The 112,680-nt window shown below is 70.0% G+C and carries 97 protein-coding genes and 1 pseudogene (2 of these 98 running past the window's edge); 66 read left to right on the forward strand and 32 right to left on the reverse strand.

Going from position 1 to position 112,680, the window contains the following annotated elements; genetic code table 11:
- The 3 genes in view from ASG30_RS07260 to ASG30_RS07270 are tightly spaced (at most 5 nt apart) and all read right to left on the reverse strand, a layout consistent with a single transcriptional unit that may run on beyond the window.
- Positions 1-6, reverse strand: the 5' portion of a protein-coding gene (locus tag ASG30_RS07260) for an MFS transporter (protein WP_055894437.1). 1,170 nt of this gene lie to the left of the window's left edge; only the first 6 of its 1,176 coding nucleotides appear in the window; it begins with the start codon at positions 4-6; the stop codon falls past the left edge of the window.
- A complete protein-coding gene (locus ASG30_RS07265; protein ID WP_055894439.1) occupies positions 3-731 on the reverse strand; it encodes a 16S rRNA (uracil(1498)-N(3))-methyltransferase in 729 nt (242 codons plus the stop codon). The genes ASG30_RS07260 and ASG30_RS07265 overlap by 4 nt, the downstream gene beginning before the upstream one ends.
- Positions 732-736: 5 nt before the next feature.
- Complete coding sequence (locus ASG30_RS07270) at positions 737-1,834, reverse strand: aminoglycoside phosphotransferase family protein (RefSeq protein WP_055894440.1); 1,098 nt, start codon at positions 1,832-1,834, stop codon at positions 737-739.
- 71 nt (positions 1,835-1,905) lie between these two features.
- Here ASG30_RS07270 and ASG30_RS07275 point away from each other — a divergent pair, with 71 nt between their 5' ends.
- The 3 genes from ASG30_RS07275 to rsmA are packed head-to-tail and all read left to right on the forward strand — an operon-like array spanning position 1,906 to position 6,399.
- Positions 1,906-4,272: an LPS-assembly protein LptD gene (locus ASG30_RS07275; RefSeq protein ID WP_200947267.1), complete on the forward strand. Its 2,367-nt coding sequence runs from the start codon at positions 1,906-1,908 to the stop codon at positions 4,270-4,272.
- Between the two features lie 12 nt (positions 4,273-4,284).
- Entirely contained in the window at positions 4,285-5,637 is a 1,353-nt protein-coding gene (locus ASG30_RS07280) for a peptidylprolyl isomerase (RefSeq protein WP_055894441.1), read from the forward strand.
- The gene (gene rsmA / locus ASG30_RS07285; RefSeq protein WP_055894444.1) at positions 5,638-6,399 is read left to right on the forward strand and encodes a 16S rRNA (adenine(1518)-N(6)/adenine(1519)-N(6))-dimethyltransferase RsmA; all 762 of its coding nucleotides are present in this window, start codon (positions 5,638-5,640) and stop codon (positions 6,397-6,399) included. It abuts the gene before it with no gap.
- A gap of 272 nt (positions 6,400-6,671) precedes the next feature.
- Here rsmA and ASG30_RS07290 read toward each other — a convergent pair whose 3' ends face one another.
- From ASG30_RS07290 to ASG30_RS07300, 3 genes are all read right to left on the reverse strand, one after another.
- On the reverse strand, positions 6,672-7,100 hold the full coding sequence (locus ASG30_RS07290) for a barstar family protein (RefSeq protein WP_055894446.1): 429 nt from the start codon (positions 7,098-7,100) through the stop codon (positions 6,672-6,674).
- 52 nt (positions 7,101-7,152) lie between these two features.
- On the reverse strand, positions 7,153-7,557 hold the full coding sequence (locus tag ASG30_RS07295) for a ribonuclease domain-containing protein (protein ID WP_055894821.1): 405 nt from the start codon (positions 7,555-7,557) through the stop codon (positions 7,153-7,155).
- A gap of 185 nt (positions 7,558-7,742) precedes the next feature.
- Entirely contained in the window at positions 7,743-10,076 is a 2,334-nt protein-coding gene (locus ASG30_RS07300) for an NADP-dependent malic enzyme (RefSeq protein ID WP_156385455.1), read from the reverse strand.
- A 188-nt stretch (positions 10,077-10,264) separates the two neighbouring features.
- Here ASG30_RS07300 and ASG30_RS07305 point away from each other — a divergent pair, with 188 nt between their 5' ends.
- Positions 10,265-10,630 (forward strand): TA system antitoxin ParD family protein, encoded by a 366-nt coding sequence (locus tag ASG30_RS07305; protein WP_055894453.1) that lies wholly within the window; start codon positions 10,265-10,267, stop codon positions 10,628-10,630.
- A 10-nt stretch (positions 10,631-10,640) separates the two neighbouring features.
- Positions 10,641-11,234, forward strand: a complete 594-nt coding sequence (locus ASG30_RS07310; protein ID WP_055894456.1) for a zeta toxin family protein — start codon at positions 10,641-10,643, stop codon at positions 11,232-11,234.
- A gap of 19 nt (positions 11,235-11,253) precedes the next feature.
- Here ASG30_RS07310 and ASG30_RS07315 read toward each other — a convergent pair whose 3' ends face one another.
- Genes ASG30_RS07315 through ASG30_RS07325 form a run of 3 tightly spaced genes read right to left on the reverse strand, consistent with a single transcriptional unit; the run spans position 11,254 to position 13,693 of the window.
- A complete protein-coding gene (locus ASG30_RS07315) occupies positions 11,254-12,639 on the reverse strand; it encodes an aminopeptidase P N-terminal domain-containing protein (protein ID WP_055894457.1) in 1,386 nt (461 codons plus the stop codon).
- Positions 12,636-13,316 carry an N-acetylmuramate alpha-1-phosphate uridylyltransferase MurU gene (murU, locus tag ASG30_RS07320; protein ID WP_055894823.1) on the reverse strand — a complete coding sequence of 227 codons (681 nt, stop codon included), beginning with the start codon at positions 13,314-13,316 and terminating at the stop codon, positions 12,636-12,638. The genes ASG30_RS07315 and murU overlap by 4 nt, the downstream gene beginning before the upstream one ends.
- Before the next feature lie 14 nt (positions 13,317-13,330).
- Positions 13,331-13,693: an S-adenosylmethionine decarboxylase family protein gene (locus tag ASG30_RS07325; protein WP_055894459.1), complete on the reverse strand. Its 363-nt coding sequence runs from the start codon at positions 13,691-13,693 to the stop codon at positions 13,331-13,333.
- A 135-nt stretch (positions 13,694-13,828) separates the two neighbouring features.
- Between ASG30_RS07325 and tkt the strand changes: the two genes are divergently transcribed.
- The 5 genes from tkt (at position 13,829) to ASG30_RS07350 (ending at position 20,440) form a co-directional block, all read left to right on the forward strand.
- On the forward strand, positions 13,829-15,907 hold the full coding sequence (gene tkt / locus ASG30_RS07330; RefSeq protein ID WP_055894460.1) for a transketolase: 2,079 nt from the start codon (positions 13,829-13,831) through the stop codon (positions 15,905-15,907).
- Between the two features lie 136 nt (positions 15,908-16,043).
- A complete protein-coding gene (gene gap / locus ASG30_RS07335) occupies positions 16,044-17,045 on the forward strand; it encodes a type I glyceraldehyde-3-phosphate dehydrogenase (RefSeq protein WP_055894462.1) in 1,002 nt (333 codons plus the stop codon).
- A gap of 121 nt (positions 17,046-17,166) precedes the next feature.
- Complete coding sequence (locus tag ASG30_RS07340; RefSeq protein ID WP_055894463.1) at positions 17,167-18,396, forward strand: adenylate/guanylate cyclase domain-containing protein; 1,230 nt, start codon at positions 17,167-17,169, stop codon at positions 18,394-18,396.
- Between the two features lie 52 nt (positions 18,397-18,448).
- A complete protein-coding gene (locus tag ASG30_RS07345) occupies positions 18,449-19,738 on the forward strand; it encodes a cytochrome P450 (RefSeq protein ID WP_235579747.1) in 1,290 nt (429 codons plus the stop codon).
- Positions 19,739-20,086: 348 nt separating this feature from the next.
- Entirely contained in the window at positions 20,087-20,440 is a 354-nt protein-coding gene (locus tag ASG30_RS07350; protein WP_055894466.1) for a DUF3703 domain-containing protein, read from the forward strand.
- 3 nt (positions 20,441-20,443) lie between these two features.
- Here ASG30_RS07350 and ASG30_RS07355 read toward each other — a convergent pair whose 3' ends face one another.
- Entirely contained in the window at positions 20,444-23,371 is a 2,928-nt protein-coding gene (locus ASG30_RS07355; RefSeq protein ID WP_055894468.1) for a DNA topoisomerase III, read from the reverse strand.
- Between the two features lie 76 nt (positions 23,372-23,447).
- Between ASG30_RS07355 and ASG30_RS07360 the strand changes: the two genes are divergently transcribed.
- Genes ASG30_RS07360 through ASG30_RS07375 form a run of 4 tightly spaced genes read left to right on the forward strand, consistent with a single transcriptional unit; the run spans position 23,448 to position 26,031 of the window.
- Positions 23,448-23,924 carry an SET domain-containing protein gene (locus ASG30_RS07360; protein ID WP_055894470.1) on the forward strand — a complete coding sequence of 159 codons (477 nt, stop codon included), beginning with the start codon at positions 23,448-23,450 and terminating at the stop codon, positions 23,922-23,924.
- Positions 23,925-23,934: 10 nt separating this feature from the next.
- Complete coding sequence (locus ASG30_RS07365; protein ID WP_055894471.1) at positions 23,935-24,702, forward strand: biotin--[acetyl-CoA-carboxylase] ligase; 768 nt, start codon at positions 23,935-23,937, stop codon at positions 24,700-24,702.
- Entirely contained in the window at positions 24,702-25,352 is a 651-nt protein-coding gene (locus ASG30_RS07370; protein WP_055894473.1) for a hypothetical protein, read from the forward strand. Before ASG30_RS07365 ends, ASG30_RS07370 begins: the two co-directional genes overlap by 1 nt.
- A 19-nt stretch (positions 25,353-25,371) precedes the next feature.
- The gene (locus ASG30_RS07375; RefSeq protein ID WP_055894474.1) at positions 25,372-26,031 is read left to right on the forward strand and encodes a glutathione S-transferase family protein; all 660 of its coding nucleotides are present in this window, start codon (positions 25,372-25,374) and stop codon (positions 26,029-26,031) included.
- Here ASG30_RS07375 and ASG30_RS07380 read toward each other — a convergent pair.
- The 3 genes from ASG30_RS07380 to ASG30_RS07390 all read right to left on the reverse strand — a co-directional run bounded on the left by ASG30_RS07380 (position 26,016) and on the right by ASG30_RS07390 (position 28,751).
- Entirely contained in the window at positions 26,016-27,491 is a 1,476-nt protein-coding gene (locus ASG30_RS07380) for a sensor histidine kinase (protein WP_055894476.1), read from the reverse strand. The two genes, ASG30_RS07375 and ASG30_RS07380, sit on opposite strands and share 16 nt — an antisense overlap.
- A gap of 16 nt (positions 27,492-27,507) precedes the next feature.
- Positions 27,508-28,182: a response regulator gene (locus ASG30_RS07385; RefSeq protein ID WP_055894477.1), complete on the reverse strand. Its 675-nt coding sequence runs from the start codon at positions 28,180-28,182 to the stop codon at positions 27,508-27,510.
- A gap of 89 nt (positions 28,183-28,271) precedes the next feature.
- A complete protein-coding gene (locus ASG30_RS07390; protein WP_055894479.1) occupies positions 28,272-28,751 on the reverse strand; it encodes a MarR family winged helix-turn-helix transcriptional regulator in 480 nt (159 codons plus the stop codon).
- Positions 28,752-28,894: 143 nt separating this feature from the next.
- Here ASG30_RS07390 and recA point away from each other — a divergent pair, with 143 nt between their 5' ends.
- The 4 genes from recA to ASG30_RS07410 all read left to right on the forward strand — a co-directional run bounded on the left by recA (position 28,895) and on the right by ASG30_RS07410 (position 33,017).
- Positions 28,895-29,956, forward strand: a complete 1,062-nt coding sequence (gene recA / locus ASG30_RS07395; RefSeq protein ID WP_055894481.1) for a recombinase RecA — start codon at positions 28,895-28,897, stop codon at positions 29,954-29,956.
- A gap of 15 nt (positions 29,957-29,971) precedes the next feature.
- A complete protein-coding gene (gene recX, locus ASG30_RS07400) occupies positions 29,972-30,424 on the forward strand; it encodes a recombination regulator RecX (protein ID WP_055894485.1) in 453 nt (150 codons plus the stop codon).
- A gap of 96 nt (positions 30,425-30,520) precedes the next feature.
- Entirely contained in the window at positions 30,521-30,814 is a 294-nt protein-coding gene (locus ASG30_RS07405; protein WP_055894486.1) for a hypothetical protein, read from the forward strand.
- A 7-nt stretch (positions 30,815-30,821) separates the two neighbouring features.
- Positions 30,822-33,017 carry a tetratricopeptide repeat protein gene (locus ASG30_RS07410; RefSeq protein ID WP_055894487.1) on the forward strand — a complete coding sequence of 732 codons (2,196 nt, stop codon included), beginning with the start codon at positions 30,822-30,824 and terminating at the stop codon, positions 33,015-33,017.
- 3 nt (positions 33,018-33,020) lie between these two features.
- Here ASG30_RS07410 and argC read toward each other — a convergent pair whose 3' ends face one another.
- Positions 33,021-33,938, reverse strand: coding sequence for an N-acetyl-gamma-glutamyl-phosphate reductase (gene argC, locus ASG30_RS07415; RefSeq protein ID WP_055894489.1), 918 nt, complete (start codon positions 33,936-33,938; stop codon positions 33,021-33,023).
- 155 nt (positions 33,939-34,093) lie between these two features.
- On the opposite strand from argC, the gene sucC reads away from it, so the two are divergent.
- The 11 genes from sucC (at position 34,094) to ASG30_RS07470 (ending at position 50,419) form a co-directional block, all read left to right on the forward strand.
- The gene (gene sucC, locus ASG30_RS07420) at positions 34,094-35,257 is read left to right on the forward strand and encodes an ADP-forming succinate--CoA ligase subunit beta (RefSeq protein ID WP_055894491.1); all 1,164 of its coding nucleotides are present in this window, start codon (positions 34,094-34,096) and stop codon (positions 35,255-35,257) included.
- An 11-nt stretch (positions 35,258-35,268) separates the two neighbouring features.
- Positions 35,269-36,162, forward strand: coding sequence for a succinate--CoA ligase subunit alpha (gene sucD, locus ASG30_RS07425; RefSeq protein ID WP_055894493.1), 894 nt, complete (start codon positions 35,269-35,271; stop codon positions 36,160-36,162).
- Between the two features lie 228 nt (positions 36,163-36,390).
- A complete protein-coding gene (locus tag ASG30_RS07430) occupies positions 36,391-39,123 on the forward strand; it encodes a CHASE2 domain-containing serine/threonine-protein kinase (RefSeq protein WP_055894495.1) in 2,733 nt (910 codons plus the stop codon).
- Positions 39,124-39,134: 11 nt separating this feature from the next.
- The gene (locus tag ASG30_RS07435; protein ID WP_055894824.1) at positions 39,135-39,920 is read left to right on the forward strand and encodes a Stp1/IreP family PP2C-type Ser/Thr phosphatase; all 786 of its coding nucleotides are present in this window, start codon (positions 39,135-39,137) and stop codon (positions 39,918-39,920) included.
- Positions 39,921-39,967: 47 nt separating this feature from the next.
- Positions 39,968-40,624, forward strand: a complete 657-nt coding sequence (locus tag ASG30_RS07440; protein WP_055894497.1) for an FHA domain-containing protein — start codon at positions 39,968-39,970, stop codon at positions 40,622-40,624.
- Positions 40,625-40,671: 47 nt separating this feature from the next.
- Positions 40,672-42,921 carry a CHASE2 domain-containing protein gene (locus ASG30_RS07445; RefSeq protein WP_055894498.1) on the forward strand — a complete coding sequence of 750 codons (2,250 nt, stop codon included), beginning with the start codon at positions 40,672-40,674 and terminating at the stop codon, positions 42,919-42,921.
- A gap of 85 nt (positions 42,922-43,006) precedes the next feature.
- Entirely contained in the window at positions 43,007-43,798 is a 792-nt protein-coding gene (locus tag ASG30_RS07450; protein WP_055894500.1) for an MBL fold metallo-hydrolase, read from the forward strand.
- 38 nt (positions 43,799-43,836) lie between these two features.
- Complete coding sequence (locus ASG30_RS07455) at positions 43,837-46,242, forward strand: GspE/PulE family protein (protein ID WP_055894502.1); 2,406 nt, start codon at positions 43,837-43,839, stop codon at positions 46,240-46,242.
- 137 nt (positions 46,243-46,379) lie between these two features.
- Positions 46,380-46,886, forward strand: coding sequence for a pilin (locus ASG30_RS07460; protein WP_055894504.1), 507 nt, complete (start codon positions 46,380-46,382; stop codon positions 46,884-46,886).
- 126 nt (positions 46,887-47,012) lie between these two features.
- Entirely contained in the window at positions 47,013-48,764 is a 1,752-nt protein-coding gene (locus ASG30_RS07465) for a PglL family O-oligosaccharyltransferase (RefSeq protein WP_082521947.1), read from the forward strand.
- Positions 48,765-48,985: 221 nt separating this feature from the next.
- Positions 48,986-50,419 (forward strand): PglL family O-oligosaccharyltransferase, encoded by a 1,434-nt coding sequence (locus tag ASG30_RS07470; protein WP_082521948.1) that lies wholly within the window; start codon positions 48,986-48,988, stop codon positions 50,417-50,419.
- Here the strand turns inward: ASG30_RS07470 and moaC are convergent.
- Entirely contained in the window at positions 50,410-50,898 is a 489-nt protein-coding gene (gene moaC, locus ASG30_RS07475; RefSeq protein ID WP_055894509.1) for a cyclic pyranopterin monophosphate synthase MoaC, read from the reverse strand. The two genes, ASG30_RS07470 and moaC, sit on opposite strands and share 10 nt — an antisense overlap.
- Between moaC and tfpZ the strand changes: the two genes are divergently transcribed.
- A complete protein-coding gene (tfpZ, locus tag ASG30_RS07480; RefSeq protein WP_055894510.1) occupies positions 50,897-51,700 on the forward strand; it encodes a TfpX/TfpZ family type IV pilin accessory protein in 804 nt (267 codons plus the stop codon). The genes moaC and tfpZ overlap by 2 nt on opposite strands.
- A 50-nt stretch (positions 51,701-51,750) precedes the next feature.
- Positions 51,751-53,208: a M48 family metalloprotease gene (locus ASG30_RS07485; protein ID WP_082521949.1), complete on the forward strand. Its 1,458-nt coding sequence runs from the start codon at positions 51,751-51,753 to the stop codon at positions 53,206-53,208.
- Here the strand turns inward: ASG30_RS07485 and ASG30_RS07490 are convergent.
- Positions 53,176-53,529 carry a phage holin family protein gene (locus ASG30_RS07490; RefSeq protein WP_055894514.1) on the reverse strand — a complete coding sequence of 118 codons (354 nt, stop codon included), beginning with the start codon at positions 53,527-53,529 and terminating at the stop codon, positions 53,176-53,178. The two genes, ASG30_RS07485 and ASG30_RS07490, sit on opposite strands and share 33 nt — an antisense overlap.
- Before the next feature lie 79 nt (positions 53,530-53,608).
- On the opposite strand from ASG30_RS07490, the gene ASG30_RS07495 reads away from it, so the two are divergent.
- Together ASG30_RS07495 and ASG30_RS07500 are read left to right on the forward strand one after the other, a co-directional pair.
- Positions 53,609-54,046, forward strand: coding sequence for a DUF3717 domain-containing protein (locus ASG30_RS07495; RefSeq protein WP_055894515.1), 438 nt, complete (start codon positions 53,609-53,611; stop codon positions 54,044-54,046).
- Complete coding sequence (locus ASG30_RS07500; protein WP_055894517.1) at positions 54,046-54,348, forward strand: hypothetical protein; 303 nt, start codon at positions 54,046-54,048, stop codon at positions 54,346-54,348. Before ASG30_RS07495 ends, ASG30_RS07500 begins: the two co-directional genes overlap by 1 nt.
- A 4-nt stretch (positions 54,349-54,352) precedes the next feature.
- Here the strand turns inward: ASG30_RS07500 and ASG30_RS07505 are convergent, their stop codons facing one another.
- Positions 54,353-54,913 (reverse strand): YaeQ family protein, encoded by a 561-nt coding sequence (locus ASG30_RS07505; RefSeq protein ID WP_055894519.1) that lies wholly within the window; start codon positions 54,911-54,913, stop codon positions 54,353-54,355.
- A gap of 85 nt (positions 54,914-54,998) precedes the next feature.
- A complete protein-coding gene (gene purB / locus ASG30_RS07510; RefSeq protein ID WP_055894520.1) occupies positions 54,999-56,378 on the reverse strand; it encodes an adenylosuccinate lyase in 1,380 nt (459 codons plus the stop codon).
- Positions 56,379-56,503: 125 nt separating this feature from the next.
- On the opposite strand from purB, the gene ASG30_RS07515 reads away from it, so the two are divergent.
- Positions 56,504-57,118 (forward strand): glutathione S-transferase N-terminal domain-containing protein, encoded by a 615-nt coding sequence (locus tag ASG30_RS07515; protein WP_055894522.1) that lies wholly within the window; start codon positions 56,504-56,506, stop codon positions 57,116-57,118.
- A 347-nt stretch (positions 57,119-57,465) separates the two neighbouring features.
- Here the strand turns inward: ASG30_RS07515 and ASG30_RS07520 are convergent, their stop codons facing one another.
- Entirely contained in the window at positions 57,466-58,044 is a 579-nt protein-coding gene (locus ASG30_RS07520) for a glutathione peroxidase (protein WP_055894524.1), read from the reverse strand.
- A gap of 169 nt (positions 58,045-58,213) precedes the next feature.
- On the opposite strand from ASG30_RS07520, the gene ASG30_RS07525 reads away from it, so the two are divergent.
- Both ASG30_RS07525 and rfaE2 read left to right on the forward strand, forming a co-directional pair.
- Positions 58,214-59,077: a hypothetical protein gene (locus tag ASG30_RS07525; protein ID WP_055894525.1), complete on the forward strand. Its 864-nt coding sequence runs from the start codon at positions 58,214-58,216 to the stop codon at positions 59,075-59,077.
- On the forward strand, positions 59,077-59,565 hold the full coding sequence (gene rfaE2, locus ASG30_RS07530; RefSeq protein ID WP_055894527.1) for a D-glycero-beta-D-manno-heptose 1-phosphate adenylyltransferase: 489 nt from the start codon (positions 59,077-59,079) through the stop codon (positions 59,563-59,565). The genes ASG30_RS07525 and rfaE2 overlap by 1 nt, the downstream gene beginning before the upstream one ends.
- Before the next feature lie 55 nt (positions 59,566-59,620).
- On the opposite strand, the gene ASG30_RS07535 is transcribed toward rfaE2, so the two are convergent.
- The 5 genes from ASG30_RS07535 to glnE form a co-directional block, all read right to left on the reverse strand.
- On the reverse strand, positions 59,621-62,713 hold the full coding sequence (locus ASG30_RS07535; RefSeq protein ID WP_055894826.1) for an efflux RND transporter permease subunit: 3,093 nt from the start codon (positions 62,711-62,713) through the stop codon (positions 59,621-59,623).
- Positions 62,714-62,730: 17 nt separating this feature from the next.
- On the reverse strand, positions 62,731-63,897 hold the full coding sequence (locus ASG30_RS07540) for an efflux RND transporter periplasmic adaptor subunit (RefSeq protein ID WP_055894529.1): 1,167 nt from the start codon (positions 63,895-63,897) through the stop codon (positions 62,731-62,733).
- On the reverse strand, positions 63,894-65,327 hold the full coding sequence (locus ASG30_RS07545; RefSeq protein ID WP_055894530.1) for an efflux transporter outer membrane subunit: 1,434 nt from the start codon (positions 65,325-65,327) through the stop codon (positions 63,894-63,896). The genes ASG30_RS07540 and ASG30_RS07545 overlap by 4 nt, the downstream gene beginning before the upstream one ends.
- Positions 65,324-66,043 carry a CerR family C-terminal domain-containing protein gene (locus ASG30_RS07550; RefSeq protein ID WP_055894532.1) on the reverse strand — a complete coding sequence of 240 codons (720 nt, stop codon included), beginning with the start codon at positions 66,041-66,043 and terminating at the stop codon, positions 65,324-65,326. The genes ASG30_RS07545 and ASG30_RS07550 overlap by 4 nt, the downstream gene beginning before the upstream one ends.
- A gap of 89 nt (positions 66,044-66,132) precedes the next feature.
- Complete coding sequence (glnE, locus tag ASG30_RS07555) at positions 66,133-68,823, reverse strand: bifunctional [glutamate--ammonia ligase]-adenylyl-L-tyrosine phosphorylase/[glutamate--ammonia-ligase] adenylyltransferase (RefSeq protein ID WP_235579748.1); 2,691 nt, start codon at positions 68,821-68,823, stop codon at positions 66,133-66,135.
- 120 nt (positions 68,824-68,943) lie between these two features.
- Here glnE and ASG30_RS07560 point away from each other — a divergent pair, with 120 nt between their 5' ends.
- The 6 genes from ASG30_RS07560 to ASG30_RS07585 all read left to right on the forward strand — a co-directional run bounded on the left by ASG30_RS07560 (position 68,944) and on the right by ASG30_RS07585 (position 78,355).
- Entirely contained in the window at positions 68,944-73,092 is a 4,149-nt protein-coding gene (locus tag ASG30_RS07560; RefSeq protein ID WP_055894535.1) for a YhdP family protein, read from the forward strand.
- Entirely contained in the window at positions 73,089-73,898 is an 810-nt protein-coding gene (locus ASG30_RS07565) for a carbon-nitrogen hydrolase family protein (RefSeq protein WP_055894537.1), read from the forward strand. Before ASG30_RS07560 ends, ASG30_RS07565 begins: the two co-directional genes overlap by 4 nt.
- Positions 73,895-75,991 carry a two-component system sensor histidine kinase NtrB gene (locus ASG30_RS07570; protein ID WP_055894538.1) on the forward strand — a complete coding sequence of 699 codons (2,097 nt, stop codon included), beginning with the start codon at positions 73,895-73,897 and terminating at the stop codon, positions 75,989-75,991. The genes ASG30_RS07565 and ASG30_RS07570 overlap by 4 nt, the downstream gene beginning before the upstream one ends.
- Positions 75,992-76,630, forward strand: coding sequence for a response regulator transcription factor (locus tag ASG30_RS07575; RefSeq protein WP_055894540.1), 639 nt, complete (start codon positions 75,992-75,994; stop codon positions 76,628-76,630).
- Positions 76,631-76,703: 73 nt separating this feature from the next.
- Entirely contained in the window at positions 76,704-77,921 is a 1,218-nt protein-coding gene (mltA, locus tag ASG30_RS07580) for an MltA domain-containing protein (protein ID WP_082521950.1), read from the forward strand.
- Positions 77,918-78,355: a hypothetical protein gene (locus tag ASG30_RS07585; protein ID WP_156385456.1), complete on the forward strand. Its 438-nt coding sequence runs from the start codon at positions 77,918-77,920 to the stop codon at positions 78,353-78,355. Before mltA ends, ASG30_RS07585 begins: the two co-directional genes overlap by 4 nt.
- A 7-nt stretch (positions 78,356-78,362) precedes the next feature.
- Here the strand turns inward: ASG30_RS07585 and ASG30_RS07590 are convergent, their stop codons facing one another.
- Positions 78,363-80,228, reverse strand: a complete 1,866-nt coding sequence (locus tag ASG30_RS07590; protein ID WP_055894545.1) for a PhoX family protein — start codon at positions 80,226-80,228, stop codon at positions 78,363-78,365.
- A gap of 165 nt (positions 80,229-80,393) precedes the next feature.
- Positions 80,394-80,882: an Lrp/AsnC family transcriptional regulator gene (locus ASG30_RS07595; protein WP_055894547.1), complete on the reverse strand. Its 489-nt coding sequence runs from the start codon at positions 80,880-80,882 to the stop codon at positions 80,394-80,396.
- Between the two features lie 117 nt (positions 80,883-80,999).
- Between ASG30_RS07595 and ASG30_RS07600 the strand changes: the two genes are divergently transcribed.
- The 5 genes from ASG30_RS07600 to ASG30_RS07620 all read left to right on the forward strand — a co-directional run bounded on the left by ASG30_RS07600 (position 81,000) and on the right by ASG30_RS07620 (position 91,014).
- Positions 81,000-84,560 (forward strand): indolepyruvate ferredoxin oxidoreductase family protein, encoded by a 3,561-nt coding sequence (locus ASG30_RS07600; RefSeq protein ID WP_055894548.1) that lies wholly within the window; start codon positions 81,000-81,002, stop codon positions 84,558-84,560.
- Positions 84,561-84,722: 162 nt separating this feature from the next.
- Positions 84,723-85,055 (forward strand): preprotein translocase subunit YajC, encoded by a 333-nt coding sequence (gene yajC, locus ASG30_RS07605; RefSeq protein WP_055894550.1) that lies wholly within the window; start codon positions 84,723-84,725, stop codon positions 85,053-85,055.
- Positions 85,056-85,130: 75 nt separating this feature from the next.
- Positions 85,131-87,011 (forward strand): protein translocase subunit SecD, encoded by a 1,881-nt coding sequence (gene secD / locus ASG30_RS07610; RefSeq protein WP_055894552.1) that lies wholly within the window; start codon positions 85,131-85,133, stop codon positions 87,009-87,011.
- A gap of 15 nt (positions 87,012-87,026) precedes the next feature.
- Positions 87,027-87,977, forward strand: coding sequence for a protein translocase subunit SecF (secF, locus tag ASG30_RS07615; RefSeq protein ID WP_055894553.1), 951 nt, complete (start codon positions 87,027-87,029; stop codon positions 87,975-87,977).
- A 10-nt stretch (positions 87,978-87,987) separates the two neighbouring features.
- Positions 87,988-91,014 (forward strand): DUF1631 family protein, encoded by a 3,027-nt coding sequence (locus ASG30_RS07620; protein WP_055894555.1) that lies wholly within the window; start codon positions 87,988-87,990, stop codon positions 91,012-91,014.
- 66 nt (positions 91,015-91,080) lie between these two features.
- Here ASG30_RS07620 and ASG30_RS07625 read toward each other — a convergent pair whose 3' ends face one another.
- From ASG30_RS07625 to ASG30_RS07635, 3 genes are all read right to left on the reverse strand, one after another.
- The gene (locus tag ASG30_RS07625) at positions 91,081-91,551 is read right to left on the reverse strand and encodes a DUF494 domain-containing protein (protein WP_055894557.1); all 471 of its coding nucleotides are present in this window, start codon (positions 91,549-91,551) and stop codon (positions 91,081-91,083) included.
- Between the two features lie 88 nt (positions 91,552-91,639).
- Positions 91,640-92,758, reverse strand: a complete 1,119-nt coding sequence (dprA, locus tag ASG30_RS07630; protein WP_055894559.1) for a DNA-processing protein DprA — start codon at positions 92,756-92,758, stop codon at positions 91,640-91,642.
- 10 nt (positions 92,759-92,768) lie between these two features.
- Positions 92,769-93,989: a LysM peptidoglycan-binding domain-containing protein gene (locus ASG30_RS07635; RefSeq protein ID WP_055894828.1), complete on the reverse strand. Its 1,221-nt coding sequence runs from the start codon at positions 93,987-93,989 to the stop codon at positions 92,769-92,771.
- 146 nt (positions 93,990-94,135) lie between these two features.
- Between ASG30_RS07635 and def the strand changes: the two genes are divergently transcribed.
- From def to ASG30_RS07690, 11 genes are all read left to right on the forward strand, one after another.
- Positions 94,136-94,648: a peptide deformylase gene (gene def / locus ASG30_RS07640; protein WP_055894560.1), complete on the forward strand. Its 513-nt coding sequence runs from the start codon at positions 94,136-94,138 to the stop codon at positions 94,646-94,648.
- Positions 94,649-94,658: 10 nt separating this feature from the next.
- Positions 94,659-95,153, forward strand: a complete 495-nt coding sequence (locus ASG30_RS07645; protein WP_055894562.1) for a hypothetical protein — start codon at positions 94,659-94,661, stop codon at positions 95,151-95,153.
- Positions 95,153-96,121, forward strand: a complete 969-nt coding sequence (fmt, locus tag ASG30_RS07650; RefSeq protein WP_055894564.1) for a methionyl-tRNA formyltransferase — start codon at positions 95,153-95,155, stop codon at positions 96,119-96,121. Before ASG30_RS07645 ends, fmt begins: the two co-directional genes overlap by 1 nt.
- The gene (locus ASG30_RS07655) at positions 96,121-96,864 is read left to right on the forward strand and encodes an AzlC family ABC transporter permease (protein ID WP_055894566.1); all 744 of its coding nucleotides are present in this window, start codon (positions 96,121-96,123) and stop codon (positions 96,862-96,864) included. Before fmt ends, ASG30_RS07655 begins: the two co-directional genes overlap by 1 nt.
- Positions 96,861-97,187 carry an AzlD domain-containing protein gene (locus ASG30_RS07660; RefSeq protein WP_055894567.1) on the forward strand — a complete coding sequence of 109 codons (327 nt, stop codon included), beginning with the start codon at positions 96,861-96,863 and terminating at the stop codon, positions 97,185-97,187. The genes ASG30_RS07655 and ASG30_RS07660 overlap by 4 nt, the downstream gene beginning before the upstream one ends.
- 83 nt (positions 97,188-97,270) lie before the next feature.
- Complete coding sequence (locus ASG30_RS07665) at positions 97,271-98,464, forward strand: phosphoglycerate kinase (protein ID WP_055894569.1); 1,194 nt, start codon at positions 97,271-97,273, stop codon at positions 98,462-98,464.
- Between the two features lie 75 nt (positions 98,465-98,539).
- Positions 98,540-99,973 (forward strand): pyruvate kinase, encoded by a 1,434-nt coding sequence (pyk, locus tag ASG30_RS07670; protein ID WP_055894571.1) that lies wholly within the window; start codon positions 98,540-98,542, stop codon positions 99,971-99,973.
- Positions 99,974-100,111: 138 nt separating this feature from the next.
- The gene (gene fba / locus ASG30_RS07675; protein WP_055894572.1) at positions 100,112-101,176 is read left to right on the forward strand and encodes a class II fructose-bisphosphate aldolase; all 1,065 of its coding nucleotides are present in this window, start codon (positions 100,112-100,114) and stop codon (positions 101,174-101,176) included.
- Between the two features lie 73 nt (positions 101,177-101,249).
- Positions 101,250-102,158 (forward strand): phosphoribosylaminoimidazolesuccinocarboxamide synthase, encoded by a 909-nt coding sequence (locus ASG30_RS07680; RefSeq protein ID WP_055894574.1) that lies wholly within the window; start codon positions 101,250-101,252, stop codon positions 102,156-102,158.
- A gap of 66 nt (positions 102,159-102,224) precedes the next feature.
- The gene (locus ASG30_RS07685) at positions 102,225-102,506 is read left to right on the forward strand and encodes a CopG family ribbon-helix-helix protein (RefSeq protein WP_055894576.1); all 282 of its coding nucleotides are present in this window, start codon (positions 102,225-102,227) and stop codon (positions 102,504-102,506) included.
- The gene (locus ASG30_RS07690) at positions 102,503-102,805 is read left to right on the forward strand and encodes a type II toxin-antitoxin system RelE/ParE family toxin (RefSeq protein WP_055894578.1); all 303 of its coding nucleotides are present in this window, start codon (positions 102,503-102,505) and stop codon (positions 102,803-102,805) included. Before ASG30_RS07685 ends, ASG30_RS07690 begins: the two co-directional genes overlap by 4 nt.
- Before the next feature lie 23 nt (positions 102,806-102,828).
- Here ASG30_RS07690 and trxA read toward each other — a convergent pair whose 3' ends face one another.
- Positions 102,829-103,731: a thioredoxin gene (trxA, locus tag ASG30_RS07695; protein ID WP_055894580.1), complete on the reverse strand. Its 903-nt coding sequence runs from the start codon at positions 103,729-103,731 to the stop codon at positions 102,829-102,831.
- A 45-nt stretch (positions 103,732-103,776) separates the two neighbouring features.
- Here trxA and purE point away from each other — a divergent pair, with 45 nt between their 5' ends.
- Genes purE through ASG30_RS07715 form a run of 4 tightly spaced genes read left to right on the forward strand, consistent with a single transcriptional unit; the run spans position 103,777 to position 107,433 of the window.
- The gene (gene purE, locus ASG30_RS07700) at positions 103,777-104,271 is read left to right on the forward strand and encodes a 5-(carboxyamino)imidazole ribonucleotide mutase (protein WP_055894581.1); all 495 of its coding nucleotides are present in this window, start codon (positions 103,777-103,779) and stop codon (positions 104,269-104,271) included.
- A complete protein-coding gene (locus ASG30_RS07705) occupies positions 104,268-105,437 on the forward strand; it encodes a 5-(carboxyamino)imidazole ribonucleotide synthase (RefSeq protein WP_055894582.1) in 1,170 nt (389 codons plus the stop codon). The genes purE and ASG30_RS07705 overlap by 4 nt, the downstream gene beginning before the upstream one ends.
- Before the next feature lie 4 nt (positions 105,438-105,441).
- A complete protein-coding gene (locus ASG30_RS07710; protein WP_055894584.1) occupies positions 105,442-106,437 on the forward strand; it encodes an L-threonylcarbamoyladenylate synthase in 996 nt (331 codons plus the stop codon).
- A gap of 45 nt (positions 106,438-106,482) precedes the next feature.
- Positions 106,483-107,433, forward strand: coding sequence for an SGNH/GDSL hydrolase family protein (locus tag ASG30_RS07715; RefSeq protein WP_055894585.1), 951 nt, complete (start codon positions 106,483-106,485; stop codon positions 107,431-107,433).
- A gap of 19 nt (positions 107,434-107,452) precedes the next feature.
- Here the strand turns inward: ASG30_RS07715 and dacB are convergent, their stop codons facing one another.
- Positions 107,453-108,841: a D-alanyl-D-alanine carboxypeptidase/D-alanyl-D-alanine endopeptidase gene (dacB, locus tag ASG30_RS07720; protein ID WP_055894587.1), complete on the reverse strand. Its 1,389-nt coding sequence runs from the start codon at positions 108,839-108,841 to the stop codon at positions 107,453-107,455.
- 69 nt (positions 108,842-108,910) lie between these two features.
- On the opposite strand from dacB, the gene tsaB reads away from it, so the two are divergent.
- From tsaB to ASG30_RS07735, 3 genes and pseudogenes are all read left to right on the forward strand, one after another.
- Positions 108,911-109,630: a tRNA (adenosine(37)-N6)-threonylcarbamoyltransferase complex dimerization subunit type 1 TsaB gene (gene tsaB / locus ASG30_RS07725; RefSeq protein ID WP_055894830.1), complete on the forward strand. Its 720-nt coding sequence runs from the start codon at positions 108,911-108,913 to the stop codon at positions 109,628-109,630.
- On the forward strand, positions 109,627-110,094 hold the full coding sequence (rimI, locus tag ASG30_RS07730; protein ID WP_055894589.1) for a ribosomal protein S18-alanine N-acetyltransferase: 468 nt from the start codon (positions 109,627-109,629) through the stop codon (positions 110,092-110,094). The genes tsaB and rimI overlap by 4 nt, the downstream gene beginning before the upstream one ends.
- 227 nt (positions 110,095-110,321) lie before the next feature.
- A pseudogene (locus ASG30_RS07735) lies at positions 110,322-110,882 on the forward strand (uracil-DNA glycosylase); the annotation flags it as partial.
- 13 nt (positions 110,883-110,895) lie between these two features.
- Here the strand turns inward: ASG30_RS07735 and ASG30_RS07740 are convergent.
- Positions 110,896-111,870, reverse strand: a complete 975-nt coding sequence (locus tag ASG30_RS07740; protein ID WP_156385457.1) for a GlcNAc-transferase family protein — start codon at positions 111,868-111,870, stop codon at positions 110,896-110,898.
- A gap of 159 nt (positions 111,871-112,029) precedes the next feature.
- On the opposite strand from ASG30_RS07740, the gene ASG30_RS07745 reads away from it, so the two are divergent.
- Positions 112,030-112,680: the 5' portion of a two-partner secretion domain-containing protein gene (locus ASG30_RS07745; RefSeq protein WP_055894593.1), read on the forward strand. Its footprint extends 3,360 nt past the window's final position; the window shows 651 of its 4,011 coding nt (coding positions 1-651); the start codon lies at positions 112,030-112,032; the stop codon falls past the right edge of the window.

The following is a 112,680-nucleotide window of genomic DNA, read 5'->3' on the forward strand; positions in this document are numbered from 1 at the left end:
GTTCATGGGGAAGCGGCCGGTGCCGCGGTGAGCGTCAGCGCCGCCAGCGCGGCCAGCGGTGCGGTTTCGGCCCGCAGCACGCGCGGGCCCAGCGTCACGGGCTCGAAGCCCGCGTCGAGCGCGCGCTCCAGCTCGCGAGGCGACAGGCCGCCCTCGGGGCCGGAGAGCAGCAGCAGCGGACCGTTGCCGCGCGCAGCTTGCAAAGGCCGCGCATCGGGGGCCAGGGACAGCACTCGGCGTTGCAGCCCGGCCGGCGGCGCCCATCCCGCCAGGTCGGCGATCGGATGCACGAGCGGCACGCGGTTGCCGCCGCATTGCTCGCAGGCCGCGGCGGCGATCGCCTGCCAGTGCGCCTGCTTCTTGAGCGCGCGCTCGCCCTGCAGGCGCAGCACGCTGCGCTCGGTGACGAGCGGCTGCACGCTGGCGGCGCCGAGTTCGGCGGCCTTCTCCACCAGCCAGTCCATGCGTTCGTTGGCCGGCACGCCCAGGGCCAGGTGGACCTGCGCCTGCGGCTCGCGCTCCACGGCCCGATGCGGGCCGATGCGCACCAGCACCTCGCTGCGGCCCATGCGTTCCACGGTCGCCGACCACTCGCCGGCCCGCCCGTCGAACAGCGTGACGCCCTCGCCTGGCTGCAGGCGCAGGACCTGCACGTGGCGTGCGGCCGTGGCGGGGAGTTCGAGGACCGCGCCTTCCTGCAGCGGCACCGGGCAGTGCAGGCGCGGACCCATGCGGTTCAGAGGCGCCCGAAGGCGTAGCCGGAGGCCGCCTGCGTGCCTTCGATCCCGTCGACCAGCCGCAGCAGCGGCGCCAGCTCGCGGTAGCGCCCGGCGGTGGCGCGGATGTAGGCGATGAAGCGCGGCGTGTCCGCCAGGTACTTGGGCTTGCCGTCGCGCAGCGTCAGCCGCGCGAAGATGCCGGCCACCTTCAGGTGACGCTGCAGGCCCATCCACTCGACCGCCCGGTAGAACTCGCCGAAGTCCTGGTTCACCGGCAGGCCGGCCTTGAGGGCCTTCTCCCAGTAGCGCACGGTGACGTCGAGCACGAACTCCTCGTCCCAGCTGAGGAAGGCGTCGCGCATCAGGCTGGCGATGTCGTAGGTGATGGGACCGTGCACCGCGTCCTGGAAATCGAGCACGCCCAGGCGGGGCTCCGCGGGGTCGGCCGGCATCATCAGGTTGCGGGGCATGAAGTCGCGATGCACGTGGACGGACGCCGACGACAGGTTGTGGCGCACGATCAGGCGGAAGGCCTGGTCCAGCGTCTCGCGCACCTTGCCTTCCACCGCCACGCCGCGATGGCGCGCCAGGTACCAGTCCGGGAACAGCGACAGCTCGCGCATCAGCAGCGCTTCGTCATACGGCGGCAGTTCGCCGGGCCGCGAGGCCAGCTGCCAGGCGATCAGCGCGTCGACCGCCCGCAGGTACAGCGGCAGGTTGGCCTGGGGCTGGGCCGCATCGACCACGTCGATCATGGTCTGGCGCCCCAGATCTTCCAGCAGCATGAAGCCGGGCGCCTCGTCCCACTCGAGCACGCGCGGCACCAGCAGGCCGGCGTCCTGCATGAGCCGGGCCACGTGGACGAAGGGCTTGCAGTCCTCCTTGTCGGGCGGCGCATCCATCACGATGCGGCTGCCCTGGGCGCCGTCCACGCGCAGGTAGCGGCGGAAGCTCGCGTCCGCGGACGCGGGACGCACGGTGGCGGGATCAAGACCGTGCCGGGGTGCGATGCCCTGCAGCCATTGGCCGAAGGCTTGTTCGCGTCGGGGGTCTTCCCAGTGCACGGCGCAGGCCGTGCCGGCGCTCGGCGCCGGGGGGGAGAAGGGATCGCTCATGGATAATCCATTCTACAAACGCCCCTGTGTCCGCCCTTCAAGGCGCCGCGTGGCAGAAGACCCGGACAGCCTTGAACCCGACCAGGACCTCGCGCGTACGTTTCCCGCTCACGCCGCTCGCGTTGGCCGCCCTCGGGGCGGTCCATGGCGGCAGCTGGGCGCAATCGCCGCAGTCTTCGGCGCCGGTTGACCTCAAGTCCACGCCCCTGCTGCGCGAGAGCGTCCCGGGTGACGTGCGCCGGCAGCAGCCCAGCTTCATCTTCGGCGATCGCATCACCGGCCGCCCCGACCTGGACACGGCGATCGAGGGCCGTGCCGAACTGAGGCGCGGCGACACGGTCATCCGGGCGGACCGGCTGGACTACTGGCAGCCCGACGATCTGGCCAAGGCGCGCGGCAATGTGCGGATCAACCGCGCGGGCAACGTGTTCGAGGGCCCCTACCTCGAGCTGGAAGTCGAAGCCTTCGAAGGGTTCTTCACCCAGCCCAACTACCGGTTCCTGCGCAACGACGCCTACGGTCAGGCTTCACGGGTCGACTTCATCGACGAGAGCCGCCTGGTCGTGCACGAGGCCACCTACACCACCTGCCAGCGCGAGGACTACCCGGGCTGGATGCCGGCCTGGATCCTGCGCGCGGGCGGCCTGCGGCTGGACCAGGAGGAAGAGGTCGGCGTCGCCAGCGGCGCGGTGCTCAGCTTCTACAACGTGCCGATCCTGCCGTTGCCGCAGCTGAGCTTCCCGCTGTCGGACAAGCGCAAGTCGGGCCTGCTGCCGCCCATGGTCGGCCTGGACAGCACCAACGGGTTCGAGGTCCGGCAGCCGTACTACTGGGACATCGCGCCCAACCGCGACGCGACGTTCTACCCGACGCTGATGTCCAAGCGCGGCGTGGACCTGGGAGCGGAGTTCCGGTACCTGGAGAACCTGTACCGCGGTGAGATCCAGGCCAACTACATGCCGACCGACCGGCTGCGCGACCGCGACCGCTGGGGGTACCACCTGCGGCACGACGGCACGCTGGCGAGCGGGCCGGACTTCGGGACCACCGGCCTGTACCTGAACCTCAACCGGGTCAGCGACGACAACTACTGGCGCGACTTTTCGCGCACCAGTGCCTCGCTCACCCAGCGCCTGTTGGCCAGCGACGCCATCCTGGGGTGGAGCATCGGCAACTGGTACGCGTCGGCCCGCACCCTGAAGTGGCAGACGCTGCAGGACGTGACGTCGCCCATCACGCCGCCTTACGACCAGCTGCCGCAGCTGCTGGCGCGTCACACGCGGCAGGATCTTCCGCTGGGGCTGGAGAGCACGGTCGACCTGAACACGACACGGTTCCAGTCCGTGCGAGAGCTGACCCGCCAGCCGAATGCGCAGCGCAGCTACGTGCTCGGCGTGCTGCAGCGGCCGTGGCAGGCGCCGGGCTGGTTCGTGATCCCGCGGGCGCAACTGCACAGCACGAACTACAACTTCGACGCACCGCTGGTCGACGGCAGCCGCAACGCTTCGCGCACGCTGCCGATCTACAGCGTGGACAGCGGCCTGGTCTTCGAGCGCCCGACCCGCTTCTTCGGCCGCGATTTCGTCCAGACGCTGGAGCCGCGCGCGTTCTACGTCTACACGCCCTTTCGCGACCAGTCGCTGCTGCCCAACTACGACTCGGGCTTCAACGACTTCAACTTCGCCACGATCTTCACGGAGAACTCGTTCGGCGGGCAGGACCGCATCGCCGACAACAATCTGCTGACCGTGGGCGCGACCACGCGGCTGATCGACCCCGACACCGGCGCCGAGGCCGCGAAGTTCGCCATCGCCCAGCGCCTGCGCTTCAAGGACCAGCTGGTCACGCTGCCGGGCGGCCAGCCGGTGAGCGAGCGCCTGTCGGACCTGCTGTTCGGCACGACGCTCAGCTGGGACCCGCGCTGGGCCTTCGACGGCACCGTGCAGTACAACCCCAAGACGCGCCGCTCGGAGCGCGTCACCGTGGGCGGCCGCTACCACCCCAGCCCCTACCGCGTGGTCAGCGCCGCCTACCGCCTGCAGCGCGATTTCTCGGAGCAGATCGACGTGGGCTGGCAGTGGCCGCTGAACGACCTGTGGGGCGACCGCGGGCAGGAACTCGGCGCGGGACGGGGCCAGGGCGGGGGCCGCTGGTACTCGGTGGGGCGCCTGAACTTCAGCCTGCGCGACCGCCGCGTCGTCGACACGGTGCTGGGCGTGGAGTACGACGCCTGCTGCTGGATCGGCCGCGTGGTGGTCGAGCGCCTGCAGAGCAACATCAACAGTTCGAGCAAGCGCATCATGTTCCAGCTGGAGTTCGTCGGCTTCAGCCGCCTGGGCTCGAACGCGCTGGGCACTCTGCGCCAGAATATCCCGCGCTACCAGCTGCTGCGCGACCCCAACCTGCCGCCGCCCAGCCGCTTCACCAACTACGACTGAGATCCGCGTCCCATGAATGTCCGCGCCCTCCTCCTCGCCCTGGCTGCCGCCGCGGCGGCCACGCCGCCGGCGCAGGCCCAGCTGCGCGCCTCGCCCTCCATCGGCGGCGGCCGTCCGGCGCCTTCGGGCGCACAGCGCTCGGCCGACTTCATCGTGGCGGTCGTCAATTCCGAGCCGATCACCAACACCGAGGTGCGCACGCGCCTCGTGCGCTTCGAGCGGCAGCTCACCCAGCAGGGCGCGGCCCTGCCGCCGCGGCCCGAACTCACCCGCCTGGTGCTGGAGCGCCTGATCAGCGAGAAGGCGCAGCTGCAGTTCGCGCGGGAGGTCGGCATCCGCGTGAGCGATGCGATGGTGGACCAGGCCGAGCAGAACTTCGCCCGCCAGAACGACATGGACGTCGCGCAGCTGCGCCGGCGCCTGCCCGCCGAAGGCATCGACGTGACCGCGTTCCGCGAGGACCTGCGCAACCAGCTGCTGCTGGGGCGCCTGCGCGAGCGCGAAGTCGACCAGCGCGTCAAGGTCACCGACCAGGACGTCGAGCAGTACCTGCGCGAGCAGGCGGCCTCCACCGAGGGGCCGGTGGAGTTCAACCTGGGCCACATCCTGGTGGCCGTGCCGGAGAACGCGGGCGAGCAGCAGGTGCGCGAAGCGCGGGCCAAGGCCGAGCGGGTGCTGGAACGAGCGCGCGCCGGCGAAGACTTCGCCCTGCTCGCGCGCGAGTCCTCCGACGCGCCCGGTGCCGCGCAGAGCGGCGGCCTCATGGGGCTGCGCGCCGCCGACCGCTACCCGCCGCTGTTCGTCGAGGCGGTGCAGGCGCTGCCGCAGGGCGGCGTGAGCAACGTGTTGCGTTCCGGCGCGGGCTTCCACGTGCTCAAGGTGGTGGACAAGCGCCGCGGCGGCCTCCCGGGCGCGACGGTCACCCAGCAGCATGCCCGCCACATCCTGCTGCGGCCCGGCCCTCAGCTGACGGAGGCGGCGGCGCGCGAGCGGCTGGCCGACTACCGGCGGCGCGTGCAGGCCGGCCAGGCCGACTTCGCTCAGCTGGCGCGCGAGTTCTCGCAGGACGCCAGCGCGCAGCGCGGCGGCGACCTGGGCTGGGCGTCGCCCGGCATGTTCGTGCCCGAGTTCGAGGACGCGCTCAACGCCCTCTCGCCGGGCCAGATCGCCGATCCGCTGGTCTCGCGCTTCGGCGTCCATTTGGTGCAGCTGCTGGAGCGCCGCACCGCCGCCCTGTCCCCGCGCGAGCAGCGCGAGGCCGCCCGCAACGTAGTTCGCGAGAAGAAGCTCGACGAGGCCTATGCCCAGTGGGCCCAGGACATCCGCGGCCGCGCCTTCGTCGACCTGCGCGAACCGCCGCAGTAGTTGGACCACCGCCCCCGCAAACGTTTCGGCCAGCACTTCCTGGCCGACCTCTCGGTCATCGATGCGATCGTGCGCGAGATCGCGCCGCGGCCGGGCCAGGCCATGGTGGAGATCGGCCCGGGCCTGGCCGCGCTGACTCAGCCGCTGGTGGAGCGGCTGGGCCGGCTGGCCGTCATCGAACTCGATCGCGACCTGGCCGCGCGGCTGCGCCAGCACCCGCAGCTGGAGGTGGTCGAGTCCGACGTGCTGCAGGTGGACTTCGCCGGCCTGGCCGGGCGCCTCGCCGTGCGGCGACTGCGCGTGGTGGGCAACCTGCCCTACAACATCTCCACGCCCATCCTGTTCCACCTGCTGCAGTTCGTGGACGTCATCGAGGACCAGCACTTCATGCTGCAGAAGGAAGTGGTCGACCGGATGGTCGCCTCCCCCTCGACGGCGGACTACGGGCGGCTGTCGGTGATGCTGCAGTGGCGCTACGAGATGGAGGACGTGCTGGCGGTGCCGCCCGAAGCCTTCGATCCGCCGCCCAAGGTCGACAGCGCGGTGGTGCGCATGGTGCCGCGCAAGGCGCCCGCGCCGGTCGATCCCGAGCTGCTGTCCGAGCTGGTGCAGGTCGCCTTCAGCCAGCGGCGCAAGCTGCTGCGGCACACGCTGGGGCGGTGGCTCGAGCAGAGGGGTGCCGCTGGGGATTTCGACGTCCAGCGGCGGGCCGAGGAGGTGCCGGTGGACGAGTACCTGGCGCTCGCGGCGCGCCTCCGGTAAGCGCCGACACCCCCAAAGAAAAATCCCCGCCGGGGCGGGGATTCGAAAGCACTGGGGTCCCGCCTCCGCGGGAGTGGCGGCTGTTTATGCCGCCGCCAGCCAGTAGCCTGCGTTGAAGGGGCTGCTCATGCGCAGCGCCAGGGGCGAGACGTCGACCAGCTTGTCGGTCGGCATCTTCTCGCCGGTTTCGGTGATGGCGGGCGCCGCGAGTGCGGCTTCGGTGCCCTGGGCCTCGGTCGCCCGTTCTGCTTGGCCAGCTTGTGCAGAACGGGCTACAGAAAAGAATAGAAGCATCTGAATGGGATCTTCCGGTCGGCCCAGTAGTCGGCCGTGTCGCGGAAGATGTCCAGGAGCTGCTCTCGCGCTTCCTTGTCGAACTTGGCCGTGGCCGGGATCTGCTCCAGCACCACGATGAAGCCCGGCTGCGGACCCGACTTGTGCAGCGGGTCGGTCATGCAGTCGTACAGGGCGTCGAAGTTCTTGCCGAAGTGGGCCGGCAGCATGAACTGCTGGGCGATCAGGTCGAGAACGTCCTGCTTGCTCTGGGCGTTGGCCAGGTTGGCGTACAGGAAGTGCTGGCCCACGGCGCGGGCGGTGTCCTGCAGGTCCTGCACGCGGAAGGCGCGGATGGACTGCACGATGTTGCTGCGCACGCCCTTGAGCGGCGTCTCGGCGATGTCAGGGCGAAGGGATCGATCCATCTCCGCGTCTCTTTCCATGGATGTCAAAAACAGGTCCCGCTTCATTTCAGGTTCACTCCACGATCTTGCGAAAACTGGCGTAGTGGTCAGCGGTGTAGTAGCAGTCGTCCGGCTGCCGGGGCGGGCCGCCGCACACGATGCGCCGGGCCCCCCGGTCGCGCGATCCCGGCGTCTTCACGGTGTATTCGCGCCAGTAGCCGCGTTTTGCGGCCGGGAGCGAACGCTCGCGGTTGAAGAACACCGAGCCGTCCTTGTCGTACGGGAACGGTCCGCCCTGGCGGATCAGTTCGTAGGTTTCCCGGCCTTGCCGCGGCATTTCGGTCCACCGGATGGTGGAAACCGCGCCGTCGGCGGGGCGTTCCGTCGGGCCCTTGGCTGCCGCCGGCACGGGGCCGGCCAGAGAGGCCGCGACCAAGACGCTGGTGAGCGCTGACTTGAGGGCGGCGACACGCGCCATGAACAACTTCGGACCTTCTGGGGTGACCTTGCGGACGCCGTCCGGGTCGTCTCGAAAGCTTGGCAGCCCTCGGGTTAACCCGGAAATTCAAGCGCGCTAGTGTGAACCATCCGGTCACAAAAGGCAAGCGGCTGCCCAAATTTTGGGCAGCCGCCAAGGCCTTTCCGGACCGGGTTGACGAGCTGCTAAGTTAGTGCCAGCTGTCGCGCCTGGTGTTGTCGCGTGGCGTTTGCGTCAGCGACGGTCAGCGCCGTCATGTTGACGATCCGGCGCACGGTCGTGCTGGCCGTCAGGATATGCACCGGTTTGGCGGCACCCAGCAGCACCGGGCCGATGGCGATGTTGCCGCCGGCCGCCGTCTTCAGCAGGTTGTAGGAGATGTTGGCTGCGTCCATGTTCGGACAGACGAGCAGGTTGGCGTCGCCCGACAGCGAGCTGTGCGGCATCAGCTGGGCCCGCGACGCGCCGTCCAGCGCCACGTCGCCGTGCATCTCGCCGTCGACTTCCAGCCAGGGCGCGGCCGTCTGCAGCAGCTGGAGCGTGTCGCGCATCTTGACGGCGCTGGGCTGGTTGCTGGAGCCGAAGTTGGAATGCGACAGCAGCGCGGCCTTGGGCTTGAGGCCGAATCTCATCATTTCCTCGGCCGCCATCACGGTGATCTCCGCCAGTTGCGCGGCCGTGGGGTCGTAGTTCACGTGGGTGTCGACCAGGAAAACCTGGCGGTTGGGCAGGACCAGCCCGTTCATGCAGGCATAGGTGCACACGCCCTCGCGCTTGCCGATCACCTGGTCGATGTACTGCAGGTGCATGGGGGTGGTGCCCCAGGTGCCGCAGATCATCCCGTCGACCTGCTCCTTGTGCAGCAGCATGGCGCCGATCAGGGTCAGCCGCCGGCGCATCTCGATCTTGGCCATCTGCATGGTCACGCCCTTGCGCTCGGTCATGCGGTGGTAGGTCTGCCAGAAGTCGCGGTAGCGGTCGTCCTGCTCGACGTTGACGATATCGTAGTCGCGCCCTTCCTGCAGGCGCAGCCCGAACTTCTCGATGCGCTGGGCGATCACCGCCGGCCGGCCGATGATGGTGGGGCGCGCCACGCCCTCGTCCACGACGATCTGCGCGGCCCGCAGCACGCGCTCTTCCTCGCCTTCGCAGTACGCCACCCGCTTGCGGGCGGCGCCCTTGGCCGCCGTGAAGATCGGCTTCATCGTCGTGCCCGATGCGTAGACAAAGCTTTGCAAGCGTTCCCGGTAGGCGTCCATGTCCTTGACCGGCCGCGCCGCCACGCCGCTGTCCACCGCGGCCTGGGCCACGGCCGGCGCGATCTTCATCATCAGCCGCGGATCGAACGGCTTGGGGATCAGGTACTCCGGTCCGAAAGCCAGCTTCTGCCCGGCGTAGGCGGCGGCAACCACCTCGCTCTGCTCGGCCTGGGCCAGTTCGGCGATGGCGTGGACCGCCGCGATCTCCATCTCCACCGTGATGGTGGTGGCGCCCGAGTCGAGCGCGCCGCGGAAGATGTAGGGGAAGCACAGGACGTTGTTGACCTGGTTCGGGTAGTCGGTGCGGCCGGTGGCCAGGATGGCGTCGGGCCGCACCGCCAGGGCGTCCTCCGGCATGATTTCCGGATTGGGGTTGGCCAGTGCCAGGATCAGCGGATTCTTGGCCATGGTCTTGACCATCGCCGGCTTGAGCACGCCGCTGGCCGAAAGCCCCAGGAAGATGTCGGCGCCCTCGACCACCTCGGCCAGGGTGCGGGCCGAGGTCTTCTGCGCGAACTGCACCTTGTCCTCGTCCATCAGTTCCTTGCGGCCTTCGTAGACCACGCCGGCCAGGTCGGTGGCGAAGATGTTCTCGCGCGGCAGCCCTAGCTTGACCAGCAGGTTCAGGCAGGCGAGTGCCGCGGCGCCGGCGCCCGACGTCACCAGCCTGACCTTGGACAGCTCCTTGCCCACCACCTTCAGACCGTTGAGGATGGCCGCGCCGACCACGATGGCGGTGCCGTGCTGGTCGTCGTGGAAGACCGGGATCTTCATGCGCTCGCGCAGCTTGCGCTCCACGTAGAAGCAGTCCGGCGCCTTGATGTCCTCGAGGTTGATGCCGCCGAACGTGGGCTCCAGCGCCGCGATCACGTCGACCAGCTTGTCGAGGTTGTCCTTTTCGTTGATCTCGATGTCGAAGACGTCGATGCCGGCGAACTTCTTGAACAGGACACCCTTGCCTTCCATCACCGGCTTGGAGGCGAGCGGGCCGATGTCGCCCAGGCCCAGCACGGCGGTGCCGTTGGTGATCACCGCCACCAGGTTGCCGCGCGCGGTGTAGCGGAATGCCGCCGCCGGGTCCTTGACGATCTCCTCGCAGGGGGCCGCCACGCCCGGCGAATAGGCCAGGGCCAGGTCGTGCTGGTTGATCAGCTGCTTGGTGGCGTGGATCGCCACCTTCCCCGGCGTGGGGTACTCGTGGTACTCGAGTGCGGCCTGGCGGAGTTCGGCGCGTTTCTCGGCCGAATTCGTGGATTCCATGGGGGGCATCGGCAGTTGTCTCCTCTGACGGCACGCGAAAAAGCGGGCCGTTCCGTTGGGGTGGGCGATTGTAGAACCCCGGTCATGCCCGCCTGCGCTCCTGCGCCGCGGGCGCAGGCCGGGCACTGCGAAAATGGCGCGTTATGGCGTAACATGCGCCATTCCGACGCTTTCCCCGGGAGCCGACCATGTCCTCCGAAACACCTGCCTATGTTTCCGTCAAGCTGCCGGCCGGCCTCGTCAACCAGGCGCGCGAGGCGGCCCAGACCATGCGCCGTTCGGTGGCCAGCCAGGTCGAGTACTGGGCCACGCTGGGCATGGCGCTGGAGCACGCCGGGCTGTCCACCAGCGACAGCCGGGCCCTGATCGCCCGCCAGGAGCGGGCCGCCTACGGCGCACCCCGGGAGGCCATGGCGGTCTCGCCGGAGCTGGACGACCTGCAGGCCCACGTGCTGGCCCTGTCCAAGTCGGGAGCGCTGTCGGCGCGCGCGCAGGACGCCGTCGCCGGCAACAAGACGCGGGCCGGCCGCGGGAAAGGACGCAAGTCCGCATGAGGCCAGGCCGATGCCGGTCCTGCACCTGATCGCGGGGCCGCACGGGGTCGGGAAGACGGCGCTGTACCACTACCTGGTGGCGCCGCGCTATCCCGGCCTGCCGTTCATCGACGCCCAGGCGCACTCGGCGTCCCAGCTGCAGCACCTGGACGACCCGCAGGCGCGGGCCGCGGCCGCGCGCGAGTGGGCCGATGCCCAGTGGCAGGCGCTGCTGCGCCAGCAGGCCTCCTTCGCCACCGAGACCGCGTTCTCCCACCCGTCGCGGGTGGCGCTGATCGCACAGGCGCGCACGCTGGGTTTCGAGGTGGTGCTCTATGCGATGGCACTGGACGAGCCGCGCAAGCTGCTGCAGCGGGTCAACCAGCGGGTGCGCGAGGGCGGCCATGGGGTGCCTTCGCACAAGCTGCTGTCCCGCTATGCGCGCAGCCTGGACAACCTGCGCCACGCGGTCTTCATGGCCGACGTGGCCCTGCTGATCGACGGTTGCGATGCCCACGAAGGCGGCCCGCGGCTGGTCGCCACCCTCATGGGCAGCCAGATGCAGCTGCACACCGTGCAGCGGCCGCGATGGGTGGAGCGGGTGCTGGGCTTCGCCGAGGGCTAGCGGCGGGCCAGGCGTGCGGTCAGCCGCGCATCAGCGCTTCGATCTCGTCGGCCTTCACCGGCACGCCACGGGTGATCAGCTCGCAGCCGCGCTCGGTGACGATGGCGTCGTCCTCGATGCGGATGCCGATGTGGTGGAACTTCTCCGGCACGCCCTCGGCCGGCCGCACGTAGAGGCCCGGCTCGATGGTGAGCACCATGCCCGGCCGCAGCACGCGGCTGGGACGGTTCTTGATCACCTCGCCCGACAGCGGGTCCTTGCGCTCGCTGACCTCGCCCACCTCGGCCGGCTCCACGTAGCTGCCGCAGTCGTGCACGTCCATCCCCAGCCAGTGGCCGGTGCGGTGCATGTAGAACTGGAAGTAGGCGCGCTGCTCGATCACGTCGTCCACGCCGCCGACCTTGTCGCGGTCCAGCAGGCCGACGTCCAGCATGCCCTGGGCGAGCACCTTCACCGTCGCGTCGTGCGGATCGTTGAAGCGCGCGCCGGCGCGGGTGGCGGCCACCGCCGCGTCCTGCGAGGCCAGCACCAGGTCGTAGAGCTCGCGCTGCGGGCCGCTGAACTTTCCGTCGGCGGGAAACGTTCGCGTGATGTCGCTGGCGTAGCCATCGAGCTCGCAGCCGGCGTCGATCAGCACCAGTTCGCCCGCGCGCACCGGCGTGTCGGCCGCGCGGTAGTGCAGCACGCAGGCATTGGCGCCGGCCGCCACGATGGAGCTGTAGGCCGGGTACTGCGAACCGCCCAGGCGGAATTCGTGCAGCAGCTCGGCGTCCAGGTGGTACTCGCGCACGTCGCGGCCCTCGCGCAGCATCCGGGCCGACAGCTTCATGGCGCGGACGTGCGCGTGCGCGCTGATCTGCGCGGCGCGGCGCATCGTGTCCTGCTCGTGGGCGTCCTTGACCAGCCGCATCTCGTCGAGCACGGCGCACAGGTCGCGCTGCTCCTGCGGGCAGAGCGCCCCGTAGCGCACGCGGGCGCGCACCTGGTTGAGCCAGCCGCCCACCTTCGCCTCCAGCCCGGCGTGGATGGCGAACGGGAACCAGACCGCGTCGCGGTTTTCCAGCAGGCGGGGCAGCATGGCGTCGACCTCGTCGATCGAGTGTGCCGACTGCACGCCCAGCGCCTGCGGCGCCGCGGCGGGGCCCAGGCGGTAGCCGTCCCAGATCTCGCGTTCGAGGTCCTTGGGCGCGCAGAACAGCGTGCTCTTGCCATCCCCCGTGATGACCAGGAAGGCGTTGGGTTCGCCGAAGCCGGTCAGGTAGTGGAAGTAGCTGTCGTGGCGATAGAGGAAGTCGCTGTCGCGGTTGCGCTGTCGCTCCGGCGCGGTGGGCACCAGGGCGATGCCGTGGGGGCCAAGGGCGGAGGCCACGCGGGCGCGGCGTTCGGCGTAGAGGGATGGGCTCATGTTGCGTTCAGTTGGGCCAGGCGCTGCGGCGTGCCGACGTCGGTCCAGGGTCCGGCATGGATCTCGGCGGTGACCAGGCCATTGTCCATCGCGCGGCGCAGCATGGGCGCGAGCGGGACTTTCAGGCCCTGCGGGTTGCCGGCGGGCAGTTCGGCGAAGAAGGCCTTGCGGTACAGGCCGATGGTGGAAAACGTGTAGCGCGTCTCGCCCTGGTTGCGGGCCTGGCCGTCCGCCCCCAGCGCGAAGTCGCCGCGCGGGTTGTGGTCCGGATTGGGCACCAGGTACAGGTGGGCCAGCTGCGGTCCGCGGGCGAAGCGCTCGAGCGCCTGGGCGCTGAAGTCGAAGCCGGGCACGAACACGTCGCCGGCAACCCCCCAGAAGACGTCGTCCAGCAGCGGAAGCGCGCGGGCGATCCCGCCGGCCGTCTCCAGCGCGCCGCCGAAATCGCGGCCCTCATGCGAATAGGCGATCTGCAGGCCGGCGAACGCGCCGCCCAGGCGCTGCTCGATCTGCTCGCCCAGCCAGGCGGTGTTGATGACGGCCCGCGTGCACCCGGCCTTCGCCAGCGCCTGCAGGTGCCACGCGATCAGCGGCTGGCCGCGCACCTCCAGCAGCGGCTTGGGGCAGCTGTCCGTCAGCGGCCGCATGCGTTCGCCACGGCCGGCGGCCAGCACCATGGCGCGCGCCGGGGTCACTCGCCGTCCCCGCGGTCCAGGGAACGCTGTTCCGTCCACTCCGGCTGGAAGCGCTGCACCAGCGCGAACATCAGGCCGCGCGCCTTGGCCGAGAAATCGTCCTGCGCATGGGCCAGGCACACGTCCACCGTCACGCCGCGCTCCTGCGGCCAGGTGTGCAGGCATACGTGGGAGCCGGCCAGCAGCAGGGCCGCCATGGCGCCGCCGGAGGCGTCGACGTGGGCCATCTCGCGCTCGACGACCAGGCCCACCGCCTCGGCGGCCTGCCGGGCGAACTGGCCCAGCTGCTGCGCGTCGGTCAGCCAGCGCCCTTCGCAGCGGCACTGGTACAGGTCGGCGGTGAGGTGCAGGCCTCGCATCGTGCGACTGTAGACGATGGCTCCGCTCGCCCCGGCCCCGGACGGGGGATGGAGCCCAACCGCTAAAATTGCGGGTTTCCCCCAAGCCGCCCGTCCCGCCCGGGCCCGCCCGCCGTCTTCCCCCCAAAGCCGCCCATGTCCTTCCTCTCCGCCGCCACCTCTTCCGCCGACACGTCCCCCGAGGCCAGCGCCGACGCCGTGCAGATGGCCAACGCGATCCGGGCCCTGGCCATGGACGCCGTGCAGCAAGCCAACTCCGGCCATCCCGGCGCGCCCATGGGCATGGCCGACATCTCGGTGGCGTTGTGGCACCGGCACCTGAAGCACAACCCGGCCGATCCGCAGTGGTTCGACCGCGACCGTTTCGTGCTCTCCAACGGGCACGGCTCGATGCTGGTCTACGCGCTGCTGCACCTGACGGGCTACGACCTGCCGCTGGAGGAGCTGAAGAACTTCCGCCAGCTGCACAGCAAGACGGCCGGCCACCCCGAGGTGGGCATCACCCCCGGCGTGGAAACCACCACCGGCCCGCTGGGCCAGGGCATCACCAACGCCGTGGGCATGGCCCTGGCCGAGAAGCTGCTGGCCACCGAGTTCAACCGCGACGGCCATGCCATCGTGGACCACTTCACCTACGTGTTCCTGGGCGACGGCTGCCTGATGGAGGGCATCAGCCACGAGGCCTGCGCGCTGGCCGCCGCCTGGAAGCTGAACAAGCTGGTCGCCGTCTACGACGACAACGGCATCTCCATCGACGGCAAGGTCACGCCCTGGTTCGTCGACGACACGCCGGCCCGCTTCAAGGCCTACGGCTGGAACGTGATCGGCCCGATCGACGGGCATGACGTGGACGTGGTGGACCGCGCCATCGCCGACGCCCGCCGCAGCGCCGACAAGCCCACCCTGATCGTGGCCAAGACCCAGATCGGCAAGGGCAGCCCCAACCGCGCCAACACGGCCAAGGCGCACGGCGAGGCGCTGGGCCTGGAAGAGGTCAAGCTCACCCGCGAGGCGCTGGGCTGGCCGCACGAGCCCTTCGTGGTGCCGCGCCCGGTCTACGGCGCCTGGGATGCCAGGGCCAAGGGCCGCGCGGCCCAGGCCGAGTGGGAAGGCCGCTTCGCCACCTACAAGGCGGCCTACCCGGAACTGGCGACCGAATTCGCGCGCCGCATGAAGGGCGAGCTGCCGCGCAACTTCGCCCAGGTCGCGGTGGACGCCGCCGTGGGCGCGCACGCCAAGGCCGAGACCGTCGCCTCGCGCAAGGCTTCGCAGCTCGCGCTGGAAGCCTTCACCGCCGCCCTGCCCGAGCTGCTGGGCGGCAGCGCGGACCTGACCGGCTCCAACCTCACCAACACCAAGAGCACGCCGCCGCTGCGCTTCGACCTCGCCGGCAACGTGCAGCGCGACGAGAACGGCCGCATCGGCCGCCACATCAACTACGGCGTGCGCGAATTCGGCATGGCGGCCGTGATGAACGGCATCGCGCTGCACGGCGGCTACATCCCCTACGGCGGCACCTTCCTCACGTTCAGCGACTACAGCCGCAACGCCATCCGCATGGCCGCGCTGATGAAGCGGCGCGTGATCCACGTCTTCACGCACGACTCCATCGGCCTGGGCGAGGACGGCCCCACGCACCAGTCGATCGAGCACGCCGCCAGCCTGCGGCTGATGCCCAACCTGGACGTCTGGCGTCCCTGCGACACGGCCGAGACGGCCGTCGCCTGGGCGGTGGCCCTGCAGAACGAGAGCCGCCCGACCGCGCTGCTGCTGTCGCGCCAGAACCTGCCCTACGCACCCAAGGCCGGCCTGGAGGACATCAGCAAGGGCGGCTACGTGCTGGCCGAGCCGGCCGAGGTGGGCCTGCAGCGCGCGCAGGCGGTGATCATCGCCACCGGCTCCGAAGTGCAGCTGGCCCTCAAGGCCCAGGAACTGCTGGCGCAGGACAACATCGCCGTGCGCGTGGTCTCCATGCCCAGCACCACCACCTTCGACCGCCAGAGCGTGGCCTACAAGCAGGACGTGCTGCCCGCCGGCCTGCCGCGCATCGCCGTCGAGATGGGCGTGTCCGACTTCTGGTGGAAGTACGGCTGCGCGGCGGTGGTGGGCATCGACACCTACGGCGAATCGGCGCCGGCCAACGTGCTGTTCAAGCACTTCGGCTTCACGCCGGAGAACGTGGCCGACACGGTGCGGGCCGCACTGTCGCGTTGAACGGGATGGCGCTTTCGGGCCTTTGCCGCCCGGGCGGCACCCGCGCTGCGAAAATCGCGGGTGTCCGCCCTCCACCGGCGCTGCGGACGGGTTCGCCGCGCCTTGACGACGATTTCACAACTCTCGGGAAAGCAAGATGACCATCAAGATCGGGATCAACGGTTTCGGCCGCATCGGCCGCATGGTGTTCCGCGCCGCGGTGCAGAACTTCAAGGACATCGAGGTGGTCGGCATCAACGACCTGCTCGAGCCCGACTACCTGGCCTACATGCTGCGCTATGACAGCGTGCACGGCCGCTTCGAAGGCGACATCGCCGTGGACGGCAACACCCTGGTGGTCAACGGCAAGAAGATCCGCCTGACCGCCGTGAAGGACCCGGCCGAGCTCAACTGGGGTGCCGTGGGCGCCGACGTGGTGGTCGAGTCCACCGGCATCTTCCTGACCAAGGAAGGCGCGCACAAGCACATCGCCGCCGGCGCCAAGAAGGTGATCATGTCGGCCCCGTCCAAGGACGACACGCCGATGTTCGTCTTCGGCGTCAACGACAAGACCTACAAGGGCGAGGCGATCATCTCCAACGCCTCCTGCACCACCAACTGCCTGGCCCCGCTGGCCAAGGTGATCAACGACAAGTGGGGCATCAAGCGCGGCCTGATGACCACCGTGCACGCCGCCACCGCCACCCAGAAGACCGTGGACGGCCCCAGCAACAAGGACTGGCGCGGCGGCCGCGGCATCCTGGAGAACATCATCCCGTCGTCCACCGGCGCGGCCAAGGCGGTGGGCGTGGTCATCCCCGAGCTGAACAAGAAGCTCACCGGCATGGCCTTCCGCGTGCCCACCTCCGACGTCTCGGTGGTCGACCTGACGGTCGAGCTGAACAAGGAAGCCAGCTACAAGGAGATCTGCGCGGAGTTCAAGGCGCAGTCCGAGGGCGCGCTCAAGGGCATCCTGGGCTACACCGAGGACAAGGTGGTGGCCACCGACTTCCGCGGCGACGCCCGCACCTCGATCTTCGACGCCGAAGCCGGCATCGCCCTGGACGGCACCTTCGTCAAGCTGGTGAGCTGGTACGACAACGAGTGGGGCTACTCCAACAAGGTGCTGGAGATGGTCCGCGTGGTGGCCGCGAAGTAAGCGCTCCCCAGATCGGATGAAGAACGCGCCCGCCGGGCGCGTTTTTTCTGGCAGGTCACGCGCCGCCGCCGCGCTGCGCCGCTATCGTGCGCCCTCCCCGGGACGGGGCAGGAGGAAGCGGATGGAGGACGCGGCATTCCGGCAATGGCTCACGCAGCGCAGCTGGGCCATGAGCGTGCGCTACTGCAAGGTGGTGGCGGTGCTGCTGCCGCCGGCGGCACTCACCACCGACGTCCCGCTGCTGCACGAGCACGGCGTCGGCGGCGTGGGCTGGCTGCTCGCCTGGCAAGTGGCGGCCGAGCTGGTGTGCCTGGCCCTGATCGCCGCCGACCGCTGGCTGCCCGCCCTGCGCGGCCGGGAAGGGCCGCTGTACACCTTCTGCGGCGTGTTCATCGGCCTGTGCACGTGGATCGGCATGGTGGACGGCGGCATGCGCGGCGACTTCTCCATCTACGCCGCCGGCATGACGTTCGGGGCCGCGGTGGCCGGCACGCCGCGACGCGTGCGCCAGCCGATGTACGCGGCCAGCCTGTTCGCGCTGGCGCTGCCCGTCTGGCACCGCGAAGCCGGCGATGCCGTGCGGGTGGCCGCCGGGCTGGTCAACCCGTTCTGCGTGGTGGTGCTGTGCCTGTGGCTGGACCGCTTCACCTACTCGCGTGACCGGGCCCTGTACCGCGAGACGCAGCGCGCGGAGGCCGAACGCGAGCGCGCCGACGGGGTGCTCTACAACGTGCTGCCGCGGGCGGTGGCCGACGAGATCAAGCAGTCGGGCCGGGTGCAGGCTCGCAAGTTCGACAACCTGGGCGTGCTGTTCGCCGACATCGCCGGCTTCACGCAGTTCTCCAGCCGGCTGCCCCCCGACGCGCTGGTGCTGGTGCTCGACGAGATCTTCTCGTCCTTCGACGCCCTGGTGCAGCAGCACCGGCTGGAGAAGATCAAGACCATCGGCGATGCCTACATGGTGGTCGCGCCCGGACGCATCGACGCCCTGTGCCGGCTGGCGCTGGAGATGCGCGCCGCGCTGGAGCACTACAACCACGCCAACGGCACCGGCATGGCGCTGCGCATCGGCATCCACGCCGGGCCGGCGGTGGCGGGCGTTCTGGGCGTGCAGCGCTTCCTGTACGACGTGTGGGGCGACACGGTGAACATCGCCAGCCGCCTCGAATCCGCCGGCCGGGCCGGGAGCATCCAGGTGAGCGAAACGGTGGTGCGCCAGGCCGGCGAAGCGTTCGACTTCCATGCGCGCGGGCTGGTGGAACTGCAAGGCCGCGGCCGCCTGCTCACCTACTGGCTGCTCGGCGCGGCCCGGGTGCCGCGCGGCGCTTCTCCGCTGGCCGAACCCGCCTGAGGCCGGCAGTTGTGCGCACGCGGCCGGGGCCGCGCCGAGGCAGGAACGTGGCTTGCCGCCGATTGGCATGGCCCCCGATGCGCTCCATGTTCCGCTGCTTCGCCCGGTGCCGGTGGTGCCGGGCCTGGACCAGTCGCTTCGCTTCCTGGCCGACCCTTACCGCTTCATCGCGCGCGAATGCCATCGCCTGGGCAGCGACGTGGTGCTGGCGCGGCTGATGCTGCAGCCCACCTTGTGCCTCACCGGCCCGGGGGCGGCCGAGCTGTTCTACGACTGCACGCGCGTGCGCCGCGCCGGTCTCGTCCCCGAGCCGAAGCGCGCCGGCCTGTTCGGCGGCTATGCGGTGCCCACGTCGGGCGGCGACCCGCACCCGTCCCGCATGCGGTTCATCGTCGCGACCTCGGGCCCGCTGGCGGCCGCGGCCCTGGTGACGCGCGCACTGCGTGAGTGGGACCGGCTGCTGCCCCACTGGTGCGCGCGGCCGCGGCTCGTGCTGTACGGCGCGGCCCAGGAGTGGCTGGCCCGCACGGCCTGCGCCTGGGCCGGCATCCCGCTGGCGAGGGACGAAGTGGGGTCCCGCACCGCCCAGCTCGCCGCTCTGTTCGACCCGCCGGCCGGTGGGCTGGCCGCGCACCTGCGGGCGCGCCTCGCGCGGCGTGACGCCGAAACCTGGCTGGCCCGGCTGGTGCAGGACCACCGGCGCCAATGGGTGTTCACCGAGGATTCGCCCGCCGCCGCGGCCGCCGAACTCGTCGATTCCCAGGGCGGCCAGCGGTTGCCCGCGCGGCTCGCGGCCGCCGAACTGCTGAACCTCTTGCGCCCCATCGTGGCGGTCTCGGTGTTCGTGGCGCTGGCCGCGCATGCCCTGCACCGCCACCCCGGTTGGCGCGATTCGCTCGCCGACGGCGAGGACGGCGACCTGGAGGCCTTCGTGCAGGAAGTGCGGCGCTTCTACCCGTTCTTCCCGGCGGTGCCCGGCCAGGTGCGGCGCGAGTTCGTCTGGGAGGGCTGGCACTTCCCGCAAGGCGCGCGCGTCATGCTGGACCTGTACGGCACCAACCACGACGCCCGCGCCTGGCCGCAGCCGCATGAGTTCCGGCCGGAGCGCTTCTTCGGTGCCGTCCCCGGCCTGTTCGACTTCGTGCCGCACGGCGGCCGCGCGGAGGACGGCCCGCGCGGTCCCGGCGAGGGGCTCACGCTCGCGCTGATGAAGCTGGCCTTGCGCCAGCTCGCTCTGCACCTGCGCTACCAGGTGCCGGCGCAGGACCTGGACCTGCGGATGGACCGGCCGCCGGCGCTGCCGCGCGACCGTTTCGTGGTCGAACGGCTGGTGCCGATCTGACCGGGCGCGGCCCTCGCGCAGGCGTCCTACAGACACCCTGCGCGCGCGGACTATCTTGCCCGCATGAGCACGCGTGCCACCGCCCGATCGCGGGCCGCCCCCAACCGACCTGCGCCCGAGGCGCGCAGCCGGCCGGGCGCACCGCAGCCTGATCGACGGGCCGCGACCAGCTCGCAGACGCGCGGTTCGGTGGACCACCACGCGGACTCGACCGCGAGCTCGGGCGCACCGCCACGCGAAGACCGCGCCGGCTGAGCCCTGCGGCTCGCGGCGACCTCAGCGCCGCTATTGGCCCGGGTCCTGCACGGGGCTTGACCTTCCCACGGTGGCAGGGTTTCCAATGCCGCCATGACGACCCGACACGACCCCGCCACGGCCTACCGCCGCCTCATCGATCGCCTGCCCGAAACGGCCGGCAACGCCGACGCCTGCTGGCGGCTGCTGATGGCCGCGCACGTGGTGGGGCAGGCCGAACTGCGCCTGCACTGGGACAGCCATGTCCGCATGCTCCGGCAGGCGCGCACCGAGCGCGATTGGCGAGAAGCCACAGGCCAGCTGATGCGGCTGGCGCTGGTGCCGCTGGGCCACCTGCTGGGCCGGCTGCCTGCCGGCAACGTGGGCCGCGCCACCGTCAGCGCCTTCGCGCCGATGGCGCCGCCGCCGCCGGTGGCGGCGCTGGTGCGCTGGGCGACCGGGGGCTGAGGCTCAGGTCAGGTGCTTGCCGACCAGGCCGGCCAGCTCGAACATGGTCACCTGCGGCTTGCCGAACACCTTGCGCAGCTTGTCGTCGGCATTGATCGCGCGCTTGTTGGTCGCATCCTGCAGGCCGTTGGCCTTGATGTAGTCCCACAGCTTCTTGATCACTTCCGTGCGGGCCAGGGGCTCGTTGCCGATCACCGCGGCCAGCTCCGCGCTGGGCGTGAGGCCGGGACCGGCCTTGCGCGGTGCCTTGGGCGCGGCGGCCTTCTTGGCGGCAGGGGCGGCCTTGGCGGCGGGCGCGGCCTTCTTCGCCGCGGCTTTCGCGGCGGTCTTGCCCGCGGCGCCCGCGGGCGCCCGCGCCGCCTTCGCGGCCGCGCCCTTGCGGGGCGGGAACTTGCTGTCGCGCGGCTCGAACTCGAAGTTCACCTTGCCGGCTTCCTTGTCCCAGGCCAGGAAGGCCTTGAACGAACGTCGGGTGCGCATGGACACGAACTTGTCCAGCAGGTCGGTCTTGCCGGTGGCCAGCAGCTTCTTCATCTGCTCTCGCTCGACCGGCTGCTGCAGGATGATCTGGCCGCTGCGGAAGTCGCAGCTGGGCGCGGGGTGCTCGGCCGTGGGCACCGAGCGCTCGCAGACGTAGTTCTTGCCCCATTCGAAGACGCGGGCGCCGCACTTCGGGCAGGGTCCCAGCGACTCCTGGCCGCTGAAGTCGATCAGCTCGCCGGTCTCGGCCGGGTCCTGCTCGTCGCCGAAGTCGAACTCCAGCTTCCAGTTCTTCTCTTCTTCGTCGAACTTGAGCGCGATCTCGGCGGTGAAAGGCCAGCCCGCCTTGGAGCGGAAGCCCTCCAGCGGGCCGATGCGCTTGTCGCGCAGGAACTGCTCCACCTCGTGGAGTTCGAACGCGCGGCCCGCCGGGATCTTGGTGAAGGAGAAACCGCAGGGCTGCGCCTGGGGCTTGCCCATGCAGGTGTAGCGGCGGTAGTTCTCCTGCACCACGCCGCCGCAGTTCGGGCAGGGCGTGCTCAGCGTGGCGTAGTCGCCGGGCACGGTGTCGCGGTCGTACTCCTTGGCCTTGCGCACGATGTGCTTGGTCATCTCCGCGATCTCGCCCATGAAGGCGTCGCGCGAGAGCTTGCCGTGCTCCATCTGGGCCAGCTTGTATTCCCATTCGCCGGTGAGCTCGGGCTTGGTGAGTTCCTCCACGCCCAGGCCGCGCAACAGCGTCATCAGCTGGAAGGCCTTGGCCGTGGGCAGCAGCTCGCGGCCGTCGCGCAGCATGTACTTCTCGTTGATCAGGCCTTCGATGATGGCCGCGCGGGTGGCCGGCGTGCCCAGGCCCTTCTCCTGCATGGCCTCGCGCAGCTCGTCGTCCTCGACCAGCTTGCCGGCGCCTTCCATCGCGCCCAGCAGCGTCGCCTCGGAGTAGCGCGCCGGCGGCCGGGTCTTCAGGCCCTTGGGCTCGACCCCCTGGACCGGCACCGATTCGCCCTCCTTGACCGGCACCAGCGTCTTGTCGTTCTCGTCGCCTTCGACGTTGGCTTCCTTGCCCCAGATGGCCAGCCAGCCCGGCTTGACCAGCACCTTGCCGTCGGTGCGGAAGCTGTGCTCCAGCACCTTGCTGATGCGGGTGGTGACCATGTACTCGGCGCTCGGGAAGAACACCGACAGGAAGCGGCGCACCACCAGGTCGTACAGCTTCTGCTCCGCGTCCGAGAGGCCGTGCGGCGCCTGCAGCGTCGGGATGATGGCGAAGTGGTCGCTGACCTTGGCGTTGTCGAAGATGCGCTTGCTCGGCTTGACGTAGCCGCTGTCCAGCGCCTGCCGCGCGAAGGGCGCCAGGTGGTTCATGCCGGAGGTGGCCAGCATGCCCATGGTCTCCTTGACCGTGGCGAGGTAGTCCTCGGGCAGCGCGCGCGAGTCCGTGCGGGGATAGGTCAGCGCCTTGTGCCTTTCGTAGAGCGACTGCGCCAGCGCCAGCGTGGTCTTGGCCGAGTAGCCGAAGCGGCCGTTGGCCTCGCGCTGCAGCGAGGTCAGGTCGAACAGCAGCGGCGAGGCCTGCGTGCTGGGCTTGGACTCCTCGGTGACGGTGGCGGACTTGCCGCGCACCGCTTCGGCGATGTCGTGCGCTTCCTTCTGGGTCCAGACGCGGTCGGCCCTCAGCTCCGGATCGTCCGGGTTCTTCTTCCACTTGGGGTCGAACCACTTGCCCGGGTACTCGCCCGCCTGCGCCGCGAAGGTGGCGTGCACTTCCCAGTAGTCGCGGCTGACGAACTTGCGGATCTGCTCCTCGCGCTCGACCACCACGGCCAGCGTGGGCGTCTGCACGCGGCCGACCGTGGTGAGGAAGAAGCCGCCGTCGCGCGAGTTGAAGGCGGTCATGGCGCGCGTGCCGTTGATGCCCACCAGCCAGTCGGCCTCCGAGCGCGAGCGCGCGGCCCAGGCCAGGCCTTCCATCTGCCGGTCGGTGCGCAGCTGGTCGAAGCCGTCGCGGATGGCCTGCGGCGTCATCGATTGCAGCCACAGCCGCCGCACGGGCTTGCCCAGCGGCTTGCCGCCGCCGGCGTACTGCTCGATCAGCCGGAAGATCAGCTCGCCCTCGCGGCCCGCGTCGCAGGCGTTGACCAGGTCGGCGATGTCCTTGCGCTTGGCCAGCCGGACGACCGCGTTCAGCCGCGTCTTGGTCTTGTCGACCGGCTTGAGGTCGAAGTACGGCGGGATCACGGGCAGGTGGGCGAAGCTCCACTTGCCGCGCTTGACGTCGAACTCCTCGGGCGCCTGGATCTCCACCAGGTGGCCCACGGCACTCGTGACGACGTACTTGTCGTTCTCGAAGTGCTCGTCGTGCTTGTCGAACTTGCCGACGGCCGGCGTCAGCGCCCGGACGATGTCCTGCGCAACGGAGGGCTTCTCGGCAATGACCAGTGTCTTTCCCATGTTTCTACAATCCCGGGTCCTCACGCGCGCATACGCGCACGCGTGTGTGCCTATTCAACTTATCAGAGTTTTTTCAATGCCAGCAAAAGCGCCCGTCAACGGCGGCCGGAAAATCCAGACCCGCAAGTCGGGCGTCCACGGCAAGGGCGTGTTCGCCGTGCAGGACATCGCCGAGGGCGAGACCATCATCGAATACGTCGGCGAGGTCATCACCTGGAAGGAGGCGCAGCGCCGCCATCCCCATGACCCGAAGGACCCGAACCATACCTTCTATTTCCATGTCGACGAAAAGCGCGTGATCGACGCGCTGTACGGCGGCAATTCATCGCGCTGGATCAACCACTCCTGCGATCCCAACTGCGAGGCGGACGAGGAGGAAGGCCGCGTCTTCATCAAGGCCCTGCGCAACATCAAGGTCGGCGAGGAGCTCAACTACGACTACGGCCTGATCATCGACGAGCCGTATACCAAGAAGCTCAAGGCCGAGTATCCCTGCTGGTGCGGCGCCAGCAACTGCCGCGGCACGCTGCTGGCGCCCAAGCGGCGCCGCTGAGGAAAGGGCGATGCGCTGGCCGGCCGAAGCGGTGTGGGAGCAGGTGGCGCCGCTGCTGCCCGGCTTCAGCGTCGAGGTGCTGCCCGAGGTGGGCTCCACCAACACCGAGCTGATGGGCCGCGCGCGCGCCGGGCGGCTCGACCCGGTGCTGCTGGTGGCCGAGCGTCAGTCGGCCGGGCGCGGGCGGCTGGGCCGGCAGTGGCACGGCGAGGCGGGCGCGTCGCTCACTTTCTCGCTGGGCCTGGTGCTGGCGCCGGCCGACTGGTCGGGCCTTTCGTTGGCGGTGGGCGCCACGCTGGCCGAGGCGCTGCACGGCGACATCCGGCTCAAGTGGCCCAACGACCTGTGGGTGGGCGACCGCAAACTGGCCGGCATCCTGATCGAAACGGCCGCGTCGCCGGACGGTGGCGGGCGCTACTGCATCGTCGGAGTGGGCATCAACCTGGCGACCCCGGCGGGCGAAGGCTATGCCACGCCGCCGATCGGCCTGCGCGAACTGGCGTCCGGCGCCGAGGCCGGCGAAGTGCTGCTGCGACTGGCAGATCCGCTGGTGCGCACGCTGCAGGCCTTCGAGCAGTTCGGGTTCGCGCCGTTCCGGGCGCGCTTCGCCGCGCGCGATGCGCTGGCCGACCGCGCCGTGCGCCTGAGCGACGGCACGGCGGGCACGGCGCACGGCGTGGACGAGCAAGGCGCCCTGCTCGTGCATACTGCCGCCGGCATGAAGGCGGTCGCCAGCGCCGAGGTGAGCGTGCGGCCGGCCGGATCGCCCCTGCCCTGATGCTGCGCCTGACCGTCCTGCTGCTGCTGCTCGCCAACGCCGCGTACTACGTCTGGGCCGAGGGTCTGCTGCTCCAGTGGGGGCTGGGCCCGCTGCCCCAGGCCGAGCCGCATCGCCTCAACCAGCAAATCCGCCCGGGCGACCTGCGCGTGCTGCCGCGCGATGAGGCCCGCCGGCTGGAAGCCAGCGTCGCCGCGCGGCCGGCCGAATGCCTGCAGGCCGGGCCGTTCGACGACACCGCCGTGGCGCCGCTGCGCCAGGCGCTGGCGGCCTGGCCGGCCGCGTCGTGGACGCTGGAGCCGATGGCCGACCCGGGCCGCTGGATCGTCTACATGGGCCAGTACCCGGACGCGCAGAGCGTGGAGCGCAAGAAGGGCCAGCTGCGCCAGATCGGCGTGGCCTTCGAGGCGCTCACCAACCCGGACCTGGAGCCCGGCCTCTCGCTCGGCGGCGCGCCCACCCAGGAGGGCGCCAACCAGCAGCTCGAGCGGCTTGCCATGCGCGGCGTGCGCACGGCGCGCGTCGTGCAGGAGCGGCCCGAGGTGCGCGGCCAGCGCCTGACGTTCCCCTCGGTGGACGACGCGCTGCGGCCGCGGCTGGACGATCTGCGCGCCGCCCTCAATGGCAAACCCCTGCGGCCCTGCCGCTGAACCCAAGGAGACCTCCTCGATGAGCCTCAAGCTCTATTTCGCCACGGGCGCCTGCTCGTTCGTGCCGCATACCCTGCTGGAGGCCTCCGGCGCGGCTTTCGAGCCGGTGCCGGTCAAGCTGCACAAGGGCGAGCAGAACTCGCCCGAATACCGCGCCATCAACCCGCGCGGCCAGGTGCCGGTGCTGGTGGATGGCGGGACGACCATCACCCAGATCCTGGCCATCGTCGGCTACCTGGCCGACCGCTTTCCCGAGCGCAATTTCCTGCCCAAGGATCCCCTGGCCCGCGCCAAGGTGATGGAGACGCTGGCCTGGATGAACAACACGGTGCACCCGACGTTCACGCACGTTTTCATGCCGTTCAAGTTCACCGACAAGCCCGAGACGCAGGCGGAGATCAAGGCCTACAACGCGCAGCTGTACCGGCCGATGCTGGCGGACATCGAGGCGATGGCGCAGCAGGCGGCGAAGGACGGCAAGCCCTTCCTCGGCGGCCAGGACTTCGGGCCGCTGGACGCGTATGCGCTGACGCTGCTGCGGTGGGGCGGCTTCGCCGGCATCGACCCGGCGGGTTTCCCGGCGCTGTGGGCCCACGTGCAGAAGGTGGCGCAGCTGCCGCCGGTGGCGCGGGCGATCGAGCGCGAGCGCCTGCAGCTGAACGTCTACAAGGCGGCCTGAGCGGCTTCCTCGGCCGCCGCCGCCGGCACGGTCCCCACGAAACGCACCACCGCCCGCGTGCCGGGCGGCGTGGCCCCGGGGTGCGCGTCCTCCAGCCAGACCTCGGCGCCGTGCTGGCGCGCGATCTCCAGCACGATCGGCAGGCCCAGCCCGGAGCCGTCGACGTTGGTGCCCAGCGAGCGGTAGAAGGGCTGGAACACCAGCTCCCGCTCGGCCTCCGGGATGCCCGGGCCCGAGTCCTCCACCTGCAGCAGCACCACGCCGCCGATGGGGTCGGGCAGCACGCGGGCGGTGATCACGCCCGGCTGGGACGGCGTGGACGGCGTGTAGTTGATCGCGTTGTCCACCAGGTTGCGGATCAGCTCCTTGAGCAGCGTCGGGTTGCCGGTCACCACCACGCCCGGCGCCTGCGGCATCGCGCCGTCGTAGCCCAGGTCGATGCGGCGGTCCATCGCGCGCGGCACCAGGTCGCGCACGGCTTCCTGCGTGATCTGCGCCAGGTCGCAGGGATGGCGCGGCAGCGTCTTGCCGCTGCTCTCCGCCCGCGCCAGCGCCAGCAGCTGGTTGACGGTGTGCGTGGCGCGCACGCTGGAGCGGCCGATCTGCTTGAGCGACTGCTTCAGCTCGTCGGCGCTGGAGCCTTCGCGCTGCGCCAGGTCGGCCTGCATGCGCAGGCCGGCCAGCGGCGTCTTGAGCTGGTGCGCGGCGTCGGCCAGGAAGCGCTTCTGCGTCGCGATCGAATGCTTCAGGCGCGTGAGCAGGTCGTTCACCGACGACACCAGCGGCGCCACCTCCAGCGGCACGGCGCGGTCGTCCAGCGGGGACAGGTCGTCGGGCTTGCGCGCGCGGATGCGCTCTTCCAGCTGCGACAGCGGCTTGATGCCGCGCACCAGCGCCAGCCACACCAGCAGCACCGCCAGCGGCAGGATGACGAACTGCGGGAGCATCACGCCCTTGATGATCTCGGTGGCCAGCACGGAGCGCTTCTCGCGCGTCTCGGCCACCTGCACCAGCGCCGGCTCGGCGCCCGGCAGGTCGATCGGCACCCAGGTGTAGGCCACGCGCACGTCCAGGCCGCGCATCTCAGCGTCGCGCAGGCGCACCTCGCCGATGACGGGCCGCTCCTCCTCGTCGGGCAGCGGGAAGTCGCGTTCGCCGCTGAGCACCTCGCCGCCGGGCCCGCGCACCTGGTAGTAGACCTGGTCGGAGTCGTCGGCGCGCAGCAGCTCGCGCGCGGGCTGCGGCAGGTAGAACACGGTGCGCTGGTTCTGCACCGTCACCAGTTGCGCCAGCGCCTGCACGTTGTATTCGAGGGCCCGGTCGAAAGGCTTGCCGGCGATGCTCTGGGCCACCAGCCAGGTCAGCGCCAGGCTCACCGGCCACAGCAGCAGCAGCGGCGTGAGCATCCAGTCGAGGATCTCGCCGAAGAGCGAGCGCTGCTCACGCTGGAAGATCTTCATGGGCGGTCCGGGCGCTTCAACCCGGGATCTTCTCCAGGCAGTAGCCGAGGCCGCGCACGGTGGCGATGCGGATCGGGCCCTTCTCGATCTTCTTGCGCAGGCGGTGGATGTAGACCTCGATCGCGTTGTTGCTCACTTCCTCGCCCCACTCGCACAGGCGCTCGACCAGCTGGTCCTTGCTGACCAGGCGGCCCGCGCGCTGCAGCAGCACTTCCAGCAGCCCCAGCTCGCGCGCCGACAGCTCGACCATCTTGCCGTCGATGGTGGCCACGCGGCCGGCCTGGTCGTAGACCAGCGGACCGTGCTTGATCGTGCTGCTGGTGGCGCCCATGCCGCGCCGGGTGAGCGCACGCACGCGGGCCTCCAGTTCCTGCAGCGAGAACGGCTTGGCCATGTAGTCGTCGGCGCCGTGGTCCAGGCCCTTGACGCGTTCCTCGATGCTGTCGGCGGCGGTGAGGATCAGCACCGGCATCGAGGAGCCGCGGCCGCGCAGCTTGCGCAGCACCTCCAGGCCGTGCATGCGCGGCAGGCCCAGGTCCAGGATCAGCAGGTCGAACTCGTTGTTCGTCATGAGCGCGGCGTCGGCTTCGCTGCCGCTGCTGACGTGGTCCACCGCGGCGCCGGAGCCGCGCAAGGTGCGCAGCAGGCCGTCGGCCAGCACCTGGTCGTCTTCGGCGATGAGGATGCGCATGACGTTGTCTCCTTGTGGTGTTCGGGCGCCGTCACGCGGGGCGCTGCTGAAATTTTAGGCTCGCCCACCCTACCCGGCGCTGACGCGCATCAGGCCGCCGGGCCCGCGTACGCCTCCAGCCCCAGTGCGACGACGGTCGCGACTTCCGCGCCGACTTCGGCGCGGAACTCGGCCTCGGCCTGTTGCACGGCGGTGCGGAAGGCGTTCAGCCAGGCCAGGCCGGTGGGGGTGAAGCGGACTTGCCGGGCGCGGGCGTCCTGGGGGTCCGGCTCACGCACCACCAGACCCCAGGCCTCGCACTGGGTGACCAGGTCGCCCATGGCCTGCTTGGTCATGCCGGCGCGCTCGGCCAGCTCGGTCAGGCGCGAGCCCTGCAGCGCCAGGTGGCGGGTGATGTGGATGTGGGCGGCGCCGACCTGCGCTCGGGCCGCCAGGTTGGACAGGCCCAGCGGCACCTCGGGGTCGTTCGCCATGAGGTGCAGCACCCGCTCGTCGAAGCGCCGCATCGCGTGGCCCAGCAGGCGTCCCAGGTGGGTCTGCCGCCAGGCGTCATCCGGTTGGAGGAGCATCGCCGGATCGTAAGGCAAACTGACCAAAAATGGCGTTTACTCCGCCCAACCCGTCGCGTTAGAGTACTGGCCATGCATCCAGCCTGTGAATCGAAACAGCGGGTGCCGGTAAAGCCAACCCATTGATTCACAAGGAGATTTCCATGGATGCACAGGTCAAGGGCAGCAAGATCGCCGCCGCCGACAGCGAGAAGTCCAAAGCTCTGCAGGCCGCGCTGGCCCAGATCGAGAAGCAGTTCGGCAAGGGCACGATCATGCGCCTGGGCGAAGGCGAGAAGATCGAGGACATCCAGGTGGTCTCCACCGGCTCCCTGGGCCTGGACATCGCCCTGGGCGTCGGCGGCCTGCCGCGCGGCCGGGTGGTCGAGATCTACGGCCCGGAATCGTCGGGCAAGACCACCCTCACCCTCCAGGTCATCGCCGAGATGCAGCGCCAGGCCGGCACCTGCGCCTTCGTCGACGCCGAACATGCCCTGGACACGCAGTACGCGCAGAAGCTGGGCGTGAACCTGCAGGAGCTGCTGATCAGCCAGCCCGACACGGGTGAGCAGGCGCTGGAGATCGTCGACAGCCTGGTGCGCTCCGGCGCGGTCGACCTGATCGTGATCGACTCGGTGGCGGCCCTGGTGCCCAAGGCGGAGATCGAAGGCGAGATGGGCGACTCCCTGCCCGGCCTGCAGGCCCGCCTGATGAGCCAGGCCCTGCGCAAGCTCACGGCCACGATCAAGAAGACCAACTGCATGGTCATCTTCATCAACCAGATCCGCATGAAGATCGGCGTGATGTTCGGCAGCCCCGAGACCACCACCGGCGGCAATGCGCTGAAGTTCTACGCCTCCGTGCGCCTGGACATCCGCCGCACCGGCACCATCAAGAAGGGCGAAGAGGCCATCGGCAACGAAACCAAGGTGAAGGTGGTCAAGAACAAGGTCGCGCCCCCGTTCAAGACGGCGGAGTTCGACATCCTGTTCGGCGAGGGCATCAGCCGCGAGGGCGAGGTCATCGACATGGGCGTCACCGCCCGCATCCTGGAGAAGTCCGGCGCCTGGTACGCCTACAACGGCGAGAAGATCGGCCAGGGCCGCGACAACGCCCGCGAGTTCCTGCGCGAGAACCCCGAGCTGGCGCGCGAGATCGAGAACAAGATCCGGGCGTCGCTCGACATCGCCCTGCTGCCCGCGGAAGTGGGAAGCGGCGAGGAATAAGCGCCCGCACCTGGCATGCAGGTCCGCCAGCTGTCGCTCAAGGGGCGGGCCCTGCGCCTGCTCAGCGGCCGGGAGCACTCCCGCGCCGAGCTCGAGCGCAAGCTGGCCCCGCACGAGCAGGAGCCGGGGCAGCTGCGGCGGGTGCTGGATGAGCTGCAGGGGAAGGGGTTCATCAGCGATCTGCGGGCGGCCGAGTCGGTGCTGCACCGGCGGGCTGCCCGGCTGGGCGCCGGCCGCATCCGGCCGGAGCTGCTGGCCAAGGGCATCGACGCCGAGCACGTGGCTGCCGCGGTCGCGAGCCTGCGGGACACCGAGCTGGAACGTGCTCGCGAGGTCTGGCGCAAGAAATTTGGCGTTCTGCCCCAGGACGCCGCACAGCGCGCGAAGCAGGCGCGATTCCTGGCGGCCCGTGGCTTCGGCGGCGAGGTGATCCAGCGAGTGTTGAAGTCGGGCGAAGACTTCCGTTGAAGCAGTAGTTCCGGTTCCGACAAATGCGCTGGTCAATCGGGACGGAGGTACCCGACCCTAAAGTAGAGTTGGGACCTCCTACAGGACTGCACACCTATGCTGAGCTGGTTTGACACGAGGGAAAGCAAGCGCTTCGCGCGCGACCTGGCGCTGCAGCTGCTCGGCACCCTGGAGACTTCCACCGCCAAGGGCGAGGCCAAGTTCATGGCCAAGACGGAGAAGGCCCTCGTCCGGGCCGACCGCGAGGTCGGCGACTTCCGGCAGCGGGAGCGCATGAACTTCTACAAGAGGTCCGCATTGGCCAACACGTTCCTCTGGACGTTGAAGGATGGCGGCTGCCCGACGGAATACGCCACCCAGCTGACCGAGTGGTTGACGGTGCGCCTGTAGGCTGCCGATGCGGTTCCTCCAACGCCTGATGGGCCGCGGGCAACGCGGGCGCGATGGGGGGACTCCGGCGGCCCCCACTGCCGCGAGCGGCCCTTCCGAGGCGCGATCCCGGTTCGAGCGCGGCGCAGCGCTACTGCAACAAGGCGACGCGCGCGCCGCTGCCGAACTGCTGCTCCAGGCCATCGCGCTGCGGGACCCACAGGACGATTTCGTGCCCGAAGCGCACCTGCTTCGCGGACGGGCGTGGGCGTTGTTAGGCGACACCCGGCAGGCGCTCGTCAGCCACGAGGCCGCAATCGCGGCGCGCGCCGGTTACGCCGAGGCCGCCACGGAGGCTGCGGGCCTGTTGCATGCGCTGGGGCGACACGAGGAAGCCGTGACCTGGGCCGACCGGCGCGACATTCCTACCGGCGACGTTGTCGCCGCGTCCGAGAGCCTGGCGCGCGGCAATGCGGCCCTGCAAACCTGGGATCTTGCGGCAGCCGCCGCCTGCTATCGCCGAGCCGCGGCGGCCGCGCCTTCGGATCCGGTGGCGCGCCTGAACCGCGGGTTCGTGGCGCTCGAACAGGGCGACGCGAATTCGGCAATTGGCCATCTGCGCCAGGCACTTGCGTTGTCGCCATCGGGTGCCGCTCACGTAGCCGATGCCCAGTTTCTCCTGGGACGCGCTTACCGGACCCTGGGCCATGCGGCCCCGGCTCTTGCAGCGTTCGATACTGCTGCGGTGGCGCGGCCCGACTTCGTCGAGCCGATCGAGGAAGCACTGGCGCTGGCCCGGTCACGGGCTTCAAACAAGGACGTGCTCGCCTGGGCAGAGCGCTTGCAGCAGGTGCGGCCCTCCGCGAAATCCAGCCTCGCCGTCGCCGAGGCCCTGTTCGAGCTGCGCCGGCTCGACGAGGCTGCAGCGGCAATCGATGGAGTTCTGGCCAGTGAGCCGGACAACGCCGATGCGTGGACCTGCCGATGCAGTGTGATGTTGGCCGTTGGCGATGTCGACCAAGCCATAACCGCAAGCGAGCGAGCGTTGGTGCTGGGCGGCCGTTCGCGGCAGGCGATCGTCAACCACGGCATCGCGCTGGCGCAAGCCGGGCGGGTCGCGGAGGCCGAGGCCAGCCTGCGCGAGCTGCTCATACAGGATCCCGGCGACGCTGCTGCTGCGCATTCGCTCATGAGCATTCTTCTGGACGCCCGCCGGGCCCAGGAATCCGTCGAGGTCGGCCGCCAGGCGCTTGACCGCAATCCCGAAGACCCCGACCTGCACTGGGTGCTCTCTGAAGCCTTGATGCTGCTCGGCGACTACGCCAGGGGGTGGGCCGAGTACGAGTGGCGCTGGCGTGCGGACCACGGGTCGCGCAGCCTTCTGCCGGAAACGGAAAAGCCGTTCTGGCACGGCCAGGAAGACATCACCGGCAAGAGCATGCTGATTGCTCCGGAGCAGGGCTTCGGCGATTGCATCCAGTTCCTGCGCTATGTGCCGCTGGTCTCGGCGCGGGCGGAAAGAATCCAGGTGCTCGTCCCCAAGGAATTGCACGAGCTTGCCCTTCTTGCCCGACTCCCCGCCAATTGCGTGCTGGTTGCGTCGGGTGAGGCCATCGCGCCTTTCGACTTCCACACCTCGTTGATGAGCCTGCCACTCGCGCTGGGGCCTGCGTTACCGATTCCTGCCGCATTGCCTTATCTGCGCGGCGATCCCGGTCGTGTGGAGTCGTGGAGGCAGCGGATCGCGGCGGAAGGCTGCAAGCTCAATGTCGGGGTGACCTGGTCGGGCAACCTCGACCATCGCAACGACCGCAACCGCTCGATACCGCTTCAAGTTTTCCGGGGCATTGAGGCAGCAGGCTGTCGATTTGTCAGTTTGCAGCCTGTCGTTCGCGAAAGCGACCGTCAGGCGATGAGCAACTGGCCCGAGCTGCTGCTTTGGGGCGAGGAGCTGCGCAGTTTCCTGGACACGGCCTCGTTGATGGAGGCGCTGGATGTGGTGGTCGCGGTCGACACCAGCGTGGTCCACCTTGCGGGTGCATTAGGGCTGCCCACGAAAGTGCTGTTGCCTCGGCGTCCCGATTGGCGCTGGCAGCTCGAGCGCGAGGACACGCCTTGGTACCCCAGCGCAAGGCTCTTCCGCCAGGCAAAGCCGGGCGATTGGCCGGAGGTGCTGGCTCGCGTGCGGGCCGACCTCGAGGCGTTGGCGGCGCAGCGGAACTGAGGCCTAGAGCCCCAGCATCAGCTTCAGGTTCTGAACCGCGGCGCCGCTGGCGCCCTTGCCCAGGTTGTCCAGTCGCGCGACCAGCACGGCATGCGCGTAGTCCATGTTCCGGTAGACCCGCAGTTCCATCTTGTTGGTCTCGTTGAGCGCGCAAGGCTCCAGCTTGCCGTCTTCGGTGGGCGCCTGCACCGTCACCCACTCGCTGCCTTCGTAGTGGCGCTTGAGGACCTTTTCCAGGTCGTCAGGCGAGGGCTTGCCCGGCAGAGTGTCCAGGTGCAGCGGCAGCTGCACCAGCATGCCCTGGCGGAAGTTGCCCACCGAGGGAATGAAGATCGGGCGGCGGGTGAGGCCGGTGTACTTCAGGATTTCCGGCAGGTGCTTGTGCTTCAGGCCCAGCGCGTACAGCTCGTACGCGGGCGCCGATCCCGCCTCGTAGGCCTCGATCATGGTGCGGCCACCGCCGGAGTAGCCGCTGACGGACGGCAGCGCCACCGGGTAGTCGAGGGGCAGCACGCCGGCGTCGACCAGCGGACGCAGCAACGCGATCGCGCCCGTGGCGTAGCAGCCGGGATTGCTGACCCTTTCGGCCTTGGCCACCGCCTCGCGCTGGCCGGGCGACAGCTCGGGAAAGCCGTACACCCAGCCTTCCGCCGTGCGGTGAGCCGTTGACGCATCGATGATGCGCGGCTTGCGGCCGCTGCGGCCGATGTCCTCGATCAAGGCCGCGGACTCGCGGGCGGCGTCGTCATGCAGGCAGAAGATCACCAGGTCCACGCCCGCCATGAGTTCGCGCTTGGCCGCCGCGTCCTTGCGCCTCTCGGGCGCGATGCTCACGAGCTCGATCTGCGGCATCTGGAGGAGCCGCTCGCGAATCTGCAGTCCGGTGGTGCCGGCCTCGCCGTCGATGAAGACCTTGGCCATGGTTTTTCTTCCCGCGAAGTCACCCCGCCCACGGCTGGGCAGGCGTCAGGTTTGTGCAATGCACCATGATACAGTTCGCGGCTGCACTGCGCAGGCGCAACGCCACTGCCGCGCCCCCGGCGCCTGCACCTTCCACGACCCCTCGAGAGAACCCCATGAAGATCCACGAGTACCAAGGCAAGGAGATCTTGCGCAGCTTTGGCGTGCCCGTGCCGCGCGGCATTCCGGCTTTCACGGTCCAGGAGGCGGTCGAGGCCGCGCAGAAGCTTGGCGGACCGGTCTGGGTGGTCAAGGCCCAGATCCACGCCGGCGGCCGGGGCAAGGGCGGCGGCGTGAAGGTCGCCAAGAGCATCGAGCAGGTCAAGGAACTCGCCGGGCAGATCCTGGGCATGCAGCTCAAGACCCACCAGACCGGCCCCGAAGGCCAGAAGGTGCGACGCCTGTACATCGAGGACGGCGCCGACATCCAGAAGGAGTACTACGTCTCGGTCGTCACCGACCGCGCCACGCAGAAGCTCGCTTTCATCGCCTCCAGCGAAGGCGGCATGGACATCGAGGAAGTGGCCCACAGCACGCCCGAGAAGATCAAGACGGTTTTCATCGATCCGCTGGCCGGCCTGACGGACGCCCAGGCCAAGGAGATCGCCGACGGCATCGGCATTCCTTCCGGTTCCACCGCGCAGGCCACCGACGTGTTCAAGAAGCTCTACAAGTGCTACATGGACACCGACGCCTCGCTGGTCGAGATCAACCCGCTCAACCGGGACGGCAAGGGCAACATCGTTGCGCTCGACTCGAAGTTCAACTTCGATTCCAACGCCTTGTTCCGCCATCCGGAGATCGTGGCGCTGCGTGACCTCGACGAAGAGGATCCGGCCGAGATCGAGGCGAGCAAGTTCGACCTGGCCTACATCAGCCTGGACGGCAACATCGGTTGCCTGGTCAACGGCGCGGGCCTGGCGATGGCGACCATGGACACGATCAAGCTGTTCGGCGCCGAGCCGGCCAACTTCCTGGACGTCGGCGGCGGCGCCACGCCGGAGAAGGTCACCGAGGCGTTCAAGATCATGCTGAAGAACCCCAAGGTCAAGGCGATCCTGGTGAACATCTTCGGCGGCATCATGCGCTGCGACACCATCGCCACCGGCGTCATCACGGCCTGCAAGGCGGTGAACCTGAGCGTCCCGCTGGTCGTGCGCATGAAGGGCACCAACGAGGAGCTGGGCAAGAAGATGCTGGCCGAGTCGGGCCTGCCCATCATCAGCGCGGACACGATGGCGGAAGCCGCGCAGAAAGTCGTCGCCGCGGTCAAGGGCTGATAGGAACAGACATGTCGATCTACATCAACAAGGACACCAAGGTCATCACCCAGGGCATCACGGGGAAGACCGGCCAGTTCCACACCGAGAAGTGCCAGGAATACGCGAACGGCAAGAACTGCTTCGTGGCCGGCGTGAACCCGAAGAAGGCGGGCGAGAAGATCTTCGACATCCCGATCTACGCCTCGGTCAAGGAAGCCAAGCAGCAGACCGGTGCCACGGTGTCGGTGATCTACGTGCCTCCCGCGGGCGCGGCCGACGCGATCTGGGAAGCGGTCGAGGCCGACCTGGACCTGGCGATCTGCATCACCGAGGGCATCCCGGTGCGCGACATGCTGGTCGTGCGCAACAAGATGAAGGCCAAGGAAGCCGCCGGCGGCAAGAAGACGCTGCTTCTCGGCCCCAACTGCCCGGGCCTGATCACGCCGGACGAGATCAAGATCGGCATCATGCCGGGCCACATCCACAAGAAGGGCCGCGTCGGCGTGGTGTCGCGTTCCGGCACGCTCACGTATGAAGCGGTGGCGCAACTGACCGAGCTGGGCATCGGCCAGTCGAGCGCTGTGGGCATCGGCGGCGATCCGATCAACGGCCTGAAGCACCTCGATGTGATGCAGGCCTTCAACGACGATCCGGACACCGATGCCGTGATCATGATCGGCGAGATCGGCGGCCCGGACGAGGCCGACGCCGCGCGCTGGTGCAAGGCCAACATGAAGAAGCCGATCGTGGGCTTCATCGCCGGCGTGACCGCCCCGCCCGGAAAGCGCATGGGCCACGCGGGCGCGCTGATCTCCGGGGGCGCCGACACGGCCGACGCCAAGCTGGCCGTCATGGAAGAGTGCGGCTTCAAGGTCACGCGCAATCCCTCGGAGATGGCCAAGCTGCTGAAAGCGCTGCTGTAACTCCAAACCGCACATCCCGAAAGCCGACGCCGACCGCGTCGGCTTTTTTTTGCGCCCCAACGCAGATGGCGTTGTCGCCAAATCTGCAACAAAACGTAGACGGGTCGCCCGGATTCGCCTTGTCCCTCCCAAGGGGCTCTGTTAACGTTCAGCTGGAGACCTGCCCATCAGAGGAGCGGGCGAGGAGCTGTCGAAAGGCAGTGGTCACCCAGAGGGCAAGGGGCAGAAGTGAGCACATCTTCATCGGCAAGGCGCCGCCAGTTCTGGCGAACGGACTGGTTCGTCGGAGCCGTCATCGTTGCCGCGGTGTTCGTGCTCTGGAAATCCACCGATGTGTTCGAAGCGCTGGAGCGGCGCTTCTACGACACGGCCAGCACCCAAAGCGCGCGCCAGCCCTCCAACCGCATCGCCGTGGTCGCCATCGACGACCAGAGCATCGCCAACATCGGCCGCTGGCCCTGGTCGCGCGACGTGCACGCCGAGCTCATCGACAAGCTCGCTGCCTCCAAGGCCAAGACGATCGCCTACAACGCCTTCTTCTTCGAGCCCCAAACCGACCGCGGCCTGGCGTTCATCCGGAGGATCAAGGAAGCGGCGGGCCCCGCGGTCCAGGGCAATGAGGCGCTGGCCAGGTTGCTGGGTGAAGCCGAACAGGCCCTGGACACGGACGGCAAGCTCGCCGCCAGCATGGCCAATGCCGGCAACGTGCTGGTGCCCTCGGTGTTCGTGCTGGGCGAGCCCGTGGGACGCGCCGACCGCGAACTGCCGTCCGAAGTCGCCAAGAGCACGGTCGACGACAAGGCAGGCTTCGCGCTGCCAGTGCTGCGCGGACAGTTCCCCCTGGAAGCCATCGGCCGGTCGGCGGACGGCATCGGCCACCTCAACGTCACCAACGACCCCGATGGGGGCGTGCGGTCCGATCCGCTGCTGGTCAACTACTACGGGCGTGGCGTGCCCTCGATGGCGCTGCTGGCCGCGGCCAGGAGCCTGAACCTCGGGCCCGCCGACATCCGGTCGGTGCCGGGCGAAGGCTTGCAACTGGGCAAGCTGCGCATCCGCACCGACGACGCGGCGCGCATCCTGCCCCAGTTCTACCGTGACCGCGACGGCAAGCCCGCCTTCCCCGTCGATTCGTTCTACGACGTGCTCAGCGGCAAGATCCCCGCGTCCAAGTACACCGACAAGATCGTGCTGATCGGGCCCACCGCGCAGGGCGTGGGCACCAGCTTCCCCGTGCCGGGCCATGCAGCGCTCAGCCCGGCCGAGATGATGGCCCACGTGGTGTCCAACATCCTGGGCGAGCACTTCATCGTGGAGCCCTCCTGGGGCGGCCTGGCGTCGTTCGGTGCGTTCCTTCTCGTGGCGGGTTACCTGATCGCCGTGCTGCCGCGCCTGTCCGCCGGCGCGGGCGCGGCGGCGACGGGCGTTCTGTTGCTCGCGCTGCTGCTGTCGGAGTACTTCCTGCTGTCGTCCGTCGGCACCTGGATCCGGCTGGTGCTTCCGGCGGTGCTGCTTGCGATCGGCCACGCGGCGCTCACCACCAAGCGCTTCCTGGTCACCGAGGCTGGCAAGGTGCGGTCCGACGAGGAGTCGGCCGAGACCAACCGCATGATGGGCCTGGCGCTGCAAGGCCAGGGCCAGCTGGACATGGCGTTCGACCGGTTCCGCCGCGTGACGCTGAGCGACCCGCTCATGGACAACCTCTACAACCTGGCGATGGACTTCGAGCGCAAGCGGCAGTTCAACAAGGCAGAGGCCGTCTACGCCTACATGGCGACCTGGAACAAGGACTACCGCGACCTGCAGGCCAAGCTCAATCGTGCGCGCAACCTCTCGGAGACGGTGATGCTGGGCGGAGGCGGCGGCCATCCGGGCGGCACCTTGCTGCTGGACGGCGGCGCGGTCGAGAAACCCATGCTGGGCCGCTACCAGGTCGAGAAGGAGTTGGGCAAGGGCGCGATGGGCGTGGTCTACATGGGCAAGGACCCGAAGATCGGCCGCGTGGTCGCCATCAAGACCATGGCCCTGTCGCAGGAGTTCGAGGGCGAGGAGCTCACGGACGCCCGCGAGCGCTTCTTCCGTGAGGCGGAGACCGCGGGGCGACTGCAGCACCAGAACATCGTCACCATCTTCGACGCTGGCGAGGAGCACGACCTTGCCTACATCGCCATGGAGTTTCTTCGCGGCAGGGACCTGGCCGACTTCTGCCGGGACGGGCACCTGCTGCCGGTGCCCAGGGTGCTCTCCATCGTGGCCCGCGTGGCGGAGGCGCTGGCCTACGCGCATCGGCAGAACGTCGTTCATCGCGACATCAAGCCGGCCAACATCATGTACGAGGTGGAGTCGGACACGGTGAAGGTCACCGACTTCGGCATCGCGCGCATCACCGACTCGAGCAAGACCAAGACCGGGCTGGTGCTGGGCACGCCCAGCTTCATGTCGCCCGAGCAGATCGCCGGCAAGAAGGTCGATGGGCGCTCGGACCTGTATTCGCTGGGCGTGATGCTGTTCCAGATGCTTACCGGCGTGCTGCCCTTCCGCGGCGACTCGATGGCCGAGCTGATGTTCAAGATCGCCAACGAGGAGGCGCCGGCCGTGCGCCATGTTCGCCGGGACCTTCCGGAGTCGCTGGCGAATCTGGTGGCGTGCGCCCTCGCCAAGAAGCCCGAGGCGCGCTACCAGGACGGCGACAGTTTCGCGGCCGCCTTGCGTGCCGTGATGGCCGAGGTGCCTGGCGACGTGCCGGGGCCAGCCGCCGGGGACCCGGAGAAGACCGTCGCGATCTCGCTGGCTTCCGCGGCCCGGGCGCAGGCCACGGCCGAGAAGACGCTCGCCATGGCGGCTGGCGGCGGCGGCTATGATTCGGCGCGCCCACAGGCGGAAGGCGGGGCCGGCGACGCATTCGCCAGGACCGCAGTGTTCAACAAGCCTGATGCCTCCCGGGCCGATCCGGAGGCGTGAGCGGCAAGCCCATGAATTTCGAGTTCAACCTCCGTACCGATCCCGGCCTCGCGCGCGAGAACAACGAGGATTCGGTCACCGTCGACGAGCCTACCCGCCTGGCCATCCTGGCCGACGGCATGGGCGGCTACAACGCCGGCGAGATCGCCAGCGGCATGGCCACCACCTTCATCAAGTCGGAGCTGGGCCGCTGGTTGTCCCAGGCCGGTCGCCACGCCAACGCCAAGGAGGTGCGGCGGGCGATGGAGATCTGCGTGGACAACGCGAACCGCTCCATCTTCAACGCCGCGAATTCGAATCCGCAGTATTCCGGCATGGGCACCACGCTGGTGGTCGGCGTGTTCCAGGACGGCCGGCTGCTCCTGGGGCACATCGGCGACTCGCGCTGCTACCGGCTGCGCGGCCACGAGCTGGCGCAGATCACCAAGGACCACTCGCTGCTGCAGGAGCAGATGGATGCGGGCCTGATCACGCCCGAGCAGGCCGCGGTGTCCACCAACAAGAACCTGGTCACCCGCGCGCTCGGCGTGGAAGACGCCGTGCTGCTGGACGTCAACGAGCACCGCGTCGAACCTGGCGACATCTACCTCATGTGCTCCGACGGCCTGTCGGACATGCTGGACGACCCAGGCATCTGCCGGATCCTCGCGGGCGACGTGTCGCTGGAGCAAAAGGCGGTGCAACTGGTCGACGCGGCGAACGCGAACGGAGGGCGCGACAACATCTCGGTGCTGCTGGCCCAGGCGGACACCGGGGCGAAAAAAAAGGGCTTGATTTCCCGATTGCTGGGAAAATAGCTCTTCAGTATTGAAATGCCGGACGAGATCTCGAACAGGAGTGGGCCATGCCGAAAATGATCGTTTCGATCGACGGTGTCGTCATCAAGGAAGTGCAGTTGACGAAGGATCGTACGACGCTGGGCCGGCGTCCCTACAACGACATCGTCATCGACAACCTGGCAGTCAGCGGCGAACACGCTGTCCTGCAGATGTCCGGCAGTGAGGTCCACCTCGAGGACCTGAATAGCACCAACGGGACGTACATCAACGGCAAGGCGGTCAAGAAGCAGCTGTTGCAGAACAACGACACCGTCGAGATCGGCAAGTACAAGATCAAGTACATCAATGAGGTGCCCGGCGCCACCTTCGACAAGACGGTGATCATGAAGCCGGGCATGGTGCCGCCGCCGGCCGAAGCGACCGCCGGTGCAGGCGCCCCGGCAGTCGCCGAGGCGGGTGACGTCAAGGGCGCGATCAAGGTCCTGTCGGGCGCCGCCGCTGGCCGCGAGGTTCCGCTGGTCAAGGTGGTGACCACCATCGGCAAGCCCGGCGTCGCGGTGGCGGCCATCACCAAGCGTCCGTACGGTTTCGTGGTGGCCCACGTCGAGGGCGGCAACAAGCCCACGCTGAACGGCACCGCCATCGGCCAGGAACCGGTCACGCTCAAGAACGGTGACCTGCTGGAACTGGCCGGAACCCAGATGCAGTTCGTGCAGGGCTGACGCCCGGCGCGGCCTGTCCCGAGACGGCAGAGAGGTTCCAGGCTGGGATGGGTACGCTTGCCAGACACTGGACCCGCATCGCGGTCACCCTCGTTCCCCTGATCTTTGCCCTGCTGCATGCCAGCGGGGTGATGCCGCTGGGGTTCCTGCAGCGCCTGGACGACGTCCTGTACGACGCTCGCCTGCGCGCCACCATGCCGCGCACGCTGGACGAGCGCATCGTCATCGTCGACATCGACGAGAAGAGCCTGGCCGAACTCGGCCGCTGGCCCTGGGGCCGCAACCGCATGGCGCAGCTGACGGACGAGCTGTTCGCCCGCCAGCAGGTGGCCGTGGTGGGCTTCGACGTCGTGTTCGCCGAGCCGGACGACAGCTCGGGCCTCAAGCGCCTGCGCCAGCTCGCCCAGTCCGAACTGAAGGACCAGCCGGGGTTCGCCGGACGGGTCGACCAGCTCAGTGCCGGCCTTGATTACGACGCGGCCTTCGCTCGTTCGCTCCGCAATCGCCCCGTGGTCCTCGGCTACTACTTCAGCAGTGGGCGCGCGAGCGGCAAGACCGGCGTGCTGCCCGCGCCGGTCATCCGGCGGCAAGACCTCGACGGCCGGCCGATCCGCCTGACCTCCTGGAACGGGTACGCAGCCAACATCGAGCAGATCGCCCAGGCGGCCCCGGTGGCCGGCTTCTTCAATCCGATCGTCGACATCGACGGCGTGGTGCGGTCCGTGCCCTTGATCGCCGAGCACGGCGAGGCGTACTACGAATCCCTCTCGCTCGCCATGTTCAGGCTCCTCGCCGGGCAACCGACCGTGGAGCCAGGATTTCCCCGCGACGGAGTGTTCTCGCGCAACTACCAGGGGCTGGAGAGCGTGGTCCTGCGCCTTGGAAAGAAGGCCCTGGGCATCCCGGTCGACGACCGGGTCGCGGCCCTGGTGCCCTTTCGCGGCCCGGGTGGCGTGCAGGGCGGCTCGTACCGGTACGTGTCCGCTTCCGACCTGGTCAGCCAGCGGCTTGCCGAAGGCAGCCTGAAGGGCAAGATCGTTCTGGTCGGCACCACCGCGCCGGGGCTGCAGGACCTGCGCTCCACGCCGATGGGCGAGACCTATCCCGGCGTCGAAACGCACGCCAACATGATCTCGGGCCTGCTGGACGGCCGCCTGATGGTCAAGCCCGATTACGCCATCGGGTACGACGTGATGGTGCTCCTGCTGGCCGGCGTGGCGCTGGCGCTGGCCCTGCCCCTGATCTCCGCACCCAAGGCCGTGCTGGTCAGCGTGGGGGTGCTGGCGGCGATGGTCGGGCTGAACTTCTGGTTGTTCCTGGGGGCAGGGCTCGTGATGCCGCTGGCGGCGGCGCTGGCAATGATCCTGACGGCCTTCGGGCTGAACATGAGCTACGGCTATTTCATCGAGAGCCGCTCCAAGCGCGAGCTGGCCAACCTGTTCGGTACCTACGTCCCGCCGGAACTGGTGGACGAAATGGTCAAGGACCCGGACAGCTACAGCATGAAGGCCACCAACAAGGAACTGACGGTGATGTTCTGCGACATGCGCGGCTTCACCAAGATGTCCGAGAGGATGGGGCCGGTGCAACTGCAGGAGCTGCTCAACGCCGTCTTCAACCGGCTCACGGACGTCATCCGCGCCACCCGCGGCACCATCGACAAGTACATGGGCGACTGCGTCATGGCCTTCTGGGGCGCACCGGTGGACACCGCCGAACATGCCCGCCTGGCGGTTCGCAGCGCGATGGACATGGCGGCCGCCGTGCGCCGGATCAATGACGAGCACCGCCAGAAGGGACTGCCCGAGATCGGGGTCGGCATCGGCCTGAACACCGGGATGATGTGCGTGGGCGACATGGGCTCGCAGGTGCGCCGCAGCTACACGGTCATCGGCGACGCGGTGAACCTGGGCTCGCGCCTGGAAGGCCTGTCCAAGGCTTACGGGGTGGACATCGTGGTGAGCGAATCCACCCGCAGGCTCGCGCCTGATTTCGCGTGGCAGGAACTGGACCGGGTCCGGGTCAAGGGCAAGGAGCAGGCGGTGACGATCTTCACGCCCGTTGCGCCTGCCGACCGGCTCGAAATGGCCCAGGCGGAAGAGCTCAGAACGTGGGCTGCATTCCTGCGCGAATACCGCGGCCAGGACTGGGAGCAGTGCGAGGTGCAGCTCCTGAACCTGCGCCGGATGAACCCCAAAAAATTCCTTTACGAGCTCTACAGCGAGCGTGTAGCCTCGATGAGGTTGCTGCCGTTCGACCCTGAGTGGGACGGCGCCACCAACTTCGAGACCAAATGAAGCTCGCCATCTCCCGCCCCTTGCGCCACCTTCTGCGGCATTCGCGGGTGCCCGGTCCCCGCCTCGGCCGGCGCGGAGGCTAGCCGTGCGGGTGCGCGTGCTGGGGTGTTCGGGGGCCATCGCCAAGGGCTGCCGCACCACCTCCTTCCTGGTCGACCGCGACGTGCTGGTCGATGCGGGCACGGGCGTAGGCGACCTCACGCTGGAGGAGATGGTCGGCATCGAGCACGTGCTGCTGACGCATTCGCACCTCGATCACATCGCCGCGCTGCCGCTGATGATCGACTCGATCGCCTCGCAGCTCACGCGGCCGGTTTGCGTGCATGCGCTTCCGGGAACGATCAGCGCGATCAAGGCGCACGTCTTCAACAACGTCATCTGGCCCGACTTCAGCCGCATCCCCACGCCCGAGAAGCCCTTCATCACCTTGCACGAGATCCAGGTGGGGCAGGTGCTGGAGATCGGCGGCAAGCGCATCGAAGTCCTGCCGGCGGTCCACACCGTGCCGGCCGTCGGCTATGCCATCTCCGCTCGCGGGGGCAACTGGGTCTTCACCGGCGACACGGAGCGCAACCCGGCTTTCTGGCGGCGCCTGAACGCCATGAAGGTGGCGGCGCTGGTGATCGAGACCGCATTCAGCAACCGCGAGAAGGACCTCGCCCGGCGCAGCCTGCATCTGTCGCCGCTGGCGCTGGCCGAGGAGCTGGACTGCATCGAGAAGGGCAAGTCCTTCCCGATCTTCATCACCCACACCAAGCCGACCGAGACCGATCTGATCATGGCCGAGATCCAGCGGTTCGATCAGACTCAGCCCTTCGGGGCGGACGTCTCGCACGACATCCGCTACCTGCGGGCTGGCCAGGAATTCGAGCTTTAAGAACGTTGCCTGCCGCCGGCAGGCCCAGGAGATTCCCCATGAGCGCCGTCTTCAAGCACGAACGGGATTCGCAGGCATTCTTCGATTCCCAGCAGTTGCCACCCGAAAAGCGGGGCCTCAGCTTCGAGGCGCTGTTCTTCCGTCAGCTCCAGCTGGTCACCACCAAGATCCACGAGACGGAGAACATCGACCAGATCATGCTGGAGTCCAGCATGGAGATCTGCAAGCTGTTCAACGCGGACCGGCTGACGCTGTACGCGGTCAACGAGGACCGCACGGCCATCGTCTCCAAGGTCAAGACGGGCCTGAATGCCGCCAAGGACCTCAAGCTTCCGATCAGCGCGCAGAGCATCGCCGGCTACGTGGCGTACAGCAAGGAGATGGTCAACATCGCCGACGTGTACGACGACGATGCACTCAAGCGGATCCACCCCAGCCTGAGCTTCCTCAAGGAGGTCGACCGACGTTCGGGCTACCGGACCAAGCAGATGCTGGTGATCCCCATCCTGGATGGCGACGTGCTGCACGGCGTCATCCAGGTGATCAACAACAAGAGCGACCAGCCATTCGGCGAGCTGGAGATCGAAGGCGCCGCGCAGTTGTGCAAGACGCTGGCGACGGCCATCCGCCAGCGCATGCAGAAGGAGCTGGAGAGCCAGCGCCGCCGCGCCACCAAGTACGACGGCCTGCTGGCCGACGGCGTGCTGACGCACGAGGAATTGCTCAAGTGCATCGCGAAGGCGCGCGAGGAAGGCAAGCCGGTCGAACGCGTGCTGATGGCCGACTTCCAGATCCGGCCGACCCAGATCGGGCCCTCACTGGCCAGGTTCTTCGGCGTGCCCTATGAGCCGTTCAACGCGGGCCGTATCCGGTCGGAGCAGCTGCAGGGGCCGCTCAAGCGCGAGTTCGTGGACGAGCAGGGCTGGATACCGCTGGAAGAATCGGCCGAAGGCCTGGTCGTGATGTGCATGGACCCCGAGGCCGTGCGCGGATCGCGAATCGTCCCGCAGGTTTTCCCGCGCTTTTCCAGGTTTTCCTACCGCGTCACGACCCAGACCGAGTTCGAGGAGACGCTGGCGCAGCTCTACGGTGCGGGGTCCGGGGAATCCATCGACGAACTGCTGGCGGACCTGACAGCGCCGGCGGACGACGAAGGCGGCGATGAAGGCGGTCTGGAGTCCGCCGCCCTCGACAACGAGCTGGTGAAGTTCGTCAACAAGGTCATCATCGACGCGTACAACCAGCGCTGTTCCGACATCCACATCGAGCCGCTGCCGGGCAAGGGCAAGACCGGCATCCGGTTCCGCATCGATGGCACCCTGGTGCCCTACATCGAAGTGCCGTCGCACTTCCGCCAGGCGATGGTGACGCGCCTGAAGATCATGTGCGACCTCGACATCTCCGAGAAGCGCAAGCCGCAGGACGGGAAGATCAAGTTCAAGAGGTTCGGCCCGCTCGACATCGAGCTGCGGGTGGCGACGATTCCTTCGGCCGGTGGCGTCGAGGACGTGGTGATGCGGATCCTGTCCGCCGGCGAGCCGATCCCGCTGGAGAAGCTGGGGCTGACGGTGGCGAACAAGGAGCGGCTGGAGAAGACCGTCAGCAAGCCCTATGGCCTCTTCTACGTCTGCGGCCCGACCGGCTCCGGCAAGACGACCACGCTGCATTCGATCCTGAAGTTCCTCAACACGCCCGAGACCAAGATCTGGACGGCGGAGGACCCCGTCGAAATCACCCAGAAGGGCTTGCGCCAGGTTCAGGTGAACCGGAAGGCCGGCATCGACTTCGCCTTGGTGATGCGCGCCTTCCTGCGCGCCGACCCGGACATCATCATGGTCGGCGAATCGCGCGACAAGGAGACCGTGTCGATGGGCGTGGAGGCCTCGCTCACCGGCCACCTGGTCTTCTCCACGCTGCACACCAACTCCGCGCCCGAATCCATCATCCGGCTGCTGGACATGGGGATGGATCCCTTCAACTTCGCCGACGCCTTGCTCGGCGTCCTGGCGCAACGCCTGGCAAAGCGGCTGTGCGACTGCAAGGAGGCCTACTTCCCGGAGTCGGACGAGATCAAGACCTTTATCGCCGAGTACGCCGACGACCTGCGGCACACGGCTGCCTGGAAGGCCGACTACGCCGGCGAGGCCAAGAAGCTGTATGAAGGCTGGATCAAGGGCTACGGCGAGAACGGCCGGCTGCGCTTCTACAAGGCGGTGGGCTGCGACAAGTGCAACAAGACGGGCTACAAGGGCCGTGTCGGCCTGCACGAACTGCTGGTGGGCGACGACGAGATCAAGAAGCTGATTCAGGAACGCGCCCGGGTCGCGGAGCTGTTCGTCTCCGCGGTGGCGGCCGGGATGCGCACGCTGAAGATGGATGGCATGGAGAAGATCATGATGGGACTGACAGACCTGAAGCAGGTCAGGTCGGTTTGCATCCGATAACTGACAATGATGTCAGCTCATCTGGACAAAAAAGCTCTGCTATCAACGCATTTTGCAGCATCTGAACCAAATAGTTCTACTAAACATGCTGGCACAGCAATTGCGAAACTGCAGAGCTTCTTCACAAGGAGGACTCCATGAAGCGTCAACTGCAAAAGGGTTTCACCCTGATCGAACTGATGATCGTCGTGGCGATCATCGGCATTCTGGCCGCCGTCGCCCTGCCCGCGTACCAGGACTACACCGTCCGCGCCAAGATGTCGGAAGTGATTCTGGCGGCCTCCCAGTGCCGCACCAGCATCACCGAGACGGTTCAGAGCGCATCCAACGTGTCGGCTTTCGTTGCTGGTAACTGGGGCTGCGAGTCGTCCACCTCGACCTCCAGCTACGTCGCCAAGGTCCGTACCAACGCGAACGGCGCCATCGAAGTGGTTCCGCAAGGCATCACGCAGGTGTCGGGTCTGACGGTTGTCCTGTCTCCGGCTGTCAACGGCACGGCGTCCACCACGCTGCCGACCGCTGGCGCGACCATCGGCCAATGGCTGTGCGGTCCCGGCCAAGCCAACTCGAACCTGTCCAAGTTCCTGCCGGGTTCCTGCCGTGACACCACGGTCAACGGGCAGGGCAGCTTCCTGCCGGCTTAAATAGAGCACTGCTCGTCTCGAAAGGGGCTCAATCGAGCCCCTTTCTCTTTGACTGGGCGTGAACGAGGGGCGGCCGGACGCAGACCCTTTCGTTCAGCTCGAAATGGTGGCCACCTGCAGAGACCGATGACCACGACAAGCACACGACCGTCGGACCTCCAGATCCGCTCATTCGGACAATCGAAACAGGGGCGTGCCGAGCCCTTGGGATCAGTCTGCACGCTGCTGGCGGCAGCGTTCATGCTTGTCACGGTAGTCAACCCCGATCACTTTCCACCCTGGACATCGTTCCATGCCGAGGCACCAGCGTTCGGCGCCGCAGCCCTGCTGCTTCTGGCGTGTTGCGCGTCGCGCACCTCGCATATCGGTCGACCGACTGCAACTCTCCTCGTGCTGGTCACCACCGCCTGGCTTCAGTGGGCGACCGGACTGTTGCGCTACGCGGGTGATGCCTGGGTCGTCACGGCGTATCTGGTGACATTCGCCAGCGCCTGGTTCTGGGCAGCGACCCACGAGCGCGGATCGAACCAACCGCAGCCCTTGGAGCTGATGATGGCCGTCATCATGGTGCTTGGCCTGCTCACCGCGCTGCAGGCCATCGCGCAATGGTTGCAACTGGAGCACCACTTTCGCGGCTGGGTCCACTCTTCGGCTTCCGTGCGGTCAACAGGCAATCTCGGTCAGCCGAACCAGGCGGCCACGCTGCTGCTGATGGCGATCGCTGCAGCAGGCGCCTTGGTCGTGCGACAGCGGATCGGACTGGCCGTAGCATGGGCGTGGTTTCTGGTAGGCGGCTGGGCCGTTGTCCTGACGCAATCGCGTACCGCACTGCTATCCGCCACGCTGATGGTGATGGCCTTCGTGGCTTTGACAATGGTGCGGCCGGCGCTTCGCGCGTATCGGTGGCACGCGATCACCTGGTTGGGTGCGCTGTTCGCCGGGGGCTGGCTGCTCCAGTCACTGCACTGGGATGGGGTCCGGCCCGCTGTGGGTGCAGAGGTCATGACCGCCGTCGGCCTGCGCCCGGTCCTGTGGAGCCAACTCGCCGCTGCCTTGTGGGACGACCCTTGGTTCGGCTATGGCTGGCTGCAGGTCAGTTCTGCGCAGCAGGCGGGGTCTGCCCATGTGCCTGGGATCGAGCAGGTCAACTACTCGCACAACGTCCTGATCGACGCCTTCATCATGCTCGGCGTCCCCTCTTCGCTCCTCCTGCTCGGGCTGACCCTTGTGTGGACGCGCGAACGTCTGAAGCGACTTCGTGGCGACGATGGCACCGCGACGACCGCACTCTTCATGCTGGCGCCCTTCTGTGTGCACTCCATGCTGGAATTGCCGCACGCCTATGCCTACTTTCTGGTTTTCGCCGGCATCCTGATCGGGATCGTCGCGTCGCGCACTCGCGACCCTGATGCGCGTACACGTGCCGTGCCACGTGTCGTCCTGGCTGGCTTTGCGACGTCATTCATTGTCTTGCTCGCCGCCCTCTTCGTGGAATACGCCGCCGTCGAGGAGGACTTCCGGGTGAACCGGTTCGAGAACCGGAGGCTGGGTCGGACACCTGATGATTACGTCCTCCCGAACCTGCGGCTCCTGACCCAGTTCGAGGGCCTGCTGCGGGCCATGCGCCTGCGCGCCGGCCGTGACATGGCCTCCGCGGACCTCGATACACTGGTCGGCTCGGCCCGGCGCTACACGTGGGCTCCGCTCCAGTTCCGCGCGGCCCTCGCCCTTGCCCTCAACGGCCGCCCTCAGGAAGCCAGGCAACATCTCGAGGTTATCAAGGCCATGTTCACGAGCGAGATCTACGAAGAGGGACGCAGCCAGTGGCTCGCACAGCAAGTCCAATATCCGGAGCTGAGGGCTGTCACGCCACCGTGAGCTCCCTCGCCGCGAACCAACTTGCTGAACGACCGGGCCAGGGCGCCCGTCTTTTTGCAGCAGCGGCACTGGCCACGCTACCCTGGCTCGTCTCCCTCACCTCGGGGCCATCGTCGTCGGTTTGGCAATGGATCGTCAGCGCTGGTTGCGCCTGCCTCCTTGCCTCACTGAGCCGTTGGAGCACTTCGCGGGCTTACGGTGGATACCTCGCTGCGTCCGTCATGCTCTTGGCCTGGGCTTGGCTCTCCCAGAAGCATCCGCAACCGGATGTCCTGTACCTTGCCGGTGGACTGGTCCTGATCGCCTTGGCGGCTGCGGCGGCCCAGGACATCGAACTGCGCCCCGCGCTCGCGACCGGCGTGCTGTTCGCGGCAACCATCAGTGCCGTACTGGGTCTGTTGCAGTACCTGGGCCTCGCCGACAAGCTGTACCCGTGGGTCAATGCCGCGCACGCCGGGGAGGCCTACGCCAATCTGCGCCAGCCCAACCAGTTCGCGACTCTGTGCTCGATGGGCGTTGCGATGGTGGTGTGGGGCTTTCCAAGGATCCCGCGTGGAGCCTCCCTGGCACTGCTCGCCCTGTTCACGATCGCCAGCGCGGCGTCGGTGTCGCGTACTGGAGCGGTGCAAGGCTTCCTTCTCCTCGCACTTGCCGTGGTCTGGAAGGGCGAGGGGCGACGCGATCGCGTCCTCCTTTGTCTTGGGGGCGGGATCGTCTACTTGGCCGCCGCATGGGCGCTGCCCCATCTGCTGGAAGTGATCGGCGAAGTCCCCACGCGGACGCTGTGGGGCCGCATCAGCGGTGGCGAGAGCTGCAGCAGCCGCACCATCCTCTGGTCGAACGTGCTTACGCTGATCGCTGCTCGGCCGCTGCTGGGTTGGGGCTGGGGAGAGCTGGACTTCGCCCATTTCATGAATCTCTATTCCGGTGCCCGCTTCTGCGAGATCCTGGACAACGCGCACAACCTCCCGCTTCACCTTGCAGTGGAATTGGGTCTGCCGGCGGCCATCGCCGTGTGTGCCGCCGCGCTGGCCTGGGCTTGGCGACTTCGGCCCTTGCGCGAGCACGACCCCATCCGGCAGCTGGCGTGGGCCCTTCTGGGGTTGCTCCTGCTGCACAGCCTGCTCGAGTACCCGCTCTGGTATGGACCCTTCCAGATCGCGCTGGGCACGTGCATAGGCTGGTTGCTGACGACGCCGGAAGGAACCGGCGATCGAAGCGCCCGCCGGGCGGGCCGGTTCGCCGCGGCAGTGCTGTTCCTCGGCGTCGCGGTCGTCGCCTGGGATTACTGGCGGGTGAGTCAGGTCTACCTCCCAGCCGAGGAACGGCGACCGGCCTGGGCGCACGCACCGATGGATGAGGCGCGGCACTCTTGGCTGTTCGCCAACCAGGCACGATTCGCCGAGCTGACCCTGGCGACTATCAGCCGGGACAATGCCAACTGGATGTACGGGTTGTCCAAAGAGATGCTGCACCACTCGCCCGAACCCCGCGTGATCGAGCGCCTCATCGAGAGCGCCACCATGACAGGCAGGACAGAAGAGGCCGTGCTGCTCCTGGCTCGCTACCGGGCTGCTTTCCCAAGCGAGTATCTGACTTGGCGCGAATCGCAGAGGCGCGCTTCGTCCCCCGTGCCTGGCAAAGTTCAGGACTGAACGAAGCTACCGGACTTGCCCCCGTGCTTCTCGAGGAGACGCACGCCGGTGATCGTCATCCCCCGATCCACCGCCTTGCACATGTCGTAGACGGTGAGCAGCGCCACCTGTACCGCGGTGAGGGCTTCCATCTCCACGCCGGTGGGCCCCACGGTTTCCACGGTCGCAGTGCAGGACACGTGCGCGGCCGCGTTCACGCTCTCCGGCTGCATCGAGAATTCCACCGCAACCCTCGTTAGCGCCAGCGGATGACAAAGAGGGACGAGCTCGCTCGTCTTCTTTGCACCCTGGATCCCCGCGATGCGGGCAATACCCAGTACATCGCCTTTTTTCGCCGTGCCACCCTGGATGAGGTCGAGTGTCCCCGGTAGCATTTCGATCCGGCCGCTGGCCACCGCGATCCGGTGCGTGGCGGCCTTGGCGGCCACGTCCACCATGTGGGCCTGGCCCTGTTCATCGAAGTGAGTCAGTCCGCTCATGCAACAACCGTCCTTGATCCTGTCAGATGATGATACGGCCGTCGCGCCCTGGAAGCGGCGCGTCCGCGCCGCGCTGGTCCACCTTGGGCTCAGCCTGCTGCTCGCCGTTTGCGTAGGCCTCCTTGTCTTCGCGGTCTGGTACCCGCATCCCTACCGCGAGATCTCGGGAGGCCGCGAGCTGTTCTTCCTCGTGATGGCGGTCGACGTGGTGCTCGGCCCCTTGCTGACCCTGGCCGTCTTCAACGTCCGCAAGCCGCGCGCAGAGCTGGTTCGCGATCTCGCCGTGGTCGCCCTGCTGCAAGTGGGTGGCCTGGCCTACGGTCTCTGGACCGTGCAGCTCGCGCGACCCGTCCACCTCGTGTTCGAGATCGACCGGTTCCGCGTCGTGCACCGCGTCGACATTCCTCCCGAGCTCGAATCGAAGACCCCGCCGGGCATCGTGGTCGCCCCCCTCGGAAGGCCTACCGTGCTGTCCACGCGCGACTTCCACAGCGAAAAAGAAAAGTTCGAGTTCACGATGGCGGCCCTCCAGGGCATCCACCTCGGCGCCCGCCCCGACCTGTGGGAACCTTATGCCGCCGGCCGGGATCGCATCCTGGGGGCTGCGAAGCCGCTGTCGGACCTGAAGCGGCGCTTCCCGCAGCAAGCCGCGGTGGTGGACGATGCGGTCCGCCAGATACATCGTGATGCCGCCACCCTGCGGTACTTGCCCATGATGGCGCGGAAGGCCGAAGGCTGGACCGTTCTCCTGGACGACCGCACGGCCGAGATCCTGGGCTTCCTACCACTCGACTCGTTTTGACCCTGTCCTCCTCTCTTCGTCGCGCAACCACCGCCACCCTGGCGGCGGCGATGCTCGCGTCCACCATCCCCGCCGCCGCCCAACTCCCCACCCTGGGCGACGGCAGCGAGATGAGCAGCTCGGCCGAGCGCCGCCTCGGCGAGAAGATCGCGCGCGAGCTCTACCGGGATCCCGACTACATCGACGACCCGGTGCTGGTCGAGTACGTGCGTGGCATCTGGGAACCGCTGCTGCAGGCCGCGCGCGCGCGCGGCGAGCTCACGTCGGAGCTGGACGAGCGTTTCGCCTGGCAGGTGCTGCTGGGCAAGGACCGCAGCGTCAACGCGTTCGCCCTGCCGGGCGGCTGGCTGGGGCTGCACCTGGGCCTGGTGAGCGTCACCACCAGCCGCGATGAGCTCGCGTCGGTGCTGGCGCACGAGCTCAGCCACGTGACGCAGCGCCACATCTCGCGGCTGGTGACACAGGAAAAGCGCCAGGCGCCGCTGATGATCGCGGCCATGATCCTGGGCGCGCTGGCGGCCCGCAAGAACTCGGACGCCGCCAATGCCGTCATGAGCGGCGGCCAGGCCATGGCGGTGCAGAACCAGCTCAATTTCTCGCGCGAGATGGAGCGGGAGGCCGACCGCGTGGGCTACGGGGTGCTGACGCAGGCCGGCTTCGAGCCCGCGGGGTTCGCCAGCATGTTCGAGAAGCTTCAGCAGGCCTCGCGCCTGAACGACAACGGCACCTACCCCTACCTGCGCACCCATCCGATGACCACCGAGCGCAGCGCCGACATGCAGGCGCGCTCGCAGCTCGTCGCGCGCGAGCGGATCGATGCCAACGCGCCGGCGGTGCTGGAGCATGCGTTGATGGCGGCCCGCGCACGGGCGCTGTCCAGCGTCGGCGTGGACGCCTTGCGTTCCCTGGTGAGCGAAGCCACCAGCCTGCAGGCCGGCGCGCCCGCGCTGCGCCGGGCCGCCACGCTGTACTCCGCCAGCCTGGCCGCCTCGCGGCTGCGCGATACCGGAACGGCCGTGATGTACGCGCAGCGCCTGGTCGACGAACAGCGCGACGCGCCCGCGGCCGCCCGGCAGGCCCGGCTGCTGCTGGCCGAAGTGGCATTGGCCGGCGGCCGCACCGAAAGGGCGCTGTCGCTGCTCGATGCCGCTTCGCGCTCGCGGCCCGAGCTGCTGCTGCGGTCGCAGGCGGGCATCGCGGCCGGCAATGCCAGCCAGGTGGCGCAACTGTTGCAGGCCTGGGTGGCCACGCAGCCGCGCGACGCGTTCGCCTGGCAGGTGCTCGCCGCCGCCTACCACGCCCAGGGCCAGACGCTTCGCGCCGTGCGCGCCGAAGCCGAGATCCAGGTGGCGCAGCTCGACTACGCGGCGGCGGTGGACCGGCTCAAGGCGGCGCAGGACCTGGTGCGGCGTGGCGCCGCGGCCGGCGACCACATCGAGGCCTCGATCATCGACACCCGCACGCGGCAGGTGGAGTCACTTCTTCGGGAACAGGCGCTCGAGCGCTGAATCGATCACCACGCCGATGGCGGAGTAGATCAGCGAGCCCACCAGGGCCTGCAGGAAGCCCGGCACGTGGAAGCCTTCGAGGACCGTGGCGGCTGCCCAGAACATCAGGGCGTTGATCACGAACAGGAACAGGCCCAGCGTCAGCACCGTCACCGGCAGCGTGAGCACCACCAGCACCGGTCGCACCACCATGTTGAACAGGCCGATGACGAAGGCGGCGATCAGCGCCGCGGTGAAGCTTTTCACCTCCACGCCGGTGTAGACGTAGGCGACGAAGACCAGCGCCATCGCGCTGAGGAGCCACTTGGTGATCAGCTTCATCGCCGGCGAGGATAGCATCGGCTCCCCGCTGCGCAGGCCTTCGGAGCCGGGGCTATCATCCCTGCCCCACCCCCCAGCCATGGCCGGAATCCACATCACCGACATCGAAGCCGCCATCAACCACTGGCGGGAGCGCCGGCCTTCGCCCGACGGCGTCACGCTGGCGCCGGAGCTGCGCGCGCTGGCCGAGGTCTACGCGCTGATGGTGTACTACCACGAGGACGAAGCCGACGAGCGCGGCTTCCCGCCCGAGGCCTACGCCGCGTGGAAGGCCTGGTACGACAGCACGCCCGACACGCCCTGCATCGCCATCTGCTCCACCAGCCAGGGCGACGAGGTCTGCAAGGGGTGCGGGCGCACCTTCGAGGAGGTGCAGCTGTGGCCCGAGATGAGCCCCGCGGCCAAGCGCCAGACCTGGCGCCGCATCACATTGGCGAGCGACGCCTGGCGCTTCAACCGCTACGCCGAACGGGCCGCCGAGAAGAAACCGGCGCAGCCGCCCCAAGGGCAGGGCTGATGCTGCGCCTGGCCCGCGCTCCGAACATCGCGATCGCGACGCTGTGGGTCGACCTCTTGCGCCAGGCAGGCTTCGATGCCTCGCTCCAGCGCTATTTCCTGGGCGCCGCCGCCGGCGAACTGCCGCCGGACCAGTGCCTGCCCGAAGTCTGGATCGCCGACCGCTCGCAGGAGGCCGGCGCGCGCGAGCTGCTCGACCAGCTGCTGGCCACGCCGCAGCGCCGCTGGGCGTGCGCCTGCGGCGAGATCGTGGAAGGTGGTTTCGAGAGCTGCTGGAACTGCGGCCGGCCGATGCCGCCCTGACGGTTCACTTCCAGCGAACCGGCTCGATGTCGACGCTGCCTTTGGCGCCCGAGAACATCAGCGTGCCCTCCTGGATCGTGGCCTGCAGCTGCATGGAGCGTTCGGCCAGCGCCGCCAGCGCCTGGGACGACACGGCGGGGATGCGCCAGACCTGCAGCCTCTCCAGCCGCGACAGCTTGCCTTCGATGCCGCGCCACCAGATCTCGGCCGAGTGCGAGAACGCGTAGACCAGCACCTTGTCCGCCTTCGAACAGGCGCGCACCAGGGGCTTGTCTTCCGGTTGCCCGACCTCCATCCACAGGCGCGTGCGGCCGGTGAAATCGCGCAGCGACACGTCGGGGTCGTCCGGGTCGGAGAGGCCCGCGCCGAAGGCGAGCGTGCCGTCGCCGCCGCATTCGGTCTGCAGCGAGTGGGCGTTGAGCGCCAGCGCCGCCAGCCGCACCATCATGCGTTCGTCGGTCTCGCTGGGATGGCGCGCCAGGGTGAGCGCGTGGTCGGCGTAGTAGCCGCGGTCGATGTCGGCGACCGCCAGCTGAGCCTTGAAGATGGTGGACTTGAGCGCCACGGTCCGACGACGGGCCGCCCCTAGGCGGACCAGCCCCCTCGGGGGGCAGCGACGACACGAAGTGCGCAGCGTGGGGGCACCATGTCTATGCGCGACGGGCCAGTTCGGCGGCCTTGCCGGCGTAGCTGCCGGGCGTCATTGCCAGCAGCCGTTCGCGTTCCGCCGCCGGGATCTCCAGCGAGCGGATCAGCGCATGAAGGTCCTCCGCGCGCACCGTCTTGCCGCGCGTGACTTCCTTGAGCTTCTCGTACGCGCCCTGCACGCCGTAGCGGCGCATCACGGTCTGGATCGGCTCGGCGAGCACTTCCCAGGCCTGGTCGAGGTCGGCGTCGAGCGCTTCCCGGTTGAGTTCCAGCTTGGCCAAGCCGATGCCCATCGAGTGGTACGCGAGCACCGCGTAGCCGAGCGCCACGCCCATGTTGCGCAGCACGGTGGAGTCGGTCAGGTCGCGCTGCCAGCGCGAGACCGGCAGCTTCTCCGACAGGTGCCGCAACAGGGCGTTGGACAGTCCCAGGTTGCCTTCGGCGTTCTCGAAGTCGATCGGGTTGACCTTGTGCGGCATGGTCGAGGAGCCGATCTCACCGTCGCGCAGCCGCTGCTTGAAGTAGCCCAGGCCGATGTAGCCCCAGACGTCGCGCGCCCAGTCCACCAGGATGGTGTTGGCGCGCGCCACGGCGTCGAACAGCTCGGCCATGTAGTCGTGCGGCTCGATCTGGATGCTGTAGGGCTGGAAGGTCAGGCCCAGGCCCAGCGGCTCGGGCGTCTCCACCACCTTGCGGCTGAAGGCTTCCCAGTCGAAGTCGGGCCAGGCCGCCAGGTGCGCGTTGTAGTTGCCCACGGCGCCGTTCATCTTGCCGAGCAGCCGGACGGCCGCCACCCGCTCGCGCGCCGCCGCCAGGCGCACGACCACGTTGGCGATCTCCTTGCCCACTGTGGTCGGGCTCGCGGTCTGGCCGTGGGTGCGGCTGAGCATGGGCACGTCGGCGTACGAGTGCGCCATCTCGCGCATGCGGGTGATCACCGCGTCCAGCGCGGGCAGCAGCACCTGCTCTCGCGCGTACTTGAGCTGCAGCGCGTGGCTGGTGTTGTTGATGTCCTCGCTGGTGCAGGCGAAGTGCACGAACTCGCTGGCCGCGCGCAGCTCGGGCCGGGCCTCGAATTTCGACTTGATCCAGTACTCCACGGCCTTCACGTCGTGGTTGGTGGTCTTCTCGATCTCCTTGATGGCCAATGCGTCGGGCTCGGAGAAGTTCTTGACCAGGCCGAGCAGGTAGGTGCGCGCGCCCGGCGACAGCGGCTTGAACTCTGCGAAACCGGCGTCGGACAGGGCGATGAACCAGCAGACCTCGACCTGCACCCGGCGGTGCATGTAGCCCTGCTCGCTCATGAGCGGGCGCAGCGCCGACAGGCGCGCGGCGTAGCGGCCGTCCAGCGGCGACAGCGCCGAGATGGTGGATAGCGTCATGGGAACGCGGATTGTAGGCGCGCACCCGCGCAGGTTCCGGTGCGAAAACCGTGTCGCCGCGCTGCCACAGCGGCACAATGGTTCCCCCTAGAATCGGCCGCGTGCCCCCCAACAGCAAGAGTCCCATGAAACTGATCGGAGCCGTGACCAGCCCTTACGTGCGCAAGGTGCGTGTCGTGATGGCCGAGAAGAAGCTGGACTATCAGTTCGTGCAGGAGGACGTGTGGTCGTCCGAGACCACGATCTCCGAATCCAATCCGCTGGGCAAGGTGCCCTGCCTGGTGATGGAAGGCGGCGAGGCGCTGTTCGATTCGCGCGTGATCGTCGAGTACCTGGACACGCTGTCGCCGGTGGGCAAGCTGATCCCCGCCGTCGGGCGCGAGCGCGCGGAAGTCAAGACCTGGGAGGCGCTGGCCGACGGCGTGCTGGACGCCGCGATCCTGGCCCGCCTGGAAAACAACTGGGCCGGCCGCAGCAAGGCGCAGCGCAGCCAGGCCTGGGTCGACCGCCAGATCGGCAAGGTCGAAGCCAGCCTCAAGGCCATGAGCCAGGGCCTGGGCGAGAAGCCCTTCTGCGCCGGCATCCACCTGAGCCTGGCCGACATCGCGGTCGGCTGTGCGCTGGGCTACCTCGACTTCCGCTTTCCGGAGATCGACTGGCGCACCGCCTATCCCAACCTGGAAAAGCTGGACGCCAAGCTGATGCAACGCACCAGCTTCCAGGACTCCAAGCCGGGCTGACCGCCCGCGATTTCCTTTCCCCCTGAGGGCGCCCGAGTCGCGCCCGCACGGCGCCTTCGCGCGCATTCCGCAAATGCAAGAGCCGACGAGGCGCGACCTTGCGGTCAGCGTCGCCGGCTCGGCCGGAATAAAAATGCTGCGAAGCGCCCCGGAACGAAGGAGGGAGGGAGGGAGGAGGAGAAGAGTCGCCCCAGGATTGCAGCCGGGCGTCATGCGCCCGGAAGGCTTCGCAGCAATAACTCAGAAAATTCTTGTGGAGCCCTGCTCCGTGCCCTTATGGACACGCCTGCCCGGCGGCCGGTTCCGCCGGGCAGGTCGGCATTTCGGTAAAGTTTTGTGAGTCCCGCTCAGGGCGGGCCCAGCAGTTTCTCGATCTGCCCGACCAGCGCCTTGTCCTGCGGCGTCGTGAGGCTCGAGTACTGGGCGACCACGGTCCCGTCGCGGGCGATGAGGTACTTGTGGAAATTCCAGCGCGGCGCCTGGCCGGTGCGCGACGCCAGTTCCCGGAACAGCGGATTGGCATCGCCGCCCCGCACGGCGCTCTTGGCGAACATCGGGAATTTCACGCCGAAGGTGCTCTCGCAAAAGTCCGCGATCTCCTGGTTGCTGCCGCGCTCCTGGGCGAAGTCGTTGGACGGGAAGCCCAGCACCACCAGGCCACGGCCGCGGTAGCGGCCGTACAGATCCTCCAGTCCCTGGTACTGCGGCGTGAAGCCGCAGTAGCTCGCGGTGTTGACCACCAGCAGCACCTTGCCGGCGTACTGGCACAGCGACTGCGGTTTCTCGTCCTGCAGCCTGGGGAACTGCTGGTTCAGCAGTGCGGGGCACGCACTCGTGGCGGTCGTCGGCGCTGCCTGCGCGAAGGACCACGAGGGCAGCGCCGCCGCGGCAGCGAGGGCGAGGCACAAGGCCGGGGTACGGTGCATGGGAGACCTCGCAAAACGAGTGGTGGCTGATTCTGCGGCAGGCAGCGCGGCCGCGCCGGGTTGTAGGCGCCCAACCCGAATGGCCGCACGAATGCTGCGCGAGATCAAGGCCGTGTAAGCGTTCCTTCACCGGCGCCGCTTAAAATTCGGGCAACCAAGAGACACTTTTATGCTTTATCCCGAATTGTTCAAGCAGCTCGAGTCCGTGCGATGGGACATGGACAAGGACATTCCCTGGGACAAGTTCGACGCTTCCAAGCTGTCCGACGAGCAGGCCCAGACCATCAAGATGAATGCGATCACCGAGTGGTCGGCCCTGCCCGCCACCGAGATGTTCCTGCGCGACAACCGCGACGACAGCGACTTCTCCGCTTTCATGTCGATCTGGTTCTTCGAGGAGCAGAAGCACTCGCTGGTGCTGATCGAGTACCTCAAGCGCTTCCGTCCCGACCTGGTGCCCACCGAGGAGGAGCTGCACGAGGTGCGCTTCGAATTCGAGCCGGCACCGGCTCTCGAGACGCTGATGCTGCACTTTTGCGGAGAGATCCGCCTGAACCACTGGTACCGCCGGGCCAGCGAGTGGCACACCGAGCCGGTCATCAAGCACATCTACCAGACGCTCAGCCAGGACGAGGCGCGCCACGGTGGCGCCTACCTGCGCTACATGAAGCGCGCCATCGCCAAGTTCGGCAACGAGGCCAAGGCCGCGTTCGCCAAGGTCGGCGTGCTGATGGCCAGTGCGCGCCGCACGGCGCAGGCCCTGCACCCCACCAACCTGCACGTGAACAAGACCCTGTTCCCGCGCGACACCATCCAGAGCCGGCTGCCCAACCCCGAGTGGCTGGAGCACTGGCTGGACACGCAGATCAAGTTCGATGCGGTGTGGGAGACCAAGGTGGTCGAGCGCATCCTGCACAACATGAGCCTGCTGATGAACCGCAGCTTCAAGAGCGTCCAGGAGCTCAATCGCTACCGCAAGGAAGTGACGGCCACGCTCACCCCGGGCGGCACGCCGACCCCCACCACGGCCTGATGGCCCCCGCCGCGGCGCCCGAGTTCCTGCGCAAGATCGTCTCGCGCGAGCAGGCGCCCCAGGCGCTGGCCGCGCTGGCCCAACCGGTGGTCTTCACCAACGGCGTCTTCGACGTGCTGCATCGCGGCCACGTCACCTACCTGGCGCAGGCCCGCGCGCTCGGGGCCAGCCTGGTGGTGGCGCTCAACACCGATGCTTCGGCCCGCCGTCTCGGCAAGGGCCCGGACCGTCCCCTCAACGGCGAGCAGGACCGCGCGATCATGATGGCCGCGCTGGGCAGCGTCGACCTGGTCACCTGGTTCGACGAGGACACGCCGGTCCAGCTGCTGGCCGAGCTGCGCCCCGCCATCTACGTCAAGGGCGGCGACTACGACATGGCCAGGCTGCCCGAAACGCCGCTGGTGCAGGGCTGGGGCGGCCGGGCGGTGGCGCTGCCGTTCGTGGACGGGTATTCCACAACGGCGTTCGTTCGAAAGATCCGGGGCTGAAAGCGGGCGCCCGGGCGCGCCTCCAACCCATCCCGCCCCCGGAGGGGGAGAGTCCTCAGCGCGGAGTGGATTCGGCGGGTTGCGCGGGCGGATGCCGGCGCAGTTTGCGCACGATCTTGCGGATCAGCCCTTCCACGTCGTCCACCACGGTGAACACCACCGGGATCACCAGCAGGCTCAGCACGGTCGACGTGATCAGCCCGCCGATCACCGCGATCGACATCGGCGAGCGGAAGCTCGCATCCGCGGCCCCCAGCCCGATCGCGATCGGCAGCATGCCCGCGCCCATGGCGATGGTGGTCATGATGATCGGCCGCGCGCGCTTGTGGCACGCATCCATCAGCGCCTCGAAGCGGCTCAGGCCCTGCTGCCGCGCGACGATGGCGTATTCCACCAGCAGGATCGAGTTCTTGGTCGCGATGCCCATCAGCATGATCAGCCCGATCAGCGAAGGCATGGAAAAACTCTTCTGCGCCAGCAGCAGGCCGACGAAGGCGCCGCCCAGCGACAGCGGCAGCGCCGCCAGGATGGTCACCGGGTGGAGGAAATCCTTGAACAGCAGCACCAGCACGATGTAGATGCACAGCACGCCGGTGAGCATCGCCAGCCCGAAGCTGGCGAACAGCTCGCCCATCACCTCGGCGTCCCCGATGGTGACCTGGCGCACGCCGGCCGGCAGGTTGCGGATCGAGGGCAGCTGCTCCACCTGGGCCGCCACGTCGCCCAGCGGAAGGCCCGACAGCTCCACCTCGAAGTTGATGTTGCGCGAGCGGTCGTAGCGGTCGATCACGGCCGGCCCGCCCGTCAGCTCCAGCGTCGCCACCTGCCCCAGCATCACCGGCCCGCGCGCGCCGGGCACGGTCAGCCGCTCCAGCGCCGACAGGTCCTGCCGCGCCTCGTCCTGCAGGCGCACCACGATCGGCACCTGCCGCTGCGAGAGATTGAGTTTGGGCAGGGAGACGTCGTAGTCGCCCACGGTCGCGATGCGCAGCGTCTCGCCGATCGCCGCACTCGTCACGCCCAGGTCGGCCGCGCGGGTGAAGTCGGGCCGCACGGCGATCTCGGGCCGCACCAGGCTGGCGGTGGAAGCGATGCTGCCCAGGCCCGGGATGGTCCGCAGGTCCTTCTCCACCGCGAGCGCCGCCGCCTGCAGCGCCTGCGGGTCCTCGCCGGTCAGCACCAGGATGTACTTCTCGCCCGAGCCGCCCAGGCCGACCTTGCTGCGCACGCCCGGCAGCTCCTGCAGCGCGACGCGGATCTGGTTCTCGATCGGCTGCTTGCGCGGACGCTCGCCGCGCTCGGCCAGCAGGATGGTGAGCGTGGCCTTGCGCACCTCGGCCTGGCCGCTGCCGCTGAACGGATCGGTTCCGGCGCTGCCGCCGCCGATGGTGGTGTAGACGCTTTCCACGTGGTCGACCTTGCCCACCAGCAGGCGCGCCTGTTCGGCGGCGCTGCGGGTCTGCTCCAGCGTGGAGCCGGGCGGCAGCTCCAGGTAGACCTGGGTCTGCGAGTTGTCGTCCGGCGGGATGAAGCCGGTGGGCAGCAGCGGAATCAGCGCCAGCGAGCCGACGAAGAAGGCCGCCGACATCAGCACGGTGGCCAGGCGGTGCCGCAGGCTCCAGTTCACGGCGCGCAGGTAGATGCGCATCCACAGCGGGTCGCCGTGCGGGGCCGGGGATGGCTTGAGCAGGTAGGCCGCCATCATCGGCGTGAGCACGCGCGCCACCACCAGCGAAGCGAACACCGCCAGCGCGGCGGTCCAGCCGAACTGCTTGAAGAACTTGCCGGCGATGCCGCTCATGAAAGCCGTGGGCAGGAACACCGCGATCAGCGTGAAGGTGGTGGCGATCACCGCCAGCCCGATCTCGTCGGCCGCCTCCATCGCCGCCTGGTAGGGGGTCTTGCCCATCTGCACGTGGCGCACGATGTTCTCGACTTCCACGATGGCGTCGTCGACCAGGATGCCCACCACCAGCGAGAGCGCGAGCAGCGTCACCACGTTGATCGAGAAGCCCAGCAGGTACATGCCCAGGAAGGCCGGGATCACCGACATCGGCAGCGCCACCGCCGACACGAACGTGGCCCGCCAGTCGCGCAGGAACAGCCACACCACCAGCACCGCCAGCAGCGCGCCCTCGTACAGCAGGTGCAGCGAGCCGTCGTACTCCTCCTGCACCGGCGTCACGAAGTCGAAGGCCTGCGTGAGCTGGATGTGCGGGTGCGCGGCCTTCAGTTCCTCCAGCGCGGCGCGGATGCCGCCGCCGACCTCCACTTCGCTCTCGCCGCGGCTGCGCGAGACCTCGAAGCCCACCACCGGCTTGCCGTCCAGCAGCGCGGCCGAGCGCGGCTCGGCCGTGGTGTCGCTCACGGTGGCCACGTCGCGCAGCTTCATGCTGCGCCCGCTGGCCAGCGTGATGTCGATCTCGCCGATCTCGCGCGCGGTCTTGACGGTGGCCAGCGTGCGCACCGGCTGTTCGCCGTCGCCCAGGTCGAGCCGGCCGCCGGCGCTCTCGGTCTGCACCTGGCGCAGCTGGCGCGACACGTCGGCCGCGGTGGCGCCCAGGGCCTGCAGCTTCTGCGCGTCGATGGCGACGCGGATCTCGCGCGTCACGCCGCCGACGCGGTTGACGGCGCCCACGCCCTTGACCGCCAGCAGCTTGCGCGAGACCTCGTTGTCGACGAACCAGGACAGCCCCTCGTCGTCCAGCCGCGATGAGGCGATGGTGTAGGCCAGCACCGGCTGGCCGGCCAGGTCGAGCTTGGAGACGATGGGATCGCGCAGGTCCGCCGGCAGGTCGGCGCGCACGCGCGAGACCGCCGAGCGCACGTCGTCCACGGCCTCCTGCACCGGCTTTTCCAGCCGGAACTCCACGGTGACGCTGACGCCGCCGTCCTGCACCTTCGTCATGATGTGCTTGACGCCCTGCACGGTGGCGAGGGAGTTCTCGAGCTTGCGCGCGACGTCGGTCTCCAGCTGCGAGGGCGAAGCGCCCGGCAGCGAGGCGGTGACCGTGACGGTGGGCAGGTCGATGTCCGGGAAGTTCTGGACCTTCATCGCCTGGAAGCCCATCAGCCCCCCGAAGGTGAGCAGCACGAACAGCATCACCGCGGGGATCGGGTTGCGGATCGACCAGGAGGAGACGTTCATCATGGAAGTTCGCTCCTTCAGCGTTCCGGCGCCGAGGCCGGGCGCGCGGCGGCCTGCGCGGACGCCTCCACCACGCGCACCAGGTCGCCGTCGTTCAGGAAGCTGCCGCCCGAGGCCACCACGCGGGCATCCGCCGGCAGGCCCGAGGTGATCTCCACCTGCCCGTTCACCAGGCGGCCGGTCTGCACCTTCACCTGGCTCACGCGGCCGTCGGGGTTCAGGCGCATCACGTAGCTGAAGCCCTCGCGCAGCACCACGGCCTGCTGCGGCACGGTCAGCGCGGGGCTGGCGCCCAGTTCGAACTCGCCGCGCGCGAACATGCCGGCGCGCGCGCTGCCCTCCGCGGGACCCGGCAGCGCCTTGACGAGGTCCACGTACACCAGCGCGGCGCGCGTCTGCGGATCGACGGTCGGGCCGATCATGCGCACCTTGCCTTCGAGGCGCGCGCCGCTCGCGGCCGTGACCTCGGCGCGCGTGCCGGGGCGCACGCGTCCCAGCTCGGTGGACGTCACCTCCGCTCGCCACTCCAGCCGGCCCTGGCGGATCAGGCGGAACAGCTCGGTGCCGCTGCCCACCACGGCGCCCACCGTGGCGGTGCGGGCCGAGATGATGCCGTCGTCGGGCGACAGCACCTGCGTCTGGCCCACCCGCACCTGCTGCGCGTCGAAGCTGGCGCGGGCGGCCTGCACGCGGGCCTGGGCGGTCTTCTCGGCGGTGAGGTACTGGTTGATCTGCGCGGCGCTCAGCGCGCCGGTGGTCGCCAGGCCCCGCGCGCGCTCGGCGTTGGCGGCGGCCTCCGCGGCCGCGGCTTCGGCCTCGGCCAGCGCGGCCCGCGCCTGGGCCGCCTCGGCCCGCAGCGTGTCGCCCGCGAACGTGGCCAGCACCTGGCCCTTTCGAACCCGGTCGCCGACATTCACGCGGACCTCGGTCAGCCGCTGGCCGCCGGTCTCGGCGCCGACGCTGGCTTCCTGCCAGGCCGCGATGTTGCCGTTGGCGGCCAGCGTCACCGGCAGGTCGACCCGGCGCGGCACGGCCGAGGTCACGGTGAGCGAAGGCTTGGCCGTGGGCTTCTTCTCCTCGGCCGCGCGCGAGCCGCCCGCGACGGCGAACAGGCCGGCGGCGACCAGCGTGGCGGCGGCGGCGATCGCCAGCGTGCGGGCCGGCATCCTGCGGATCTTGTTCATTCGTTCTTCCCCTCTCTTGTGCGGGCCGCGCCCGCGGTCGCCTCGTCGCGGCGCCAGCCGCCCCCCGTGGCCCGGTACAGCGCCACCCAGGCGGCGGCGCGTTCGCGCTGCAGCGTGACCAGCGCGGTCTCGGCCGCCAGCAGCGTGCGGCGCGCGTCCTCCAGCTCGAACACGCTGGCCAGTCCGCCGCGAAAGCGCGCGTCGGTGGCGACGAACGAGGCGCGGTAGCCCTCGGCCGCGGTCCGGGCGTCCTCGTCGCGGCGGCGCGCGCTTTCCAGGTTGACCAGCGCCTGCTCCACCTCGGCCACCGCCTGCCGCAGCCTGGCGCGGTAGGTGACCACGGCCTCGTCGTAGCGGGCGCGCGCGGCGTCGGCGTTGGCGGCGCGGCGGCCGGCGTCGAACAGCGGCAGCGTCACCGCCAGCGGTCCGATCGACCAGGTCTGGGCGTCGGTCCATTCCCCGCCCAGGCGCACCATGCCGGCCGCCACCGAGCCGCTGAGCGAAATGCGCGGATAGCGCTGGGCCTGGGCCGAGCCCACGTCAGCGCTGGAGGCCGACACCTCTCGCTCGGCCTGGAACAGGTCGGGCCGCTGGGCCAGCACCTGCGCCGGCACCGCGGTCACGCCGAACAGCGGCACGGGGCCGGGCTCGGTCCAGGGCGTGGCGAGCCGCTCGCGCAGCGCCGGCTCCGGCACCGCGGTAAGGGCGACCAGCGACTTCAGGTCGATCTCGCATTGCGCGCGCTGCTGCGTGAGGCGCGCCGAGGCCTCGGCCGCGCTCGCGCGCGCCAGCGCGGCGACGGCCGGCGCGGTGAAGCCGGCCTCGGCGCTGAGCTGGTTGAGGCGCGAAGTCTCGGCCCGGGAGCGGGCGTCGTTCCCGGCGACGGCCAGCTGGCGCTGGCAGGTGCGCAGCGCCACGTAGGTGTTGGCCGTCTCGGCCGCCACCGACACGCGGGCGTCGTGCCAGCCGGCCTGGGCGCCCTGCAGGCGGGCCTGCGCCGCGTCGGCCGCGGCGCGGTTGCCGCCGAACAGGTCGATCTCCCAGGCGGTCTGCAGGCCGCCCTGCACCGTGGTGGCCAGCGGGATCGGCGGCTGCGTGAAGCCGCGGCTGGCCGAGGCGGTGGCGTCCAGGCTGGGCAGCAGGGCCGCGCCGGCGGCCACGCGGGTGGCGCGGGCGGTCTCGATGCGGGTGGCGGCCTGGGCGATCGTCGGGCTGGCGGCCTGGGCCGCGGAGATCAGGTCCACCAGCAGCGGGTCCTGCAACTGCTCCCACCAGCGGGCCATGTCGGCCAGCTGTCCGTCGTGCGGCAGCGGCGCGTGCCACTGCGCCGGCAGGGGCGCCTCGACCTGCGAAGGTGGCCGGGTCACGGCGCAGCCGGCCAGCAGCAAGGCCGCGGCCGGCAGCACCAGGGCGCGAAGGACCTGTCTCATGCGTGGGTTCTCCCTTTCTTCGGGCCCGCGCGACGGCGGGCCTCGGCCTCCACCATCGCCAGGGCGTAATCTGTCAGCCGGCCGGCACTGGCCTGGATGGCGGACTCGCCGTCCAGCAGCGCGGGCCGGAAGCGCTCCACCAGGTCGCGGCAGACGTACAGCTGCATCGGCAGGGCGAAGATGGCGAAGGCCAGCCGGTGCGCCTCGTCGTCCTCCTGCGGCAGGCCCAGGTGGCGGCACAGCATGCGCACCAGTGCCTGGTGCGCCGGCCGCAGGCCGTGCTCCACCTCCTCCTGCCACAGCGCGGACGGCTCCAGCATCTCGCGCCAGTGCAGCCGCATGCACTGGTCCAGCAGCTCGTCGCCGAGCTTCATGGGCTCCAGGAAGGTGCCCATGAAGACGGCCAGCGCGGACTCGAGGTCCAGGCCGGGCTGGTCGTACAGAGCGATGACGTCGCGCACGCTGCCCATGGGCTCGGTGAACGCGGCGCGGTACAGCCCTTCCTTGTCGCCGAAGTAGTAGCGGATGGCCGCCACGTTGGCGCCGGCGGCGTGGGCGATGTCGCGGGTGGAGGTGCCGGCGAAGCCCCGGTCGGCGAACAGGCGCAGGGCCGCCATCAGCAGCCGCTCGCGCGCCTGCTCGCCGGCGGCGCCCTTGGGCACGGCGGGCGCGGGTGGGTGGCGCAGCGGTCGGTGGCGGGACGCGGTGGCAGGCATGGGGGCCCGCATTTAACCACCGTCAATCAAACGATTGATTAAGAAAGAATTAGCCCGGCCGGTGGCAGGGCGAACGCCGCAAGGCCTTGTCAGCCGAAGACGGCGGACCAGAGCGCCTGGATGGCCTGGCGCTCGCGCGCCGCGGCCTCGGGCGCGACCTGGGTCGGTTCCTCGTTCAGCCGCGCGCCGTGCTGCACGCGGCGCAGCTCCCGGTAGGCGGAAGCGGCATCCCGCCCGACGGAAGGCGGCAGCAGGCCGGCCGCCTCGGCGCGCTGCAGCAGCGCGATGTTGCCCAGGTTGGGAATCAGTTCCCGGTGCTCGCCCGAATGCGCCAGCACCAGGTACTGGGTGGCGAATTCGGCATCGACCATGCCGCCTTCGCTGTGCTTGACGTCGAAGCTGCCGGGCTTGACCGGATGCGCCGAGCGCACGCGCTGGCGCATCGCCACGATCTCCTGGCGCAGGGCCTCGCGGTCGCGCGGCGCGGTGATCACCGCCTCGCGCACGGCGTCGAAACGCTCGGCCAGCGCCGGCTCGCCCAGCACGAATCGGGCGCGCGTCATGGCCTGGTGTTCCCAGGTCCAGGCGGTGTTGCTGCCTCGGCCCTGCTGGTACTTCGCGTAGGCGGCGAAGGTGGTGACCAGCAGGCCCGAGCTGCCGTTGGGCCGCAGCGCCGTGTCGATCTCGTACAGGTCGCCCTCGGCGGTCTTGGTGGTCAGCCAGTTGATCAGCTTGCGCACGAAGGCGCCGTAGACCTCGGGGGCGCCCTCGTCCTCGTCCTCGAACACGAAGACGATGTCCAGGTCGCTGCCGTAGCCCAGCTCCTTCCCGCCCAGCTTGCCGTAGCCGATGATGGCGAAGCGCGGCGTCTCGCGGTGGCGGTTGCGCAGCCGGTCCCAGCACCAGCGCGCCGTGGTGCGCAGCACCGCGTCGGCCAGCGCGCTCAGGTCGTCGGCCACCTGCTCGACCGTCAGCCGCCCTTCGATGTCGCGCGCCAGGGTGCGGAACACCTCGGCATGGTGGGCGCGGCGCAGCAGGTTCAGCAGGGCCTCGTCGTCGTCCTCGCCGGTGCGGTGCAGCGCGCGCCGGCGGTCTTCCAGGTCCTGCTCGAACTCCGCCGCCACGAAGCGCTCGGAAAACAGCGCCTCGCTCGCCAGTTCGTCGATGACGCCGGGGTGGCGCAGCAGGTAGCGCGCCGGCCACTTGGCTGCGCCCAGCAGGCGCAGCAAACGCTCGTGCACGTTGGGCCGTTCCAGCAGCAGCGCCAGGTAGCTCTCGCGGCGCAGCAGCGGCTCCAGCCAGTCGGCCATGCGAACCGCGGCCTCTTCGCCGACGCGGCCTTCCAGCAGCCACTGCGCGGTGCGGCCGATCAGGCGCGACAGGCGGTGCCGGGCGTCCTCGCGCAGCGCCAGCACCCGCGGGTGGCCGCACCAGCGGCCGATGCGCTCGCGCAGCTCGGGGGGCATCCGCTCCAGCAGCGTCTCCAGGTCGGGCGGCGCCGCGCGCTGGGCCTTGGGCCCGCCGCAGCTCTTGCATTCCTCCTGCGCGCCCAGCAGCTTGTCGAACTCCTGCGCGACGAACTCGCGGTGCCCGTCCAGCTCGTGCAGGAAGGGGCAGCAGTCGGCGTAGCCCATGGTGCGGGCCACCCAGGCCAGGTCGCCGTCGTCCTCCTCGGCATTGCAGCCCATGGGCAGCACGTGGGTCTGCTGGTCGTCCAGGTACTGGATGCGGTGTTCGACGCGCCGCAGGAACTCGTAGGCCTGGGCCAGCGCATCGGCCGTGGCCTGCGGCATCAGCCCCGCGGCGGCCACGCGCTGCAGCGCCTGCAGGGTGGGACGGGTGCGCAGCTCGGGGAACTGGCCGCCGCGGACCACCTGCAGCAGCTGCACGATGAACTCGATCTCGCGGATGCCGCCGCGCGACAGCTTGACGTCGTTGGCGCGCTCGGGGCGGCCGGCGCTGCGGCGGGCCGCGTGCTCGCGGATCTGCCGGTGCAGCACGCGCAGCGAGTCGAACACGCCGTAGTCCAGGTAGCGCCGGAACACGAAGGGCAGCACCACGGAGCGCAGCGCCTGCGCCGTGCCCTGCTCGATGGCGCTGCGCGGTGCGACCACGCGCCCCTTGAGCCAGGCGAAGCGCTCCCACTCGCGGCCCTGGACCAGGAAGTACTCCTCCAGCGCGTCGAGCGAGACCACCGGCGGGCCGGAGTTGCCGTTCGGCCGCAGGGCCAGGTCGACCCGGAACACGAAGCCATGCTCGGTGGTGTCGCCCACCAGGCCGAAGATGCTCTTGACCGCCTTGGCGAAGAACTCCTGGTGGCTGATGCGGCCGCGGCCGTCGACGCCGGGCGTCTCGCCGGGATGGTCGTAGACGTAGATGAGGTCGATGTCGCTGGAGACGTTCAGCTCGCGCGCGCCGAGCTTGCCCATGCCGATCACCCACAGCTGCGCCGGCTGGCCCTCGGGCCCGAGCGGCGTGCCGTGCACCTGCGCGAGTTCGGAGAGGGCGTGGCGGCAGGCCGCATCGAGCGCGAACTCGGCCAGCAGCGTCATCGCGCCGGTCACGCCGGCCAGCGGCGCCTGCTCTTCGCAATCGAGGCGCACCAGGCGCTCGAGCACCAGCTGGCGCAGCACGCGCAGGGCCGCGCCGAGTTCGTGGCCGCGGGCGGCCAGCGCGTCGAAGGTGGTTTGCAGGGATTCGCGGGTGGGCAGGCCCGGCGGCAGCAGCGGCAGTTCGGCCTCGTAGCGGCGCCTGATCCGCTGCACGAACCGTGAATGCATGGAACCGGCGGGGCCGGCGGGCGTCTCATCAGAGACCGCGGCCGTGCCGTCCGAAGGGCCTTGCGCCAGCGCGGCGCGGCCCGCACCGGGGCTCATAATTCCTGCCACCTCGTAGTTTTCATGAACGATTCGCCCCCGCTTCCCTCGGGCCCACTCAAGCTTTACGCCGCCGCCGCGAAGGGTCTTCTGTGGCTGCTGGCCGCCGCCTGGCTGCTGCTGGCGCTCGCCTGGGGGGCGGTGCACGGCTGGATTGTGCCGCGAATCGGTGAGATGCGTCCTACGCTGGAAACCCAGGCCACGCGCCTGCTGGGGGTGCCGGTTCGCATCGGCGCGGTCAGTGCGCGCAGCGAAGGCCTGGTGCCCTCGCTGCAGCTCGAAGGGGTGGTGCTGCTGGATCCGCAGGGCCGCGAGGCCCTGCGGCTGCCGCGGGTGGTGGCGTCGCTCTCGCCGCGCTCGCTGCTGCACCTGGGGTTCGACCAGCTTTACATCGACGGCCCGGTGCTGGACGTGCGCCGCTCGGCCCAGGGCCGGCTGCTGGTCGCGGGGCTGGACCTGTCGCGCGGCGCCGAGGACGACGGCCGCGCCGCCGACTGGTTCTTCCGCCAGGGCGAATTCGTGATCCGCGGCGGCACCGTCCGCTGGACCGACGAGATGCGCGCCGCGCCCCCGCTGCAACTGGAGAAGGTCGACCTGGTCGTGCGCAACACGGCCCGCCGGCACATGCTGCGCCTGGATGCGACGCCGCCGCCCGAATGGGGCGACCGCTTCAGCGTGCAGGGCGTCTTCCGCCAGCCGCTGCTGTCCACCCGCGCCGGCCGCTGGCAGGACTGGGACGGCCAGGTGCATGCGGACTTCCAGCGCGTCGACCTGGGCGAGCTGCGCAAGCATGCCCAGCTGGGGATCGAGGTGCACGGGGGCCATGGCGCCGTGCGCACCTGGCTGGACGTCACCCACGGCCAGTTCACCGGCGGCGTGGTCGACCTGTCCGCGGCCGACGTGTCGACCACCCTGCGCACCGGCCTGCAGCCGCTGGCCCTGGCCACCCTCTCCGGCCGCGTCGGCGGCAGGCGCCTGCCCGGCGGCCTGGAGCTCGACGCGCGCGGGCTGCAGTTCACCACCGCCGAAGGCCAGCGCTGGCCGGCCGGCAACGTGTTCTTCTCCTGGACCGAACCGGATGGCCGCCGCGAGGGCGCGGGCGAGCTGCGCGCCGACCGGTTGGACCTGGGCACGCTGGGCCAGCTGGCCGGCCGCATCCCGCTCGGCCGCGCCACCCATGCGGCGCTGGCGCGGCATGCGCCGCAAGGCGTGGTGCAGAACGTCCAGGCCAGGTGGCAGGGACCGCTGCAGGCGCCCCAGAAGTACCAGGCCCGCGGCCGCGTGGCCGGGCTGCACGTCGCGGCGACGCCGGCGTACGTGGAAGAAGGCCGCACGTTCGCGGCCGTTCCGGGCGTGCGCAATGCGTCGTTCGATTTCGAGCTGAACGAAGGCGGGGGCAAGGCGCGGCTGGCGATCAATGCCGGCGCGCTCGAACTGCCCGGCGTGTTCCAGGACCCGGTGCTGGCCTTCGACCGACTCTCGGGCGACGTGCAGTGGCAGCTGGCCGGCCAGCGCATCTTGCTGAACCTGAACAACCTGAAGTTCGCCAATGCCGACGCGCAGGGCGAAGGCCAGGCGACCTGGCGCACCGGCGACGACCCCGCCCACCGCTTCCCCGGCGTGCTGGACCTGCAGGCCAGCCTGTCCCGCGCCAACGGCGCGCGGGTCTGGCGCTACCTGCCGCTGGGCGTGCCGCAGGAGGCGCGCGACTACGTGCGCGAGTCGGTGCAGCAGGGCGATGTGGGCGAATCGCGCTTTCGCGTGCGCGGCGACCTCAAGGACTTCCCGTTCCCGCAGCGCCAGGGCGAGTTCCACGTCACGGCCCAGGTCCGGAACGTCACCTACGCCTTCGTGCCCCGGCCGGCGACCCGCGGCGCGGCCCAGCACTGGCCGGCGCTCACCCAGCTGGCGGGCAAGCTGGTCTTCGACCGCACCGCCCTGCGGGTGGAGGACGTGACCGGCCGTTTCGCCGGCGCGCCCAACCTGCGGGTCAGGGCTTCCGCGAATGTTCCGGACCTCGCCAACACCGCGGTCGACGTCACGGGTGAGCTGAAGGGGCCGCTGGCCGAGGCGCTGGGCGTGGTCCAGCGCTCGCCCATCGTGGCGTTCACCAACGACGTGCTGGCCCGTGCCACCGCCAACGGCAACGCCGAGGTGAAGCTCAGCCTCGCGCTGCCGATCTCGCAGATCGAGCGCAGCCGGGTGCAGGGCACGGTCACGATGGCCGGCAATGACGTGCAGATCACGCCCGACAGCCCGGCCCTGCAGAAAGCGCGCGGCGTCGTGCAGTTCAGCGAGCGCGGTTTCCAGCTGGTGGGCACCCAGGCGCGCGCGCTGGGCGGCGACATCCGCATCGAGGGCGGCAGCCGGCCCGGTTCCGGCAACGAGCCTTCGGTCGTGCTGCGGGCGCAGGGCACGGCCACGGCCGAAGGGCTGCGGCAGGCGCGCGAGCTCGGCTTCGTGTCCCAGCTCGCCCGCCATGCCACGGGCGCATCGACCTACGCCGCCGTGCTGAGCTTCCGCCGCGGCACGCCCGAGGTGCAGGTGTCCAGCAGCCTGCAGGGCCTGGCGCTGAACCTGCCCGCGCCGCTGTCCAAGGCGGCCGACGTGGCGCTGCCGCTGCGCTACGAGAACGTGCTGCTGGCCGCCGACCCCAGCGGCCCGCTGCACGACCTGCTGCTGGTGGACATGGGCCGGGTCGCGTCCGTCACCTACGTGCGCGATGTCTCCGGCGCCGAGCCCAGGGTGCTGCGTGGGGCCATCGCCATCGGGCTGGGCCAGGGCGAGTCGGCTCCGTTGCCGGAACAGGGCGTCACCGCCAACTTGCGTCTGGGCGCCACCAGCGTGGACGCCTGGGAGCGGGTGCTGGAAACACCGGGCGCCGCAGCGCCGCCCGCTCCTGCAGCTTCTTCGGCTGCCACGGCTGCGGCCCCGCGCCCGGCGGGCCCGTCCGCGTCGCTGGGTTACCTCCCGACCACGATCGCGCTGCGCGCCAAGGAGCTGACGGTCGAAGGCCGCACGCTGCACAACCTGGTGGTGGGCGGCTCGCGCGACGGCCTGCTCTGGCGCGGCAACGTGGACGCCGACGAGCTCAACGGCTACGTCGAGTACCGGCAACCGGCGGGCGCCGGCGCCGGCCGCGTCCATGCGCGCCTGGCGCGGCTGTCCATCGCCGCCGCCGCCGCCAATTCGGTCGAGACGCTGCTGGACGAGCAGCCCGGCAGCATGCCGGCGCTGGACGTGGTGGTGGACGACTTCGAGCTGCGAGGCCGCAAGCTCGGCCGGCTGGAGATCGACGCCATCAACCGGGGCGGTGCCACGGTCGCGCGCGAAGGCGGCATCCGCGAATGGCGGCTCAACAAGCTGGCGCTCGTCACGCCGGAAGGCACCTTGAGCGCCACCGGCAACTGGGCCGCGGTCGACGCGCAGGCGGCCCCGCCGGGCGGCCCGCGTCCGCCGCGCACGCCGCCCGAGCGCCGCCGCACTGTCATGAACTTCCGCCTGGACATCGAGGACGCCGGCCAGCTGCTCAACCGCTTCGGCATGAAGGACGTGGTGCGGCGCGGCCAGGGCCGCATGGAAGGCCAGGTCGCGTGGCTGGGCTCGCCGCTGGGCCTGGACTACCCGTCGATGCAGGGCTACTTCCACGTCGACGTGCAGGGCGGCCAGTTCCTCAAGGCCGACCCGGGCCTGGCCAAGCTGCTGGGCGTGCTGAGCCTGCAGGCGCTGCCGCGCCGGCTGACGCTGGACTTCCGCGACGTGTTCAGCCAGGGCTTCTCGTTCGACTTCGTGCGCGGCGACATCACCATCCAAAGCGGCGTGGCCGCCACCAACAACCTGCAGATGAAGGGCGTCAACGCCGCCGTGCTGATGGAAGGCAAGGCCGACATCGCGCGCGAGACGCAGGACCTGCGGGTGGTGGTGGTGCCGGAGATCAACGCCGGCACCGCGTCGCTGGTGGCCGCGGCCATCAACCCGGCGATCGGGCTGGGCACCTTCCTGGCCCAGGTGTTCCTGCGCGAGCCGCTGGCGCGTGCCGCCACCCAGCAGTTCCAGATCGACGGCACCTGGGCCGACCCGCGCGTGACCAAGCTGCAGCGCCAAGCCCCCGCCGCGCCCGCGGAACCCGCGGGTGCCCGCGCCGCCGTCAGCGAACGGGAGGTCGCACGATGAAGGTCGCCGCCCTGCAGATGGTGTCCACCCCGCGGGTGGAGGACAACCTCGCCGCCGCAGGGCGCCTGGTGGCGCAGGCCGCCGCGCAGGGCTGCGAGCTGGCGGTGCTGCCGGAGTACTTCTGCCTGATGGGCCAGAAGGACACGGACAAGCTGGCGGTGCGCGAGGCGCCGGGACAGGGGCCGATCCAGGCCTTCCTCGCCGCGACCGCGCGCGAGCACGGCCTGTGGCTGGTGGGCGGCACGCTGCCCCTGGTGGCGCGCGACGAGGCCCGCGTGCTCAACACCAGCCTGGCGTTCTCGCCTTCGGGCGAGTGCGTGGCGCGCTACGACAAGATCCACCTGTTCCGCTTCGACAACGGGCGCGACCGCTTCGACGAGGCCCGCACCATCGAGCCGGGACGCGAGCCGGCCGTCTTCACGCTGCGCGCGCGCGACGGCCGCGAGTGGCGCGTCGGGATGTCGATCTGCTACGACCTGCGCTTCCCCGAGCTGTACCGGCGGCTGGGCGCCGACCTGCTGCTGGTGCCCAGCGCCTTCACCTGGACGACCGGCCAGGCGCACTGGGAGGCGCTGCTGCGCGCCCGCGCCATCGAGAACCTGGCCTACGTGCTGGCGCCCGCGCAGGGCGGCACGCACGAGAACGGCCGGCGCACCTGGGGCCACAGCCTGGCCTGCGATCCCTGGGGCCAGCTGCTGGCCGTGCGCGACGAGGACGGCGAAGGCCTGGTGGTGGCCGACCTCGATGCCACCCGCTTGGCCGACGTGCGCCGCCAGCTGCCCGCGCTGGAGCACCGGGTGCTATGAGCCCGCGCGCGGCGGCAGGCAAACCGCGCACCCCCACTGTTGCGCGGGCGCCCGGCCAGCGCTGGCCGCTCTGGGGCTCGCTGATCGCGCTGGTGGCCACGCTGCTGGTCACCCTGGTCTGGCTGGCGGGCCGCTACGAGGCCAGCCAGCTGCAGTCGCGCCTGGAGCGGGACACGGCCGAGGCCATCGCCGACATCCGCACCGCGCTCACCCGCAACCTGCAGTCGCTGCAGGCGCTGCAGTCCATGCACGCCACGCCGGCGTCGCTGCCGACCTGGTCCCACGACGCGCAGCGCCTGCTGCATGAAAGGCGCGAGATGCTGCGCCTGGAGTGGCGCGACGGCCAGATGGGCCTGCTGGCGGTCGCCGACACGCCCTACCGCCCCCCGGTGTTCGCGCGGATGGGACGCTCCAATGCGCACCCGGACGTCACGCTGGCCTGCGCCGCCGCCCGCCGCCTGAGCACGCCGGCCTACGCCACCAGCTACTTCCTGCCGCAACCCGACGGCCTGGGCATGGAGGTGATGGAGCTGTGCCTGCCGCAGGTCAGCGGCGGCACGCACAACGGCTACCTGGTGGCCACCTACGCGCTGGGCGAGGTGCTGGCCCTGGTGGCGCCGGAGCTGGCGCGCGGCCAGGAGATCTCGTTCACCGAGGCCGACGGCACCCGGCTGGCGCTGCACGGCGGCACCCGGCGCGGCGGCCGCGTGTTCAGCGCGCAGCAGCTGCTGGACCTGCCGGGCAACACGCTGGTGCTGCGCATGGACAGCTGGCGCAGCGCGCCCGACCTCTTTCCCAACGTGCTCACGGCGCTGGTCACGGCGATGTCGATCGCCCTGCTGTCGGTGCTGTTCCTGCTGGGCAAGGACATGCGGCGACGCCAGGAAGTCGAGAAGGACCTGGCCGAGGCCCTGGCCTTCCGCAAGGCGATGGAGGATTCGCTGGTGACCGGGCTGCGCGCGCGCGACCTGGCCGGGCGCATCACCTACGTGAACCCGGCGTTCTGCGAGATGGTGGGCTTCACCCCCGAGGAGCTGCTGGGCAACAGCACGCCGGCGCCCTACTGGCCGCCCGAGCTGGCCGGCGAGTACCAGAAGCGGCAGGAGATCCGGCTGGCCGGCGGCCACGCGCCGCCGCGCGAAGGCTTCGAGTCGGTCTTCATGCGCAAGGACGGCTCGCGCTTCCCGGTGCTGATCATCGAGGCGCCGCTGATCAACGCCCAGGGCATGCAGACCGGCTGGATGAGCGCCTTCCTGGACATCAGCGAGCAGCGCCGGGTCGAGGAGCTCTCGCGCGCCAGCCAGGAGCGCCTGCAGGCCTCGGCGCGCCTGGCCACCGTGGGCGAGATGGCCTCGCTGCTCAGCCACGAGCTCAACCAGCCGCTGGCCGCCATCTCCAGCTACGCGACCGGTTCGCTCAACCTGCTGGACGCCCGCGCGGGGCTGCCCGGCACCGAACCGGCCGACCTGCAGCTGGCGCTGCAGCGCATCGCCCAGCAGGCCGAGCGCGCCGGCCGCGTGATCAAGAGCGTGCACGACTTCGTGCGGCGGCGCGTCAAGGCGCGCGAGCCGGTGCGGCCCGAGTCGCTGATCGAGGCGGTGCTCCCGCTGGTCAGCCTGCAGGCGCGCAAGCTGCGGGTGCGGGTGGAGACGCGCGTGTCGCCCTCGCTGCCAGCGGTGGTGTGCGACCGCACCATGGTCGAACAGGTGCTGCTCAACCTGGCCCGCAATGCCATGCAGGCGATGGACGAGGCCCGCGTGGCCAGCCCCTCGCTGGTGATCCAGGTGCGGCGCGCCGGAAGCGAGGTCGGCCCGGGCAAGGGCTGGCTGGAGTTCTCGGTGGCGGACCAGGGCCCGGGCATCCCGCCCGAGGTGCGCGAGCAGCTCTTCACGCCGTTCTTCACCACCAAGGCCGAAGGCATGGGGCTGGGCCTCTCGCTGTGCCGCACGGTGGTGGAGCAGCACGGCGGCTTCCTGGCGTTCGAGCCCAACCGTCCGCGCGGTACGATCTTCCGCTTCACCCTGCCGACCGACGGTGCCGCCCCGGCCGCGCCGTCGCAGCCCGCGCCGCAGGGCGCCACCACCACCGCCTGAATGCAACCCGCCAAGGACGCCACCGTCTTCATCGTCGACGACGACGAGGGCGTGCGCGAGGCGCTGGCCTGGCTGTTGCGCTCGCGCCACCTGGCCAGCGAGCGCTTCGCCACCGCCGAGGAATTCGAGGAGAAGCTGGCCGCCGGCTTCGCGCCGGCCCAGCCCTGCTGCCTGCTGCTGGACGTGCGCATGCCGGGCCTGAGCGGCCTGGCGCTGTTCGAGCGCATCGCCGCGCGCGGGCTGGTGCAGGGGCTGCCGGTGATCTTCCTGACCGGCCACGCCGACGTCCCCACCGCGGTGGACATGGTCAAGCGCGGCGCGTTCGACTTCTGCGAGAAGCCGTTCTCCGACAACGCGCTGGTGGACCGGATCGAACAGGCGCTGCAGCAGTCGGCCCGCGTGCTGGCGCAGCAGCGCGAGCGCGACCGGCTGGCGGCGCGCGTGGCCGACCTGACCGAGCGCGAGCGCGACGTGATGCAGCTGGTGGCGCGGGGCCTGCCGAACAAGCTGATCGCCGACCAGCTGGCCATCAGCGTGCGCACGGTGGAAGTCCACCGCGCCCGCGTGTTCGACAAGATGGAAGTGAAGTCGGCGGTCGAGCTGGCCAACGTGCTGCGCGACGTCGCGGCCGCGACATAGGCGCCGGTCCTAGCCCTTGGGCGGGGCGTCGTCGTCGCCGGAAGGCGGCTCGCCGCGCGGGCGGCCGGAGAACATGGTCCACCACACGATGAGCACCAGCACGGCCAGGGCGAGCAGGGCTTCCAGCAGAATCAGCAGCATGGCAAGTTTGTTGTGGACCAGGTTCTCGGGAGTCGCCGCGATTGTAGGAATGCTGGCGGGCTGCGCATCCGTGCCGCTGCCGGAGACGGCCCCCGACGAGGTGGCGCCGCCCGTCGCGGCACCGGCTCCCCGGCCCGACGCGCCCTCCCCCGGAACGCCGCTGGTGCAGGGCAAGAGCCGCTGGCAGCCGGTGGCCTGGAGCGAGCTGCCGGGCTTCGACGACGACGCGCTGCACGAGGCCTGGAACGCGTGGCTGCGCAGCTGCGAGCGCCCCGGACCCGCTTTCGCGGCGCTCTGCCCGCAGGTGCGCCAGCTCTCGATCGCCGGTCCCGCCGAGCAGCGCGAGTGGATGCGCCGGCGCCTGCAGCCTTATCGGGTCGAGCCGTTGCAAGGGCCGGTCGAAGGCCTGCTCACCGCCTACTACGAGCCGCTGCTGGACGCCTCGCGCGAGCCGACCGCGCGCCACACGGTGCCGCTGTACCGGCCGCCGGCCGGGCTGGGCAGCCGCAAGCCCTGGTTCAGCCGCCAGGAGATCGACACCCTGCCCGAGGCCCGGGCGCAGCTGCGCGGACGCGAGATCGCATGGCTGGCCGACCCGCTCGATGCGCTGGTGCTGCAGATCCAGGGCTCGGGGAGGGTGCGCGTCGCCGAGCGCGACGGCTCACAGCGCCTGGTGCGGCTGGCCTACGCCGGCAGCAACGACCACCCGTACCGCAGCGTGGGCGGCTGGCTGCTGCAGCAGGGCGCGATCCGCGATGCGTCCTGGCCCGGCATCAAGGCCTGGGCGCGCGACAACCCGGCCCGGCTGCAGGAGATGCTCTGGAGCAACCCGCGCACCGTGTTCTTCCGCGAAGAGCCGCTGGGCGACCTGGACGCCGCCTTCGGTCCGCGCGGCGCGCAGGGCGTCGCGCTCACGCCGGGCCGCTCGATCGCGGTCGACAAGGAAAGCATCCCGTACGGCACGCCCGTCTGGCTGGCCTCGAGCGGGCCGACGCTGCAGCTGCAGCGGCTGGTGCTCGCGCAGGACACCGGAAGCGCCATCGTGGGCGCGGTGCGCGCGGACTATTTCATCGGCTGGGGCGCCGAGGCCGGCGAACTGGCCGGGCGGCTGAAGCAGCCGTTGCGCATGTGGGTGCTGTGGCCGCGATGAGCGCTCGGAAGCAACTGCTCGCGTTGGCGTCGGCGATGCTGCTCGCCGGTTGCGCTGCGGTGCCGGCGCCTTCGGCCCCGCCCGCCGCGCCCTCCCCGCCGCCCGTGCTGGTGCCGTGGCCTGCGCCGGTCCCTGCAGCCCCCGAACCCGCGGTCACCACGCCGCCGCCGGCGCGGGCATCCGCGAACGGCCGGGCCTACGCCTGCCAGGACGGCAGCACTTTCCGCGTGCTCGAGCAGAACGACTTCATCGTGATCGAGGGCCTGCCCGGCGGCCCGCACCGCCTGGCGCGCGACGCCGGCGGCTTCACCCCGCAGCACAGCGTGTGGAGCAGCGCCCAGCTGCGCGCCGAGTTCGGACTGGGCAACGACCCCAAGGCCGCCGCCCTGATCCACACCCTGCCGCCGGCCACCGTGCGCTGCGCGGCGGGCTGAACCGGCCTCAGGCGCCCACCGGCTTGCCGTCGGTGCGCCGCACGACGATGGTGGACGAGCGCGGCGGCAGGCTGTTGCCCTGCACGTTCGACGGCCAGTTGCCGCTCGGGTGCTGGATGTTGATGAAGAAGGTCTTGAGGTCCGGCGTGTAGGTCAGGCCGGTGATCTCGCAGCCGTTGGGGCCGACCAGGAAGCGCCGCGACGCCTTGGTGGCCGGGTCCACGGAGTACATCGAGTTGTTGCCGAAGGTGTTTGTGGTCGCGGCGCTGGTCGACGCGTCGGTCTGCACCCACAGGCGGCCCTGCGGGTCGACGCCGATGCCGTCCGGGCTGGAGAAGGTGTCGCCGTGGATGTCGCCCTTGAGGTTGGCGGCCGTCAGGCGCGGGTCGCCGGCCAGCAGGAACATCTCCCACTTGAAGCGGGTCGCCTTGACGGTGTCGCCGTCCTCGGTCCAGCGCAGGATGTGGCCGTGCGGGTTGCTGGCGCGCGGGTTGGCGGCATCGGTGACGACGCGCGTGCCGTTGTTGGTGAAGGTGCAGTAGATCCGGCGGTCGGGGCCCACCGAGACCCACTCCGGGCGGTCCATCAGCGTCGCGCCGGCCACGCGCGCGGCAGCCTTGGTGTTCACCAGGACGTCGGCCTGCGTGTTGAAGTCGATCGTCACCGGCGCCGGTGGGATGGCCGACTGCGTGAAGTTGCCCGGATCCTGCGCGCCGGCCACCAGGCCGCTCCGGCCCTGGGTCAGCTCGATCCACTGGCCGGTGCCGTCGGCATTGAACCTGGCCGCGTACAGCGTGCCGCTGTCGAGCAGGTTGCGGTTGGCCGCGCGGTCGGCGGGGTTGTACCTGGCCGAGGGGACGAACTTGTAGACGCAGCCCGGCGTGCCGTCGTCGCCCATGTAGACCGCCATGCCGTTGTCGGCGTCCAGCATGTAGTCGGTGTTCTCGTGGTCGAAGCGGCCCAGGGCGGTGCGCTTGGTCGCGGCGAACGTGCCTTGCGGGTCGATCTCCACCACCCAGCCGTAGCCCGCTTCGGGCTGCGTCGGGTCCAGGTAGTTGTCGGTGGTCTCCTCGCAGGTCAGGTAGGTGCCCCAGGGCGTCTTGCCGCTGGCGCAGTTGTTCAGGGTGCCGACGACGGTGGCGCCCACCGCGGCGGCGGCCGGGCCGCCCACGGCGTACGTGGAGTTGCCAGAGTAGCGCTTGTTGTACGGCGAGCCCTGCTTCACGGCCCACTGGCCGCCGGCCTGCGCCACCTCGACCACGGACACGCCGACCGAGGACAGGGCGATCGCCTTCTGTTCCGCGGTGGCGGTGGCGGCGTCGTAGGTGCCGCTGGCGAACAGCACGCGCAGGTCGGGCGCCTCGTGGTTGATCGCCAGCAGGCCGCCCTGGTTGGGGTCCACGCCGGGGAGCGGGAAGAAGTGCATGCCGTCGTGGTTGCCGCCCGCGACCTGCTCGTAGCCGGCGGCGTCGAGGAACGTGCCGGTGAACGGCGCGGCGCCCGCGACCACGGCGTCGCCGGCCGCGAACAGCACTTCGGCCGTGTAGCCCTCGGGGACATAGACCTGGTCGCCCACGGTCGCCGGGATGCCCTTGAAGCTCACGGCGTAGTTCACCGCATCCAGGGTCTGGCCCGGGGTGGTGACGGGGGCCGCGACGGCATCGCTGCTGCCGCCGCCGCCGCCGCCGCCGCAGGCGGCCAGCAGCGGGCTGCCGAAAGCGGCGGCCAGCGCCGCGCCGAAGCCACCGCGCAGCAGGGTGCGGCGCGGCAGTGCGGCCTGGCGCAGCACGTCTTCCATCATCTGGCCGGGCACGTCCGGCAGGGCCTTGCGGGCGCGCGATTCGGCGCGGTAGTCGTCAGTCAGGTGGGACATCGATTCGTTCCTTGCAGTACTCGGTGTTGTGCTGGGTCAGCGGCCGAGAGCGTAGGAACGGGCGATGAAGAATTGATGACTCGGGAATGCCCGAGCGCGGTGGCATGCCACCGCGGTGGTTTCACACTCCGGTCATCGCCGCGTGATGTCGCGGCGGACATGGGATCAGGGCGCGGGTTCCGCGCCCAGGTGCCCCAGCGGCAGGCTGCTGCTGGCCTTGACCTCGCCCAGCGAGAAGCTGGTGTGGATGTCCTTCACGTTGGGCAGGTTGATCAGCACCTTGCGCGCGAACTGCGAAAAGGCGTCCAGGTCGCTGGACACGACCTGCAGCTCGAAGGTGCCCGCGCCGCTGATGTAGTGGCAGGACACGATCTCGGGGATGCGGCGGATCGCCTCCTCCATCTCGCGCGTGCGCTCGCCCGTGTTGCGGTCCGCGTCCAGCCGCACGAAGGCCAGCACGCCCAGCCCGATCCTGTGGCGGTCGATCTCGGCGTGGTAGCCCTTGATGTAGCCGGCCTCCTCCAGCGCGCGCACCCGCCGCCAGCAGGGCGCGGCCGAGAGGCCCACGCGCTGGGCCAGTTCGGCGTTGGTCAGGCGCGCGTCGGCCTGCAGCTCTAGCAGGATGCGCAGGTCGAACTTGTCGAGTCTTTCCATGATTGGGCGATTTGAGAGCAATCCTTTCTCATCCTAGCCCGATCCGGGCATCAAAAGCAAAGACATATCTGGGCTGGTTGCATACACTTTGCTGCTTAGCCCCGGAGACAAGCCAAAGTGAACGCCCCCCTGCCCGAACACATCCGCAAGGCGCTCGAGACCGTCACGCTCGACGACAAGTACTCCCTCGATTACGGGCGTGCCTTTATGAGTGGCGTGCAGGCCCTGGTCAAGCTGCCCATGCTGCAGCGCCAGCGCGATGCCCTGGTGGGCAAGAACACCGCCGGCTTCATCAGCGGCTACCGCGGTTCGCCCCTGGGCGGCTACGACCAGGCGCTGTGGAAGGCCAAGAAGTACCTGCAGGCGCAGAACGTGGTGTTCCAGCCGGGCGTGAACGAGGAACTGGCCGCCACCGCCCTCTGGGGCACGCAGCAGCTCGGGTTCGCGCCCCGGGACCAGCAGAAGTTCGACGGCGTGTTCGGCATCTGGTACGGCAAGGGCCCGGGCGTGGACCGCTGCTCCGACGTCTTCAAGCACGCCAACATGGCCGGCACCACGCCCTGGGGCGGCGTCATCGCGGTGGCGGGCGACGACCACGTGGCCAAGAGCTCCACGGCGGCCCACCAGAGCGACCACATCTTCAAGGCCTGCGGACTGCCGGTGTTCTTCCCGACCACGGTGCAGGAGATCCTGGACCTGGGCGTGCACGCCTTCGCCATGAGCCGTTACGCCGGCGTGTGGACCGGCATGAAGACCATCCAGGAGATCGTCGAATCCAGCGCCACCGCCATGATCGACCCCGAGCGGGTGCAGGTGGTGCTGCCGCAGGACTTCGCCATGCCGCCCGGCGGCGTGCACATCCGCTGGCCGGACCACGCGCTGGAGCAGGAGGCGCGCCTGTTCGACTACAAGTGGTATGCCGCGCTGGCGTACGTGCGGGCCAACCGCCTGAACTACAACGTGATCGAGGGGCCGAACGACCGCTTCGGCATCATCGCCAGCGGCAAGGCCTACAACGACACCCGCCAGGCGCTGGCCGACCTGGGGCTGGACGACGAGACCTGCCGCCGCCTGGGCATCCGCCTGCACAAGGTGACGGTGGTGTGGCCGCTGGAGGCGCAGATCACGCGCGAGTTCGCCGCCGGCCTGCGCGAGATCCTGGTGGTGGAGGAAAAGCGCCAGGTCATCGAATACCAGCTGAAGGAAGAGCTGTACAACTGGCGCGCCGACGTGCGGCCCACGGTGGTGGGCAAGTTCGACGAGGCCGACGGCGACTTCAACGGCGGCGAATGGTCCCGCCCCAACCCCACCGCCAACACGCTGCTGCGCGCCAACGCCGACCTGTCGCCGGCCCTGATCGCGCGTGCCATCGCCCGGCGGCTGCGCAAGCAGGGCCTGGACGCCGACACGCTGGCGCGCATCGACGCGCAGCTGGCCATCCTGGAGGCCAAGGAGCGCTCGATGCAGGTGCTGGAGGTCAAGGCCGACCGCCAGCCCTGGTTCTGCTCCGGCTGCCCGCACAACACGTCCACCGTGGTGCCGGAAGGCTCGCGCGCGATGGCCGGCATCGGCTGCCACTTCATGGCCACCTGGATGGACCGCGCCACCGTCGGCTTCACCCAGATGGGCGGCGAAGGCGTGCCCTGGGTCGGCCAGGCGCCCTTCACCGGCGAGAAGCACGTGTTCGCCAACCTGGGCGACGGCACCTACTTCCACAGCGGCCTGCTGGCGATCCGCCAGTCGATCGCCTCGGGCGTGAACATCACCTACAAGCTGCTGTACAACGACGCGGTCGCGATGACCGGCGGCCAGCAGGTGGGCGAGCGGCCCGAGGGCCATTCCGTGCTGCAGATCGCGCAGAGCCTGGTGGCCGAGGGCGTGCGCAAGCTGGTGGTGGTGACCGACGAGCCCGAAAAGTACACGGTGGCCAAGCTCCCGCCCGGCGTGGCCGTGGAGCACCGCGACCAGCTCGATCGCATCCAGCGCGAGTTCCGCGAGCTCGAGGGCACCACGGGCATCATCTACGACCAGACCTGCGCCACCGAGAAGCGCCGCCGCCGCAAGCGCGGCACCCTGGTCGACCCGGCGGTGCGCGTGGTCATCAACGACCTGGTGTGCGAAGGCTGCGGCGACTGCGGCGTGCAGAGCAACTGCCTGTCGGTCGAGCCGCTGGAGACCGAGTTCGGCCGCAAGCGCACCATCAACCAGAGCACCTGCAACAAGGACACCAGCTGCCTGAAGGGCTTCTGCCCGAGCTTCGTCACCGTCGAAGGCGGCAAGCTCAAGGGCAAGGCGAAGTCCAAGGCGGCCGCGCCCGCGGCATGGGACGAGCTGCCCGAACCGACGCTGCCCGAACTGCAGGGCGCCTACGGCATCGTGGTCGCCGGCGTCGGCGGCACGGGCGTGATCACCATCGGCCAGCTGCTGGGGATGGCCGGTCACATCGAGGGCAAGGGCATCGTCACCCAGGACGCAGCCGGCCTGGCGCAAAAGGGAGGCGCGACCTGGAGCCACGTGCTGATCGGCCGCAGCCCGGACGAGATCCACACCACCCGGGTGGGCATGGCGGCCGCCGACCTGATCATCGGCTGCGACCCCATCGTGGTGGCCGGCAAGGAGACGGTGCTGCGCATGCGCGAGGGCCGCACCCACGTCGCGCTCAACTCGCACAGCTCGCCGACGGCGGCCTTCGTGAAGAACGCCGGCTGGGCCAATCCCGCCGAGGCCTGCACGGCCGAGATCGCCAAGGCCGTGGGCGTGCAGGGCGTCGGCGCGTTCAACGCCGATGCCGCGGCCACCCGCCTGATGGGCGACAGCCTGTACGCCAACCCGATGCTGCTCGGCTACGCCTGGCAGAAGGGCTGGGTCCCGCTGGGCCTGGAGTCGCTGGTGCGGGCCATCGAGCTCAACGCCGTGGCGGTCGACAACAACAAGGCCGCCTTCGAATGGGGCCGCCGCGCCGCGCACGACCCGGTGCGCTTCGAGAAGGAGCTCATGCCGGCCCAGGTGATCGAGCTGAAGAAGCGCGAAACCCTGGACAGCCTGGTGGCCCGCCGCGTGGAGTTCCTCACCGCCTACCAGAACGCCGCCTATGCCCGCGAGTACCAGGCCTTCGTCGAGAAGGTCCGCGCGGCCGAGGCCCCGCTGGGCAAGACGAGCCTGGCCGAGACGGTGGCGCGCTACCTGTTCAAGCTGATGGCGTACAAGGACGAATACGAGGTCGCCCGCCTGCACACGGAGACCGGCTTCCAGGAGCGCATCGCCGCCATGTTCGAGGGCGACTACAAGGTCAACTACCACCTGGCGCCGCCGCTGCTGGCCAGGCGCAACGAGAAGGGCGAGCTGGTCAAGCGCAAGTACGGCCCGGCCATGGGCGTCGGCTTCAAGCTGCTGGCCAGGCTGCGCGGCCTGCGGGGCACGGCGCTCGACCCGTTCGCCCGCACCGAGGAGCGCCGCACCGAGCGGGCGCTGATCGGCGAGTACCGCCGCAGCGTCGAGCAGGTGCTGGCGGGCCTGGCGGCGGGCAACCATGCGCTGGCCCTGGAGATCGCCGCGATCCCGGAGCAGATCAAGGGGTATGGCCACGTGAAGGACCGCAACCTGGCGGCAGCGCGCCAGCGCTGGGACATGCTGATGCAGCGCTGGCAGCAGCCGGCGCCGGCCCGCCAGGCCGCCTGAGCCCGTCGCGCCCGGCCGATCCCCCTTCCGGCCGAGTCCCGCTGAAGAGGTCCTGCGGCGGGCGCGCCTTACAATCCCGTGCTTGCGCGCCCGGCCGCAGCCCTCGGGCTGCGCGGCGGCGCGTGAACCACAAGCCACCCCGTTTTTCGCGCTGGAGCCACCGTGTTCATTTCCTCCGCTTTCGCCCAGACCGCCCCGGCCGCCGCCGGCGGCGGCGACATGCAGTCCACCCTGATGAGCATGCTGCCCCTGGTGCTGATGTTCGTCGTGCTGTATTTCGTGATGATCCGCCCGCAGATGAAGCGGCAGAAGGAGCACCGCGCCATGATCGAGGCGCTGGCCAAGGGCGACGAGGTCGCCACCGCCGGCGGCGTGCTGGGCCGGGTCACCCGCCTGGGCGAGACCTACATCGGCGTGGAAGTCGCCAACGGCGTGGAGATCCAGGTCCAGCGCAGCGCGGTGGTCCAGGTGCTGCCCAAGGGCACCCTCAAATAAGGTCTTCCAGCGCCCCGCGTTGGGCGTCGAGCGGGAACTGTCCGCGCGCTGAACGCTCCATCGGCAACGCTCAACATGAATAGATACCCGCTCTGGAAGTACGCGATCCTCGTGGTCGCCCTGGTGGTGGGGGTGCTCTACACCCTTCCGAACTTCTTCGGCGAGGCGCCTGCGGTGCAGGTTTCCTCGGCCAAGTCCACCGTCAAGATCGACGCCACCACGCAGGCGCGGGTGGAACAGGCGCTGTCCGCCGCCGGCCTGCGGCCGGAGGCGATCACGCTCGATCCCAACTCGGTCAAGGTGCGCCTGGAGAGCACCGACGCCCAGCTGCAGGCGCGCGACGCGATCCAGCGGGCGCTGGTGCCCAACCCGGACGACGCGCCCTACGTGGTCGCGCTGAACCTGCTGTCCAACACGCCCGGCTGGCTCTCCGCCATCGGCGCGGCGCCCATGTACCTGGGCCTGGACCTGCGCGGCGGCGTGCACTTCATGCTGCAGGTGGACATGCAGGCGGCCCTGACCAAGCGGGCCGAATCCCTCACCGGCGACCTGCGCACGCAGCTGCGCGAGGCCAACGTGCGGCACGCCGGCATCAACCGAAACGTCCAGCAGGTGGAGATCCGCCTGCGCGACTCGCAGAGCCTGGCCGGCGCGCAGCGGGTGATCCGCGAGCAGTTCGCCGACCTGCAGACGGTCGAACAGGCCGAGGGCACCGAGTACAAGCTGGTCGCCACGCTGCGGCCCGAGGCCGCCCGCCGGGTGCAGGAGCAGGCGCTGCGGCAGAACATCGTCACGCTGCACAACCGCATCAACGAGCTGGGCGTCGCCGAGCCGGTGATCCAGCAGCAGGGCCTGGACCGCATCGTGGTGCAGCTGCCCGGCGTGCAGGACACCGGGCGCGCCAAGGCCATCCTGGGCCGCACCGCCACGCTGGAGATGCGCCTGGTCGACGAGAGCGCCGAGGCGCGCGGCGCCGAACTGGGCACCGGGCCGGTGCCGTTCGGTTCGGAGCGCTACCTCGAGCGCGACGGCCGGGCGGTGATCGTCAAGAAGCAGGTGATCCTCACCGGAGACAGCCTGACCGACGCCCAGCCGGGCTTCGACCAGCAGACCCAGCAGCCCAAGGTCGACCTGACGGTGGACGCCAAGGGCGGCCGCATCATGCGCGACGTCAGCCGCGAGAACCTGAAGAAGCGCATGGCCATCCTGCTCTTCGAGAAGGGCAAGGGCGAGGTGCTGACCGCGCCGGTGATCCAGGGCGAGCTGGGCACCCGCTTCCAGATCTCCGGCTCGATGTCCGTCAACGAGGCCAACGACCTGGCGCTGCTGCTGCGCGCCGGCTCGCTGGCGGCGCCGATGGAGATCATCGAGGAGCTGACCATCGGTCCCAGCCTGGGCGCCGAGAACATCGCCAAGGGCTTCCACAGCGTGGCCTGGGGCTTCGGCGCCATCGTGGCCTTCATGGCCGTGTACTACATGCTGTTCGGGCTGATCTCCGGGCTGGCCCTGGCCGTCAACCTGTTGCTGCTGGTGGCGGTGCTGTCCATGCTGCAGGCCACGCTCACCCTGCCGGGCATGGCGGCCATGGCGCTGGCGCTGGGCATGGCGATCGACTCCAACGTCCTGATCAACGAGCGGGTGCGCGAGGAGCTGCGCAGCGGCGCGGCGCCGCAGGCGGCCATCCACGCGGGCTACGACCGCGCGTGGGCGACCATCCTGGACTCCAACGTCACCACGCTGATCGCCGGCCTCGCGCTGCTGGCCTTCGGTTCGGGGCCGGTGCGCGGGTTCGCAGTGGTCCACTGCATCGGCATCCTGACCTCGATGTTCTCGGCGGTGTTCTTCTCGCGCGGCCTGGTGAACCTCTGGTACGGCCGCAAGAAGAAGCTCAAGTCCGTCTCGATCGGCACCGTCTGGCGTCCCGGCGCCGACCAAGCTATAACCAAGCCGGAGTGAGGCAGGGCCCCAAGAATGGAATTCTTCAAGATCCGGCGCGACATCCCGTTCATGAAGAACGCGCTGGTGTTCAACGTGATCTCGTTCCTCACGTTCGCCGCGGCGGTGTTCTTCCTGGTGACCCGGGGGCTGCACCTGTCGGTGGAGTTCACCGGCGGCACCGTGATGCAGGTCAGCTATGCCCAGGCGGCCGACGTGGAGGGCATCCGCAAGACCGTCGCCAACCTGGGCTACTCCGACGTCCAGGTGCAGAACTTCGGCACCGCCCGCGACGTGATGATCCGGCTGCCGCCCCAGAAGGGTGTGAGTTCGGCGCAACAGAGCGACAAGGTGCTGGCGACGCTGAAGCAGACCGATCCTTCGGTCTCGCTGCGGCGCACCGAATTCGTCGGGCCCCAGGTGGGCGAAGAACTCGCCACCGACGGCTTGAAGGCGCTAGCCATGGTGGTGATCGGGATCATGATCTACCTGGCCTTCCGCTTCGAGTGGAAGTTCGCGGTGGCGGCCATCATCGCCAACCTGCACGACGTGATCATCATCCTGGGCTTCTTCGCCTACTTCCAGTGGGAGTTCTCGCTGGCGGTGCTGGCGGCGGTGCTGGCGGTGCTGGGCTACTCGGTCAACGAGTCGGTGGTGATCTTCGACCGGATCCGCGAGAACTTCCGCCGCTACCGAAAGATGAACACGGTGGAGATCATCGACAACGCGATCACCTCCACCATCAGCCGCACCATCATCACCCACGGCTCCACCCAGATCATGGTGCTGTCGATGCTGCTGTTCGGCGGCCCCACGCTGTTCTATTTCGCGCTGGCGCTGACGATCGGCATCTGCTTCGGCATCTATTCCTCGGTCTTCGTGGCCGCCGCCATCGCCATGTGGCTGGGCGTCAAGCGCGAGGACCTGGTCAAGACGGGCTCGCGCAAGGAAGACCCGAACGACCCCAACTCGGGGGCGGTGGTCTGAACGCCTGCCCGTGAGCGCGCCCCAGCCCCCCTCCCAGGCCGCGATCGCGCGACAGGCGCGCGAGCATTTCGTCGCGCAGATCGAGGGCGTGCTGCAGCCGCTGGGCGAAGCCATCCGCGCCCGGCTGTTCGAGCTGGTGGACAGCGCCACCAGCAGCCGGGACTCGCAGGAGCGCCGCGATGCGATGCTGGACTTCGACCGCCAGCGGCGCGCCTGGCAGGAAGGCACGGCCAAGGCCTGGCGCAAGGCCATGGTGCCGCCCACCGCCACGGCCCGCGTGCGGATGGAGGCGGTCAACCTCTCGCTGATCGGCGACGAGGTGGTGGAAAACAGGATCCTGGCGTCGCGAGTCGCGCTTTCGGTGCTGGAGAAGGCCACCTGGGAGCTCAACGACCTGAAGGCGCGCATGCAGCACCTGGAAGGCGCGGAGCTGGCCGGCCCCGACGTGCTGCGCGTGGAGTCCGTGACGCAGCTCATGATCGAGCAGTGGGGCGCCAACGGGCTGCAGCGGCAGGTCTGGGCCATGGTGCAGGACGTGATCGCCAGGCACATGGTCGAGAAGATGGTCGCGGCCTACCACTCGACCAACAAGTTCCTCGTCGAGCGCGGCGTGCTGCCGGACATCGACCTCAGCTCGCGCGTCAAGCGCGGCGTGTCCGCGGCGCAGCCGCGGCGGCCTGAGGCCCCGGCGAACGCAGGCGGGGGCGGTGGCGGACCCGGAGGTGGTTCGGCCGGCGGTAGCGGCGGCGGAGGCGGTGGTCAAGGCAGCGGCTTCGGCGGCGGCGGGCCCTCCACCGGCGGCTACGGTGGCGGCGGTTACGGCTCCACGGGCGGCCATTCGAGTGCCGGGGGCGGCTACGCCGGCGGCAGCAGCGGCTTCGGACCCGGCGGTGCCGGTCCATTCGGGGGCGGCGGTGGCGGCGGGGGCGGCGGGGGCGGTGGCGGTGGCGGTGGCGGTGGCGCTTCCGGGCCCGGCGGATTCGGCGGGCCCGGCACCGGCAACTCCGGCCCGGGCGGCTGGGGCGGCGGTGGGGGCGGCAGCGGCAGCGGCGGTGGGGCTGGCGGTTTCTCCGATGGAGCCGGTTCATCTTCCGGCGGCGGGAGTGGAGGCGGTTCCGGTGGCGGGAGTGGGGGCGGCTTCGGTAGCGGCGGCTCCGGTGGCGGCGCAGGTCAACGTGGTCCGGGTGGCGGTGGCGCGGAAGCCTTCGGCCCAGGCGGCGGCGGTGGTGGTTACGGCGGCGGTTCCGGCGGACCCGGCGGCGCATCCGGCGGTGGCTCCTGGGGTGGCGCAGGTGCCGGATCAGGCGGCGGTGCGGCCGGAAGTGGCGGCGCGGCCGGAGGTGGCGGAGGTGGAGGCGGCGGCAACGGCGGCTATGCCGGCGCGGGCTCCCCCGATTCCGGCGGCTCTCGCGGATCGTCCCCGGCGCGTGGCAACGCGGCAGGCGCTCCGTCCAACTACGGCGCGCAGACGCGCGGCCTGGGCGGCGGCGTGGCCGACGAGACACGCCTGATGACGTCCAGCACCCCGCTGGCACGTGCCCGCATGCGGGCCACCGGCGTGATCGGCCAGCTCAAGCGGCTGCTCACCGAGAAGGTCGGTTTCGATCCGAACCAGGCCGCGGCCCCGCCCTCGCCGGCGCTGGCCGAGGCGATGAGCCGGCACGTCACCCAGATCCAGACCCAGGTGCAGACCGAAGTCGGCGGCGACACCGCCGGCGAGGTGGTGGTCTACGACGACGCGGCGGTCGAGCGGGCCGCGGTCGACCTGCGCCAGCGCACCGGCGAGCTCAAGAAAAAGGCCGCCACCAGCAGCGAGAAGGCCACCATCGAGATCGTGGCGCTGATGTTCCAGAGCATCCTGTCCGAGGAACGTATCCCGGCCGCTGTGCGGGTGTGGTTTGCGCGCCTGCAGATGCCCGTGCTGCGGGTGGCGCTGGCCGAGCCCGAGTTCTTCGGCACGCTCCAGCACCCGGCCCGCCAGCTGATCGACCGCATGGGGTCGTGCGTGCTGGGCTTCAACGCCGCGGCGATCAACGGCAGCGCGCTGGAGATCGAGATCAAGCGCGTGGTGCAGGTGATCGAGCAGTACCCGGAGACCGGCCGGCGCGTGTTCCAGCTGGTGTACGACGAGTTCCAGAAATTCCTCTCCAAGTACCTCACCGAGAAGGGCGACACCCAGCGCCTGGTGAGTGTCGCGCAGCAGGTCGAGCAGAAGGAGACGATGGCGATCCAGTACACCATCGAACTTCGCAAGATGCTCAGCGACATCCCCGTCAGCGACGTGATCCGCGAGTTCCTGTTCAAGGTCTGGGCCGAGGTGCTGGCGGTGGCCGCGGTCAAGCACGGGCCGCAGCATGCCGAGACGGTGATGCTGAAGAAGTCGGCGGCCGACCTGGTGTGGTCGGCCAGCGCCAAGCCCAACCGGGTGGAGCGCGCGAAGGTGATCCAGGAGCTGCCCGCGCTGCTGGAGCGGCTGCGCAAGGGCATGACGCTGATGGGCCTGCAGGGCGCAGACCAGGAGAACCACATCAAGGTCATCGGCGACACGCTCGCCGACGCCTTCATGTCCAAGACGGAATCCATCCCGCAGCAGCAGATCGATGCCATCGGCAAGCGGCTGGAGAACCTCGAAGACTTCATCGCCGACGATCCTTCCGTCGAGCTGGAGCTGGACCAGGAGGCGCTGGAGATGATGCTGGGCATCGACGCCTCCATGATCGAGGTGGTGACCGACGGCGGCTCCAAGCCCAGCGACGCCATGCTGGCCTGGGCGGCCGAGCTGCAGCAGGGCAACTGGTTCACGCTGGACCACAACGGCAAGGTGCACCAGGTGCAGTACGTCTGGTGCAGCCAGCGCGGCCAGCTGCATCTGTTGGCCTCGTCGGAAGGCCGCAGCTTCCTGATCCAGCTGCGTCGACTCGCCTCCTACCTGCAGGCCGGGCTGCTGCTGCCCGCCGAAGAGGAAGCGCTCACCGTGCGCGCCACCCGCGAAGCACTGGCCAAGCTGGACGCGAACCCGGAACGCCTGCTGGCCTGAGCGCTTTCGGCGCCCGGAAAACAAAGGCCCGCATCGCGGGCCTTTTGCTTGCTGGGGGTGGGCTCTTTAGTGGGCCAGGCGCCCCGCGGTGTCGTCGCACAGTTCATCGAGGACCAGCGCATCGGGCTCGCGGCCCATGCTCCAGTAGACCATCAGCACGATGATCTTCAGGTCGTCGATCGACACCGGGTCGCCGGGCGCGGCCATCGCGCGGTCCAGCACGATCTCTCGCATCGCCGGGGGCATGACGCCGGCCGATTCGAGGAAGCTCACGAAGCCCAGGCACTGCGCGCCCAGGTGGTCCTGTTCGGCCACCGAATAGACCCGCATGCTGTCGGGCGAGGGCGCCGCCGGCGGGGGATCGGGGAGCTGGGTGCTCTGGGCCGCGAAGTTCAGGCCGTCGAGCCAGGCGAGCGCCTGCTGGATCTCTTCGGCCTCGAAGCCCTGGGCACTGAGCTTGCGACCCAACTGGTGCAGTTCGGGGCATGCATCCCCGCGCCAGTAGTTCTCATAAACAAACACCAGCACTTCAAACATGCAGGGCAATATAGCCCAGAACCGGTGCGCATTTGGGGACGATTTTCGGCGCCGTGTTGCGCTTGCGCGTCGTGAAGCGCTGCGGCCTTCAACCGCGTTCGAGGCGCTGGAACAGTCCGCCGGGCAGGCGGGCGACGTGGCCCTCGAGCTCCATCTCCAGCAACTGCGCCTGCAGGTCGGCAGCCGACGTGCCGGTGCGCGCGATCAGGGCATCGAGCCCCACGGGGTCGTGGCCCAGCGCCTGCAACAGGGAAGTCTCCTTGACTGGGGCAGCAGGGACCGCCGCCAGACGAGGGTGGTGAGCGCGCGTTGCTGGCGCCAGTTCCTCCAGCACGTCCTGCGCCGTCTCCACCAGCTTGGCGCCCTGCCGCAGCAGCTCATGGCAGCCGCGCGCCTGCGGCGAGTGGATGGAGCCCGGCACGGCGAAGACCTCGCGGCCCTGCTCCGCGGCCATCCGCGCCGTGATCAGCGAGCCGGAGCGAACCGCCGCCTCGACCACCAGCGTGCCCTGGCCCAGCGCCGCGATGATTCGGTTGCGCTGCGGGAAGTTCTCGGACAGGGGCGGCGTGCCCAGGGGGTACTCGGAGACGATCAAGCCCTGCCCCGTGATGCGGTGGGCCAGGTCCCGGTGCTGGCTCGGGTACACGCGGTCCAGCCCGGTGCCGACCACGGCGATGGTCGCGATTTGCCCCGGCGGCGAACCTTCCAGCGCGCCCTCGTGCGCCGCGGCGTCGATGCCCAGCGCCATGCCCGAAACCACCGTCCAGCCAGCCTGCGCGAAGGTGCGCCCGAACTGCTGGGCGTTGGCCCGCCCCTGCGGTGTCGGATTGCGGCTGCCGACGATGGCGATCGCCTGCGGCCATTGCACCTTCGCAACGCCCTGGACGTACAGCATCAGCGGCGGGTCTTCGGTCTGCAGCAGCGCCTGGGGATAGGCGGGGTCGGCCAGGGTGAGCAGCCGGCGCGAGCCATCGCTGTCTTGCTGCAGCCAGTCCCAGGTGACGTCGACTTGGGCGGCCCAGCCGTCCGGCTCGGCTCGCAGGGCCTGGACCTGGGCGGGCCCCGCCACCGTGGCGAGCGCTTCCGGGTCCTGCGCGAAGACCTGCTGCGGCAGCCCGAAGGCAGCGAGCAGGCGCCGCGCGCTGCCGCGGCCCACGCCCGGCGTCAGCGCCAGGCGCAGCCAGGCGGCCAGCTCGTCGCGCTCCATGGCGCGGGGATCAGCGCGGGTTGACGACGCGGTCGCCGACCTTCACGCCCTCGGGGGTCTCCAGGATCAGGGCGTAGGAAAGCCGCTCGAACGGGCGGAACACCATCATCAGGCCGTTGCGCTCGTCGGGCAGCTTGATCTGGGTGCGCTCGCCGGGCTGCGAGCGGTCGACGAGGCTCGCCCCGGCCTTCTGGATGGCCAGCACGTGGCCGGCGGTCAGGCCGTCGGCCGTGCCCTTGTTGATGACCACCACCTGGTTCTGGCCGGCCAGCGCGACGGCATCGCCGTACATCGAGACCACCATCGCGCCTTCGACCGGGCCTTCCGGCGCGCGCGGCGTGTAGCTCACGAGCTGGCGGCCGGGTTCGGGCATCAGCCGGTCGCCCACGCGCATCTCGCTGCGCGCGGAGACCACGTCGAGCGTGGCCGGCACTGCCGTGGCGCGCGTCTCGCCGCCGGAGGTGAGCACGGTTTCGCTGCCCTCCCCGCGCACGAGCAGCGCCTTGCCCAGGTACTGCGCTTCATAGCCCAGCACCGCCTTGGTGATGGGATGCCGCAGCGGCGTGGCGGTGCGGAAGACGCGGAATTCCTCGCTGGGCCCGGTGGCGCGCGTGGCCAGTTGCGTGCCGTCGCTGCCGCGGGCGTAGATGCGGTCGCCCCGGGTGATCAGCACCCGCGCGTCGGGCGCCGCCACGATGCGCGGGGCGAGCTCGAGGGTGTTGCCTTCCAGGATCACCGGCTCGGCCAGGAAGGGCTCGATCAGGTGGCTCTGCAGCGTGGGCAGGGCGCCGTCGGCCAGCGCCTGGACGCGCACCCGCGGCGAGACGCGGATGGTCTCGGTGGGCACCTGGCCGCCCTGCGCCACCCGCAGGCGGGCGCGGTCGCCGAGCTTCTCCAGCACGAGCTGCTGGCCGGGGTAGATGCGGTGCGGGTTGCGCACGTCGTCCATGTTCATGCCCCACAGCTCGGGCCAGCGCCACGGACTGTTGAGGTACATGCGGGAGATGGCCCACAGCGTGTCGCCGGACTTGACGGTGTAGGTGTCGGGCGCGTTGGGCGCGAGCTCGCTCAGCGGCACGCCGGCCTGGGCCACCTGCTCGGCCGTCGAGCGCTGCGCCGGCGAGACCGGCTGGGCGGCGGCGGGCAGCGCGGCCAGCACGGTGACGGCCAGCAGGGCCACGAGCCCCAGGGCGAACGGCGGGACGACGGCCACGGCCTCACGTTGCTTCATCATGAGCACTCTCCTCCTCGTAACGGAACTTGACAATCCACTGTCGATTCTGCGTTCAAGCCCTTGATTGGGCAACGTTTATGGCCACGCCCATCGGCCGCCATCCGCAAAAGTGGCGAAAATAGCGACAGCCTTCACCGTTCGCCATGGCCCTTCTCCCCATTCTTTGCTATCCCGACCCGCGCCTTCACACCGTCGCCAAGCCGGTGCAGGCGGCGGACGCCCGCATCCGCCAGCTGGTGGCCGACATGCTCGAAACCATGTACGACGCCAACGGCATCGGACTGGCCGCGACCCAGGTCGACGTGCACGAGCGCGTCGTGGTGATCGACACCTCGGAAGAGCGCGACCAGCCGATGGTGCTCATCAACCCGGAGATCGTCTGGGCCAGCGAGGACAAGCAGCTGAATGACGAAGGCTGCCTGTCGGTTCCCGGCATCTACGACGGCGTCGAGCGCTCCACCGCCGTGCGGGTGACGGCGCTGGACGAACACGGCCAATCGCGCACGATCGAAGCCGAAGGCCTGCTGTCCGTGTGCATCCAGCACGAGATGGACCATCTGCTGGGCAAGGTGTTCGTCGAATACCTCTCGCCGCTCAAGCGCAACCGCATCAAGACCAAGATGCTGAAGTCGCGCCGCGACCCGGTGCGCGCCTGAGGACCACGCCATGCGCGGCCTGCTTGTCTCGATGTCGCTGGCAGCCCTGCTGGCCGGTTGCGCGGTCAACCCCTTCAATGCCTCGGCCCTGCAGCCCGGCGCCAGCCGCCAGGACGTGATCGGCCGGCTGGGCACGCCCACCCGTGTCGTGCCCATCACGGGCGGGGAGCGCCTGCAGTACTCGTACCAGCCCTTCGGCCGCGAGACCTGGATCGTGGACCTGGATGCGTCGGGCCGCGTGGTGCGCGCGGGCCAGGCGCTGAACACCCTGAACTTCAACCGCATCGAACCCGGCCGCTGGTCGCGGGACGACGTCGAGCGCGAGTTCGGCCCGCCGGCCCGCATCGAGGCCGTCACGAGCTGGGGCGGTCCCATCATGACCTACCGCTGGTGGGACGTGGACCGCAGCCCGATGTTCTATTGGGTCTACCTCGACCCGAGCGGCGTGGTGCGGCGTGCGCATCCGGGCATGGAGTTCGTGAACTCGCCCAACGTTCGCGACTGATGCGCGTCGCATTCGCCGGCACGCCCGACTTCGCCCGCGCCGCCCTGGAGCGGCTGCATGCCGCGGGTTTCGACATCCCGCTGGTGCTCACGCAACCGGACCGGCCCGCCCACCGCGGCATGAAGCTGCAGGCCTCGCCGGTCAAGCAGTTCGCGCAGGCGCAAGGCATCGCCGTCGCGCAGCCGCGCAGCCTGCGCATCGATGGCAAATATCCGGAGGAGGCGCAGGCCGCCCGCCAGGCGCTCGACGAGGCGCGGCCCGACGTGATGGTGGTGGCCGCATACGGCCTGATCCTGCCGCAGTGGACGCTAGCCCACCCCCGCCTGGGCTGCCTGAACATCCACGCTTCGCTGCTGCCCCGGTGGCGCGGCGCCGCGCCCATCCACCGCGCCATCGAGGCCGGCGATGCCGCCACCGGCGTGACCATCATGCAGATGGACGCCGGGCTGGACACCGGCGACATGCTGCTGGTCGAGCGGGTCGCCCTTCGCCCCGGAGACACCACCGGCACGCTTCATGACCGGCTGGCCGACCTCGGCGCGCGGCTGATCGTCGAGGCCCTCGAGATCGCGGCCTGCGGCGGCCTCACGCGCACGCCGCAGCCGGCCGAGGGCGTCACCTACGCCCAGAAGATCGACAAGGCCGAGGCCCAGGTGGACTGGTCGCAGCCCACCGCCGTGATCGAGCGGCGATTGCGCGCCTTCGATCCGTTCCCGGGCGCGTCCAGCCGTCTTGGCGACGAAACCCTCAAGCTGTGGCGCGGACAAGTGGTGGGCGAGCGCAGCGCGGCGCAGCCCCCCGGCACGGTGCTGGTCGCCGGCCCCGAGGGCATCGACGTGGCAACGGGCGACGGCGTGCTGCGCCTCACCGAGTTGCAACGCCCTGGCGGCAAGCGCCTGCCCGCCGCCGACTTCCTGCGCGGCGCCACGCTGGCGCCCGGCGCCCGTTTCGGAGCGGCACCGCCTTGATGTTCCTGGTGGGGGCGCTGCGACGGCACCGCGAATTCCGTGTCGGCATGCGGACCATGGCGCCCCAGGCGCCCGGCGTCGCGGCCTGGGGCCTGATGACGGGCGTGGCCATGGTGAAGTCCGGCCTGTCGACCGCCGAGTCCACCCTGATGGCGCTGCTGGTGTTCGCCGGCAGTTCGCAGCTCGCGTCGCTGCCGCTGATCATCGCCGGCGCCCCCGCGTGGGTGATTCTGGCCACGGGCTTCTGCGTCAACCTGCGCTTCGTGGTGTTCAGCCTGCACCTGCGGCCTTACCTGGTGCACCTGCCGCTGTGGCAGCGGCTGGCGCACGGCTACGTGACGGCCGACATGAGCTACGCCATCTTCACGAGCCGGTTCCCGGTGCCGGCCACCGACGCGGCCGGCCGGCAGGCGCAGGAGTCCTTCCTGGCCGGCAACTGCGCCGTCAACTGGAGCAGCTGGGTCGGCGCCAGCCTGCTGGGCATCGCGCTGGCCAACTTCATCCCCACGACCTGGGGCCTGGGCTTCGCCGGCATCCTGTGCCTGGTGGGCATCCTCTGTTCGCTGGCCACCACGCGGCTGCGCATCGTCTCGGCCGTGGTCGCGAGCGTCGCCGCCATCGCGGCGTATGCCCTGCCCCTCAAGCTCAACATCGTCGTCGCGATCGCGGTGGCCGTGCTGCTGTGCATGACGCTGGAACGCTTGCCGCCCAATCGCCCGCGCGGCCAGGAGGTGCTCGAGTGAGCGACCTCTGGACGCTGGCCGTGATCGTGGGCCTGGCGGCCGTCACGGTCGTGGCGCGCAGCTTCTTCTTCATCTCCAGCCGCCCCTGGGCGCTGCCGCGCTGGGCCGAGCGCGGCCTGCAGTACGCGCCCATCGCCGCGCTGGCCGCGGTCGTCGTGCCCGAGGTGGTGATGAGCCAGGGCCAGCTCATCCAGGGCTGGGACGCGCGCGTGTTCGGCGCGCTGGCCGGCGGCGCGGTCTTCTTCTGGCGCCGCAGCGTGCTGGCCACGATCGCCGCGGGAATGGCCGTGTACCTGCCTCTGCACCTGGGCCTGGGCTGGTAGCGCCAACGGGCCACAGCGGCCGCCGCACGGTGCCCCGCTGCCTACAATCGCCGGTCCTCTTTACAGCGAACCTCCGCGATCCCATGAACGTCCTGCGCTTTTCCGATCTGTGTGCCTCGGGCCAGGTGGCCGGCCGCCGCGTCTTCATCCGCGCCGACCTCAACGTGCCGCAGGACGACCAGGGACGCATCACCGAGGACACGCGCGTGCGCGCCTCCGTGCCCTGCATCCGCATGGCGCTGGACGCCGGCGCGGCGGTCATGGTCACCTCGCACCTGGGCCGGCCCACCGAAGGCCAGTTCAAGCCCGAGGACTCGCTCGCCCCGGTGGCCGAGCGCCTGTCGCAGCTGCTCGGCCGGCCGGTGCCGCTGAAGGCCGGCTGGGTCGACGGGGTGGACGTCAAGCCCGGCGACGTCGTGCTGCTGGAGAACTGCCGCGTCAACAAGGGCGAGAAGAAGAACGACCCGGCGCTGGCCCAGAAGATGGCCGCGCTGTGCGACGTGTTCGTGCACGACGCCTTCGGCACCGCGCACCGCGCCGAAGCCTCCACCTACGGCATCGCCCAGTACGCCAAGGTGGCCTGCGCCGGCCCCCTGCTGGCGGCCGAGATCGACGCCATCACGCGCGCGCTGGCCCAGCCCCGGCGCCCGCTGGCCGCCATCGTGGCGGGCTCCAAGGTGTCGACCAAGCTCACCATCCTGAAGTCGCTGTCGAAGAACGTCGATCAGCTGATCGTCGGCGGCGGCATCGCCAACACCTTCATGCTGGCCGCGGGCCTCCCGATCGGCAAGTCGCTGGCCGAGCCCGACCTGGTGGGCGAAGCCCGCGCGGTGCTGGAGGCGATGAAGGCGCGCGGCGCCGAGGTGCCGGTGCCCACCGACGTCGTCACCGCCAAGACCTTCGCCGCCGACGCGCCGGCCACGGTGAAGAACGCCGCGGACGTGGAAGCCGACGACCTGATCCTCGACATCGGCCCGCAGACCGCGCAGCGCCTGGCCGCGCAGCTGAAGGCCGCCGGCACCATCGTCTGGAACGGCCCGGTGGGCGTGTTCGAGTTCGACGCTTTCGCCAAGGGCACCGAGACCGTGGCGCGCGCCATCGCCGAGTCCTCCGCCTTCAGCATCGCCGGCGGCGGCGACACGCTGGCGGCGATCGCCAAGTACGGCATCGAGAAGGACATCGGCTACATCTCCACCGGCGGCGGCGCGTTCCTCGAGGTGCTGGAAGGCAAGACACTGCCGGCCTTCGAGATCCTGGCAAAGCGCGCGGCCGGCTGACGCCGTAACCGCCGTGTAACCGCGGCCGCGGCGGCATGTGAGAATGCCGCCCACCTTTCACCGCCAGGAACGCCCATGGCCCGTCGCGCCACCAAGATCGTCGCCACCCTCGGCCCCGCCTCCAGCGATCCCAAGCTGCTCGAACAGATGATCCGGGCCGGCGTCAACGTCGTGCGCCTGAACTTCAGCCACGGCAAGTCGCAGGACCACATCGACCGCGCCACGCTGGTGCGCGAGGCCGCGCAGCGCGCCGGCCGCGAGGTGGCCATCATGGCCGACCTGCAGGGACCCAAGATCCGCGTCGGCAAGTTCGCCGAAGGCAAGGTGCTCCTGGAGCCCGGCATGAAGTTCGTGCTCGATGCCTCGCGAACCGAGCTGGGCAACCTCGAAGGCGTGGGCCTGGACTACAAGGAGCTGCCGCGCGACGTGCGCGCCGGCGACACGCTGCTGCTCAACGACGGCCTGATCGTGATGACGGTCGACGAGGTCAGGGGCGAGCAGGTCCACACCACCGTCAAGCTGGGCGGCGAGCTGTCCAACAACAAGGGCATCAACAAGCAGGGCGGCGGGCTGTCGGCCCCGGCGCTGACGGCCAAGGACATGGAGGACATCCGCACCGCCATGAGCTTCCAGGCCGACTACGTGGCGGTGAGCTTCCCCAAGACCGCCACCGACATGGAGATGGCGCGCCAGTTGTGCAACGTGGCGGGCGCCGAGTACCGGCACAAGCCGGGCCTGATCGCCAAGATCGAGCGCGCCGAGGCCATCCCCAACCTCGAGTCCATCCTCAAGGCCAGCGACGGCGTCATGGTCGCGCGCGGCGACCTGGCGGTGGAAGTGGGCAACGCCGCGGTGCCCGCGCTGCAGAAACGCATGATCCGGATGGCCCGCGCCTGCGACAAGGTCGTGATCACCGCCACGCAGATGATGGAGTCCATGATCACGAATCCGGTGCCCACCCGCGCCGAGGTCAGCGACGTCGCCAACGCAGTGCTGGACGGCACCGACGCGGTGATGCTCAGCGCCGAGACCGCGGCCGGCAAGTACCCGCTGGAGACCATCATCGAGATGGCCAACATCTGCGCCGAGGCCGAGATGGCCGAGGACGTGAAGCTGGACGCCGACTTCAGCGGCATGGAGTTCTCGCGCATCGACCAGTCGATCGCCATGGGCGCGCTGTTCACCGCCCACCACCTGGGCTGCAAGGCGATCGTGGCGCTCACCGACTCGGGCTCCACCGCGCTCTGGATGAGCCGCCATCCGATCCACATCCCGATCTATGCGCTCACGCCCAAGCTGGTCACGCAGCGCAAGATGGCCCTGTACCGCAACGTGCGGCCGCTGCTGATGGACCAGAGCGCAGAGCGCGACACGGCCCTGGGCGATGCCGAGGCGCACCTCAAGAAGCGCGGCATCGTCGCTTCCGGCGACATCTACGCCATCACCTGTGGCGAACCGATGGGCGCGCCGGGCGGCACCAACATGCTCAAGATTTGCCGGGTGGCCTGAAAGGGCCAGTGCCGCGGCGCAGGCGCGACCTGGTCCCGGCCCCGGGGGCCAGGCCCAGCCGCTAGAATTTTCAGCAGTCGCCGCGCGAACGGTCTCGTTCGCGCGCGCCACAGCTTTACCCACTACAGGACTTCACCCATGCCCCTCGTTTCCATGCGCGAACTGCTGGACCATGCCGCCGAGAACGGCTATGGCATCCCGGCCTTCAACGTCAACAACCTGGAGCAGGTCCAGGCCGTCATGGAGGCCGCCAAGGAAACGTCGGCCCCGGTGATCCTCCAGGCCAGCGCCGGTGCCCGCAAGTACGCCGGCGAGCCCTTCGTCAAGCACCTGATCCAGGCCGCGCTCGAGGCCTACCCCGAGATCCCGCTGGTGATGCACCAGGACCACGGCCAGAGCCCCGACGTCTGTGCCGGTGCCATCAAGCTCGGCTTCTCCTCCGTGATGATGGACGGTTCGCTCGAGGCCGACGGCAAGACCATCGCCAGCTACGACTACAACGTGGACGTCACCCGCAAGGTGGTCGACCTGGCGCACAAGCTGGGCGTCACCGTCGAGGGTGAGCTGGGCTGCCTGGGCTCGCTGGAGACCATGAAGGGCGACAAGGAAGACGGCCACGGCACCGACGCGACGATGACGCGCGAGCAGCTGCTCACCGACCCGGAGCAGGCCGCCGACTTCGTCAAGAAGACGCAGCTGGACGCCCTGGCCATCGCCATCGGCACCAGCCACGGCGCCTACAAGTTCACCCGCAAGCCCACCGGCGACATCCTGGCGATCGACCGCATCAAGGAGATCCACCGCCGCATCCCCAACACCCACCTGGTGATGCACGGGTCCTCCTCGGTGCCGCAGGACCTGCTGGAGATCATCCGCCAGCACGGCGGCAAGATGAAGGAAACCTACGGCGTGCCGGTCGAGGAGATCCAGGAAGCCATCAAGCATGGCGTGCGCAAGATCAACATCGACACCGACATCCGCCTGGCGATGACGGGCGCGGTGCGCAAGTTCCTGGCCGAGAACCCCGAGAAGTTCGACATGCGCGAGTGGATGAAGCCCGCGCGCGAGGCCGCCAAGCAGATCTGCAAGCAACGCTACATCGAGTTCGGCTGCCAGGGCCAGGCGCCCAAGATCAAGGGCCACACCCTGCAGGTCGTGGCGAAGAAGTACGAGCAGGGCGAACTGGCGCAGACGGTGAACTGAGCCGACCGCCCCCGCTTGCGATAATCAGTGGCCCGCCTCGTCGCGGGCCATTTTCTTTTTCCCACCCGCCGCCATGACGACCGCCCTGCACACCTCCTCGCTGACCTCCCTGCCCCTCCTGGCGCGCGGCAAGGTGCGCGACAACTACGCCGTCGGCCATGACCGCATCCTGATGGTGGCCAGCGACCGCATCTCGGCCTTCGACGTGATCATGGGCGAGCCCATCCCCGGCAAGGGCGAACTGCTGACGCAGATGGCGATGTTCTGGTTCGGCCGGCTGGCCCACCTGTGCCCCAACCACCTCACCGGCGAGCTGCCCGAGAGCGTGGTCACCTCGGCCGAGGCGCAGCAGGTGCTCGGCCGCTCGATGCTGGTGCGGCGCCTCAAGCCCATCCCGGTGGAGGCGGTGGTGCGCGGCTACCTGGCCGGCAGCGGCTGGCAGGAATACCAGCAGTCGCAGTCGGTCTGCGGGGTCGCGCTGCCCGCCGGCCTGCGCAACGCCAGCAAGCTGCCGCAGCCGATCTACACGCCGGCCGCCAAGGCCGCCGCGGGCGAACACGACGAGAACATCACCTTCGAGCGAACGGTGGAGATCGCCGGCGCCGACGTCGCGGCCCAGATCCGCGACCTCAGCCTCGCGCTCTACCAGGAGGCCGCGAAGATCGCGCTGGCCAAGGGCCTGATCATCGCGGACACCAAGTTCGAGTTCGGCCTGGACGACCAGGGCCGGGTGGTGCTGATGGACGAGGTGCTCACGCCCGACTCCTCGCGCTACTGGCCGGTGGAGGGCTATGACGACGCGCTGCGCGAAGGCCGCAACCCGCCCAGCTACGACAAGCAGTTCCTGCGCGACTGGCTCGAGCAGGTGCGCCTGCACGGCAAGCCCTGGGACAAGACCCCCCCGGCGCCGCGGCTGCCGCAGGACGTGGTGGAGAAGACCGCGGCCAAGTACCGCGAGGCGCTGGAGCGGCTGACGGCCTGAGGGCCCCCGAGGCCCAGCTGCCGGGCGACAGGCTCTGTGCTACATTTGTGGGACACGGAGCATGTCATGAGCACAGCCACGATCCGGATCGACGACGACCTGCGCGAGCGCATCGCGCGCGTGGCCGCCGCCAATGAACAGACGCCGCACAGCTTCATGGTGCGGGCGCTGGCCGAAAAGGTGGATGAGGCGGAATGGACGCTGGCGCTGCGCGATGAAGCAGCCCAGCGCCATGCGGCCGTGCTGGCGGGCGAGCCGACCGTCGAATGGCACGACATGCGCGACTGGCTCAAGCGGCGCGTCGCGGAAGGTGCGCAGAAGAAGCGCGCCAAGCCTGCCGGCAAGTGACGCGCGTCGTTCTTTCCGCCGGCGTGCGGGACGACTTCGACCGGATCTTCGACTTCCTCTTCGAGCACGCTCCGGAGACCGCAGCGCAGCGGATCGAGTCCATCGTCAACGCCATCAACGTGCTCGAGTGGAGTCCCCACATCGGCCGGCCGGCTCCGCACGGCCAGCGCGAACTGATCATCTCGACGGGGGCCAGCGGTTTCCTGGCGCTGTACCACTACGACCCGATGACCGACACGGCGCTCGTGCTGGCTGTGCGCAGCCAGCGTGAACGGGGATACAAGCGGCCCGGGGCTTAGACCCGCGCCGCGTCAGGCGGGGTTCAGCTGAGAACCACGCTCGACAACCGCCGCCGGTAGGTCGCCACCGTCGGGTCGTCCGGCGGGATCTGTCCTTCGGCCACTTTCACCCGGGGCGGCTCGATGAGCTCGAGAATGGCGATGTAGAGCTTGCGCGCGGCGTCCTCGTTCCAGGCCTTGTCGCGCATCAGGATCTCCAGCAGTTCGTCCATCGCGTCGGTCCAGCGGCGCTGGGCTACCAGCAGGCGGGCGCGGGTGAAGCGGGCCTCGAAGTCTCGCTTGCCCGCGGCGATGCGCGCGTCCTGCGCGGCCAGCGCCTGGGCCGGATCGCCCTGCGTCGCGGCGAATTCCATCGCGTCGATCGCGCGCTGCAGGAGGTCCAGGCGACGCAGGCCCGCGGCGTTGGGGGCCAGGGGCGCGAAGGCGGTCTTGGCGTCCTGCACTCGGCCGGCCAGCAGCAATGCCTTCACGTATTCGGATCGGGCATCGTCGTCCGAAGGGTTGGTGGCCACGGCGTGCTGCAGCTTTTCCAGCTGGCTTTGCGCATCGGCGGGCGCCGCTTTCTCCTCGACGAACTCCTCGTCCGCCTGCGCTTCATCGGCGGGGGGCAGGTGCTTGTCCAGGAACTGGCGCAGCTGGCCCTCGGGCAGCGCGCCCATGAAGCCGTCGACCGGCTGGCCGTTCATCAGCAGGATGCAGGTGGGGATGCTGCGGATACCGAAGGCGGCCCCCAGCTGCTGCTCCTCGTCGGAGTTGATCTTCACCAGCTTGAAGCGGCCTTCGTAGTCGATCTCCAGCTTCTCGAGGATCGGGCCGATCGCCTTGCAGGGCCCGCACCAGGGCGCCCAGAAATCCACCAGCACGGGCTGGGTCATGGAAGCGGCGATCACTTCGCTTTCGAAGTTCTCTAGGGTGACGTCGATCATGGGTGGGACTCGCAAACCTTAAAATTCGACCTTTAGGAGCAGCTCATGCCCCCGGTCCAGGTCGGCGTGGTGATGGGGTCCAGCAGTGACTGGGACACCCTGCAGCACGCAGTGCAGATTCTCCAGGAATTCGGCATCGCCCATGAGGCGAAGGTCGTCTCCGCCCACCGCATGCCGGACGACATGTTCGCGTACGCGCAGCAGGCGGCTGGCCGGGGGCTCAAGGCCATCATCGCCGGCGCCGGCGGCGCGGCCCACCTGCCGGGCATGCTCGCGTCCAAGACCACGGTGCCGGTGCTGGGCGTGCCGGTGCCCAGCCGCCACCTGCAGGGCGTGGATTCGCTGCACAGCATCGTGCAGATGCCCAAGGGCATCCCCGTCGCCACCTTCGCCATCGGCGCCGCCGGCGCGGCCAACGCGGCGCTGTTCGCCGTGGCCATGCTGGCCGCCTCGGATGAGCGCCTGCGCACCCAGCTCGAAACCTTTCGTTCCCGCCAGACCGAAGCGGCCCGGGCCATGACGGTGCCCCCCGCGGCATGAGCGCTGTCCCCGTGAAACCGCTGCCCCCGGGCGCGACCCTGGGCGTGATGGGCGGCGGCCAGCTCGGCCGCATGTTCGTGCACGCCGCCCAGCAGCTGGGCTACCGCACCGCCGTGCTCGATGCGGACGAGGCCAGCCCCGCCGGCACCGTGAGCCACCACCACGTGCGCACCGGCTACCTCGACGAAGCCGGCCTGTCGCAATTGGCCGCCGTGGCCCAGGCCATCACCACCGAATTCGAGAACGTGCCGGCGGCCGCCCTCACCCGGCTCGCGCAGCACTGCCCGGTGGCCCCCGGCGCCGACGCCGTCGCCATCGCGCAAGACAGGGCGCTGGAGAAGGCGCACTTCACCCGCTGCGGCGTGCCCTGCGCGCCGCATGCCGTGATCGAGACGCCGCAGCAGCTGCAAGCTGTCGCCGACCACCTGCTGCCCGGCGTGCTGAAGACCGCGCGCCTGGGCTACGACGGCAAGGGCCAGGTCCGCATCGCCGACCGCGAAGCCCTCGCGCGTGCCTGGGACGAGTTGAAGCGCGTCCCCTGCGTGCTCGAGAAGCTGCTGCCGCTGGCGTCGGAATGTTCCGTGGTCGTGGCGCGCGGCGCCGACGGCGAGATGGTCCACCTGCCCGTGCAGCACAACCTGCACCGTGGCGGCATCCTGGCCGTCACCGAAGTCGTCGAGGGCCGCGTCCCCGAAGCCACCGCGAAGCAGGCCATCGAGGCGACGCGCGCGATCGCCCAGGGCCTGTCGTACGTGGGCGTGCTGTGCGTGGAGTTCTTCCTGCTGCAGGACGGCTCGCTGGTGGTCAACGAGATGGCGCCGCGCCCGCACAACAGCGGCCACTGGAGCCTGGATGGCGCCGACGTCTCGCAGTTCGACCTGCAGGTGCGCGCCATGGCGGGCCTGCCCCTGGTGGCGCCGCGGCAGCACAGCGCCGCCATCATGCTCAACCTGCTGGGCGACCTCTGGTTCGCGGGCGGACGCGAACAGGCGCCGCCCTGGCGCGAGGTGCTGGCGCTGCCGGGTGCGCACCTGCACCTGTACGGCAAGACCGAGGCGCGTCCCGGCCGCAAGATGGGCCACCTGACCCTGACCGCCGCGGACGCCGCCACCGTGCGCGCAACCGCCCTGCGCGCCTGCGCCCTGCTCGGCCTGGAACCGTTCTGACGCCATGATCCGCGACCCGCGCGAGCCCACCGCCCTGCAGGACGCGGTGCGCACCCTGCAGGCCGGCGGCCTGGTCGCCTTCCCCACCGAGACCGTGTACGGCCTCGGCGCCGACGCCGCCAGCGACGAGGCCGTGGCCGGCATCTTCGCGGCCAAGGGCCGTCCCGCCGACCACCCGCTCATCGTCCACGTGCCCGACCTGCCGGCCGCCACTCACTTCGTGGCGGAGATGCCGGCCTTCGCCCGCCGCCTGGCCGAGGCGTTCTGGCCCGGCCCGCTGACGCTGATCCTGCCCCGGCGGCCCGGCGTCGCCACGGCCGCCACCGGCGGGCAGGACTCCGTCGGCGTGCGCTGCCCCGGCCACCCTGTCGCGCACGCGCTGCTGGAGGCCTGCGCGCAGGCGTCGCCGCCGGTGCTCGGCCTGGCCGGGCCCAGCGCCAACAAGTTCGGCCGCGTCAGCCCCACGACGGCGGAACACGTGCGATCGGAATTCGGCGACGCGCTGCTGGTGCTCGATGGCGGCCCCTGCGAGGTGGGCATCGAATCCACCATCGTCGACTGCACCCGCGGCCAGCCGGTGCTGCTGCGCCCCGGCGTGTTGACCACGCAGCAGATCGAGGCCGCCTGCGGCGAACGGCTGGCGCGACCGCACGAGCTGGAACAGGATGCGCCGCGCGCCTCCGGCACGCTGGAATCGCACTATGCGCCGCGGGCCCGGGTGCGGTTGATGGATGCGGCCGCCCTGCAGTCGGCGCTCGACGTGCTGGGCGAGGACGCCGCCGGCATCGCCATCTGGTCGCGCGCCATCCTGCAGACGCGCTCGGGCCGCGTGCCGCGCCGGCGCATGCCGGACGATGCGCGCGAGGCCGCGCGGCTGCTGTTCGCGGTGCTGCGCGAGTTCGACGACCAGGGCGTGCGGCTGATCTGGGTGGAGACGCCGCCGGCCGAGGCCTCGTGGGACGGCGTGCGCGACCGGCTGCAGCGCGCGGCCGCCGGCTGAGCGCTCGCTACACTACCCGCCAAGCTTTCCGACGGAGATCCCCCCATGCCTTTCCAGCGCTTGCGCCGTGCGCTGCTCGCGGCCGCCTGTGCCTTCCCGATCGTGCTGGCCGCCTGCGGCGGCGGCGACATCGTGTCGGAGTTCCGGCCCGCGCGGCTGGTGGTGTTCGGCGACGCCTTCGCCGACGCCGGCCAGCGTGGCGTGCGCTACACCATCAACGACGGCACCTCGATCAACTGGACGCAGCAGCTGGCCGCCCGCTACGGCCTGGCGGTCGCGCCCACCAGCGCCGGCGGCACCTCGTTCGCGACGGGCAGCGCGCGCGTCACGGCCAAGCCGGACGCCGGCGGCAACGCCACCACGCCCACCATCACCGAACAGATCGGCACCTTCCTCGCGTCGGCCACGCCGGCCGACAGCGACCTGCTGGTGATCAACGGCGGCGTCGCCGACATCCTGGCGCAGATGGCCGCATTCACCACCGGCGGGCAGTCGCCGGAATCGACCACCGAGGCCGTGCGCCAGGCCGGCCGCGAGTTCGGCGCGCAGGTGCGCCGGCTGGTCGATGCGGGCGCCGAACGGGTGATCGTGGTCGGGCCCTACAACCTGGGCCGCTCGCCCTGGGCCCGCAACAACGGCCAGTCGGCCTTCGTGGAGCAGCTCGCCACCGCGTTCAACAACGCCCTGCTGATCTCCATCGCGGACCTGGGCGGCAACGTGCTGTACGTGGACGCGGCGCTGCACCTGAACCTGGTGACGGCTTCGGGCCCCGCCTTCGGCTTCTCCGACGTGATCAACCTCGCCTGCAATTCGGCCGACGCGGGCCCCGGCATCGGGGTCGGCGCCGGCCAGGTCAACTCCGCCCTCTGCACGGGCGGCACCCTCGCCACCAGCGTCCCCGGCACGACGCTGTTCGCCGACTCGGTGTACCTCACGCCGGCCGGCAACGTCTCCCTGGGCAACTACGCCTTCGACCGCGCGCGCGAGCGCTGGTGATCGGCGGCGCGGCGCGACCTCAACGCTCCTGCGCTGCCCACGCCAGCAGCGCCTCGACCGCCGGCCGCAGCGCGTGCGCATTGGCATGGTTGGCGATGGCCACCACCACCCAGCGACGCCCGCCCGCGCCGTGCACGTAGCCGGCCACGCCGTACACGTCGCGCAGGCTGCCGCTCTTGAGGTGGGCCGCGGCCGTGGGCCGCGCGCGGCGCATCGTGCCGTCGACACCGGCCGCCGGCAGCGAGGCCACCAGGTCCGGCATCAGCGGCGACGCCCAGGCGTACTGCAGCAGCCGTGCGAGCTGCGCCGCCGTGGTCCGCTCGTCGCGTGACAGCCCGGAGCCGTTGTCGAAGGTGGGCAGGTCCGGCCCGATCCGCTCGCGCCACCAGCCGCGCAGCAGCTCGCGCGAGGCCTCGCGGTTGCCCTGGCCGCGCAGCTGCAGGCTGAGCGTCAGGAAGACCTGCTGCGCCATCACGTTGTTGCTGAACTTGTTGATGTCGCGCACCACCTCGGCCAGCGGCGGCGAGACGTGCTCGAACAGCGGCACCATGCCGGCGGGCACGCGCCCTTCGCGCACCTGGCCGGCCAGCGTGCCGCCCATTTCCTGCCAGAGGCCGGCGATCGCCCGCGCCGCGTGGCTCGCCGGGTCGGCGAACGCGACTGCCCAGGTGCGCTCGCCGCAGGCCGCCGGGTAGCTGCCGTTCCAGCGGGGCCGCAACGGATCGCTGAAGTCGGGCCGCAGGGCGGTTCGCCAGTCGCCGCATTCGCCCGTCGACAGTGGCAGCTGCAGCGGCCACTCCACGCCCGCCAGCGGCGGATCGGCGGCCACGCGCGCCTGTCCCGCCGCGACCTGCGGCGTGAAGGTGAGCACCAGCGAGCGGAAGTTCAGCAGCAGCGCGTCGGGCGCCGCGTTGTAGGGCCGCAGCGGCTCGCCATCGAAGGCGGCCGGGTCGGTGCCCAGGGGCTCGAAGGCGCTGCGATCCAGCAGGATGTCGCCGGCGATCCGGTCGATGCCCATCGCGCGCAGCCGGCGCAGCAGCAGCCACAGGCGTTCGAGCACCAGCTTGGGATCGCCCTGGCCCTTGACGTAGAGGTTGCCCTGCAGCGTGCGGTCGATGATCGGCCCGTCCACATACACCGGCGTCGACCAGGTGTAGGCGGGCCCCAGCAGTTCGAGCGCGGCGAAGGTGGTCGCCAGCTTGGCGATCGAGGCCGGGTTCACCGCCTCCTGCGCGCGGTGGCTCAGCCGTGGCGGCACCGCGGGGTCGACGTCGGTGACCAGCAGGGTGACCGCGTCTCGCGGCAGGCGGGCGCGCGCCAGGGCCGCCTCGACCTCCGCCGGCAGGGGTTGCGCCGCCACGGCACCGCCGCAGTACACGAAGGCGGCCAGGAGCAGCAGTAAACGCATCGGTGGATTATCCCGGGCTCGATAATGGGCGGCTTCCCGCCTGCCACCTCCGCCTGCACCTCCTTCCCTGTGAACCTGCTCGCCTTCGACACCAGCACCGAGGCCATGAGCATCGCCGTCGCCCACGGCGATGCGCCCGTGCTCGAGCTGCGCGGCAAGGGCGGCGCCCAGGCATCGGCCACGCTCATCCCGCAGGCCATGGACCTGCTGGCCCAGGCCGGCCTCGCGCTGGCGGAGCTGGACGCGATCGTTTTCGGCGCCGGTCCCGGCTCCTTCACCGGCCTGCGCACCGCCTGTTCGGTGGCGCAGGGCCTGGCGCTGGGCGCGGGCGTGCCGGTGCTGCCGGTCGAAACCCTGATGGCGGTCGCCGAAGAAGCGCGCCGCCTGGTGGGCGCCACCGAGGTGCTGGCGCTGCTGGATGCGCGCATGGACGAGGTGTACGCGGCGCACTACCGGCACGACGGCGTGCTGTGGCGGCGGCAGGGCGAGATCGCGCTGGAGGCGCCCGAAGCGGTGCAGGTGCCGCCGGGCTGCTGGGTGGCGGGGAACGCCTTCGCCGCCTACCGCACGCGGCTGCCGATGGACAGCGCCCAGGCCGTCATCACCGTGCCGAGGGCGTCGGCCCTGCTGAGGCTGGCGCCGGCGCTGCTGGCGGCCGGCCAGGGGCGGGCGGCCGACCAGGCGCTGCCGCTCTACGTGCGCGACAAGGTCGCCCAGACCACCGCCGAACGCGACGCGATCCGCGCGGCGGCCACCGCGGCAGCCGCGCAGGACAGAATGACGCCATGAGCGCCGTCCTGGACACCCGCGAGGCGGGCTTCGAACCCATGACCGAGTCGCGCCTCGGCCAGGTGCTGCCGATCGAGCGCGGCGCCTACGAACACCCCTGGACGGCCGGCAACTTCGCCGACTCGCTGCGCGCCGGCTACGAGGCGCAGCTGCTGTGCGCGGGCGAAGACGTGCTGGGCTACTTCGTCGCCATGAAGGGCGTGGACGAGGTCCACCTGCTGAACCTCACCGTGGCGCAGCCCTGGCAGGGCCAGGGCTGGGGCCGGCTGATGCTGGACGCGCTGGCCACCTGGGCGCGCCGCCAGGGCGCGCAGTGGCTCTGGCTGGAAGTGCGCGTGGGCAACGTGCGGGCCCAGAAGGTCTACGAGAGCAGCGGCTTTCGCCGGGTCGGCCAGCGCAAGGCCTACTACCCGGCGGCCGGCGGCCTGCGAGAGGACGCCATCGTGATGAGCCTGAAGCTGTGACGCTGCACCTGGACCCGCGCCGCATCGCGATGCTGCAGGAGATGGGCCTGCGGCTGCTGCCGCCCATGGGGGCCGCGCCGGAGGTTGCCATCGCCGAACCCGAGGCCATCGAAGTCGCGGCCGTTGAAGTCGCGGCACGCGTTTCGACGGCGCCGGTGTCTTTCGCGCCCGCGGCAGTGCCCGTGGCCGCCCCGCGCACCCTGGGCGACCGCCCGACCGGCATCGAATCCCTCGGCTGGGACGACCTGGCCGCCGCCGTCGCCGGCTGCCGCGCCTGCGGCCTGTGCGAGTCGCGCCGCAACACCGTGTTCGGCGTCGGGCCGGCGCGGGCCGACTGGATGGTGATCGGCGAGGCGCCGGGCGAGAACGAGGACCAGCAGGGCGAGCCCTTCGTCGGCCAGGCCGGCAAGCTGCTGGACAACATGCTGCGCGCGGCGGGCCTGAACCGCCGCAGCAACGTCTACATCGCCAACGTGCTCAAGTGCCGCCCGCCGGGCAACCGCAACCCCGAGCCCCAGGAAGTCGCTCAATGTGAGCCCTTCCTCCGCCGGCAGGTGGCGCTGGTGCAGCCTCGCATCATCCTGGCCATGGGCCGGTTCGCGGTGCAGACACTGCTGCAGTCGCAGGAGCCGGTCGGCCGGCTGCGCGGCCGCGTGCACCAGTACCAGGGCGTGCCGGTGGTGGTGACCTACCACCCGGCCTACCTGCTGCGCAACCTCCAGGACAAGGCCAAGGCCTGGGCCGACCTGTGCCTGGCCATGGACGTCATGGAAGGCGCGGACGCCTGAGCGCCGCCGGCGGCTAGGGCGCCATCGGCCGGAAGGCCTGCGGACCCAGCGTCCGCCTCGCATAGTCGATCCCGCACCACTTCGCGTACTGCGCCAGCGTGCGCTCGCGCCCCAGGCCGTAGACGCCCAGCGGCTCGCCCGCCAGCAGCGCCCCCAGGCGCGCGCGCGAGCGCTGCTCCAGCTGCCACCAGGCCTGCGCGCGGCCGGCCTCGTGCGTCGCGTCCCAGTGCAGCGGGCGCGGCGGCACGCCGGAGTTGCCGTCGTTGTACAGGTGCCGGAGCGGCAGGCCGGGCACGTGGAAGATGTCCCAGCCGTGCGTGTACAGGCGCGCGGCCAGCGCCTGCTCCTCGCCGTGGAAGTACAGGGCCGGGTCGTACGGGAACTCCAGCGCGAAGCGGCCCGGCGCGAACAGGCAGCCGGCGCCCAGGTGGAAGCCGGGCAGCGGCCGGTCGGTCTCGACCGGCCGCGCCTCGAACCCCAGCACCGGGTGGTCGGGCGCGAAGGCCGATCCCGCCTTCACGACGTGCGCCAATACCTTGCCGGTCGCGGCCCGCACGACGGGCCGGCCGTCCTCGAACACGAAGGCGTTCGGATAGGCGGACAGCACCACGCCCTTGCGCCCGGGCGCGAGCGCGCGGGCCTGGGCGATCAGCCGCTCGTCCCACCCGGGCTCGAAGTCCATGTGCGAGTCCAGCTGCAGGAACCAGTCCTCGCCGTCGTACAGCGCCATGGCAAGCGCGCGCGCCCAGCAGGGGCCGCGGGAGAACACCGGGTCGATGCGCTGGTAGCTCACGCGCGCCGGCGCGAGCCCCTCCAGCGTCGAGGGCGCGGGCGGCTGCGGGCTCTGGTCGAGGATGCCGAAGTGCAGGTCCTGCGGCCGGCGGGCCGCCGCCCGGGCGCGGGCGAGGGTGAAGCCCAGGACCGGGTCGCAGTAGGCGGCGATGCTGATGAAGACGGACATGCGGGCACCGGTTCGGGCGCGTGACATTTGCCGCACCTTTGCCGCCGGTTAATCACCCGGGCGGCATCGGGCAAGGCCGTTTGTTGATGTACTCGTAACGATATGCTACTGTCAATCTCAACAGCAGAGGGGCGCGCCGCAAGGCCGCCCCGTTTTGTTCCTAGTCCTTGACGAGTGCAGCAAGCCATGTCGCAACGCCAGATCGCTTCCAGACTTCGCGCCCGCGCCGCGGCCCCCGTTCCCGCCTTCGCCGGCCACCGCCCCCTGCTGCTGGCGCTGGCACTGGCGGCCGGCTTCTCGGCGCTGCCCGCCGCCGCGCAGCCCACCGGCGCGCAGGCCATCCACGGCAGCGCCACCCTGAGCCCGCAAGGCAGCCACCTCGTCGTGACGACGGGCAACGGCGCCGGTACGCGGCATTCGGCGATCAACTGGCAGAGCTTCAGCATCCCGGGCGGCACCAGCACGCACTTCGCCCAGCCCGACGCAGCCAGCACCTCAATCAACCGCGTGCTGGGCGCCAACCCCAGCGCGATCTTCGGCACGCTGTCCTCCAACGGGCGGCTGGTGCTGGTGAACCCGGCGGGCATCACGGTGGGCGCCGGCGCGGTGGTGGACACGGCGGGCTTCACCGCGTCCACGCTGCGCATGGGCGACGCCGACGCGATCGCCGGGCGTCTGCGCTTCGGCGACGGCAGTGCCGCCGGTCCGTTGCGGGTGGACGGCCGCATCCTGGCGACCAGCGGTGACGTGGTGCTGATCGGCACCGACGTGCAGGTCGGCGCGCAGGCCGTGGTCCGCAGCCCGCAGGGCGCGACCGTGCTGGCCGCGGGCCAGAAG

Origin of the sequence: Ramlibacter sp. Leaf400, assembly GCF_001424545.1 — a bacterium.
GTDB lineage: Bacteria > Pseudomonadota > Gammaproteobacteria > Burkholderiales > Burkholderiaceae_C > Ramlibacter.

What these genes read in the sequence shown, in the direction of transcription:
- ASG30_RS07515 (WP_055894522.1), top strand. Translation starts at nt 56,504, where the DNA reads ATGAAACTGATCGGAGCCGTGACCAGCCCTTACGTGCGCAAGGTGCGT.
- ASG30_RS07635 (WP_055894828.1), bottom strand. Translation starts at nt 93,989, where the DNA reads ATGAAGCAACGTGAGGCCGTGGCCGTCGTCCCGCCGTTCGCCCTGGGG.
- pyk (WP_055894571.1), top strand. Translation starts at nt 98,540, where the DNA reads ATGGCCCGTCGCGCCACCAAGATCGTCGCCACCCTCGGCCCCGCCTCC.
- trxA (WP_055894580.1), bottom strand. Translation starts at nt 103,731, where the DNA reads ATGATCGACGTCACCCTAGAGAACTTCGAAAGCGAAGTGATCGCCGCT.
- ASG30_RS07550 (WP_055894532.1), bottom strand. Translation starts at nt 66,043, where the DNA reads ATGCCTGCCACCGCGTCCCGCCACCGACCGCTGCGCCACCCACCCGCG.
- ASG30_RS07560 (WP_055894535.1), top strand. Translation starts at nt 68,944, where the DNA reads ATGAACGATTCGCCCCCGCTTCCCTCGGGCCCACTCAAGCTTTACGCC.
- ASG30_RS07440 (WP_055894497.1), top strand. Translation starts at nt 39,968, where the DNA reads ATGCCGAAAATGATCGTTTCGATCGACGGTGTCGTCATCAAGGAAGTG.
- ASG30_RS07340 (WP_055894463.1), top strand. Translation starts at nt 17,167, where the DNA reads ATGGAGGACGCGGCATTCCGGCAATGGCTCACGCAGCGCAGCTGGGCC.
- ASG30_RS07665 (WP_055894569.1), top strand. Translation starts at nt 97,271, where the DNA reads ATGAACGTCCTGCGCTTTTCCGATCTGTGTGCCTCGGGCCAGGTGGCC.
- mltA (WP_082521950.1), top strand. Translation starts at nt 76,704, where the DNA reads ATGGTCCACCACACGATGAGCACCAGCACGGCCAGGGCGAGCAGGGCT.
- ASG30_RS07380 (WP_055894476.1), bottom strand. Translation starts at nt 27,491, where the DNA reads ATGAAGATCTTCCAGCGTGAGCAGCGCTCGCTCTTCGGCGAGATCCTC.
- ASG30_RS07585 (WP_156385456.1), top strand. Translation starts at nt 77,918, where the DNA reads ATGAGCGCTCGGAAGCAACTGCTCGCGTTGGCGTCGGCGATGCTGCTC.
- murU (WP_055894823.1), bottom strand. Translation starts at nt 13,316, where the DNA reads ATGGTGCTGGCCGCCGGCCGTGGCGAACGCATGCGGCCGCTGACGGAC.
- sucC (WP_055894491.1), top strand. Translation starts at nt 34,094, where the DNA reads ATGAAGATCCACGAGTACCAAGGCAAGGAGATCTTGCGCAGCTTTGGC.
- fba (WP_055894572.1), top strand. Translation starts at nt 100,112, where the DNA reads ATGCCCCTCGTTTCCATGCGCGAACTGCTGGACCATGCCGCCGAGAAC.
- ASG30_RS07590 (WP_055894545.1), bottom strand. Translation starts at nt 80,228, where the DNA reads ATGTCCCACCTGACTGACGACTACCGCGCCGAATCGCGCGCCCGCAAG.
- ASG30_RS07370 (WP_055894473.1), top strand. Translation starts at nt 24,702, where the DNA reads ATGCTGCGCCTGACCGTCCTGCTGCTGCTGCTCGCCAACGCCGCGTAC.
- ASG30_RS07535 (WP_055894826.1), bottom strand. Translation starts at nt 62,713, where the DNA reads ATGAACGTCTCCTCCTGGTCGATCCGCAACCCGATCCCCGCGGTGATG.
- ASG30_RS07310 (WP_055894456.1), top strand. Translation starts at nt 10,641, where the DNA reads ATGCCGGTCCTGCACCTGATCGCGGGGCCGCACGGGGTCGGGAAGACG.
- recX (WP_055894485.1), top strand. Translation starts at nt 29,972, where the DNA reads ATGCAGGTCCGCCAGCTGTCGCTCAAGGGGCGGGCCCTGCGCCTGCTC.
- ASG30_RS07300 (WP_156385455.1), bottom strand. Translation starts at nt 10,076, where the DNA reads ATGGAATCCACGAATTCGGCCGAGAAACGCGCCGAACTCCGCCAGGCC.
- ASG30_RS07325 (WP_055894459.1), bottom strand. Translation starts at nt 13,693, where the DNA reads ATGCGAGGCCTGCACCTCACCGCCGACCTGTACCAGTGCCGCTGCGAA.
- ASG30_RS07355 (WP_055894468.1), bottom strand. Translation starts at nt 23,371, where the DNA reads ATGGGAAAGACACTGGTCATTGCCGAGAAGCCCTCCGTTGCGCAGGAC.
- ASG30_RS07270 (WP_055894440.1), bottom strand. Translation starts at nt 1,834, where the DNA reads ATGAGCGATCCCTTCTCCCCCCCGGCGCCGAGCGCCGGCACGGCCTGC.
- secD (WP_055894552.1), top strand. Translation starts at nt 85,131, where the DNA reads ATGAATAGATACCCGCTCTGGAAGTACGCGATCCTCGTGGTCGCCCTG.
- ASG30_RS07520 (WP_055894524.1), bottom strand. Translation starts at nt 58,044, where the DNA reads ATGCACCGTACCCCGGCCTTGTGCCTCGCCCTCGCTGCCGCGGCGGCG.
- purE (WP_055894581.1), top strand. Translation starts at nt 103,777, where the DNA reads ATGCCCCCGGTCCAGGTCGGCGTGGTGATGGGGTCCAGCAGTGACTGG.
- ASG30_RS07710 (WP_055894584.1), top strand. Translation starts at nt 105,442, where the DNA reads ATGATCCGCGACCCGCGCGAGCCCACCGCCCTGCAGGACGCGGTGCGC.
- gap (WP_055894462.1), top strand. Translation starts at nt 16,044, where the DNA reads ATGACCATCAAGATCGGGATCAACGGTTTCGGCCGCATCGGCCGCATG.
- ASG30_RS07265 (WP_055894439.1), bottom strand. Translation starts at nt 731, where the DNA reads ATGGGTCCGCGCCTGCACTGCCCGGTGCCGCTGCAGGAAGGCGCGGTC.
- ASG30_RS07305 (WP_055894453.1), top strand. Translation starts at nt 10,265, where the DNA reads ATGTCCTCCGAAACACCTGCCTATGTTTCCGTCAAGCTGCCGGCCGGC.
- ASG30_RS07715 (WP_055894585.1), top strand. Translation starts at nt 106,483, where the DNA reads ATGCCTTTCCAGCGCTTGCGCCGTGCGCTGCTCGCGGCCGCCTGTGCC.
- ASG30_RS07360 (WP_055894470.1), top strand. Translation starts at nt 23,448, where the DNA reads ATGCCAGCAAAAGCGCCCGTCAACGGCGGCCGGAAAATCCAGACCCGC.
- ASG30_RS07390 (WP_055894479.1), bottom strand. Translation starts at nt 28,751, where the DNA reads ATGCTCCTCCAACCGGATGACGCCTGGCGGCAGACCCACCTGGGACGC.
- ASG30_RS07655 (WP_055894566.1), top strand. Translation starts at nt 96,121, where the DNA reads ATGTTCCTGGTGGGGGCGCTGCGACGGCACCGCGAATTCCGTGTCGGC.
- ASG30_RS07625 (WP_055894557.1), bottom strand. Translation starts at nt 91,551, where the DNA reads ATGTTTGAAGTGCTGGTGTTTGTTTATGAGAACTACTGGCGCGGGGAT.
- ASG30_RS07465 (WP_082521947.1), top strand. Translation starts at nt 47,013, where the DNA reads ATGACCACGACAAGCACACGACCGTCGGACCTCCAGATCCGCTCATTC.
- ASG30_RS07490 (WP_055894514.1), bottom strand. Translation starts at nt 53,529, where the DNA reads ATGAAGCTGATCACCAAGTGGCTCCTCAGCGCGATGGCGCTGGTCTTC.
- ASG30_RS07445 (WP_055894498.1), top strand. Translation starts at nt 40,672, where the DNA reads ATGGGTACGCTTGCCAGACACTGGACCCGCATCGCGGTCACCCTCGTT.
- ASG30_RS07435 (WP_055894824.1), top strand. Translation starts at nt 39,135, where the DNA reads ATGAATTTCGAGTTCAACCTCCGTACCGATCCCGGCCTCGCGCGCGAG.
- argC (WP_055894489.1), bottom strand. Translation starts at nt 33,938, where the DNA reads ATGGCCAAGGTCTTCATCGACGGCGAGGCCGGCACCACCGGACTGCAG.
- ASG30_RS07570 (WP_055894538.1), top strand. Translation starts at nt 73,895, where the DNA reads ATGAGCCCGCGCGCGGCGGCAGGCAAACCGCGCACCCCCACTGTTGCG.
- ASG30_RS07680 (WP_055894574.1), top strand. Translation starts at nt 101,250, where the DNA reads ATGACGACCGCCCTGCACACCTCCTCGCTGACCTCCCTGCCCCTCCTG.
- ASG30_RS07485 (WP_082521949.1), top strand. Translation starts at nt 51,751, where the DNA reads ATGCTCGCGTCCACCATCCCCGCCGCCGCCCAACTCCCCACCCTGGGC.
- purB (WP_055894520.1), bottom strand. Translation starts at nt 56,378, where the DNA reads ATGACGCTATCCACCATCTCGGCGCTGTCGCCGCTGGACGGCCGCTAC.
- ASG30_RS07500 (WP_055894517.1), top strand. Translation starts at nt 54,046, where the DNA reads ATGCTGCGCCTGGCCCGCGCTCCGAACATCGCGATCGCGACGCTGTGG.
- ASG30_RS07495 (WP_055894515.1), top strand. Translation starts at nt 53,609, where the DNA reads ATGGCCGGAATCCACATCACCGACATCGAAGCCGCCATCAACCACTGG.
- tkt (WP_055894460.1), top strand. Translation starts at nt 13,829, where the DNA reads ATGTCCTTCCTCTCCGCCGCCACCTCTTCCGCCGACACGTCCCCCGAG.
- glnE (WP_235579748.1), bottom strand. Translation starts at nt 68,823, where the DNA reads ATGCATTCACGGTTCGTGCAGCGGATCAGGCGCCGCTACGAGGCCGAA.
- ASG30_RS07685 (WP_055894576.1), top strand. Translation starts at nt 102,225, where the DNA reads ATGAGCACAGCCACGATCCGGATCGACGACGACCTGCGCGAGCGCATC.
- ASG30_RS07525 (WP_055894525.1), top strand. Translation starts at nt 58,214, where the DNA reads ATGCTTTATCCCGAATTGTTCAAGCAGCTCGAGTCCGTGCGATGGGAC.
- ASG30_RS07705 (WP_055894582.1), top strand. Translation starts at nt 104,268, where the DNA reads ATGAGCGCTGTCCCCGTGAAACCGCTGCCCCCGGGCGCGACCCTGGGC.
- ASG30_RS07315 (WP_055894457.1), bottom strand. Translation starts at nt 12,639, where the DNA reads ATGAGCCCATCCCTCTACGCCGAACGCCGCGCCCGCGTGGCCTCCGCC.
- def (WP_055894560.1), top strand. Translation starts at nt 94,136, where the DNA reads ATGGCCCTTCTCCCCATTCTTTGCTATCCCGACCCGCGCCTTCACACC.
- ASG30_RS07385 (WP_055894477.1), bottom strand. Translation starts at nt 28,182, where the DNA reads ATGCGCATCCTCATCGCCGAAGACGACCAGGTGCTGGCCGACGGCCTG.
- ASG30_RS07405 (WP_055894486.1), top strand. Translation starts at nt 30,521, where the DNA reads ATGCTGAGCTGGTTTGACACGAGGGAAAGCAAGCGCTTCGCGCGCGAC.
- ASG30_RS07410 (WP_055894487.1), top strand. Translation starts at nt 30,822, where the DNA reads ATGCGGTTCCTCCAACGCCTGATGGGCCGCGGGCAACGCGGGCGCGAT.
- ASG30_RS07365 (WP_055894471.1), top strand. Translation starts at nt 23,935, where the DNA reads ATGCGCTGGCCGGCCGAAGCGGTGTGGGAGCAGGTGGCGCCGCTGCTG.
- rfaE2 (WP_055894527.1), top strand. Translation starts at nt 59,077, where the DNA reads ATGGCCCCCGCCGCGGCGCCCGAGTTCCTGCGCAAGATCGTCTCGCGC.
- ASG30_RS07350 (WP_055894466.1), top strand. Translation starts at nt 20,087, where the DNA reads ATGACGACCCGACACGACCCCGCCACGGCCTACCGCCGCCTCATCGAT.
- ASG30_RS07455 (WP_055894502.1), top strand. Translation starts at nt 43,837, where the DNA reads ATGAGCGCCGTCTTCAAGCACGAACGGGATTCGCAGGCATTCTTCGAT.
- ASG30_RS07295 (WP_055894821.1), bottom strand. Translation starts at nt 7,557, where the DNA reads ATGGCGCGTGTCGCCGCCCTCAAGTCAGCGCTCACCAGCGTCTTGGTC.
- fmt (WP_055894564.1), top strand. Translation starts at nt 95,153, where the DNA reads ATGCGCGTCGCATTCGCCGGCACGCCCGACTTCGCCCGCGCCGCCCTG.
- ASG30_RS07470 (WP_082521948.1), top strand. Translation starts at nt 48,986, where the DNA reads ATGCTCTTGGCCTGGGCTTGGCTCTCCCAGAAGCATCCGCAACCGGAT.
- recA (WP_055894481.1), top strand. Translation starts at nt 28,895, where the DNA reads ATGGATGCACAGGTCAAGGGCAGCAAGATCGCCGCCGCCGACAGCGAG.
- ASG30_RS07290 (WP_055894446.1), bottom strand. Translation starts at nt 7,100, where the DNA reads ATGGATCGATCCCTTCGCCCTGACATCGCCGAGACGCCGCTCAAGGGC.
- secF (WP_055894553.1), top strand. Translation starts at nt 87,027, where the DNA reads ATGGAATTCTTCAAGATCCGGCGCGACATCCCGTTCATGAAGAACGCG.
- ASG30_RS07740 (WP_156385457.1), bottom strand. Translation starts at nt 111,870, where the DNA reads ATGTCACGCGCCCGAACCGGTGCCCGCATGTCCGTCTTCATCAGCATC.
- tfpZ (WP_055894510.1), top strand. Translation starts at nt 50,897, where the DNA reads ATGCAACAACCGTCCTTGATCCTGTCAGATGATGATACGGCCGTCGCG.
- sucD (WP_055894493.1), top strand. Translation starts at nt 35,269, where the DNA reads ATGTCGATCTACATCAACAAGGACACCAAGGTCATCACCCAGGGCATC.
- ASG30_RS07540 (WP_055894529.1), bottom strand. Translation starts at nt 63,897, where the DNA reads ATGAACAAGATCCGCAGGATGCCGGCCCGCACGCTGGCGATCGCCGCC.
- ASG30_RS07595 (WP_055894547.1), bottom strand. Translation starts at nt 80,882, where the DNA reads ATGGAAAGACTCGACAAGTTCGACCTGCGCATCCTGCTAGAGCTGCAG.
- rimI (WP_055894589.1), top strand. Translation starts at nt 109,627, where the DNA reads ATGAGCGCCGTCCTGGACACCCGCGAGGCGGGCTTCGAACCCATGACC.
- ASG30_RS07565 (WP_055894537.1), top strand. Translation starts at nt 73,089, where the DNA reads ATGAAGGTCGCCGCCCTGCAGATGGTGTCCACCCCGCGGGTGGAGGAC.
- dacB (WP_055894587.1), bottom strand. Translation starts at nt 108,841, where the DNA reads ATGCGTTTACTGCTGCTCCTGGCCGCCTTCGTGTACTGCGGCGGTGCC.
- moaC (WP_055894509.1), bottom strand. Translation starts at nt 50,898, where the DNA reads ATGAGCGGACTGACTCACTTCGATGAACAGGGCCAGGCCCACATGGTG.
- ASG30_RS07575 (WP_055894540.1), top strand. Translation starts at nt 75,992, where the DNA reads ATGCAACCCGCCAAGGACGCCACCGTCTTCATCGTCGACGACGACGAG.
- ASG30_RS07460 (WP_055894504.1), top strand. Translation starts at nt 46,380, where the DNA reads ATGAAGCGTCAACTGCAAAAGGGTTTCACCCTGATCGAACTGATGATC.
- dprA (WP_055894559.1), bottom strand. Translation starts at nt 92,758, where the DNA reads ATGGAGCGCGACGAGCTGGCCGCCTGGCTGCGCCTGGCGCTGACGCCG.
- ASG30_RS07645 (WP_055894562.1), top strand. Translation starts at nt 94,659, where the DNA reads ATGCGCGGCCTGCTTGTCTCGATGTCGCTGGCAGCCCTGCTGGCCGGT.
- ASG30_RS07545 (WP_055894530.1), bottom strand. Translation starts at nt 65,327, where the DNA reads ATGAGACAGGTCCTTCGCGCCCTGGTGCTGCCGGCCGCGGCCTTGCTG.
- ASG30_RS07375 (WP_055894474.1), top strand. Translation starts at nt 25,372, where the DNA reads ATGAGCCTCAAGCTCTATTTCGCCACGGGCGCCTGCTCGTTCGTGCCG.
- ASG30_RS07280 (WP_055894441.1), top strand. Translation starts at nt 4,285, where the DNA reads ATGAATGTCCGCGCCCTCCTCCTCGCCCTGGCTGCCGCCGCGGCGGCC.